The organism is Pseudomonas sp. MWU16-30316, assembly GCF_020515645.1.
GTDB lineage: Bacteria > Pseudomonadota > Gammaproteobacteria > Pseudomonadales > Pseudomonadaceae > Aquipseudomonas > Aquipseudomonas cerasi.
The window spans coordinates 229662-345004 of the sequence record NZ_JAIZAZ010000005.1 but is presented as its reverse complement, the minus strand read 5'-3'; the positions used below and the strand labels follow the sequence as shown (position 1 = coordinate 345004).

Sequence of the window (115343 nt, the reverse complement as noted above, 5' to 3'; positions counted from 1 at the left end):
CCGTCACGCTGGTCACCGTTGGCGCTGCCGCCGCCATCGGTGCGCGAAAAGCCTCGAATCGTTTCCCCTGGCTCAGTGCAGCCGCTCGACGCGCACCTTACCTGTCCAGCGTCCTGATTATCTGTGTCGGGATGTATGTAGGGATCAACGGCTGGATCAGCCTGCATTCGTGAGCTGGCCTGGTGCTTGAGCGTGGCCGCTATCACAAAAATAATTTGTGCATCTTTAAAATATATATTGATTTTTATTGGTGTCGCGTGGCCTTAGCATGAGTGGAACTTGAATAAGTCGCCGGACAGCGAGCACGCTGTCAGGCTTACACGCCACCAAGAGCTGCAATCGGAGTCCTGATGAGTCTTTCTCCTTTCCACCTTGCAATCCCGGTTTATGACCTGGCCGCGACACGTGCCTTCTACGGTGAGGTGTTCGGTCTTTCCGAAGGGCGCTCCAGCGATCAGTGGGTCGACTTCGATTTCTACGGGCACCAGTTGGTGATTCATGAACACCCGAAAACCGCCTCTCAAGAGAGCGTGCACAGCAACCCGGTAGACGGTCACGACGTTCCGGTTCCGCACTTCGGCATCATTCTGGAATGGGCTCAGTGGGAAGCTCTGGCCGAGCGCTTGAAATCCTTCGGCACCGAGTTCGTCATCGAACCCTACATTCGATTCAAGGGGCAGGTGGGTGAGCAGGCCACCATGTTCCTGTTCGATCCCTGCGGCAATGCGCTTGAGTTCAAGGCGTTCAAGGACATGAGTCAGCTGTTCGCAAAATAGTAAAAAGCCTGGCGCACACTATGTTGCGCCAGGCCTGCTAGAGCGGGCGCAGCGCTAACGAGTCAGAGCGTGTTCGTTGATCAGTTGGACCAGCGCGGTTACCGGTTCGGTCAGGCTGCGGCGAGCGCGATGTACCAGCCCGATATCGCGATGGAACGTATGCTCTTTCAAGTCGATAGAGCGCACACCGGCGTGCCATCTCTGCAGGGTTGCCGTTTCCGGAACCAATGCGACGCCGACGCCGTTGGCGACCAGTTTCATAATCGCATCCAGTTCATCGAGCTCGCAGACTTCGCGCAGCGAGACATGGGTCTGGCGCAGGAACCTATCGACCTGTCGGCCACCAAATGACGATCGATCGTAACGAATGAATGGATGAGCCGAAATCAGTTCGGCCCAGTCATCCCCCTGCATGTCAGCTGGCACGATAAGGCGATAGGGTTCACGGACCAGCGTTGTCCAGCGCAAGTCGCTTTGCAGTGAGAAGGGCGGGCGGATGATCGCTGCCATGTCGATCTCGCCAGCGTCCACCTGATTGACCAGGTCCATGGACAGGCCGGGAATGACGCGCGTCCTGCACGCGGAGAATTGCTGATGAAACCGAGCCAGCGCTTCCGGTAGAAAGGAGCGTTGTACAGAGGCAATTGCGCCGATGGTCACCAGCACGCTCGCGGGTAGCCCTACTGTCGTAGTGCCGAGGCTGCTGAACTGGCGCACCAGATCCTGACCTTGTAACAACACCTGCTGCCCCATGCGGTTGAGCTGGGCTGAACGTCCTTTTCGGTCGAACAGCTCGACGCCCAGTTCAGCTTCAAGGCGCTGCATCTGCGCACTGACAGCGGCCTGGGTGAGCCCGATCTTGCTGCCCGCCGCAGCGAACGTGCCTTCTCTTGCCACGGCGATAAACGTTTTCAGTTCTTTGATCATGGGCAAAGAATAATTGTATTTTTGCTAAAAATGCATTTGTTTATTTTGTTGTTGGCGGGTTGTCGCCGCTTCAGCGTCATAGGCGCCCGGGCGCTGCCTCAGACAAAAGGTACTCTTTCCTGGAACCAGGCAACGGCCTGATTTTTGAATGCTTCGGCGGGAGGCGTTAACGGGTAGCGCTGATCGTAGGCCAGTACGATGCGCTGGGTGGGCAGCGTTTCGCGTATCGGGCGACACACCAAGGGCTGACCGTCGTAGCTGCGGTCGCCGAAGGGCCTGGTATAGGTCAGGGAAACACCGAATCCGTTGGCGACGAGGCTGCGCTGAAACTCGAAGCTGTGGGTGCGCTGGAGGCTTTGAGGCGACAGTCCATGCATGTTGAACAGGTCCAGCACGTGCTGCCAGCTGTGGACCTGATCAGTAACTACCAGATTGCCTTCACTGAGTGCTTGCAGACTGACATCGGGCTCGTTTGCCAATGGGTGATCAGCCGCCAGCAGGGCATGGGCAGTCAATTGACGCAACTCGATACACGCCATGTTTGCCGGCAGCCCCAGGTCGTAGGTCAGCGCCAGCTCCAGAGTACCTTCGGCGAGGCGCTTGCCCAGATAGTCGAAGCCGCCTTCGCGCATGTCGACCCTCACTCGCGGATGTTCCTGTTGCAGGCGCCTGAGGATCTGCGGCAGGCAATAGGGTGCCAGGTCCTCGTAACAACCCAGTACCAGCTCTCCGGAAAAGTCGTTGTTGTCGCTGCCGATGTCTGAAAACGTCCGGGCTTCGGCCAGAACCCGCCTGGCCTGGGCCATCACTGTGCGCCCGAAAGGCGTAAGCGATACGCCCAGTCCGCGTTGACGAACAAACAGCGGCTGACCAAAAAGCTGCTCGAGGTCGGTAATCGCCGTTGAAATTGACGGTTGGGAAACATGCAGCTCTTCGGCCGCCAACGTGAGATTGCCGTGTTTGGCGGCAGCGAGCGCATAACGGAGTTGTCGCAGACTGAACTTCATAAGAATTTCTTGGGTGATAAATCAATACATATTATTTTATCTTCGCTGTGTGTCATGAAATATTTGCCCTTGCCCACATTTATTCTTCTCCGAGGGAGTTTCAGGTCATGACACAACATTCGTTTGCCCTCACGACAGAAGACATTGAGGCCTTTCAGCGCGATGGCGCAATTTGCCTGCGCGGCGTTTTCCGCGACTGGATCGGCACCATTGCCGACGGAATCGAGCGCAACCTCGCCGAGCCGGGTGCTTACGCCAGCCGTTACGTCGAGAAGGATGACAAACCGGGCGGCTTTTTCGACGACTATTGCAACTGGCAGCGGATTCCAGAGTTTCGCGCCATGGTCGAGGATTCACCGGCAGCGTCTGTCGCGGCTGCCGTGATGCGCTCCAGATCGGCACAGTTTTTTCATGATCATGTTCTGGTCAAGGAACCCGGCGCGCAGAAGGCCACGCCATGGCACCAGGACATCCCTTACTATTTTGTCGAAGGTAGCCAGAACGTGAGTTTCTGGATCCCCGTGGACCCGGTGCGCGAGTCGACGCTGCGGCTGCTTGCCGGCTCACACCGTTGGGAGAAGGGCATAAAACCGGTGCACTGGGCCGATCAAAGCGATTTCTACAAAGATGCTGGCGGGTACCGCGACGCGCCGGATCCAGATACTGATACCGAGCAAGGCCTGCAGGTACTGGAATGGGAGATGCAGCCGGGCGACGCGGTGCTGTTCGATTTCCGTACCGTGCATGGTGCTAGAGGCAATGCGTCGGCTCAGCGCCGTCGTGTCTTGTCGCTGCGCTGGCTTGGCGACGATATACGTTACTTCGAGCGTCCAGGACGGACCTCTCCACCGTATCCAGGGCATGCGATGCAGACCGGTCAGAGACTGCGCGAAGATTGGTTCCCGACGATACATCAAGGAGCTTGAGTTTCATGTAGATGAAACAGGTTCGCCACTGATGTGACGAGCATTTGCACTGCCATAACCCTGTTCACTGTGTTGGAGCGTGCGATTGTGAAGATCAGAAAAAACCTTACCGCCACACTGATTGCTCTCGGGCTGTTTGCCGGCAGTGCTGCAAGCCAGGCCGCCGGTTGGTGCGAGTCGGGTAAACCGGTCAAATTTGCCGGGCTCAATTGGGAAAGCGGCATGTTGCTCACCGACATGCTGCAGATATTGCTCAAGAACGGCTATGGCTGTGCGATCGATACATTGCCAGGCAACTCCATCACCATGGAAAGCGCCTTGAGCAATAACGATATTCAGGTACTGGCGGAGGAGTGGATCGGGCGAAGCGAGGTCTGGAACAAGGCGGCGGCCAGTGGGAAGGTAGTCGGTGTGGGGGCACCGATTATCGGGGCCACCGAAGGTTGGTATGTGCCACGTTATCTGGTCGAAGGCGATGCCAAACGCAACCTCAAGCCCAAGGCTCCCGATCTGAAGAAGATCGCCGACCTGACCCAGTACGTGGCGCTCTTCAAGGACCCGGAAGAACCGGACAAAGGCCGTTTCTACAATTGCCCGGCGGGTTGGACCTGCGAGTTGGAAAACAGCGAGATGCTTAAGAGCTATGGCCTGGAAGCCAGTTATACCAACTTCCGCCCGGGTACAGGCCCGGCGTTGGATGCTGCCGTTTTGTCGAGCTACAAGCGGGGCGAGCCCATTCTTTTCTACTACTGGTCGCCGACGCCGTTAATGGGACAAGTCGATCTGTTGAAGCTGGAAGAAAAGCCGGGCGTCGATAAGAAAATCAGCATTCAGGTAGGGCTTTCCAATGTCTTTCACGAGCAGGCACCGGAATTGGTAGCCGTTCTGGAAAAGGTCAATCTGCCGATCGACCTGTTAAACCAGAACCTGGCCCGCATGAGCAAGGAGCGTATCGATTCACCCAAGCTGGCGAAGATATTCTTCAAGGAGCACCCGGAAATCTGGCACACCTGGGTCAGTGACGCTGCTGCCAAAAAGATCGAAGCAACGCTTTAAGGCAAGAAAGGGCATGGATGCCCTTTCTCTTATCGCCGCTGGAGTGCTTGCGTACGCCACCAGCGACCTGGCCGGGCTATTGGTCAGTCTGCCTAATCGATGATATCGGCCACACCCTGATCCTCCCCGAGAAACCCGCCGCTCTGGTGCTGCCACAGCCGCGCATAGGTACCGTTTCTGCCCAGCAGTTCGGCGTGAGTGCCTTGTTCGATGATGCGGCCGTCGTCCATGACAATCAGCCGGTCCATGGCGGCAATCGTGGACAGACGGTGGGCGATGGCGATCACCGTCTTGCCCTGCATCATTTCATCGAGGCTTTCCTGGATTGCCACTTCGACTTCCGAGTCCAGCGCACTGGTGGCTTCGTCGAGCAGCAGGATCGGGGCGTTCTTGAGCATCACCCGGGCGATGGCGACGCGTTGGCGCTGGCCGCCCGACAGCTTGATACCGCGCTCACCCACCAGCGTGTCGTAGCCACTGTGGCCTTGCTTGTCGCTCAGCTGGCTGATGAACCCGTCGGCTTGCGCACTCGCCGCAGCGCTACGGATTTGCTCATCGGTCGCATCGGGACGTCCGTAGGCGATATTGTCGCGAATGGAGCGGTGCAGCAGCGAGGTGTCCTGCGTGACCATGCCGATGGCGCTGCGCAAGCTGTCCTGAGTAACGTGCGCAATGTCTTGCCCATCAATACTGATCGAGCCCTTGTCCACGTCATAAAAGCGCAGCAGCAGGTTGATGAGCGTGGACTTCCCGGCGCCGGAGCGACCCACCAGGCCGATTTTTTCACCTGGACGAATGCTCAGGCTCAGGGCATCCAGTACCTGGCGTTCGCCGTTGTAATTGAAGCTCACGTTATCGAAGGTGACCGCGCCGCCTCGGGTGACCAGAGCCTTCGCGTCCGGCGCATCCTGAACCTTGGGACCGCGAGTCAAGGTTTGCATGCCGTCCTGGACGGTGCCGATGTTCTCGAATAACGAGGTCATCTGCCACATGATCCAGTGCGACATGCCGTTGATGCGCAACGCCATGGCGGTGATCGCCGCAACCGCACCGGTGCCGACCTGGCCCTGGTGCCACAGCCAAAGGGCGTAACCGCCAGCACCCATGATCAGTGCGACCACCAGGGCCTGATTGACGATTTCGAACTGACTGACCAGACGCATCTGGCGCAAGCCGGTGAGCTTGAAGTCCTCCATCGCCGCGCGCGCGAAATGCGCTTCACGCTTGGAATGGGAGAACAGCTTTACTGTGGTGATGTTGGTGTAGGCGTCCGAGACACGTCCGGTCATCGATGAGCGCGCGTTGGCCTGCTCCTGCCCGACCTTGCCCAGGCGTGGCACGAAGTAGCGCATGGCCAGACCGAACAGCATCAGCCAGACAAGGAAAGGCAGCATCAGCTTCAAATCGAAGGCGCCGGCCAGGGCAATGATCGCGATGAAATAGACGCCGATACCGGGGACGATTTCGATGATGGTGAACAGCACCTCGCGCACCGACAGCGCTGTCTGCATCACCTTGGTGGTGACGCGGCCGGAGAACTCATCGGAGAAGAAAGACAGGCTTTGCCGCAACATCAATCGGTGGAAGTCCCAACGCAACCGCAGGGGCAGGTTGATCGCCAATACCTGGTGCTGCACCATCGTGCGCAATGCCACCAGCACGATGCTGCTCAGCAATACCAGGCCAATACCCCACAGCACGCTGCTTTCCTGCGCGGCCGTATCGCCGCCAGCCTGCCACGTGGACAACAGATCCACGACCTGCCCGAGGAAGGAAAACAGCCAGGCTTCGTAAATCGACACACCGGCACACAGCAGCGCAAACGCAAGGATGTAACCGCGTGCCCCTCGCGTGCAGGCCCAGAGAAACCGTGCCAGGCCGTCAGGTGGTGGCGGCACTTCGTCAGGCGGGAAGGGGTCAAGCCATTTTTCAAACGCGCGAAGCATGGTGTTCTCCAAAAAAATCAGTGCAAAGAGTCTGGCGTCCTCGACGCCTCCCGAACCTCTTCCATATTGAGCTTCAGGGTCAATGATTGTCGGCAACACTGCCCAGGCTGTCCCACAGTCTCATCACCTGGGTCACTGCGGCGTCCAGTGTGGCATGTGGGACACCGTCGCGCGCCAGTGTAGACAAGCCCAGAAGAAAACTGTCAAAAACGGCCGCGAGCGTTTCCGGTATTACCGTTGCGGGCAACTCGCCTGCCGCAACGGCGCGCTGGATGCAGGCCACGATACCTGTGCGGTTCAGATCCCTGGCCCGAGCAAGGGGTTCGGAAATGGCCTTGCTCTCGTCCGAGCAGGCGCTCATCAGCCCCAACGCCACCAGACACCCTTTAGGATGCCCAGGCTCACACTGCATTTTCGCTGAGTGACGAAGGGTGATTTCAATCGCGTCTCTGGGCGGCAGGGTCGTATCGAACAGGCTGTCGGTGACTCGGCCGTAGGTGTCGAGGTAGCGCTCCATCACTTCATTGAACAGGGCGTTTTTAGAGCCAAACGCTGCGTAAAAGCTCGGCGCCGTGATGCCGCCACCTATGTTTGCCTTGAGCTGGCTTAGGGAAGTTGCGTCGTAGCCGTGCTCCCAAAACAGGTGTAGCGCCTGGGTGATCGCCAAGTCACGGTCAAATGTACGCGGACGCCCCAGCTGTGCCATGTCGAGTCTCCTATGGAATTACTTAAATACTAATCGATACATAAGTCGTTGACCACCTGACTCCATCTGCCTATATTTGTACCGATCAGTATATTAGTGAGGGTTTTGCAATGATTACAGATGAGAAGCAGGGCGAAACACTCCCGCTGGGGGCGTTGCTGGCGCTGGCAATGACGGGTTTCATCTGCATTGTCACCGAGACTTTGCCGGCAGGTTTGTTGCCGCAGATCGCCGACGGGTTGGAGGTGTCTGCATCGTTTGCCGGGCAGATGGTGACTGTTTATGCGTTGGGCTCATTGCTGGCCGCCATTCCGCTGACGATCGCGACGCAAAGCTGGCGGCGCAGGACGGTCTTGCTGGTGACGATTGCCGGCTTTCTGGTTTTCAACAGCGTCACTGCGTTGTCGTCCAGTTACGGACTGACGCTGATCGCAAGGTTTTTCGCAGGCGTCTCGGCGGGCCTGGCGTGGAGCCTCATCGCCGGGTACGCGCGGCGCATGGTGGTCCCGCAACTGCAAGGCCGTGCACTGGCCGTGGCGATGGTCGGTACGCCCGTTGCCTTGTCGCTGGGCGTGCCTCTGGGAACCTGGCTTGGCGGGTTCATGGGCTGGCGCATGGCGTTTGGCTTGATGTCCGGGATGACCGTGCTGCTGATCATCTGGGTGCTGGTCAAAGTGCCGGACTATTCCGGCAAGTCCTCCGCACAGCGCATGGCGTTACGTCAGGTCTTTTTCACGCCCGGCGTACGCTCGGTGCTGGGCGTTGTGTTCACCTGGATGCTGGCTCACAACCTGCTTTATACCTACGTCGCTCCCTTCGTTTCCGCGGCGGGGCTGGCGAATGATGTGGACCTGGTATTGCTGGCATTCGGGGTCGCCGCACTGGCCGGCATCTGGGTCACGGGACGGCTGGTTGATCGACATCTGCGCAAGACAGTACTTGCCAGCCTGGCAACATTCGCAGCGGTGTCAGTGTTCTTCGGCGTGTTTTCCGGCTCTGCACCGGCCATTTACGTCGGTGCTTTTATCTGGGGACTGACCTTCGGTGGCGCCGCCACACTGCTGCAAACCGCGCTCGCCGATTCGGCAGGTGAGGGCGCAGATGTCGCGCTTTCGATGAACGTCGTGGTCTGGAACAGCGCCATCGCAGGCGGAGGGCTACTGGGTGGCGTTTTGCTTGGCCAATGGGGGGCAGGCTCCTTTCCTTGGGTCTTGCTGATGCTGTTGTTGCTAAGTCTGGTGATCGCACTGCGCGCAGGTGCTCATGGTTTTGCACGGGGCAGCCGACTGGACCGGGAGTGTGGTCTGGCTGGTTGAGCACAGCGAGCTCAAGCCAGCCTAAAAATCGGCCCCCACCAGCGCATCTACCTCCTCACGGCCAGGCGCCGTCGCCGGCCCCCGGCGTGTGACCGCAATCGCTGCTGCCGCATTGGCGCGCAGCGCCGCGCGGTCGACACTGCTGCCTCTGGCCAACTCGGCCAGCAGCACACCCGCGTGGGCGTCGCCAGCTCCATTGGTGTCGATTGCCGTGACGGCAAAGCCGGGTATGTGTCGCGTCTGTCCGGCATGGTGGACCCAGCAACCTGCGGGGCCGTCACGAATCACTATGAGCGCATCTTCGCGCAGAATGGACGCCAGGTGGTGGAGCGCGTCGGCGCACGTCCGGGTTTGCGTGAAGCGCAGGGCTTCTTCGCAGTTGCTGGACCATACGCTGATAAGAGGAAGTACGGCGCGCATCTCGACGCCATGAAGCGCATCAACCAATGGGCCTGGGTCGAATACCACGGTAGTGCCGCCGGGCAATCCGTCCAGCCAGGCGAGCAGGGCCGTGACCTTGTTTTTGTGTGCCAGGCTGTAGCCGCTGACAACTACGTAATCTTCGGCGCTGACCTGCACGCCCTGCAGGTCATCGGCAGACAAACCACCTTCAGCGCCCACATAGGAGATGAACGAGCGCTCGGCCGAGGTTTCCACCAGGGCAACGGCCAGGCCGGTATCCTCACCGGGAACAGGCATCGTAGCAATCTCCACACCTTCGTCGCGCATGGCCTGGCGAGCAAGGTCGCCGAAGCGGCCCTGGCCATGGCGACCCAGATAAACCGTAGGCAAGCCATTGCGGCAGGCAGCGGCCATCACATTAAAGCCGCCTCCGGCCTCGAACGTGGCGCTGCTGGCCAGTACATCTCCGCCCGACGGCGGCAGGCGGTCGATGGCCATGACCAGGTCAACCACGACCTGGCCGGTGTAGAGCAATTTAGCGGGCATGGGCAGCCTCTTCGGTAACGACACGGCGATCACGCGCCCCGCCGAGCAGCGCATACAGGCCACCGGCGACAATGAAGGTCACGATCCAGCCCAGGCCGTTATGACCCAGCCAGGAATCGGCGAGAAAACCTTTGAACAGCACATGCTCCGGGGTGGTCGCCACGGTGGTGAAGCTGAAGCCGAGCACGATAGCCAATGCCCACGAGCCCAGCGCGCGCCATTCGACACCGCCGCGATACCAGTAGGCGCTCTTTGGGGTCTGGTCCAGCAGGTCGTGTGGGGAGTAGATGTGGCGATGCAGCAGGTCGACGACAAAGATGCCGACCCACGCGGTAATGGGCACCGCCAACATCGAGATGAACGTAATGAAGGGGCCGTAGAAACTGTCGGCGATCAGCATGAAATAGATCGAGCCGGCAAAGATCGCGATGATATCGACGATGACTGCGTGTACTCGCTTGACCTTCAGGCCGAGGGTCAAGGTGGTCAGGCCAGCCGAGTAGACCGACAGGTTATTGGACAACAGCAGGCCGCCGAACGCAGTGATCAGATACGGCACGGCCATCCAGGTGGGCAACATTTCGCGAATGGCGATAATCGGGTCGGTGGCTGACGCCAGATGATCGTTGCCCACCGACAGCAAGCCGCCGAGGGTGATCAGCAAAACCAGAGGGATCCCTGCGCCAAATGCCGCCGAGGCCACCAGTCGAGTGGCCTTCACGCTGGCGTGCTGATAGCGCGACATGTCGGCGCCCGCGTTGGCCCAGCCGATACCCGTGCCGGCGGCCATGGTGCCGACGCCAATGATCATGGCACTCAGTGGCGCTGCCGGCGCGTCGAAGACCAGGCTCCAGTCGATATGGGTGAGTAGAAAGCCACCGACCACCAGGTTCAGCGCGCCGAACAGGTAAGTCGCCCATTTCTGGATGACCAGCAGAGTGGCATGGCCCAGGCCCGAGACGGTCAGGGTCAGCAGCACGAACAAGGCGATGAACAGCAGGGTCAGGCCAGGCGAGTTTTTCGCCTCCACGGGGGTGCCGAAAAGGATCGCGAACAGTGACAGCAGGACGAACGCGGCGGTGGTGGTGTTGACCGTTTCCCAGCCCAGGCGCGACATCAGTGAAACCAGCGTGGGCCCGATATTGCCTCGCACCCCGAAGATGGCCCGGGACAGCGTCAGGCTCGGTGCCCGCCCGCGGCGCCCGGCAATGGAGATAACGCCGACCACGGCGAACGAGCCGGCGGCACCGAGGATGGCGACGATGATTGCCTGCCAGATGGCCAGCCCCTGAAACGCTACCAGGGTGGCACCCAGCGGCAAGCCCAGGATGCTGATGTTGGCGGCGAACCAGACCCAGAACAGTTGCAGCGGGTGGCCGTTGCACTCGTTTTCAGGAACCGGCTCGATGCCGCGGGTTTCCAGCTGACCCGCACCTTGAGAGGCGGACGATGTCGTCATTTGCGTTGCTCCTATTGCCTTTATTGTGGTTGTGGCAGTACGTCAGCAGGTGCAATCCAGTGCAAATTGGCTATTCCGAAATCGGGTCAGCCAGATCGCCGCTCGGAAGGCTGAGGGCGAGGGTGATCTCGTTCACAGTGGGCGAGCACGACCCGGTCTATCAACCGGTGCGCAGGGCCAGCAGTTGTTCGACCAAGGGCGCGAGATCGAGCGTGTTGACCGCATCAATTTGCTCGATCAACGCCGCCGGCCAGGCTTGCATGCCATTGCAGGCACCCAGCATGGCGCCGAGAATGGCGGCAATCGTGTCGGTGTCACCGCCCAGGCTGGCCGCCATGCACACTGCATCGAACGGACTGAGCTGGCTGCTCGCCACGCGGTGGGCGAGGGTGAAGGCAGCGACCACTGATTCCTGTGAGGCGACCGAGGTACCAATCACATCGTGCACCCGGTCGGCCAGCTGTTCGTCTGTGCAGTCAGCGCACAGTGCCTTGGCCCATTGAATGCGCGCGGCGATACGCCCACCCGCAACCCAATGACCATGGCGTTCGGCACTCAGGGCTACCTCAGTACCTATCTCCAGAGCTTCGGCCAGGGGCGTGCCATTGATCCCGGCGGACACCACGGCCGCGACCGCCGCCGCGCTGGAGATGCCCAGCGTGGTGTTATGGGTCACCTGACAGGCTTGCACCACCAGCGCCATGAAGGCCTCGCGGTTGCTCACGTCGGCTGCGATGCCCACCGGTGTAATACGCATTGCCGCGCCATTGGTGGTGCCGAAGCGGCCGGCTTCTTCGGGGCTGTGGCCGTCAAGGATCATTTCAATCGCGCGCTTGGTCGAAGGCCCCAGCAGGTCGTAGGAGCCCTTGGCTTTCATCGCGGCTTCCCACTCGATCAGGCTGTGGGCCAGGGCTGTCGGGTCGATGCTGCCGCAGCCGGCCACCAGCAACTGTGCCACCAGGATCGCCTGCTCGGTGTCATCGGTGATGGCGCCCGCAGGCATGTTCGGTGCGATCGGCTGGTCGGCATCGGCACCGATCAGCGTATTGATACGGCCATAGCGTTGCAGGATCAACGCGCGCGGCAGCGACTGCGTCGGCATGCCCAAAGCGTCGCCCAAGGCCAGGCCATAAAAGGCACCCAGGCCTCGGTCTTGCAGAAATGTTGCGCTCATGTGGACGATCCGAAGGCGAGGTGAAGGCGAAAATGCACAGGGTCCAACAGGCTCTCTACGTGCTCCATAAAACGTTCACGGCGGTCAAAGGTCGTGCGCACGGCCTTGAGAAACACCGTGCCGGGCTCGCGTGCCAGCAGCACGGCATCATCGCGGTTCAGAGGCCCTGCACCGATCCACTGATCGCCCTTGTCGCCGATGAAGCCGTGGGCGGCCATGGTCACTGTCAGTGACTGTTCCAGCAGACCGTTTTGCGGCAGGTTTTCCAAACCGTCGACCGCCGGGATCAAGGCGCGCTCCAGGGAAACGATACTGCCATCAGCGGCGATACGCCGGCGATCCAGGGCCACCAGGCTGGAAGTGCCGAGGCGCACCTCCATGTCGGGCCGTTGCACCGCCACCAGACGCAGGATTTCCGTACGCACGCCAGCACCCGTGTCGGCCAGGGCCTGAGCCCAGCCGGCACGCTGGTCCAGGCTGAAGCCGTCGTAGGTGACGATCGAACCCACGCCGGTCTGGGTGGCAATGAAGTTACGCCGCTTGAGCTCGGACAACGCCTCGCGCAGCGTGCCGCGGCTGACGTTGAATTCCTGGGCCAGAAGATTTTCCCCGGGAAGCAGGGCGCCGGAGCTCATCTGGCCGCTTTCGATACGGCGGATCAGCTCATTGATCACCTGGGTTTTCTTGTCGAATCGAACCTGTCTAGTCATGTACATTTTATAGTTGCATGTTGGATCGGAATGCAAGCTGTTTTTGTGCGTAAATTGAGATGCGAGGCACCAATGTTCAACGGGTTACGCGAATGATGCTCGCAGTTCGACAAGTCACCTCGCGGTCACACGCTCTCCAGTGCCATTCAAGGCAGTCCGATGCGGGCCAAAACTTTGGCAGTAGGGGGCTTTTCGATTATTTTCCTGTGTGCAACCCGATCACTCGGCCGAGGAGTTTGGGCCTCGGCAGATCGGACTGCCCGGCGCTTATAGCGTCAAGTCTTTCCTTTGTTGCCTCGGTAAACATCGTTGCATGCGGGCCGCTCAGGTCGACGTGCAACAGCATTTGCTCATTGCCGGCCAGCTCCATGTCATCACCTGCCAAATGCAGGCTGTGATAGAGATGCACGCGCTTGGCGTCGTGGGCGATCAGTTGCGTATGCACCTCGACCTCGGCGCCGAGTTTCACTTCGTGCAGGTAGTTGAGGTGCAGTTCCAGGGTGAACAGCGAGTGGCCGCTGGCTTCGCGGTTATCGCTATCCAGTCCCAGGGCGTCCATCAGCCCGTCAGTGGCGTAGCTGAAGATCAGCAGGTAGAACGCGTCACGAAGGTGGCCGTTGTAGTCGACCCAGTCGGGTTGGACTCGGGTGGTGTAGGTGGTCAGTGCAGGCATGTCGGAGGATTCCGGGTCAGTTCTGATCAAATGAGGTAACTGGCGTGCTTTGCAGGGTGATGGAAGACTCACAGCCACCCACCGGAGGCAAGCCAGCTACCGTAGGTTCACTCCGCGAAGCTCATGCCATGCCTGGCCTTGGTAGTCTTTACCGCCTCCAGCACGGCGAGCAAGCAATCGTCACGGTAGCGCTCCAATTCCGAAATACTGTGTTTACCCAACTGGTCAGTGGTGCCGTCGACCACATCGTCGATCAGTTTGTCGGTCAGTTCCGGTGCCGGCAGGTAGGTCCACGGCAACTGCAGTGCCGGGCCGAACTGCGTCATGAAGTGGCGCATGCCTGCATCGCCACCCGCCAATGTGTAGGTGAGAAAGGTGCCCATGAACGACCAGCGCAGTCCGGCGCCGAAGCGAACCGCATCATCGATTTCACCGGTGGTTGCCACGCCGTCATTGACCAGGTGCAGCGCCTCGCGCCATAGCGCTTCGAGCAAGCGGTCAGCGATAAAGCCGGGGACTTCCTTGCGCACATGCAGCGGGCGCATACCGAGTGATTCATAGACCTTGATTGCCGCCTGTATGGCCGCCGGAGCAGTATTTTTGCCGCCCACCACTTCCACTAACGGCAGCAGGTACACCGGATTGAACGGGTGACCGACTACGCAGCGTTCCGGGTGCGCGGAGCCTTCGTAGAAGTCACTTGGCAATAGGCCGGACGTACTCGAACCAATTAACACATTCGGCCTGGCCGCCGCGCTGATTCTGCTGTGCAGATCCAGTTTCAGTTCCAGGCGTTCCGGGGCGCTTTCCTGAATGAAGTCGGCGTCGCTGACACATTCCTCGATGGTGGCCACGAAGCGCAGGCGGTTCTGGGATGCACCGGGTACCAGACCCTGTTGTTCCAGCGCACCCCAGCAATTGGCGACACGGTTACGCAACGCTGCTTCGGCGCCGGGCGCGGGGTCCCAGGCGACCACATCCAGTCCATGGGCGAGGGCGCGGGATACCCAGCCACTGCCGATGACGCCGCTGCCAAGAGCGGCGAAGGTTTTGATTTCAGTGATAAAGCTCATGGCGACGATCCTGAAGAGTGCGGTGATTCAATCACAGGGTTTTATGTCCTGAAGGCATTAGCCGCGCTTGGCAAGGCCCATCTTGATGCGGCCTTCTGCCGGGGTCATGACTCGTGCGCCCAGGCGGCTGAGAATTTCACTGGCGCGTTCCACCAATTGACCGTTGGTGGCGAGCACGCCCTTGTCCAGCCACAGGTTGTCCTCCAGACCGACCCGGACGTTGCCGCCCAGCAACACCGCTTGCGCGGCCATCGGCATCTGCATGCGGCCAATACCAAAGCCCGCCCACACCGCATCGGCGGGCAGATTATCGACCATGGCTTTCATGGTGGTGGTGTCGGCGGGTGCGCCCCATGGAATACCCAGGCACAGCTGGAACAGCGGGTTGTCGAGCAGACCTTCCTTGATCATCTGTTTGGCGAACCACAGGTGGCCGGTGTCGAAGATTTCCAGCTCGGCCTTTACGCCCAGCGCCTGGATACGTCTGGCGCCGGCGCGCAGTTGCGACGGGGTGGACACGTAAATAGTGTCGCCGTCGCCAAAGTTCAGGGTGCCGCAGTCGAGGGTGCAGATTTCCGGCAGCAGTTCCTCAACATGGGCCAGACGTGTCATTGGGCCGACCAGATCGGTATTGGCACCAAACTCCATCGGGCGTTCACCGCCGCCAATCTCCAGATCGCCACCCATGCCAGCGGTGAGGTTGACGATGATGTCGATGTCGGCCTCCCGAATGCGCTCCATCACTTCGCGGTACAGCGCCACGTCGCGGCTGAATTTGCCGGTGTGCGGGTCGCGCACATGACAGTGCACCACGGTGGCACCGGCTTTGGCGGCCTCAACCGCGGCGGCCGCGATTTGCTTGGGCGTGACCGGTACGTGAGGGCTTCGGGCGGTCGTGTCGCCAGCACCGGTGAGTGCGCAGGTGATGATGACGTCGTGGTTCATGGGGTGGCTCCTTACAGGCGTGAGGATGCCGTTCGCGACGATGGATGATCGCGAAGCGGCCGTTCAAAATCAGGTTATTGGCTGCTCAATTGAAGATTTGCCGCAGCCGGTTTGCCGTCGAAGGTGGTGACGCCCTCCAGCCAGCGCGCCTGGTCTTGAGGATGGTCTTTGAGCCACTGTCTGGCGGACTCGAGAGCATCCTTGTGATCCAGTAGCGGCTGCATCATCCGGCTCTCGTCGGCGGCGGTGAACGTCAGGTTAGTCAGCAATCTATGCACGTTGGGGCACTGTTCGGCATAAGTCGGCGAAGTGACCGTCCACACCGTAGCCATGCCCTCGTTCGGGCCCAGGGCGTCGTCGCTGCCATTGAGGTAAGTCATCGCCACGTTGACGTTCATCGGGTGCGGCGTCCAGCCGAAAAACACCACGGCTTCCTTGCGGCGTACGGCACGGTCCACGGCGGCGAGCATGCCGGCTTCGCTGGACTCCACCAACTGGAATTTGCCCAGGCCGAACTGGTTTTTGGCGATCATCGCCTTGATCTGGGTATTGGCGCCTGAACCAGGCTCGATGCCGTAGATTTTGCCGCCCAGTTCCTTCTCGAACCTGGCGATGTCGGCAAAGGTCTTCAGGCCCTTGTCCGCCAGGTAAGTCGGCACGGCGAGGGTGGCGCGAGCGTCTTCCAGGCTCGGTTTGTCGAGCACTTTGACCTTCCGTGCCTCGACAAACGGCGTGATGGTCTGGGTCATCAACGGGTTCCAGTAGCCCAGAAAAAGGTCCAGGCGCTGGTCGCGGATGCCGGCGAAAATGATCTGCTGGGAAGCGCTGGTCTGTTTGGTCTTGTAACCGAGGCCGTCGAGCAACACTTGGGTCATGGCGCTGGTTGCGATCACGTCAGTCCAGTTCACCACACCCATGCGCACGTTCTGGCATGAAGCGGCATCAGCCGCCATTACATTGCTGCTCAAGAGCGCGCTGGCGCTGAGTGCAAGCACGCTGCAACTAATCAGTCGGTTCATGGTGGGGCCCTCGGCAGATCGTTATTGTGGGGTGTCGGCGTCTTTGTGCACCGTGGAAACAAATTACCCTGCCTGGAGGGCGGCCAAGCGCACTGCAGCGACCCGCTTTTGCACTGCGGCGACCTGCCCCTTGAATGTGCCCATGAACGGGAGTATCAACGTGCCACGCTGCAGGTCCGAGGAGAGCGTTACCATGGCCCAGGATTTCTATTTTTTGCTGATGCCGGGGTTCTCGGCCATCGGCTTTATCTCCGCGCTGGAGCCCTTGCGGGTGGCCAACCGCTTTGGTGGCGAGCTGTACCGCTGGCACGTCCTCAGCGCCGACGGCGGCGCGGTACAGGCGAGCAACGGCATGTCGGTCAACGCCGACGCGGCGCTTGAATCGCTGAAAAAAGGCGCGACCCTGCTGGTGGTGGCAGGCTTTGAACCGCTGCAGTTCGCCACGCCGGCCCTGCAGCAATGGCTGCGTCGCCTTGATCATGAAGGCGTGACCCTGGGCGCCATCGACACTGGCGCCTGCGTGCTCGCTGAAACCGGCTTGCTCGATGGCCATCGCCTGACCCTGCATTGGGAAGCCATCGAAGCGTTCAAGGAGTCCTATCCACAGCTCACCGTGACCCAGGAACTGTTCGAGATCGACCGCCGCCGCATCACCTGCGCAGGGGGCACAGCGTCCATCGACCTGATGCTCGACCTGATCGCCCAGGCGCACGGCCCCGAGTTGGCGATTCAGGTATCCGAACAATTCGTACTGGGCCGCATCCGCACGCGCAAGGACCACCAACGCATGCAGATCGCTACGCGCTATGGCATCGCCAACAAGAAGTTGGTGCACGTGATCGGAGAGATGGAACAGCAAACCGAACGCCCCCTCAGCACGCTGGCCCTTGCCGAAGCGATCAACGTCACCCGGCGCCAGCTGGAACGCTTGTTTCGCCTGCACTTGAACGACACGCCGAGCAACTTCTATCTGGGCCTGCGCCTGGAGAAAGCCCGGCAACTGCTGCGGCAAAGCGGTCTGAGTGTGCTGGAAGTGAGCATCGCCTGCGGGTTCGAATCGCCGTCGTATTTCACTCGCAGTTATCGAGCACGTTTTACGAAATGCCCTAGGGAGGATCGGCGGCGGGAGGGGATTTGAGTCTTGTTTTCAGGGGGCGAGGTTGGGCTTTGCGTAGGCGGGTTTTGGTGTTGGCTATAGCTGTACTCTTCGGCTGGTGTTGGTAGCAGTGGAAGTAGGAGCGCCAATTTGAGTGATTATGTTCGTGCGTTTAGCGGGGGCTGTAGATGTCTAGGCGATAGGGTGTTAATTCGTTTAGAGGCTATCCGGATCCCCAAAAAACATCTGAATCCGCGACCTCAACCAACGCTCCCCCGGATCATTATCCTGCGCGCCGCGCCAGGCCATGTGCAGTTCGAACGTTCGGGTTTCAATCGGCAGGTCCTCAGAGCGCACGCCTCCTGCTGCGGTCAGCACTTGCGCCGCATAGTCGGGCACGGTGGCGATGATGTCGGTGCCGGTCAGCAGTGTGGCCAGGCCGTTGAACTGGGGCACGGCGAGGACGACGTGGCGTTTGCGGTCGAGTTTCTCGAGGTGTTCGTCGATGAAGCCGCTCAGGTCGCCGGCGAAGGAGACCAGTGCGTGGGGGCGGGCGCAGAAGTCGTCGAGGCTCAACGGGCCGGGTATCGAGTCGGCGCGCAGCAATTGCGGCTTGCTCCTGCGCAATACCTTGCGCTTGGCATTGGCAGGCAGGTCCTGGGTGTAGCTGACGCCGACCGAGATTTCACCCGAGGCCAGCAATGGCGGCATGAGGATGTAATTGACCCGTCTGACCACCAGCACAATCCCCGGAGCTTCAGAGCGCAGGCGTTTGAGCAGGGTGGGCAGCAAGGCAAACTCGACGTCGTCCGACAAACCGATGCGGAACACCGAAGTGCTGGTGGCCGGGTCGAACTCTGAAGCACGGCTGACCGCTGTCGAGATGGAGTCGAGTGCCGGGGAAAGCAGGCCGAATATTTCTGTGGCGCGGGCGGTGGGCTCCATGCTGCGCCCGGTACGCACGAACAGTGGATCATCGAACAGGCCGCGTAGCCGCGACAGCGCAGCGCTGATTGCCGGCTGGCCGAGAAACAGCTTTTCCGCCGCACGTGTGACGCTGCGCTCATGCATCAGGGTCTCGAAAACGATGAGCAAGTTGAGGTCGACGCGACGCAGGTCGTTGCGATTCATGCGGAATATCTCGGGCCATTTGTCGGTTGAGGACGTGAGCAGGGTGCGATAGTACGAGCAAATGCGGGTCGGGCGCAGCGAAAATTACTGTGAGGGTTACTGAATGTCCACACGGCTTGCAATGTTTCGTCGACATGCGAACAATGGCGGCCATTACGCGCATCGATGCCCAGACGCTGTCTGGCTGCGCCGTGCAGCGCACAGGACACAATCGATGACAGGCATGTCGACTATTAATAGCCACCGATGGTGTTGCCGGCAATGCCCGGATAAAGTTTGTGGCATGAAGGTTCACCAGGCGAGGTTCTAAATGTCCCGCACGATCCGTTTTCACCAGTTTGGCCCGGCCGAGGTGCTCAAAGTCGAAGAGCATCCTGTCGCGTCGCCTGTCACCGGCGAGGTGCAGGTGCGTGTTCAGGCCATCGGTGTCAGCTGGTACGACGTTCTTTGGCGGCAAAATCTCGCATCTACCCATGCCCGGCTGCCTGCCGGTCTGGGTTATGAGATGGCTGGCGTGGTTACCGCGCTGGGCGACGGTGTGGATGATCTGCAAGTAGGCGACAAGGTCGCCAGTTTTCCTGCGGCCGATGCCAACCAGCACCCGGTCTACGGCGAATCCATCGTCATGCCGCGCCGTGCATTGACCCGCTACCCGGATGCGTTGACGCCGGTCCAGGCCAGCGTGCATTACACGCCGTATCTGGTGGCGTACTTTGCATACGTTGATCTGGCGCGTATCAAGTCCGGTCAAACCGTACTGGTCACCGACGCCAGCCACTGCTCCGGCCCTGCATTCGTGCAGTTGGGCAAGGCACTGGGGGCTCGGGTTATCGCCGCGACCAAGACCGAGGATGCTCGTGAGTACCTGCTGTCACTGGGCGCTGAAAAAGTGGTGGTCACCGAAGAACAGGACTTGTTGATGGCGATCAACAAGTACACCGACAACCGTGGTGTCGATGCCGTCTTCGATGGCCTTGGCGGTCCGCAGATGTCGATCATGGGCGATGTGCTTGCGCCGCGTGGCAGTCTGGTGCTGTATGGCCTGCAAGGCGGTAATCAGACGCCGTTTCCGGCCTGTGCCGCTTTCCAGAAGAACATCCAGTTCTACGTGCATTGCCTGGGCAATTTCACCGGCAAGCCCGAGCTGGGCATTACCCAGGATGAGGCCGCACTGCAACGCGCCTTGCAGCAGATCAATCAGATGACCGCCGACAAGGTATTGGCGCCGTTGCAGACGCGCAGCTTTCCGTTCGAGCAGGTGGTGCAGGCGCACCGTTACATGGATGTCTGCCCGATTGGCGGGCGTGCGGTGCTGGAAGTCGAGGGGGTCTGATTCATCACCTCCTGTCAGCGCTCGTTATTGAAAAGCCTTCCGAACGGAAGGCTTTTTGCATTCCGCATCGAAAAAGAACACCACGAATTAAACACTTCTGAATAATGCCCCTGTCAGTTTTTCTGGAAGTGGGGTAGCCGTGAATGAATATTAAAAAGAGCATCGCAGCGGCAGGGCTGTCTCGACTGTTTATTTAAGTGTATTGGCGCTGACAGTCACGGCGACTTATAAATGTCCTTTCCCACGGGCTAGAATGAAACAGTAACTGGATCGATGCCCCAAGGGCATCGGTAAAGCCTGAACAGCCTGCCTGAAGGGTTTGCAGGCTATGGCTTTCAAGCGTTTCGCGTGTCTCATGAGTTCGATAGTACAATTAAACGATTTGTTTAAGTTGTTGAGGATGTTCTGCTGACTGCACTGTTTTTTAAAGCAAACTGTCTATTGTAATTGTTTTAAAGATACTGATAATGCGTCGGTAATTACCACTCAGGGAATGAGTCATGCTCGACTATAAATTGAGTTGTCAGCTTGATGTTCAATATTCTGTCTGCACCGTGTCATGCCTTGAGCGACAGGCAGGTGACGCACGATGAGTTCTATTCACGAACAGGCAATGAATTATGTCTACCAGCAAGTGCTGCAACGCTTGTTGGGGTACTTCTCGCGCGCAGAGCGCACCGCGCTGCAGCTGTTGATCCAGCGCCTGATTGTTGCGGCTGGCGGCATCGAGCAGATTGCCGGCTTCAAGGTGCTGGTGGCTTTCGGTGGTGGCAAGGACAGTGCCTACACGCTGGCCTTTCTGCGCGCTGCGCAGTTGAGTATTGCCTGCCGTTCGCCCGGCACATTCAACCTGCGGGTTGCCAATCGGCGTCACGCGGGCATGACCCCTGCGGTGATGGATAACATCAACCGCACCTATTCAGCGTTGTTTCTGTACGACGACCCGCGTGTCGAGATGCTGATGATCGACAGTCAGTACACACAGGCCTTCGAGCCGGATCTGCCTTTTTCCAGCGCGGGGCGTGAGCAGAATCGTCTGGACATGCTGCTGGGTGGGCACCTGTCCGCTGGCGACGCCCGCACCACGTTTTGCAATACCTGTTACCTCGGGCTTGCGGAGTTTCTAGGACGCGCCCTGAGCTGGGGCAATGGCGTCGATGCGGTCGTCAGCGGCGACTCGCGCAGAGAGCAGCGTCAGTATGCGACCTGGATCATGCGACTGGCCCAGCGTACCGGGCAGTATTCGGGCAGTTGGGGCAAGCAGACGCTGGCCAGCGTGCTCAAGGTCATCGATACGATTGGCGAGGCTTACTATCACGAGCTGTACGGGGAGGGCGATGACAGCCCGCCGGCAAGTCGAGCCATGACGCTGCCTGAAAAAAGCAGCTCGCCGGCGTTCATTACCATTGCCGATCTGGTCAGTTGCAAGGCGGACGAACACTGGAACCTGCTGACCGAGTTTCTCGATTTCCGCTTCGATGATCTGTCGTTCAGCTTCAGTGAGTCCGATTGCGCCAACCCTTTGTTGATGGCCCACATGCGTGGCCTGACCGCGCAATACCTGCAAGCGCGTACTTATGCCGACGGGATCGCCGAATACCTTGAACTGGCGACGTCACTGATGCGCAGAAAGCAGATGCCGCCACGATTGATCGACCAGACGCTCAGCGCTTATGCCGGTCGGGCGCGCATCGAGGCGCGCCGCGAGCTGGCATCGGGCTTCGCTCAGGAGGGCTTCGGCCTGAACGAGACTCAACTGGTGTGCATGCTGTTTTCGCCGTTCGTCGATCATGGCCATGGCCTGGAGTCCTTTCTGCGCAGTTGCCACCCAGGGATGCTGGTAGCGCTGCCGGATCTGCACAAGGCGCTGTCGGGTTCGACAGCGCCGGATCAGGTCATGCAGTGGCTGGTGGATATCAGCGGTCTGAGCCTCAAGTCATTGCACAACCTTTACGGCAAGCAGCGGGTGAACTTCGACGACCCGCAGTCAATCATCGCCAGAATCCGTGCAGCCGATCCTGACAAGCGCCGGATCATGACCGTCGACCCGGCGACGGGGCAGGCAGTGGCCGAGATGCTCTCGGGACGCTGATCCGGTTGCCAGGCATGGCTGCTACCGGCAAACGGCGGCGGTCATATAGCAATGTTCTGAAGCCTGTTCTGGTTGAACGGTGGATACCTGCATGAAAAACAACACGGATTTCGCCTATCAGGCGGTCTACCGCTACCTGGTGCGTCTGGTTGACCAGCAGCAGGGCGAGCTGGCACTGAAAATGCCGTCATTGCGACAGCTGGCCCAGCGACTGAACGTATCAATATCGACGGTGCAAAGCGCCTACTCGCTGCTGGAAAAGGAAGGGCGCGTTTATTCGCTGCCAAAATCAGGCTATTACTCGGTACCGCGCAGCTTGAGTGCGCAGGGCCTGGTGATACCGGACGCAGACGGCGATCTTTTGCAGGCCTTGTATGACAACGCCCGTCGCCCCGGCATGGCGTTGCTGGGCTGCGATGAACCGGCGCTTTTGCACGCTCAGGACAATCCGCTGCCGGCAATGGAGCGCGAGCTGGGCAGGCATTACCCGCGTCAGCGGGACCCGGTTTTTCAGCCATGCGGTGAGCCAGAACTTCGCACGGCAATTGCCGCCCGTTATACCTACGATGCAGTGCATTGCTGGCACGCTGAGAATGTCTATATCGCTGCTGACTTTCATGGCGTATTCAAGGCGGTGCTCGGCACGCTGGGCCTGCGCGGCGGCACGGTACTGGTGGAATCGCCCTGTGCCTGGGCGTTGTTGCGCTTGCTGCAATCCTTCGACATCCGGGTAATCGAACTGCCGCTGGACGAGACCGGCTGCCTTGATGCTGTCCGGCTCGACGGCCTGTTGCGCGGCCATGACATCGGGCTTGCCGTGTTGCCCTCGTTGCTGAACCCGGTGCGAGGCAGCATGCGTGCGCAGAACAACAGCCAGACTGTCGCCGAAGTGCTCAACCGTCATCAAGTCTGGGTGCTGGAAAACGACAGTCACGCCGGGTTGCAATTTGCCGCCGGGCAGTCTCCGCTGCGGCACTGGATCGACCCTCAGCGGTTGGTGGTCATGGGCGGATTCGAGAAAAGTCTCGGGCCTGAGGCGCCCTATGCTTACTTGCTGTGCAAGAGCCTGGATGCGCGTTGGCAGCAGTATTTCTGCCTGCGAGCATTCGAGCTGCCGCCGCTTCGGCAAAGGGCCATCGCCAGGTTATGCAGCAGCGGACGTCTGGACAGGCAACTGATGGCGTTGCGCGAGACGCTGACCGAACGCATGCAGTCGATGACCCAGCAACTGGATGAACGGACTGGCGGGATGCTGCGTTATCAGTTGCCCGAGGGCGGCTGCGGCATATGGGCCGAGAGTGCATACCCCGTGGACCTGCGCCAGGTCTTCGTTGCGCTGCTGGCCCGGTCGATTGTCGTCAGCCCCGGTGAACTGTTCACTTTGCAGAACCGCTACTCGCAACATCTGTGGATCAGTTATGCCACTGACTGGACTCGTGAACCTGCCAAGCTGCTGGGCGCATTGGCAGAGGCATTGACTCACGCTCGTCTGCCATAGACCTCGACATGGCAGGCCGTCGATCCATTTGTGTTTGCCAGACGTGGTTCAAGGTTGTTAACTGGACGCCTGTCCAGTATTCACAACCAACGGCTCCCCAGCGCAGTGACCCCGAACGCCCCCGTAAACCCTGATCCCGAGCCTGTTCTCGCCAGCGACCTGCCTGCGCGTTATGTCGTGGCCGTGCGCGCGTTGTGTGAGTTCACCGCCAAGGTGGGCGACCTCGACCTGCGCTTCACGCCGTCACCCACGGCGCAGGAAGGCATTGCCGGGCATCGCACGGTTGCCACGCGGCGCGGCGCCGATTACCAGGCCGAGTTGTCGTTGAGTGGCGATTATCGCGAGCTGACGGTAAGGGGCAGGGCGGACGGCTATGACGTCAGTCGCAATCAGCTGGAAGAAGTGAAGACCTATCGCGGTGAACTCGACGCGATGCCGGCCAACCACCGTCAGTTGCACTGGGCGCAGGTGAAGGTCTACGGCTGGCTGCTTTGCCAGCGCCTGCAGCTTGAAAACGTGACGCTGGCCCTGGTGTATTTCAACATTGTCAGCGAGCAGGAAACCCTGATTCGCGAGCCGTTCAGCGCGGCTACGCTGCAAGCGTTTTTCGAACGACAGTGCTCGATTTTCCTCGGCTGGGCGCAGCAGGAGCTGGCGCATACGCAGGCGCTGCACACGACACTGGGCAGCCTGAAATTCCCCCACGCGTCTTTCCGCACCGGGCAGCGGGTGCTGGCCGAGTCGGTGTACAAGGCCGTCAGTACTGGTTGTTGCCTGATGGCTCAGGCGCCGACCGGTATTGGCAAGACGGTGGGCACGCTGTTCCCGTTGCTTAAGGCCGCGCCCGGCCAGAAGCTCGACAAGATTTTCTTTCTCACCGCCAAGACGCCAGGGCGTCGACTGGCGCTGGATGCGCTGGAAGTCATTAATCACAGCGCGCCGGAGCTGAAGCTGCGGGTCCTTGAACTGGTGGCGCGCGACAAGGCCTGTGAGCATCCGGACAAAGCCTGCAACGGTGATTCCTGTCCGCTGGCCAGCGGCTTTTATGATCGTCTGCCAGCCGCTCGCTCGGCGGCGCTGACCTCGCCGTGGTTGAATCAGGCGGGCGTACGCGATGTCGCCTTGCAGCATCAGGTCTGCCCGTATTATCTGAGCCAGGAACTGGCGCGTTGGGCTGACGTGGTCATCGCAGACTACAACTATTACTTTGACCTGAGCGCGTTGCTGTTCGGCCTCGGTCAGCTCAATCAGTGGCGCGTCGCAGTGCTGGTCGATGAGGCCCACAACATGGTCGAACGGGCACGCCAGATGTACAGCGCCAGTCTTGACCAGAGCCAGCTGAAAGCCTTGATTCAGACAGCGCCGGAACCGGTGAAAAAAGCCTTGCAGCGTCTGGATCGACAATGGAATGCGCTGCACAAGGCACAGCCCGGCGCCTATCAGGCTTATTCGGCAGCACCGGAAAAATTCATCGGCAGCCTGAACCAGTGCATCTCGACCATCGGTGATCATTTCAACGAGCACCCGCAGGCAGTGGATGTCACGTTGCAGGGGTTCTACCTGGAAGCCATCGGCTTTGCGCGCATCGCCGAGCTGTTCGATGAGCATTTCATTTTCGACATCACCCGGCGCGAGGCGGGCGGCAAGCGCATTCTGTCGCGCCTCAGCCTGCGCAACGTCGTCCCCGCGCGTTTCATCCGCCCGCGCCTGACCGCTGCGCGCAGCACCGTACTGTTTTCCGCAACGCTCAACCCGCGCCACTATTACGCGGATCTGCTGGGTTTACCGGGCAACACGGCATGGATCGACGTGGAGTCGCCGTTTCATCACGATCAGCTCGACGTGCGCATCGTCAGTCGCATTTCCACCCGTTTCACCCATCGTCAGGCTTCGCTGGCGCCGATTGTCGAACTGATGGCCGAGCAGTTCGACGCGCGGCCGGGCAATTACCTGGCGTTCTTCAGCAGTTTCGATTACCTGCAACAGGTCGCCGAGCTGATGGCGCGCACTCACCCGCACATCAGCCTTTGGCAGCAGGCACGGGGGATGGGCGAGAGTGAGCGCCACGCATTTCTCGACCGGTTCACCCTGAGCAGTCAGGGCATCGGTTTTGCCGTGCTGGGCGGCGCGTTCGGTGAAGGCATCGACTTGCCGGGCGCACGCCTGATCGGCGCGTTCATCGCCACCTTGGGCCTGCCTCAGCTCAATCCGGTCAACGAACAGTTCAAGCAGCGCATGGCGGCGCTGTTCGGCGCCGGTTACGACTACACCTACCTTTATCCCGGCGTGCAGAAGGTGGTGCAGGCTGCGGGGCGGGTTATCCGCAGCCAGAGTGACAGCGGTGTGGTCATGCTCATCGATGACCGTTTTGCCGAGCACAAGGTGAAGCAGTTGTTTCCAGCGTGGTGGCGGCCCGAAACGTCAATGGCTTGAGGTCGGTTGCCGTTTTGGCGATTGAGCTGAAACAGAAGCAGATACCGGGGATCGATACTCAAGCAGCGCTGTCGAACTGCCAGTAAACTGCGGCATTGATCACCTTGGCAGCCGCAGCAAGTCTTTATTTTTTCTCCGTATTTCATTTCTTCGTGGAGGTTGTATGAGTCTCAGTCCTTTCGCCGGCAAGCTGGCACCTGCGCAGTTACTGGTCGATATTCCGAGACTGGTCACGGCTTACTACACCGGCCAGCCCGATGCATCGGTGCCCACTCAACGTGTTGCGTTCGGCACTTCCGGGCACCGTGGCACATCGTTTGACCTGGGTTTCAACGAATGGCACGTGCTGGCTATCAGTCAGGCGATCTGTCTGTACCGCAAGGCCAACGGCATCGACGGCCCGTTGTTTCTGGGTGCCGATACCCACGCGCTGTCGACCCCGGCCGCGGCCACCGCGCTTGAAGTGCTGGCCGCCAATGGCGTGCAGGTGATGATTTCGCAAGGTGACGAATACACCCCGACGCCTGCGGTGTCCCACGCGATCATCTGCTACAACCGCGGCCGTACTTCAGGGCTGGCGGACGGCATTGTCATTACGCCTTCGCACAACCCGCCGCAAAGCGGTGGCTTCAAGTACAACCCGCCCAATGGCGGCCCGGCCGACAGTGATGTCACCAAGTGGATCGAGAACAAGGCCAACGAACTGCTGGCCGAGAAAGTCACTGGCGTTTCACGCATCAGCCATGAAAAAGCGCTGCGTGCCGATACCACGCACCGCCATGATTACGTCAACACCTACGTGGCCGACCTTAAGAACGTGATCGACATGGACGCCATCCGCAATTCGGGTCTGCGTCTTGGTGTCGACCCGCTGGGCGGGGCCGGGGTGAGCTACTGGTCGGCGATTGGCGAGCATTACGGCCTGAATCTGGATGTGGTCAATAAATTTGTCGACCCTACGTTCCGCTTCATGACCGTCGACTGGGATGGCCAGATTCGCATGGACCCGTCCTCCAGCCACGCCATGCAAAGCCTGATCGGTCTCAAGGACCGCTATCAGGTTGCATTTGCCTGCGATCCGGATCACGACCGTCATGGCATCGTGACCCCGTCTGGCGGACTGATGACGCCCAACAGTTACCTCGCCGTGTCCATCGACTACCTGTTTCAGAACCGTCCTGAGTGGCGTGCCGATGCAGCGGTCGGCAAGACCGTGGTCAGCAGCGGCATGATCGATCGTGTGGCCAAACGCCTGGGCCGTCGCCTGTATGAAGTGCCGGTCGGCTTCAAGTATTTCGCACAAGGCCTGTTTGAAGGCTCGTTAGGCTTTGGCGGCGAAGAAAGCGCTGGTGCCTCGTTCCTGCGTCGCGACGGTACGGTCTGGACCACCGACAAGGACGGTCTGATTCCGGCCTTGCTGGCTGCGGAAATGACCGCGCGTACCGGTCGCGATCCAAGCCAGATCTACAAGACCATGACCGAAGAGCTGGGCGAGCCGTTTTCGACCCGCGTCGATGCCAAGGCCAACCCGCAACAGAAGGCACTGCTGAGCAAACTGTCGCCGGAGCAAGTGACTTCCACTGAACTGGCGGGCGAGCCTATTCAGCAGGTGCTCAGCAACGCGCCGGGCAACGATCAGGCGTTCGGTGGTGTGAAGGTCATGACCGAAAATGGCTGGTTTGCCGCGCGCCCTTCAGGGACTGAGGACATCTACAAGATCTATGCCGAGAGTTTTGTCAGCGAAGATCACCTCAAGCGTCTGGTGGCAGAAGCTCAAGTGCTGGTAGATGGCGCCATTTCGCCGAACTGATTGCCACACTGGTCAATGCCTGAAAAACCTCGAACCTCACTCGGTTCGGGGTTTTTCAGCTTTTGGCGTGTGCTTCAGTCGCGATAGAACACCTGCACCAGGTGATAGCCGAATTTGCTCTTGATCGGCCCATGCACGACGCGTAGCGGCTTTTTGAAGATCACCTGATCGATCGCACCGACCATTTGCCCAGGCCTGACTTCACCCAGATCGCCGCCACGTTTGCCGGACGGGCAGCTAGAATGCTTTTTAGCCAGCACGTCAAACGCCTCACCCTTGGCAATGCGCAGCTTGAGCTGTTCGGCCTCTTCGGCGGTCTTCACCAGAATATGGCGGGCTTGGGCTTTCATGTCGCAATATCACCTGCTGCAAAAGGCTGCCATTATGCCTGCTCTTGCTGAGCGACGCCCGCGCGTCACGCGTGCCGTCCTGACGGCCGTGGTCTTTTTACTTCATTTTGTACGGTATTGATTATGGATTTCCCGGCGCTGTTGAAGATTCTGGCCAGTCAGGACGGATCGGACCTTTACCTTTCCACCGGAGCGCCACCGTGCGCCAAGTTCAATGGTGTGCTCAAGCCACTGGGCAGCGAAACCTTCAAGCCGGGAGAGGTGGCGGTGATTGCCCAGGGGCTGATGGACGAGGAGCAGAAGCTCGAGTTTCAGCGCGAACTGGAGATGAACCTCGCCGTTTCGATGGCCGGCATCGGCCGGTTCCGGATCAATATCTTCATGCAGCGTAACGAAGTGTCCATCGTCGCGCGGAATATCAAGCTGGACATCCCGCGTTTCGAAGACCTGTTTCTGCCGCCCGTACTGCTTGACGTGATTATGGAAAAGCGCGGTCTGGTGCTGTTTGTCGGGGCCACCGGTTCGGGCAAGTCGACCTCGTTGGCGGCGCTGATCGACTACCGCAACCGCAACGCCAGCGGCCATATCATCACCATCGAAGACCCGGTCGAGTTTATCCATCGCCACAAGAAGTCGATCGTTAACCAGCGCGAAGTCGGGGTCGATACCCGCAGCTTCCATGCGGCACTGAAGAACACCCTGCGCCAGGCGCCGGATGTGATTCTGATCGGCGAGATTCGCGATCGCGAGACCATGGAGCACGCGCTGGCGTTTGCCGACACCGGCCACCTGGCAATCTCGACACTGCACGCCAACAACGCCAATCAGGCGCTGGACCGGATCATCAATTTCTTCCCGGAAGAGCGTCGCGCGCAGTTGCTGCATGACCTGGGCAACAACCTCAAGGCGTTCGTCTCGCAGCGACTGGTCAGAACCCCGGATGGCAAGCGTCGTGCGGCGGTGGAAGTGATGATGGGCACGCCGACCATTCGCGACCTGATCCAGCGCAATGAACTGACCGAGCTCAAGGGCATCATGGAGAAGTCCGGCAGCCTCGGTATGCAGACGTTCGACTCGGCGCTATTCAATCTGGCCGTCGAAGGTGCGATCAGTGAAGAAGAGGCCCTCAAGAACGCCGACTCACAAAACAACGTGCGCCTGCGCCTCAAGCTGCACAGTGAAGGCGGCGTCGGAACACTGACCACAGCGCCGCCGGCTCCGACCGGCAGCAGCACGGCAAGCACCGCCGAGTGGGGGTTGGTCGATGATGACGAGCCGGGTCCGCAAGCGTAAATCGGAGACGCTCCTAAACCTTCCGGGCAGAAGCTTCGTTGTGGGTCAGATCATTCAGGATGCGCGGCCGCCAGCAATTCTTGTGTGTACGGGTGCTGCGGCGCATCGAAAACGTCATGGCTGGCGCCGCGCTCGACGACTTTTCCATCCTTGACCACGATCACGTCGTGGGCAAGGGCTTTGACTACCGCCAGGTCATGGCTGATGAACAGGTACGTCAGGCCGTGCTTTTCCTGAAGTTCGCGCAACAGCGCAACGACCTGTTTCTGCACGGTCCGGTCCAGCGCCGAGGTCGGCTCATCGAGCAGAATCAATGCGGGTTTCAGCACCAGCGCTCGGGCAATGGCGATACGCTGACGCTGGCCACCGGAAAACTCATGGGGGTAGCGATGCCGGCTCTGCGGGTCGATGCCGACTTCTTCCAGTGCCCGAATGACCTCGGCATCGCATTTCGCCGGGTCGTACTGGCTGTGTACCTCCAGTCCTTCACTGATGATCTGCGCCACTGACATGCGTGGGCTGAGGCTGCCGTAAGGGTCCTGAAAGACCACTTGCATCTCTTTACGCCACGGTCGCATCTGTTTCTGACTCAGGCCGTCCAGCGCCTGCCCGCGAAAGCGGATACTGCCGCGCGACGCCAGCAGACGCAGGATCGCCTGACCAAGAGTCGACTTGCCGGAGCCTGACTCACCAACGATACCGAGGGTTTTGCCGCGCTCAATGCTCAGGCTGATGTCATCCACCGCCTTGAGGTATTCCTTGTGCCGCCGCAGGATGCCGCCGGTCAGGGAAAACCAGACCTTCAGGTTGTCGACTTGCAGCACCGTTTCCCGGGTGTCGCGTCGCAGCGGCTCGCCGGCAGGTTCGGCGTCCAGCAGCAGGCGGCTGTAAGGGTGCTGAGGTGATTTGAACAGCGACTTGCAATCGGACTGCTCGACGATTTCACCGGCGCGCATCACGCAGACGCGCTGCGCGACGCTGTGCACCAGGTTCAAGTCATGGCTGATCAACAACAGCGACATGTTCAGGCGCTGTTGCAGCTCCTTGAGCAGCACGAGGATCTTGCGTTGCACCGTGACGTCCAGCGCAGTGGTCGGTTCGTCGGCAATCAGCAGCTCCGGCTCGCAGGCCAGCGCCATGGCTATCATCACCCGCTGGCGCTGGCCTCCAGAGAGTTCGTGCGGGTAGGCTTTCAGGCGTTTTTCCGGCTGTTGAATGCCTACCAGCTCCAGCAGCTCGACAATGCGTTTCTGCGCTTCACGACCGCTGATGCCGCGATGCAGCAGTAACGTTTCGCCGATCTGTCGGGCCACGCTGTGCAGCGGATTCAGCGAGGTCATCGGTTCCTGGAAAATCATCGCAATCCGGTTGCCGCGCAGCTCGCGCAGGGTGCGGTCGTCGGCCCCCACCAGTTGTTGACCCCGGTAGGTGATGCTGCCCGTGGTCAGGGTGCCGCTGCGGGGCAGTAATTGCAGGATCGAGTGAGCGGTGACGGACTTGCCGGAGCCGGACTCTCCCACCAGTGCCAGACACTCGCCGCGGCGCACATCCAGGCTCAGGTTACTGACCACTTTCTGCCCGTTGAAGGCGACGCTCAGGTCGCGGATTTCGATCAGGTTTTCCGACATGTCAGGACCTCGGGTCGAAGGCATCACGCAGCGCCTCGCCTATGAATACCAGCAGCGTCAGGATCAACGCGAGGGAGAAGAACGCTGTCAGCCCCAGCCAGGGCGCTTGCAGGTTCTGCTTGCCCTGGGCGATCAGTTCACCCAGCGACGCGCTGCCGGCAGGCATGCCGAAGCCCAGAAAATCCAGCGCAGTGAGGGTCGAGATGGCACCGGTAAGAATGAACGGCAGGTAGCTCAACGTCGCATTCATGGCGTTAGGCAGGATGTGGCGCATGATCACTTTTCGATCCCCCAGACCGAGCGCCCGAGCGGCCTTGACGTACTCGAGGTTGCGCCCGCGCAGAAACTCGGCGCGCACCACATCGACCAGGGTCAGCCAGGAAAACAGCGCCATGATGCCCAGCAGCCACCAGAAATCGGGCTCGACGAAGCCTGACAGGATGATCAGCAGGTACAGCACCGGCAGGCCTGACCAGACCTCCAGCAGACGCTGGCCGAACAAGTCGACCCAGCCGCCGTAGTAGCCCTGCAACGCCCCGGCGCTGATCCCGATCAGCGCGCTGATGAAGGTCAGCACTAGCGCAAACAGGATCGACACCCGGGCGCCGAAAATCACCCGCGCCATGACGTCGCGCGCCTGGTCATCGGTGCCGAGCCAGTTTTCTGCAGACGGCGGGCTGGGTGCCGGGGTTTTCAGGTCATAGTTGGGCGTGTCGTCACTGAACGGGATGGGCGGGAACAGCATCCAGCCGTCCCCTTTGCTGATCAGTGTGCGTACGTAGTCGCTGCGGTAATCGGGCTGGAAGGGCAGCTCACCGCCGAATTGCTGCTCGGTATAACGCTTGAACACCGGGAAATAGAGCGAGTGCTGATAGCTGACCAGCAGCGGCTTGTCATTGGCGATCAGTTCGCCACCCAGTGTCAGGGCAAACAGCCCGCAGAACAGCCACAGCGACCACCAGCCGCGGCGATTGCTGCGAAAACGTTCCAGGCGACGACGGGCCAGCGGCGAAAGGCTGCGCATCATGCATTCCTCGCGCTGAAGTCGATTCTGGGGTCGACCAGCGTGTAGCAGATATCGCCGATCAGCTTTATCAGCAGGCCGAACACGGTGAAGATGAACAGCGAACCGAACACCACCGGGTAGTCCCGCGACACAGCGGCTTCATAGCTCATGCGGCCCAGGCCATCCAGCGAGAAGATCACCTCGATCAGCAGCGAACCGGCAAAGAACACGCTGATGAACGCCTGCGGAATGCCCGACACCACCAGCAACATGGCATTGCGAAACACATGACCATACAGCACCCGTCGCTCGCTCATGCCCTTGGCGCGGGCCGTGGTCACGTACTGACGGGTGATTTCGTTGAGAAAGGAATGCTTGGTCAGCAGGGTCAGCGTGGCAAAGCCGCCAATGACCAGCGCCGAGACCGGCAGCGCCAGGTGCCAGAAATAGTCAGCGATCTTGCCGATCGTGGTCAGTTGCTCGAAGTTGTCCGAAACCAGTCCGCGCACCGGAAACCAGTTCAGCGACGTGCCGCCACAGAACACCACCACCAGCAGCATGGCGAACAGGAAGGCTGGCATGGCGTAACCGATGATGATGGCGGTGCTGCTCCAGATATCGAACTGGCTGCCGTGTTTCACCGCTTTGCGAATCCCCAGCGGGATTGATACCAGGTACGTCAGCAATGTCGCCCAGAGCCCCAGTGATATCGACACCGGCATTTTCTGCAGAATGAGGTCGGTCACCGTTGCGCCGCGAAAGAAGCTGCTGCCGAAATCCAGTCGTGCATAGTTCTTCAGCATCAGCCAGAGACGTTCGTGCAGCGGTTTGTCGAAACCGTATTGACGTTCGATCTGCTTGATCAGCGCCGGGTCCAGCCCGCGGGACGCTTTGGAATGACCCGCCCCGGCAGACTCGCTGGCACCCGCGCCCACGGTTGCACCGCCGATCCCTTGCAGGCGAGCAATGGCTTGCTCCACAGGCCCGCCCGGTGCGGCCTGCACGATAAAAAAGTTGACCAGCAAAATGCACAGCAGGGTAGGGATGATCAGCAGCAGGCGCCGCAGGATATAACCGAGCATTCACTGCATCTCCGAAACGATGGCCGAGGCGCCGCGTTTTTCAGCGAATTGCTCATTGGTCAGCGGTGTCGGGCTGATTTCCCACCATGTTTCGATGGCCTCATTGTTGCTGGCCTGAATTTTGGGGATGCCGAAACGGTTCCACCAGACGGTTGAAGAGCCGGGCGGATAGTAGTTGGGAATCCAGTAGTAGTTCCACTGCAGTACGCGGTCCAGGCAATGGGCGTAGTCGGTCATGGTCTGCTTGTTGTCGGCCTTGAGCAGGCCGGCAATCAGCGTGTCGACAGCAGGGTCTTGCAGCACCATGTAATTGCTCGAACCCGGGTCCATCGCCACCTTGGAGCCAAAACTGCTGTACAGCTCGGCACCGGGCGATGTCGAGACCGGGTAGCCGGTGACAATCATGTCGTAATCGCGGGCCATGACGCGGTTGAGGTATTGCGCGGCATCGATGCGGCGAATGTCGAAGTGGATACCGATCTGCGCCAGGGTGCGTTTGTAGGGCAGCAGCATTCGCTCGAAACCTGTTTGTGCATTGAGAAAGGTAAAGCTGAACGGTTCGCCCCGGGCATTCACCAGCTCATCGCCCTTGGGCGTCCAGCCAGCTTCTTTCATGAGGGCCAGCGCTTGCAGTTGCTTGTCGCGAATGAAGCCTGTGCCATCGGTTTTGGGCGTCTCGAACACGCTGTCGAACACCTGCTTGGGGACTTCGCCGCGCAGTGGCTCGAGGATTTTCAGTTCGGCAGGCGTGGGCAGTTCGCTGGCGGCCAGCTCCGAGTTGGAGAAGAAGCTGTTCTGGCGAATGTACATGTTGCGCATCATCTGCCGGTTGGTCCATTCGAAGTCCCAGAGCAGCGACAGCGCTTGGCGCACGCGACGGTCCTGGAACATGGGGCGGCTCAGGTTGAAGACGAAACCCTGCGAGCTTTGCACCGCGCCCCTGGCCAGTTGGGCTTTCTGCAGGCGCCCGTCGCTGAGGGCGGGGCCGTCATAGCGAATTGAATAGCCAGTCGCCGAAAACTCGCGGTTGTAATCATAGGCGCCGCCTTTGAGTACCGTACGTGCAACATCAATGTCGCCGAAGTACTCGATGCTGAACCTGTCGAAGTTATACAGGCCTTTGCTGACCGGCAGGTCCTTGCCCCACCAGTCCGGATCGCGCTCGAAGGTGACAGTGCGGCCCGGGTCCACATGGCTGATCCGATAGGGCCCGCTGCCAGGCGGAATTTCAAAGCCGGCACCGCTGGCGAAGTCACGGGATTTCCACCAGTGCTCGGGGAATACCGGCAGCGAAGCCAGATCAAGGGGCAGGGTGCGGTTATCGCTGTTTTTGAAGTCGAAGCGGATTTGCGAAGGCGATTCGACCTCCAGGCCCTGGACCGCTTCAAACTGGGTCCGGTATTGCAGGTTACCCTGCGTCATCAGCAACTCGTAGGTGTACTTCACGTCACTGGCGGTAATCGGCGTGCCGTCCGCGAAACGTGCCTTCGGGTTCAGGTAAAAGCGCAGGAAGAGGCCATCCGCGCCACGCTCCATTTTCTCGGCGACAAGCCCGTAAACGGTGTAGGGCTCGTCCATCGAGCGCGTAGCCAGTGGGGAGTAAAGCATGCCATTGATCTGCGAAACGCCCATCCCCTTGTCGGTGAAGGGCATCAGGTGGTCGAACTGGCCGATTTCGATGGCCGAGCGTCGCATGCTGCCGCCTTTGGGCGCGTCCGGGTTCACGTAATCGAAGTGCTTGAAGTCGGCTGGATAGCGTGGCGCTTCGCCGTAAACGGTCAGGGCGTGTTGCGGGGCTGCGGACAGCGATTGGGTTGCGCCAACGAAGGTCAGCGTCAAGGCGAGCAACGATGAAAAAACAAAACGCATGACTCGAATCCTGACTGACGTTCGCAAGCGAATGTCAGGGTTAAAGGCGACTGGCTGTACAGCGGTGACAACAATCATGACAGAGCTCATGGCCCTGCATCGCGCTATCTTCTACAGACAAATGGCCGCTTCGCCAAGCCACTGCGCTGTTGAAAACGACCACATACAAAAACGGCCCATCCGAAGATGAGCCGTCTGGCATGCGGCGCGACAGGATCAGTCCTGACGGCTGGTCACTTCCAGCAGGTGGTAGCCGAACTGAGTCTTTACCGGACCCTGAACGGTGTTCACCGGAGCACTGAATACGACAGTGTCGAATTCCTTGACCATCTGGCCTGGACCGAACGAACCCAGGTCACCGCCCTGGCGGCTCGATGGGCAGCTGGAGTTGGCCTTGGCGATTTCAGCGAAATCAGCGCCGCCTTCGATCTGAGCCTTGAGTTCGTTGCATTTTTCTTCGCTCGAAACAAGGATGTGGCGGGCAGTGGCTTTAGCCATGGGGAATAATCTCCTGTGAAAAAAAAGAAACAGCCTACCGGATTCAGTGCGGTATTTCCCGACAAAGTTCCTTCGCTCTGTTTATCTGTAACGCAGACGGTCAACCGCGCGACGCAACAGCTGTTCGGTGCCTTCCCAGCCAAGGCAGCCATCGGTGACCGAAACGCCGTACTGCAGCGTCCCGCCCAATGCCTGGCAGCCGTCGAACAGGTGGCTCTCGATCATCATGCCGATCAGCGAGGTATCGCCCGACAAGCGCTGTTCAAGCACGTCTTCGAATACGGCTGGCTGACGCAGCGGGTCCTTGCCACTGTTGGCATGGCTGCAATCGACCATGATCCGCGACGCGACATTATTCCTGCTCAGGCTCGCCTGCACCTTGGCCACACTCTGGCGATCGTAATTGGGGCCGCCGTGACCGCCGCGCAGCACAATGTGCGTGTCCGGATTGCCTTGCGTCTCGATAATGGCCGGGTGGCCATGACGGTCCATGCCAAAGTGACGATGCGGATGCACCGCCGAACGCATCGCGTCGCTGGCCACCGTTACGCCGCCGTCAGTACCGTTCTTGAAACCGACCGCCATGGGCAGGCCGCTGGCCATTTCGCGATGGATCTGCGATTCGGTGGTGCGAGCGCCAATCGCGACCCAACTGAGCAGATCGTCGAAGTAGCCTGCCGCCATGGGCTGCAGTATCTCGGTGGCGATCGGCAGGCCCAGGCCCAGCATATCCCGCATCAAATGCCGCGACAGCGTCAGGCCCTCGGCCATGTCGTCACTGCCATCGAGGCGCGGATCGTAAGCCAGGCCTTTCCAGCCCACCGTCGTGCGCGGTTTTTCGACGTAGGCGCGCATTACCAGCAGCATCTGGTCACTGACTTGCGCGGCAAGGTCGGCCAGTCGCTCAGCGTATTCAAGGGCGGATCGAGGGTCGTGGATCGAGCAGGGGCCGACGATGACCAGCAGTCGCGAGTCTTGACCTTCAAGGATGGCGCGTACGGCGCGGCGGTGGGCTGCAACCTGTTCGGTGAGCGCTGCGTCGAGGGGCAAGCGCATCTTCAATTCCAGGGTCCCTGGCAGGCGTTTCGAGGCGGGGCTTTTGTCTGCCAGCTTGACGGCGTGGCTGGACAGGTCGGACGGGGTGACGGCAACGGACGAATTCATGTTCTGGCTTCCTGGGCTGGCGGGACGCTCCCGCTCAGACCTACTGGGGTGTTCGACAAAGGGCTTCTAGAACCGGGGGTATGTGATTGCCACCTGGCAGAGACCGAACGGAGGCGGCAGGCTGTCCCGAACGGAGGTGGCTAAATCGCCAGGCAAAATCGATGTCGTTGCGGTAATAAGTGGCGTAGTTCATGTCGTGATCCTCGATGCAATGCAGATTGATGGTTTGCGGCTGTTCTTGAACAGACCGTTGAAATACGTGGCCCTGAAAAAACAAAACCCCCGGTCGGGAAGCCGACCGGGGGTTAGAGAATTCTCTGGTTGGCGTCCCCTTAACGTGGGCGCCGGATGGGTATCAGGCGCGCCAGTGGCTAAACCAATACCCATAATAAGAGTCAACGGATGCGCTCACCGAGGCAGTCTGCACAGCCACAGCACGTGCACGGCAAGCAATGCCGGTAACAGCGTCGAGTAGCGGTGAAGTGGATTGCAGCATGGTGGGTCTCCGTTAATTGAGCGCAAGCTTACTTCAGGAAACCAGGCGCCTTCAATTGGAAAATTCAATCAACGGGATTATCGTTTTTCGCGAATGCAGGCAGGTGGAACCCCGGTAGCCACAGCGAACCGCTCAACGGTTGATGGCATGCCGTATTCGGCGCGGGCTATTTTGCCCGCAACCCTGTATACCTGAATGCAGGCAACGGCTTTGGCGTTTTGTCCGGGATGCGTTGTCACCAGCCAATAACGGCTATTCTTCACGTGCTTCTTCATGCCGGGCTTCCGTGTTCGGGATCGTCCCGATCTTCATGCCCAGCAGTACAGCTACCTTATGCGCTTCACCGCGCCTTCCTTTCTTGCGTCCTGCCAGTACCTGGTAAGTGGTCGCCGGATCAATGCTGTTTTCACGAGCGAACTCCTGAACAGATTTGCCCTGTTGATCCAGCCAGGCCTTGGCTTGTGCGGCGGTGCGAATTCCGGGCATAGTTCAAAACCGTTCAAATCTATTCAATTCCGCGAGATTCTAACACTCGTTCGGATGGCTTCAACAGGATAATAGGTTCAAATGAGTGGAATCGGTTACCGACTGAGAAAGGAAAGAGAACGTCTGAGCATGTCTCAGCGTACCTTCGGTGAAATAGGAGGCGTCGAGGCTAATGCCCAGGGAAAGTATGAAAATGGTGATCGTGCACCGAAGGCCGATTACCTGGCGGCGGTTGCAGCCAAAGGTGTTGACGTGCTTTACGTGTTGACGGGGACGCGAACGCCGGTGCCGATCGACAATCTCAGCCTTATCGAGGAAAAAATCCTGGGCAATTACCGAGTGCTGGGCAAGGAAGATCAGGATGCTATCCGGCGCCTGACAACCACTATCGCCGAGCTCTCGGGGCCATTATCGGGGGCTGCGAAGCTTCCGTCGGTCAAGTGATAAAAGCCCGGGGCGGGCGCCGCTCTGCTGTCGTATCGAGATTTTTGCAGCACTGCCTGAGGTGCTTGCCATCATATTGATGTGAGACGGTGTTCGCAGTGCTAGGTCTGACTCGTTGTTTTTGTTATGGTGATTGGCATTCGTTATGACCGTTGCGCGAGGTGTCTGCTTGATTAAGGTGCTAGTTGTCGATGACCATGATCTTGTCCGGACAGGCATCACACGCATGCTCGCCGACATTGATGGTCTGCAAGTTGTCGGGCAGGCCGATTCCGGCGAGGAATCCCTGAAGAAAGCGCGCGAGCTCAAGCCTGACGTCGTATTGATGGACGTCAAGATGCCGGGCATCGGTGGGCTGGAAGCGACGCGCAAGATGCTGCGCAGCCACCCTGATATCAAGGTCGTCGCTGTTACCGTCTGTGAAGAAGATCCTTTCCCGACCCGTTTGCTGCAGGCTGGCGCTGCCGGTTACATGACCAAGGGCGCCGGGCTTGCCGAAATGGTCCAGGCCATTCGCCTGGTGTTTGCCGGTCAGCGTTACATCAGCCCGCAGATTGCCCAGCAACTGGCATTGAAGTCGTTTCAACCGCAGGTCAACAATTCGCCGTTCGATCTGCTGTCCGAGCGCGAGATCCAGATTGCCCTGATGATCGTCGGCTGCCAGAAAGTCCAGACCATCTCGGACAAGCTGTGCCTTTCACCGAAAACCGTTAATACCTACCGATACCGTATCTTTGAAAAGCTCTCGATCAGCAGTGATGTTGAACTGGCTTTGCTCGCTGTACGTCACGGCATGGTTGATGCCAGCGCCTGAACATGACCCAGACTTTCGATCCAAGTGCATTTCTCGCGACCTGTAGCGGTCGTCCCGGCGTCTACCGTATGTTCGACGCCGAAGCCACACTGCTTTACGTCGGCAAGGCCAAGAACCTCAAGAAGCGTCTTGCCAGCTATTTTCGCAAGACCGGACACGCGCCCAAGACCGGAGCGCTGGTGTCGCGCATCGCCCAGATCGAGACCACCATCACGGGCAACGAAACTGAAGCGCTGTTGCTGGAGCAGACCCTCATCAAGGAGTGGCGGCCCCCGTACAACATTCTCTTGCGTGACGACAAGTCCTATCCCTATGTGTTTCTGTCCGATAATGCCTTTCCGCGACTGAGCATTCATCGTGGTACCAAGAAAGCCAAGGGCCGTTATTTCGGGCCTTACCCGAGTGCCGGCGCGATTCGTGAGAGCCTCAGCCTGCTGCAGAAGACCTTTCAGGTGAGGCAGTGCGAGGACAGCTACTTCAAGAACCGCACGCGTCCTTGCCTGCAATATCAGATCAAACGTTGCAAAGGGCCGTGTGTCGGGCTGGTCGAGCCTGAGGTGTATGCCGAGGACGTACGTCACTCGGTGATGTTTCTCGAAGGGCGCAGCAATGCCCTGAGTGACGAACTGAACGCCTCCATGGAAAAAGCCGCGATGGCGCTCGATTTCGAACGCGCAGCCGAGTTGCGCGATCAGGTCGCCTTGCTGCGCCGCGTCCAGGATCAGCAAAGCATGGACGGCGGTACCGGCGATGTCGATGTGGTCGCCGCGTTCGTCAACCCTGGCGGCGCCTGCGTGCACCTGATCAGCGTGCGGGGCGGGCGGGTGCTGGGCAGCAAGAACTTCTTCCCACAGGTCGGCATAGAAGAGGAGGTCGGCGAAGTGATGTCGGCATTCCTGGCTCAGTATTTCCTCGGCGGCATCGACCGTGAACTGCCCGGCGAAGTCATCGTCAATGTCATCAACGACGATTTCCCTGCGTTCGTCGACGCCGTCGAAGAGCTGCGCGGCGTCGAGATGGTTATCAGTCATCGCGTGCGCGGCACCCGGGCGCGCTGGCAGCAAATGGCGGTCACCAATGCCGAGCAGGCACTGACCGCGCGGCTGGCCAACCGTCAGCATGTTGCGTCGCGTTTCGAAGCGCTGGCCAAGGTGCTGGGTCTCGAAGACCCACCGATGCGTCTGGAATGCTACGACATCAGCCACTCCAGTGGTGAGGCGACCGTAGCATCCTGTGTGGTGTTTGGCCCCGAAGGCCCGATCAAGTCCGATTACCGGCGTTTCAATATCGAAGGCGTGACGGCAGGCGACGACTATGCTGCCATGCACCAGGCATTGACCCGACGTTATAGCCGCATCAAGGCCGGGGAGGGCAAGTTGCCGGATGTGCTGCTGGTGGACGGTGGCAAGGGTCAGATGTCCATGGCGCGTGACGTGCTCAATGAATTACAGGTTCCTGACCTCATCCTGCTGGGTGTGGCCAAGGGCACCACGCGCAAGGCAGGTTTCGAGACGCTGTACCTGAACGACTCAGCGCATGAATTCACGTTGCCCGGCGACTCTCCGGCCCTGCACCTTATTCAGCAGATTCGCGACGAGGCGCACCGTTTCGCGATCACCGGCCACCGTGCGCGCCGGGGCAAGACCCGGCGTACATCGACCCTCGAGGGCGTCGCGGGTGTCGGGCCGACCCGGCGTCGTGATCTGCTCAAACATTTCGGTGGATTGCAGGAATTGTCCCGTGCCAGCATCGATGAAATAGCAAAAGCACCCGGAATCAGCAAAAAGCTGGCAGAGTCGATTTATGCAAACCTGCACAGCGAGTAGAATGCTCGTTCACCTCGTAGCCAGTTGTGCCGATGAATATCCCTAATCTGATCACCGTACTACGCGTTTTACTGATTCCGATCTTCATTTTGTTGTTCTACATGCCTTACCACTGGAGCTACATGGCGGCCAGTGCAGTCTTTGCGTTCGCTGCGGCGACCGACTGGCTCGACGGGTATCTGGCCCGCCGTCTTGAACAGAGCACGCCCTTTGGCGCCTTTCTCGATCCAGTAGCAGACAAACTGATGGTGGCCGTGGCATTGGTGCTGCTGGTTCAGGCGCATGCCAATCTTTGGCTGACGCTGCCCGCAGCGGTGATCATCGGCCGTGAAATCGTAATCTCTGCGCTCCGCGAATGGATGGCGGAAATCGGCGCGCGTGCGCAGGTTGCCGTTTCCAACATGGGCAAGTGGAAGACAGCGGCGCAGATGCTCGCGCTGGTCATTCTGCTCGGCAACCCGCCGGCCATCACCCTGTGGGTGATTCTCGGCTATGCGCTGCTGCTCATTGCTGCGGGGCTGACACTCTGGTCCATGGTGCAATACCTGAGAGCCGCGTGGCCGCACCTCAGGACGACTGCAGAAAAAAAATAAGTTTTTGAATCAAAGGCTTGACGCCGCTATCTGAATCGCTAGAATAGCGCCCGTCATCAAGACAATGCGGGAATAGCTCAGTTGGTAGAGCACGACCTTGCCAAGGTCGGGGTCGCGAGTTCGAGTCTCGTTTCCCGCTCCAAATCTAAATCCATGTATGCCCAAGAGGCATATGGGATTAACAAAAAAGACGCTTAGGCGTCTTTTTTCGTTTTTGCGGTAAATATCCCGGGTTTACTTTCTTGTGATGTACTTCTGCTTGTCTGAAGCAGTTTTGGCGTCCGAAGCCATATTGCCGTCGCCACTTCAAGCAGTCGAAGGAACAGTAGACCGGCTGGAGGCCATTATTGGGCACCCGCTGCGCACCTACGAAGACTTCGGCAAGGAAGCCACTGTCGGTTGAATCGCCGGCAGGGCAGCCATCCTGCCGGGTAAGAAACCCGGCAGTCAGCGCTTTAATAGTTCACCCAGGCGGTATCATTATTGGCAGCGCTGTACCCAGCGCACACCTTCTACGCCAGTGTCGATACCCGGCTTGGTAGCCCATGCCATGCGTTGCCTCTGAACTTCGAAACTCATCTGGTCAGGGCGTCCATCCCACCATTCGATACTCGCCTTCCCGACTACTATTTATAATGTTGCTCGAACACCGCTACCTGCTCCGGTGTAATGAGTTGGAAGGGCACCCAGACCTCGGCGTCGACCGGCTCGCCTTTGATCATTTTTATGGCCGATTGCAGAGCTGTGGTCGCTTGGGCCTTCGGGTCTTGAAACACCGAGGCTGCCAGCATTCCACGTTTGATTGCCGCCAAGCCATCAGGCAAGCCGTCAATGCCTACAATTGCAACTTCCCCCTTCGCTTTGCCAGCCTGTTGTAACGCCATGGCGGCGCCGATGGCCATCTCGTCGTTATTGGCCACGATGGCATCAAAGGTTCTGCCCGCCAGTAGCCAGTTACTGGTCAGGTCCATACCTTTGTTACGTTGCCATTCCGCTGTTTGCTGCTCGACGATCGTTATGCCCGGATAGTCCTTGAGCACCTGTTTGACGCCTTCGCTGCGGTCGTGTGTCGAGTTCTGCGCAAGGTCACCCATGATGAGCGCGATAGTACCTTTGCCTCCCATCTTTTCTGCCAGATAGCGCATCTGCAATTGTCCTGCCTCAATGTCGTTGGACGCCACGGTGGTAACGCCCTTGGGCAAGACGCGCTCATCCGGGTGACGGTTAACGTAGACAAGTGGCATCTTTGCCTCGACTGCTGCGCGGGTCATATTTGCCGTGGCGGCGGTGTCCACCGGCAAGACGATGACCGCATCCACTTTCTGGCTGAGAAAGCCCTGAACCTGATTGATCTGGCGAACGACATCGCCTTGAGCGTCCTCGAACTGGAGCTGCACATTCTCTTTTCTGGCAGCTTCTTCCAGACCGCTGCGCACATAGGTCATGAAGTTATCGTCTACTCTGGCGATCGTGACGCCAATTCGGTAGCTCGCAGCAGCCCATTGGCTGGAAACCAGTAACAGCACGGCGATAAACAGTTTGCAGAAGGGCATGAGACGTTTCCTTTTGTTGTTATGTGTGACGTTCACCAAGACCTGTCATGAACGTTTCCAGCGCTTTTCACGAGAGCTTGCCAAGGTGTTCCTCAAGCCAGGGTAAAGGCTTTTTTGAAGCGTTCCAGTGCTGCTTCGCTGTTGCCACTGGCCCAGCCTTCAAGCCCGACGACACCCGTGTAGCCCATATCGAACAACGCTCTGGCAATGGCGGGATAATGAATTTCACCTGTACCGGGCTCTTGGCGACCGGGAACGTCGGCGACCTGGATTTCTCCTATGGCGCTGCCTGAGCGCTGGATGAGTTCGATCAGGTTTCCTTCGCCGATTTGCGCGTGATAAAGGTCCAGGTTCATTTTCAGGTGCGGGCTGCCCACGGCCTCGATCAGGGCCAATGTGTCTTCAGCGCGAGCGAACGGGGTGCCGGGGTGGTCGACCTCGGTATTCAGGTTTTCCAGCAAGAATACCCGGTCGGCCTCTTCGCCAAGGCGAGCGATTTTTTCCAGCGTTTTGCAGGCACTCAGCCACATGCGTCCATTGACATGAGCCACCGGATTGACGGGCAGACCTTTGTCGTCAAGGCCCGTGCCATGCAGGTTCAGGCTCGGGCAATTGAGCCGGGCGGCAACCGCGAGGGATTCGCGTGCGCTGTCCAGCAGGTGCTGGATTGCGTCGGCATCGGTCAGATTGCCGTGGGTGTAGCCGGTCATGGAGGTGAAATTCGCCCCTGTGGCAGCCAGCGCTGCGATGTCCTTATTGGCCCAGCTCCATATTTCGGCGCTGAAGCCCAGCTCGTGAATACGCCTGACACGCTCGGTGAAGGGTAAATCCAGGAACACCATCTCGGCGCTGACCGCTAATGTGAACGGTATGGAGCTCATGCGTCGACTCCTCGTGATACTGCTACCGGCCGGCCTTGCTGGAACGACTCGATGCAGGCGCGGGCAATGGCCAGCGCCGCTCGGGCATCTTCGCCACTGGCCAGGGGGGTGGCCCCGGTACGCAGGCAGTCGGCAAAATGATTGAGTTCGGCGATGTAGGCGTCACGCAGCAGGTCGGTGTCCAGTCGTTGGGAGTCGGCCTGTATGCCATTGGCCAGATAACGGGTCAGATCAGATTCACTGACGTTGCCCATAGTCAACATGCCGGCACTGCCGAAGACCTCGCCCCGGACGTCGTAACCGTAGACCGCCTGAAAGCTGGCTTCAGCGGTGGCAATGGCACCGTTGTCGAAACGGATCATCACCACCGCTGTGTCCAGAAGCCCATTGTTCTTGTAATCCGGTGCAATCAGCGCATCAGCCATGACGAACACGCTGACTGCCTCGGCGCCGGGATTCAGGTAGCGCAGGGTATCGAAGTCATGAATCAGCGTTTCAAGAAAGATCACCCATTGCGGCGAGGCTGCCGGATTGTTCAGCGCAGGATCTCGGGTTAACGAGCGCAACAGTTGCGGTTTACCTATACGCCCCTCAACCACGTTCAGATGAGCCGTACGAAAGCTTTTGGCGAAGCGACGGTTGAAACCGACTTGCAAGGGCACGCCGGCATCGGCGGCCGCAGCGATAGCGCGGTCGGCTTCCTCGAGAGTGATCGCCATGGGTTTCTCGCAAAAAACGCCCTTGCCGGCCCGCGCCGCGCTGATGACTAATTCTGCGTGGCTGCGCGCGGGGGCAGCGATCAGCACGCCATCCAGGTCTGGGTCGTCCAGCAATTGCTGAGGGTCGGTGTAAACCCGATCTACCCCTAACTCTGCGGCCAGACGCGACGCCTGGCCCGGAGTGGGGTCGGCGATGGCCGCAAGGCAGGCACCGGGAATATGGTGGGCGGCGGTCTGGCCGTGGAAGCTGCCCATGCGACCGGCGCCAATCAGACCAAGGCGGAGAATTTTTTTGCTCATGAAATAACCCTTTTTAATTGTTGTTCGATTATTTCCCGGCCGTAAGCGCGCCGGGCAAAAGGGGGAGAGCAAAGGCTATGCCATAACTTAAGCTATTGATTTTAAAAGTTTATTAAAAATTTCCAGTCAAAAAGTGTTCATTTTAATGACATGTCTATACTGACATGTTGAATATATGAACATGGATACATCAATGTCCTCACAGTCTGCGACCTTCAGCGTGCAAGACCTCGGATACCTCACCGCATTGGGGACTGTGGCACTCAACAGCGGTCCCATACCCGAACTGGAGCAGGCCTGGCGGGCGCGCCTGAGTGGCGTTGACGAGCGCCCGGCGACGGTCAGGAAGGTTATTTGGGATTCCTGGGGACGCAGCATCGCAGGCGGCGTGAACCCTGAAGACAGCGACTACCGGTTTGTCGACCCTCAACACCTTGCGGCTACTCTGGCGGCCAATCGGGTTTTGATTGCCGCAGCAGCTCAAGTGATGCGCGGCTTGCTTGCCTATAACCCGAGAGGCCACATCAACCTCACCGATGCTGAAGGCACCACACTGTATTTTTGCGGGCTGGATCTGACTCCGGTGGGTACGCGCTTGCTGGAGTCGGTGCAGGGCACCAACTGCACCGGGCTGGCCCTGGCTGAAGATTCCCTGGTGTATGTACTGGCAGAGGAAAACTTCGGTACAGGCCTTCGTCAGCGGCGAATGCATTGCGCTGCGGCGCCCATCCGCAATGCCCAAGGCAAGACCCTGGCGATGCTGACCCTGACCGCAGAACCTGGCTGGTTCCATTTTCATACGCTCGGCACTGTCCAGGCGGCGGCCGAGGCCGTCTCGCGGCAAATGGCCTTGCAGGCGCTGCTGGAAGAACAGCAAACCGTGCTCGAAGTGCTCAACGAAGGTTTGGTGGTACTGGACGAACGAGGCTGTATAAAAGCGCTCAATCGCTATGCCCGTCAGCTTTTTCGGGTCGGCCTGGATTTGCTGGGCAGCCCGTTCCAGCGTCTGGGGCGCAGTGATTTGAACGAACAGATTCTGGCGCGTATCGGTGAAGGGCTGCGGGACCTGGACTGCACCTTTGAACTGCATGATTTCAGCCAGTTGTCCTGTCTGGTTTCGGTATGCCCACTGGAGCAGGGCGGGCGCGTGGTGTCGCTGCGAGAAAATCGGCGCATTCGGGAGATCACCCGGCGAATTATCGGCACTCAGGCCCGTTACACGTTCGAGACCATTCAGGGCCGTTCACGGGCGATTGCAGATGCCGTGCATTTTGGGCGGATCGCCAGTCGCAGCGATTCCACCACCTTGATTCTTGGCGAAAGCGGCACCGGCAAGGAGTTGTTCGCCCAGGCGATCCATAATGCGAGTGACCGCAATAGCGGGCCTTTTGTAGCGGTCAACTGTGGCGCGATTCCCCGGGACCTGGTGCAAAGCGAGCTGTTCGGCCATGTCGAGGGCGCATTCACGGGTTCGGCTAAAGGCGGGTCGGCGGGCAAGTTCGAACTGGCCGATGGCGGCACGATCTTTCTTGATGAGATCGGCGACATGTCCTTCGACGCGCAGGTCAGCCTGTTACGGGTGTTGCAAGAGGGCGAAGTGACCCGGGTCGGGGCGAAAAGCTCGCGACCAGTGGATGTACGCATCATTGCCGCCACTCACCGTAACTTGAGTCAGGCAGTGGCCGAAGGCGCCTTTCGTGAAGATCTGTATTACCGACTCAACGTGCTCAACCTGAGCGTACCGCCGCTGCGTATGCGTCGGGAAGACATTGCCTTGCTGGCGCAACATTTTCTTGATCGTTGTGCCCGTTCATTGCGCAAGTCAGTGCTGGGGCTTTCTGCGCAAGCCCTGGAATTGCTGGTGGCTTATAGCTGGCCGGGCAACGTGCGAGAGCTGGAAAACAGCATTGAGCGCGCGACCAATCTGGCCACGGGTGAGCTCGTCCAGCCCGCCGATCTGCCCCTTGAAATCAGGCAGCGGAGCGGCCCCGCGGTGCCGGGCCGGCTGCCAGTGCCTTTGGCGGCCCATGACCTTGGCACCCACGAAATGCACGCGATTATTGCGGCGCTCGAAAGCACCCGAGGCAACATTCGCCTCGCGGCTCGACAGCTGAACGTTTCCCGCGGCGGGCTGTACAACAAAATGAGTCGATTCGGCTTGAACGCCGCCGATTTTCGAGGGCTCTGACGCCGGTCAGGCGTCGGTATTCTCCGAGGTCACGATCTGTAGCGGTACATACACCCGGTGCCTGAGCGGATCGAAGCTGTTGACGGTCTGCAACTCGATCAGCAGATTTACCAGTGCCTCGGCAATTTGAAGAGGCTGGGAGTCGATCACCACGTCAACCAGCCCGTTCGCGAGTGCGAGGCGCGACAGTTCGGTGGACTCCTGCAAAATGCAGCACAGCGCTGGACGTCTGGGCAGTTGCGAGAGGGCACTGATGATGCCGTCGCCACCACCGCCCACCACGCACAGCCCGCGCAGATCGTCATGATTGCCCAGCAATTCCAGGCTCGCCTCTTCGGTGATATCACAGTTGTCGAGGTTGATCAGCGGCACCAGAGGACGTAACCCCGGCGCATGTTCTGCCAGGTAACTGTGTAGCCCTTCAACCCGCGCCTGATGACCGAGAAAGCGATGGCCGCCTAGCAGAATGCCGATGCTGCCTTTGCGAGCACCGCAGGTACGTGCCAGCAGCCAGCCCATGGTGCGTCCGACCTGATAATTGTCCTGACCGACGTAAGGCTCATCGGCCTTCTCATGAATGTCTGAAAGCAGCGCTATCGCCGGGACGCCAGCCTGGCGAATCTGTTCGAGAGCAGCGTTGATCAGCGGGTGGGCGAAGCTGACCACCGCAAGGCCGTCACATTGCACTGCCAGTTGTTCGAGTTGGGCAACGATGGCGGCCGGGCTGCGATCAGTCACGTATTCGAACTGGCAGGTCAGATTGGCCCCGATACGACGTTGCGCGGCCTGGCCAATGGCCTGAGCGAGGTTGGCATAGAACGCCTGGGCGGTGTTCAGCAACAGAATGCCGAAACGGTAAGTGGGACGTTGCTCGACAATGCGCTGCGCAATCAGCCGTGCGGCGAAATAACCCACTGCTTCCGCGGCCTTCAGCACCTGCTCGGCGGTAGCGGGGTTTACCGGAGCGCGGGCGTTGAGCACGCGATCGACAGTCGCGACACTCAAGCCTGCCTGCGCGGCAACAGTCGCGATGGTGGGGCGCTTATTGTTATTCATGACATGCCCTTGAAGCGGCTTGATAGAAAACTATCAAGCACCGCAGATGCTCGATGATAGCTTGATAGTGAATGTATTCAAGGCCTTGAGAGGGGGGTGGGTGCTCTCTATATTTTCTTACGCAAAGTTCCTGAAACCTCACACTTGCGGAGAATAATAACAATGCCTCAAGACACTGCAGCCTGTCAGCGCGACTATAGCCTGACCGGCCCCGAAGCTGCCCGTGCAGCGGAAAAAGGCCTGGTATCTGCCGAGTGGTACCAGTCGCCCATCTCTCGTAAACGCATGAAACAATTGATGCAGCGCCGCGACGGCCCGGCCTTGCTCGACACTGCCATTTGGTTGCTGGCGCTGCTGGTCAGCGGTTTTGGCGGCTACTGGTTCTGGGGTTCCTGGGCATGTGTGCCGTTCTTCCTGGCTTACGGCGTTCTTTACGCCACAGCCTCCAACCCGCGCTGGCACGAGACTGGCCACGGCACCGCGTTCAAGACCCGGTGGATGAATGACGGGTTGTACCAGGTGGCCAGTTTCATGTGCATGTTCGAGCCACATGTATGGCGCTGGAGCCATGCGCGGCATCATACCGACACTATCGTGGTAGGTCGCGACCCGGAAATTGTCGAGCCACGGCCGCCGAGCCTTGTGATGATGTTCCTGAGCCTGTTTCAGATTCCCTTGCTGATCAAAACAATGGGCGGCGTGTGCCGACATGCTTTTGCGCACATGAGCGAGCAAGAGAAGGATTTCATCCCGGTGTCCGAATGGCCCAGAGTGTTTCTGGCCGCGCGTATCTGGCTCGCCATTTATGCCGGAGTGGTTGCTGCGGCACTGTGTCTGCAAAGCTGGTTACCCCTCATGTACGTCGGTTTGCCCATGCTTTATGGCGGCTGGCTGTCTTACCTGTTCGGCCTTACTCAACATGTGGGGCTGGCTGAAGACGTGCTCGATCATCGCAGCAACTGCCGCACTATCTACATGAACCGCGTGCTGCGCTTTCTGTACATGAACATGAACTACCACCTTGAGCATCATATGTACCCGATGGTGCCGTATCACGCGTTGGCGCAACTTCATGAAGAGATCCGCCACGACTGTCCGCCGCCTTATGCCAGCCTCGGCGAAGCCTTCAAGGAAATTATTCCAACCCTTCTGAGGCAGCGCCGCGACCCGACCTACTTCATCAAGCGCCAGGTGTCACATGCTTCAGTGCCTGCCACCGCCGCACGTCCCCAGCCTGAAGCGACCTCCGGCTGACACTTTCCGGTTGTTCCCGAACGAGAGAGAAAAACCATGAACAATCAATGGATTGATGTATGCGCCGTGGGCGAAATTGATGAAGAAGACGTCATTCGCTTCGATCACGGCCCGCATACCTATGCCGTATACCGTTCCGCCGTCAACGAATTTTTCGCCACGGCGGGCCTGTGCACCCACGAAAAGATTCACCTCGCCGACGGGCTGGTAATAGATCACGTCATCGAATGCCCTAAACATAACGGCCGCTTCGACTATCGCAATGGCAAAGCCCTGGGAGCACCCGTGTGCGTCAATCTCAAGACCTTTGCCGTACGGGTCGAAGCCGGGCGGGTTTTGCTTGCGGTCAGTGACTGAAAATCAGGAGTGCATGCCATGAATGCTCCATTGATTATCGTTGGCGCGGGTCATGCAGGTGGCCGTGCAGCGCTGACCTTGCGCGATCAGGGTTACGCCGGCCGACTGATACTGATCGGCGCCGAGCCGCACGTGCCGTATGAGCGTCCACCTTTGTCCAAGGGCGTGCTGCGAGGCTCCGTGGACCTGGCCGGTTGCAGTCTGTGTGCGGACACGCGCCTCACTGAGCTGGGTATCGAGCATCTGACCGACAATCCGGTAAAGAGCCTCGACCCGCAGGGTCATCGCCTGCAGTTGGCTGACGGCGATGAGTTGCCTTACAGCCGATTGCTGTTGGCGACCGGGGGCAGGGCGCGTTGCCTGGCACAGATCCCCAGGCACCTGAGCAATGTTTTCTACCTGCGCACCCACGATGAAGCATTGGCGTTGCGGGGTGCCTTGATCCACGGTTCACGCCTGGTGATCATCGGTGCCGGGTTCATTGGCCTTGAAGTTGCGGCGACGGCGCGGGCTCTAGGCTGCCAGGTGACGTTGCTCGAAGCAGGCCCTCGTCTGGCCGGGCGCGTCTTGCCTGAAGAAGTGTCCCGGGCATTGCTGGATTTGCATCGGCAGCACGGCGTCGATGTACAACTCAATGTCGTGCTTGAAGGCGTGCAAGGCAATGAGCGCGCCGAGTCAGTGCTGCTGGTCGACGGCCGGAGTGTGCCTTGTGACGCAGTGGTTGTCGGCGTTGGCATGCAGCCGAACATTGAGCTTGCAGTAGCGGCTGGCCTTGCCGTAGGGCAAGGGATTCGTGTCGACGATCGACTGCGCACCAGCTGCCCGGACATCTTCGCCGCCGGTGATGTGTGTGAGTATCGCCTGCACCCCGAGGGGGTGTACCAGCGGCAGGAGACCTGGCGCAACGCCGAAGCGCAGGGGCGCCACAGCGCATTGAATATGCTGGGGTACGATCTTCCGTTCCAGGAGGTGCCCGGCTTCTGGTCCGATCAGTACGACTGGAGCGTGCAGACAGTCGGTGTAATCACGCAGCCCCTGCCTTCAGCCAGCCGCGCATTGGCCTGCGGTGGGCGGTTGCTGTTCTACCTGGATGCGCAACAACGACTGCAGGGTGCCTGTGGCCTGGCGCTGGGCAACAGCGTTGCCAAAGATATCAAGCTGTGTGAGCGCCTGATCGTTGCCCGAATTCCGCTGAGCGTCACCATGCTCAACGACTCCGAGTGTTCGCTCAAACAACTGCTGAGGCTCTGACATGGACACATTTCTGGTATTTCAGTCGCTATGGGCCATGCAGGACCATCGTGGCCAGTGTGACCTTCCCATCGAGGCGCAACTGGACAGAATTGCCGCCGCTGGCTTTGACGGGATCACCGACCATTACTGGCATGCCCCCGATGTCATGCGGCTGCATGCCGCCGCAGAGGCCCGTGGCTTACAGATTGAAGGTCAGCTATTCCCACAGACAGTGGCCGATCTGGACAGGGCGCTTGAAGTTGCTTGCCGCTACGGTTGTCATCACCTGACTCTGCAGGCCGATGCACGTCCGCGGACGCTGGCCCAGGCGATTACGTTGATCGAGGGTTGGCAGCGTCTGGCCGAGCAGGTGGACTTTCCGGTTCTGCTGGAAACTCACCGTTACCGCCTTACCAGTGATCTGTTGTTTACCCTCGACGTGCTGGCGCAGATGCCGGACCTTAAACTATTGGCTGATTTGTCCCACTACGTGGTAGGTCGGGAGTTGCCCGAGTCGGCGACGGCCGAGGACGACGAGCACATTCACAGCATCTTGCGCCATAGTTGGGGCTTTCACGGCCGTATAGCCAATAGTGAACAAGTGCAGGTGCCGTTGAGCTTTGCACAACACCGCCCCTGGCTTGAGCGGTTTTGAGCCTGGTGGCGTTACGGTATTGAAGATTGGCTGGCTCGACCGAATAAACCAGCCAGCCTGTCTTTCACGTGCGAGCTGGGCCCACCCCCGTATGCAATCACAGGGAGTGACGGGCGCGAAATTTCAGATCGCTGGAGCGAGGCACTGTTACTCAAGGATCTGATTCGCGGAATCTGGAATGATTGCCGTTCAAGGGTCTGACGGGTTCAGCCCGCTTGATGCGAATAGTGAACTCTTCAAAAGCATACCGATGTGTACATTTTAGGTTGACGACCCATCGCCAACGGTTTAAAACTATACACGTCGGTACAGCTTTGGTGGTCTCGCAGTTCATTGCAGACTGACACATATCCAGAACAGTCCGGCAGCGCCTCGCAGAGCAGTCTGATGATGATCGATTAAATGCCGTGCAACGCGGTACGTCGCGATCATGGATGGCCCTGCATCAGGCAAGAGAGTGCTCCGAGATACAGTGTCTCTGGAAAACGTGCTTCTGGATAAACAGTCCCGGGATATTACCAGTGCCCTTCATAGGTACTGCCCGTGACGGTGCGTGCCTGATAGTAGTCGGGCTCGGGGATTGACGGTGAGTGCTTGAATTTCAATAACCTGATCACGCTGGAGAGTTCTGCATGCACTACGTTAAAAACATGAAGTTGGCCGGGCTGTTGTTATTGGTTTTTCTGGTCACGGGGTGTGCCAGTCACGAGCCGTCGCCGTATTCAGGAATCGAGTCATCACTTGAAATGCGGCCCAACAAACAGGACAGCTCGGGTCGTATTCCCTTCAAGTACTCGACGTCAGTCAACTGGAACCAATACGATAAAGTAATGCTTGAACCCGTGGTGATCTACTCGGGAGCTGATGCGCAATTTTCGGACCTGGAGCGCAACGAAAAGACCGTCCTGGCCAACGACATGACAGTCAGGTTCTCTGAAGCCCTGGGCAAGCATTTCCGGTTCACCGACACACCTTCACGCGGGACAATGCGCATTCGCCTCACCCTGACCGGGGCCGAGACCACTGTTACCGGGCTGTCTACATTCTCCCGATTCGATATCGGCATGGGGTCATATAACCTCGTTCAGGCCTCCAGAGACCGTGAAGGTACGTTTACCGGGTCCGTCAGCTATGCCGTCGAGATCTACGATGCGTCCACTTCGCAGCTTCTGGAGTCCTATGTCACTCGGCAATATCCAAAGGTTTATGACATAAGCTCGACCTTCGGGCGTTTGTCGGCGGCGCAGGCGGGTATTTCCAGAGGCGCGGATGAGCTGATTGAGTTGTTGCTCTCAAAGTAAAGCAGCCTTGGGAAGCCCGGCCTGATAATCGGGTCTCCCTGTCAGTCAGACACCTGAGAACTGAAAATGCTATTTGTGAATAATAAAATAAATATAAATCAAAAATAATAATATTAGCTTATGACCAAATAGAATTATATTTTCGAAATTGATTCCGTTATGTTTGGTTTCAACAGCCTACCCCTTACCTCGGATGGTACCAATCGTTATCAGGATTCTGCGCATCAGGCCGCCGTCGAGTGCGCCATGACCGAGGGATAAACCATTCCCCTCAAGCAGAATCGTTGGAAGGGAGTTCAACGTATGTTGCCTGTTCAATCCTGCCACTGGCTTTATTCCTCTCGCCCTGTTGTTGACAGGCGCTGCGCGTCACTTCTGCCGCCAACCGGCTTCTCACCCCACCGCTAGCTCATCGCGCAGGTTTTACCTGCACAGCCTGAAACGTGCGTACCGCGCTGTCCCTACGACAGCAGGAACGCCCGACTTTGCGATTTGCATGCATGGCTTCAATGACGGCCATGTCTGGAGTGAATATGAAGCAAGCTTTACACGGTGCCCGAGCCTCGACTGCCGTGCTGGGCTACTGCCCGCTGGCGTTGGCGATAGGGAGCGTTTTGCTGTCAGGGACGATTCAGGCCGAGGAAAAAACCTCTGAGGATGAGCGTCGTACCTTGTCCACCGTGGTGGTCACCGGTAATCGCGGTGCCGAGCAGCGCACCGTGACCAGCAGCCCGGTGCCGATCGATGTGGTCAGTGCCAAACAATTACAGAGTACTGGCAAGCCCGGCCTGATGGAGGCATTGAGCGCGGTCATCCCATCTCTGACACTGCCGGAAAAAACCGGTTGGGACGCCAGCGGCATTGCCCGTGCGCCCAACTTGCGTGGTTTGAGTGCCGCCGAGGTGCTGGTGTTGGTCAATGGCAAACGCCGCCATACCAGCGCGACTCTTAATATCAACGGCATCAACACCGGCGCTGCGCCGGCAGACCTCGATCTGATCCCGATCAGCGCCATTGATCATGTAGAAGTGCTGCGTGACGGTGCCGCGGCTCAATATGGCTCCGATGCCATTGCCGGGGTGATTAACGTCATCCTCAAGGCCGACACCAGCGGCACCTCGGTGACCAACGCCGGGCTCGGTTATGACGGCAAGAAGCAGACCGTGCAGCAAAGCCTCAATAAAGGCTTCGAGATTGGCGACGGCGGTATCGTGCAACTGGCGCTGGATGCCCGCAGCCAGAATGACGACAACAAGGCCAGCGCCAATGGCTACAGCTACGAACAAGCCTACGACCTGGCGGGCAAGTCCACGTATGGCGGTTACGGCACGCCGAAAACCAATCTGCTGACCCTGGGTTACAACGCCGAGCTGCCGATCGATGACAGTTTCAGTCTGTATTCCTTCACCACCTATTCGCGTCGCAAGGCCGAGCAGGGGCAGAATTTTCGCCTGCCGACCATCACCAACACGATCACCACCGGGCCCAATGGTTATCCTGCCGGATACACACCGACCTGGTACATCGACGAAGACGATTTTCAGGCTGCGTTTGGTGGCAAAGGCACGCTTGGTGAATGGGACTGGGATCTGTCCAGCACTTACGGGCGCAACGAGGCGGAGCAGGGCACCACGCATAACCAGAACCCGTCGCTGGGTGAGGCCACGCCCAACAGCTTCACATCAGGAGCGTGGATTTCCACCGAGCTGACCACCAATCTGGACTTCAAGCGCGGCTTTGACATCGGCCTGCAAAAGCCCCTCGACGTGTCCTACGGCCTTGAACATCGACGCGACACGTATGAGGTGCAGGCGGGCGACTATGAATCCTATGCCAACGGCGGTTACTGCATTGCACCGGGCAACTGTGCATCGTCAGGTGCGCAGGTCACCAACGGTATTTCGCCGGATGAAGAAAGCAGCGCCTCGCGCAACAGTGTCGCCAGTTATGTCGACGTAGGCTTCAACCCTGTGCCTGACTGGTATGTCGGCAGCGCACTGCGCTATGAACATTACAACCAAGGTGTGGGCGCGACCCGCAGCGGCAAGCTGACCACACGCTACGACTTCACCCCGCAGTTCGCCGTTCGCGCCACCGTCAGCAATGGCCTTCGTGCGCCATCCCTGGCCAACAGTCGGTTCAGTGCACGTTCGACCACTTACGGCGTGGTGGACGGCGTGTATCAGTCGATCAATTACGGCGTATTGCCGACCGGCTCGGGTGCCGCCAGAGCGTTGGGTGCCGAGGACCTCAAGCCGGAGCGCTCCACCAATTTCAGCCTCGGTTTCACCCTGACGCCTACCGATCAGTTGACCCTGACCGCCGATGCCTACGTGATCAATCTGCGTGACCGCATCACCCTGACCGGCACCCTGCTGGGTGATGAAGTCACTCAGGTGCTGCTCAACAACGGCATCGATTCGACGTCGGGCGGCCAGTATTTCATCAACGGTGCCGACACCCGCACCAAGGGGCTGGATCTGGTCAGCAACTACCGCCAGGACCTTGGGCAGTACGGGTCAGTGAAGTGGACAGCGGCGTTCAACTGGAATCAGACAAAGATCCTCAGCTACAAGGAATCCACCTCGATCCTCGGTACTTCCTATGAGCTGATGGACCGCGAGGCCCGCAATCTGATTACTGGCGTGCAGCCGCATACCAAACTGATTCTAGGCGGCGACTGGAGCATCGAGCGCTTCAACCTGAACCTGGCGCTGACCCGTTACGGTTCCTACAAAGAGGTCAATTCCTCAGCCAATCGCGATCTGGATCGGGTGTACAGCGCCAAGTGGATCACCGATCTGGACCTCGGCTACAACCTCAGCAAAAACCTCAACGTTGCCATCGGCGCAAAGAACCTGTTCGACATCTATCCAAAGAAACAGGGGGTTCCCAGCAGCACCATGGTCAGCAGTTACGGCACCTATTCGCCCTACGGTTTTACCGGCGGTTACTACTACACCCGGCTGACTTACGCCTTCTAAGGCCAGCACCTGAAAACCCCCATTGAGTGCGAGGAACAAGCATGCCCACTGTCGCCAAACCCTATGACTTCATCGACGAGACCAGCCGTTACCCGCTGCGCCAGAGCCGGGTAGCACAACCACCGATCAAGGCGTTGCAAGTAGTACCCGCCCGGCATCCCGGTCGCTGGGTGGGGTCAATATTCGCTGCACTGGTGCTGGTCGCCATCGTGCATTCGCTGGCGACCAATCCGCGCTGGGAGTGGGGCGTGTTCGGGCAATGGTTCTTCTCGCCGTCAGTGCTGCGCGGCCTGGCCCAGACGTTGCTGCTGACACTGCTCAGCACCGTGTTCAGCATCATTCTCGGCACGGCGCTGGCGCTGGCACGCCTGTCGGGCTCACCGCTGCTGGCGGCGCTGGCCTGGGGCTACATCTGGTTTTTCCGCTCGATGCCGGCGCTGCTGGTGTTGATCATTCTCTACAACTTCGCCTACCTGTACGACCACATCGTACTGGGTGTGCCGTTTACCGATCTGGTCTTCGCCGAATGGTCGACGGTCGACGTGCTCAGTCAATTCACCGTGGCGGTCCTGGGCTTGAGCCTGATGCAGGCGGCGTATACCGCAGAAATCATTCGTGGCGGGCTGATCGGTGTCGATGCTGGCCAGCATGAAGCCGCTGCAGCCCTTGGCTTGCCGGCTTCGCGTCGGGTTTTCCGCATCATTCTGCCCCAGGCACTGCGCTCGATCCTGCCTTCGGGCTTCAACGAAATCATCGGCCTGGTCAAAGGCACTTCCATTGTTTATGTGCTGGCCTTGCCAGAGCTGTTTTACACCGTGCAGGTCATCTACAACCGTACCCAGGCGGTGATTCCGCTGCTGATTGTTGCCACTGTCTGGTACCTGATCATCACCACGCTGTTGACCAGCGCGCAGTACTACGTCGAGCGACACTTTGCTCGTGGCACGGCGCGTGTTTTGCCGCCCACGCCCTTGCAGCGAGTGCGCGGCTGGTTGAAGGAGAAGCATTATGAGTGAAGCCTCTGCACCCGTGCGCGCAGGGCGCATTCAGATCCAGGGCGTGGGCAAACGCTTTGGCAGCCAGCAGGTGCTCAAGGACATTGACCTGAGCATTGAACCGGGCAAGGTCACGGTGATTCTCGGGCCGTCCGGCTCGGGCAAGTCCACGCTGTTGCGCACCATCAACCACCTGGAAAAGATCGACAGCGGTTACATCACCATCGACGGCGACTACGTTGGTTATCGGCGCAAGGGTGATCTGCTCTATGAGCTCAAAGAGCGTGAAATCCTCAAGCGGCGCATCGAAGTCGGCTTCGTGTTTCAGAATTTCAACCTGTTCCCGCACCTCACCGCCTGGGAAAACATTGCTGAAGCACCATTGGCCCATAAACGCTGGAGCAAGGCCGAGGCGCAGGCAAGAGCAGGTGAATTGCTGGCCAGGGTTGGCCTGGCAGACAAGGTGGACGCTTACCCACGCCAGCTTTCCGGGGGCCAGCAACAGCGCGTCGCCATTGCCCGTGCGTTGGCGCTGGACCCCAAGGTGCTGCTGTTTGATGAACCTACCTCAGCCCTCGACCCCGAGCTGGTCGGCGAGGTGCTGGATGTCATCAAAGGGCTCACGCAACTGGGTGTCACGCTGGTGGTAGTGACCCACGAGATCGGTTTTGCCCGGGAAGTGGCGGATCACGTGGTGTTTCTGTGCGATGGCCAGTTGATTGAGCAAGGGCCGCCGGAACAGGTTTTCCACCATCCCCGACACCCTCGCACCGCTGCCTTTCTCGGCAAGGTGCTGTGAATTTCCCGCTTTCAAGGAGTGATTGCTGATGCTAGTGAATACCGCCCGCGTAGCCCTGCTGACGATAGCCGTCAGCGTGGCGCAAAGTGCTTTTGCTTCCACCGCGCAACCGGTCGACCTCAGTCCTGACCGGCAACGCATTCATGTACCGCGTAACGAAGCGGCCATTGCGCAGATCCCGACGGGCTTCAAGTTTGCCCAGCCAGGCAAGTTCACCGTGGCCGTCTCCGGTGTGGCGGGGCCGCCCCTGGCACTGCTGGCCAATGATGACAAGACCACCATCGGCAGCGAGGCCGACACCGCGCAACTGGTGGCGGACAGCCTGGGCCTGCAATTGAACGTGGTGCAGACCAGTTGGGAGGACTGGCCGCTGGGCGTCAGTTCGGGCAAATACGACGCAGTCATCAGTAACGTCACTGTGACCGAAGCGCGAAAGAAACGCTTCGATTTCGCCACCTACCGCCAGGATGTCCTGGGCTTCTATGTCAAGACCAACAGCAAAATCAGCGAGATAAAACAGGCGTCGGACATCGCGGGGCTGAAGATCATCGTCGGCTCCGGCACCAATCAGGAAAAGGTCCTGTTGGCGTGGAACGAGGCTAACGAAAAGGCAGGTATCAAGCCTGCGCTGTTGCAGTATTTCGATGATCAGGCGGCTGCGCAGCTTGCCATTCAGTCGGGGCGCAGTGATGCGCTGTTCGGGCCCAATTCGGTGTATGCCTACTCGGCCGCCATCACCGGAGGCATCAAGCGGGTCGGCACGGTTAACGGCGGCTGGCCATTGCAGGCTGATATCGCAGTCACCACGCGCAAGGACAACGGTCTGGTCAAACCGATTCATACCGCCCTTGAAGGCGCGATTGCCGGCGGGCAGTACGAGCAGGTGTTGCAGCGCTGGGGCCTGGATGTGGAGCGCGTCGACAAGTCGCTGATCAACCCGCCCGGCTTACCGGATTGAGGACTTCAAGGGAGCAAATGACATGGGACTGACACGACGTGAAGCACTTTCCAGCATTGCTGCGGTAGGTGGCGAAAAAGCCGTCAAGGACGCGCTTGCGGTACTGGGGCTGGGGCCTTCATCACACCGGCGGCCAAAACCTCTGAAACTCGGAAGCGGGCTGGGGCAGGGCACTCGCGTACTGGTGCTGGGTGCCGGAATCGCCGGGCTGGTGACTGCGCTGGAATTGACGCGGGCAGGGTTTACCGTGCAAGTGCTGGAGGCCCGTGATCGAGTGGGCGGCCGCAACTGGACGTTGCGCAGCGGCGATCAGGTGGACTACAAGGACGGTCGCACGCAGACCGTGGGCTTTGATCCCGGGCTGTATTTCAATGCCGGGCCAGCGCGGATTCCCAGCCAGCACCGCACGCTGCTCGACTATTGCAGCGAGCTGGGGGTGCCGCTTGAAGTGCTGGTCAACAGCAGCCATGGCGCTCAGGTCCGCCCGGACCTGCAACAGCCCGCGTTCACTGTCGGCCAGGCTATCAACGACGCCCGCGGCCACCTCTCGGGTCTACTGGCCACGGCGGTGCAGCGCGATGCTCTGGACGATGTGTTGAGCGGCGAAGAGCGTCAGCGCCTGTTAGCGTTTTTGCAGGTGTATGGCGACCTCTCGCAGGAACTGGCTTATGAGGGCAGCCTGCGTTCCGGACATCAGGAGTCGCTCTCGCATCCGGGGGCATTGCCGACCAGTGCGCAGCCGGTAGGGCTGGAGCGCCTGCTGCATCCCGAGCTGTGGGGCGCGCTGCTGCACACTGAGTTTCCCGAGTTCTCGGCGACCATGTTTCAGCCGGTCGGCGGTATGGACCGCATCACCGACGCCTTTTACCAGCGCCTCACCGAACAGGTGCAACTGGGCGCGCAGGTGCGCCAGATTCGTCAACTGGAAGACGGTGTGGCGGTCACCTATCACGACAGACACAGTGGCCGTGAACAGGTAGTACGCGCCGATTATCTGGTGTCGACCCTGCCGTTGCCGTTGCTGGCCAGGCTGGATACCGACTTCAGTAATCCGGTAAAGGCTGCTTTGCTGAGCACCCGCAACGATCAGGCGACCAAGGTGGCGTGGCAATCCCCGCGCTTCTGGGAAACCGATTACCGCACCTATGGCGGGTTGTCCTGGATCGACCATCCGGCGCGCCTGCTGTGGTACCCGAGCAATGACTTGAACACCCGCGATGGCCTGCTCGTCGCCGGTTACGTGACCGGGGAGGGTGCCGACGTGTTCGGCGCGAAACCGTTCGAGGCGCAATACGCAGCCTCCAGAGAGGCGGTCGAACTGCTGCATCCCGGTTACTCGTATCACTTGCGTAACCCCTTGGCCGTGTCCTGGGAGCAGATTCCTTACAGCGAAGGCCCGTGGCTGCAACGCGAACATTTCCCGGCCGACGCCAGCGCCTTGCTGGATGAACCTCATGGCCGGGTTTACTTCGCTGGCGACGGGCTGGTGCAGAGCGGCGTGGGTATCTGGCAGGAATCAGCCGCCAATTCGGCGCGCCATGTGGTCGGGCAACTGGCCGAGCGGGTTATCCAGCAACGACAGACGGCGGCCCTCACGGCGTCCTGAGCCTTTATTGCAGCATCAACATCCATTGAGGAGTGACACCATGAGCGACAGCATTCAACGTACCAGCGTCGGCGATTTTCCAATCTCGCAAACCGTGACCGTGCCTGCCTCGGCCAGCCTGGTGTTCATCAGCGGCACCCTGCCTGACCTCGCTGACCCACACGCCGCGGCGGGTACGCCTGCCGCATACGGGAATACTGAGGTCCAGACTGTTTCGGTGTTCAACAAACTGCGCAATATCCTCCGGCAACAGGACCTTGATCTGGGCGATATCGTGCAGTTGCGGGTGTTTCTGGTGGGGGCCGAGGAAACCGGCGGAAAGCTTGACTTTGCAGGCCTGCAGGCCGGTTACACGCAGTTTTTCGGCACCCCCGAGCAACCCTTGAAACCTGCGCGCACCGCTTTGCAGGTAGTGGCGCTGCCGTTGCCCGGTGCGCTGATCGAAGTGGAAGCGGTAGCGGCCAGGCAGGCTTGAGCACCTTTCCTTCCCGGTAGCCTTTAAAGCGAGGGCTTCGATGGGTCAGCCTTTATCGGGCACAACGTTTTCCCAGTGCATCAGTAGATCTTCGCGCAGCATGCCCAATGCCTGTCGTTGGGTCTTCAGGTCTGGTGAGAAAAATGCCGCATCAAATATGATGCCCATTCGCTCCTGGCTCTGCTCTGCTTGTAATTGCGCCTTTTTCGCCTGCTCGGGTTGCATGTCCGAGAAACTGAACACCGGGAGCATATTGCGTGACCAGCTCTCGGGCAAAGGCTGGCCGCTGGCGAGCAAGGCACCTGCATAACACTCAGCCAATTGCTGCGAGCCGCGCATCATTCCGGCTCTGTACAACTCCTGCTCGGTGCGGCTTGACGCAAGCCGGGGATAGATCTGGGCAGCGGCTTTGGCGACTTCACTGATGGCGTCATCGTCGCCGCCGAAGAACGCTTTCAGCAGCGTATCTTCGCCGACAGCACCTTCAATACGTTTCGCCGCAGCGGGCCATGAGTCTCCTGTGGCCAGTTTGAAACCGTGATAGGGGTCTTTGGCCAGAGGGATAGGCAAGAGGCGTTTCGGCGTGGGTAGTTTTTCCGTCAGATGAGTGGTCAGGCCTTCGTTCAAGGCTTTCCAGTGCCGATGATCAATGTGACGACCCCTGAACTCCGGGTGGGTGTAACAGTGTATGAACTCGTGCCCTGCGATCTCGGCCGGGTGACTTTCAAGTGCAATGTTGGGGTTCAGCTTCACCTGACGGGTTTTAACGTTCCACTGACCTGCGACGCCAGGGGGAATGTCGTGAGTGACGTCTGCCTTTGCTTTGAAACAGTTACTGTCTTTGGGAATGTAGGCGCCGTAACGCTCCAGAACCGTTCTGTTTCCCTGATCCAGATCGTTCTGAGAAGAGCGATGCTTTAAACTCATGGCCGCCCATATACTGCCTCCAGGATCTTTTGCAAAATCATCCGGATGCCTTGTCAATCGACATCCTGTCGAGAGCGCAAGGGTTCCTACCATCAGTTTCACAAAAAGCCTGACTGGATCAATCCCCGGCTCTCGCCGAGCGCGTGCAGCTCCGTTGTTGTCTGCAGCCGCGCTGCCTGAGTTTTCCTGAGCCGCCTGCGGTTCTCCACCTGACGATGTGCCGGACGCTCGTAGGCGTAACGACGATGGCGCGTCCATCGGTGGCAGTGGTCGCTGACCTTGCGCTGCATCCAGTCGCATTGGCGTGGGGCTTGTGGGGCCCTCGACGGCATGGGAAGCAGCGGCTTGTGCGGTAGGGGCAATCCCGTTCAACGTCGGCTTGTTCAACATGGGCTCTGTCCTCAGCGGTAACGCAGGCGCTGCGCGGTGTTACGCAACTCCTGCGTTGTTTCGGCAAAGTTAGCCAGCAGATTTTCGAATCGGGTCTTGTCCAGTGCGAGAAAGTCATGCTCGTAGGAATACACCAACGTGTTCTCGTCCGGGTTGATGGTCAACGCGCCGCGTCGTAGCCGCAGGCCCGGAAAAGCATGGGCAAGCAGCTTGCGCAAGAGGATGTCGTCCTGAGGGTCGGCACGCAGATCGATGATCTCGGCCAACATCGTGAGGCTATCGCCGTTCACATGCAGCGTGAGGTTCATTCCTTCCTGCCACTGTACGGCCTGTGTCGCAGAATTTCCGTTGGCCGCCTGACCACGCCTATCAAGCAGCTTTTGCAGAGTGGAGGATGAGTTCATTGCCAGTATCCGTAGAAAACCATATCGACGGTGAGTGGCCGGAACGCACGCTGTGGTTCCCGGTATCTCGATTAACCTGTGGGACCTGTCGAGACCGGCAACTCCAGAATAAAGTGGTCAGCACAACCTCTGACTTCTGCGAATCACCGCCGTCCGGCCCGTGTGCTCACGTCCACCCACACCGCCAGCACGAGGATGCCGCCCTTGACGATCATCTGCCAGTAACTGTCGACGTCGAGCATGGACATGCCGTTATCGAGACTGGTGATCACCAATGCGCCGAGCAGCGCACCGTAAACAGTGCCTGAACCGCCACGCATGGACGTGCCGCCGATGAAGCATGCGGCGATGGCGTCGAGTTCGCCCATGTTGCCGGCCGAGGGGGAGCCGGCGGCCAGGCGTGCGGTGTTGACCAGCCCGGCGAACGCGCACATCACGCCCATGATGCCGAAGATCCACAGCTTCACGGCCTGTACGTTGATGCCGGACAGGCGCGTGGCTTCCATGTTGCTGCCGACGGCGTAGACCCGGCGTCCGAAGACCGTCTGGCTGGTGACGTAGCTGAACACGCCGAGCAGGACCAGCAACAGCAATACCGGAACGGGGATTCCGTCGTAGCTGTTGAGCACATAGACAAAGCCGCCCAGCACGGCGCCGATCAGCAATACACGTAACACATCACGAATCAGCGAATGTGCCGCCAGCCCGTGCAGCGCTCTGTTGCGCCGCTGTTTCCAGGTCAGGAACAGCGTCAATGCGAGCAACAGAATGCCGAGCCCGGTGCCGACCGCGTGCGGCAGATAGCCCTGGCCGATATAGACCAGCGACGGCGACACCGGGGCGATGGTCGTGCCGCCGGTGATTCCCAGCAGGACGCCACGAAACGCCAGCATGCCACCCAGCCCGACAATGAACGAGGGGATCCGCAGGTAGGCAGTCATGTAGCCATTGGCGAGGCCGATCATCAGGCCGCACAAGGCCACCACGCTCAGGTTCGCCAGCAGCGGAACGTGGTAAACCACATCCAGAATCGCCGCCAGGCCACCGAGCAGGCCAAGCAATGAGCCCACCGACAGGTCAATCTCACCGCTGATGATCACCAGCACCATGCCGCAGGCCAGAATCCCGGTAATGGACATCTGTCGCAGCAGGTTGGACAAGTTGCGCGGGGTGAGGAAGCCGCCCTCGGTCTGCCAACTGAAGAACAGCCAGATAACGGCAATGGCAATCACCAGCGCGAGCATTTTGTAGCGGGTAAAGAACTGTTTGACCTGGTTCATCTACGCAGTCTTCCGGGCATTATTGTGAGGGGCATCGGAGTGGCTGAGTGCAGCGGCGAGCACCTGCTCCTGAGTCAGTTCATGGTTGATGAAGTCGCCGCGTAACTGGCCTTCGCCAATCACCAGTACACGGTCGGACACGCCCAGCACTTCGGCCAGCTCCGAAGACACCATGATGATCGATACACCCTCGGCTGCCAGCGCACCCATCAGCTTGTAAATCTCGTACTTGGCACCGACATCGACGCCGCGGGTGGGCTCGTCGAGAATCAGAACGCGCGGGCGGGTCAGCAGCATCTTCGCCAGCACGGCTTTCTGCTGATTGCCGCCTGACAGGCTGGTGATCGGCAAAAACGGGCTGGCCGTCTTGAGGTGCATGCGCGAGATTTCCCGGTCGATACTGCCCAGCTCGGCTTCAGCGTCGATGCGGGTCATGTTCGAGTAGCTGTCGAGGACCGCGAGGGTGATGTTCTGACCGACACCCAGGTCCGGAATGATGCCCTGGCGCTTGCGGTCTTCGGGGACCATGCACAGGCCGGCGCGGATCGATTTGAGCGGCGTGCGCGTGTCGATCATCTGGCCATCGAGCCACACTTCACCGCTGTATCGACCCGGGTAGGCGCCAAATAGGGCGGATACCAGTTCAGTGCGGCCCGCGCCCACCAGCCCGGCGATGCCGAGGATCTCCCCGCGCCTGAGGCTAAACGACACGTCGTCGACCCGCTTGCGCTTGGGGTTATCGACGTCATGGCAGGTGATATGCCGCGCTTCGAAAATCACCTCGCCGACATCATGGGGCTCGGTGGGATAGAGGTTGCTCATTTCGCGTCCGACCATCTGGGTGATGATCTTCGGAATGTCCATGTCCGCCATTGCGGTGGTTGCGATGTGTTTGCCGTCGCGGATGACTGAAATGGTGTCGCACACGGCGGCCACTTCATCGAGTTTGTGCGAGATGTACACGCACGCGACCCCTTTGGCCTTCAGGTCACGAATGATGTCCAGCAGCACCTCGATTTCGGAACGGGTCAGGGCCGAGGAAGGCTCGTCGAGAATCAGCAGGCGCGCCTTCTTGTTCAGCGCCTTGGCGATTTCCACCAGTTGCTGGTAGCCGCCGCCATACTGGGAAACCGGCAGCGCCACGTTCATGTCAGGCACTTTGAGTTCACGCATCAGCGACTCGGCGCGGTGGATCATGGCCGGATAATTCATGCGCCCGCCGGGAAGCGTCAGCTCGTGACCCATGAAGATGTTTTCGGCCACCGACAGGTCCGGGACCAGCGTCAGCTCCTGATGGATGATGACGATCCCGGCCGCTTCCGTTTCGCTGATCGATTGTGCCTTGAGCGGTTGGCCGTCCCACAGGATCTCGCCCTCCCAGGTGCCGTGGGGATAGACCGCCGACAGGACTTTCATCAATGTCGACTTGCCCGCGCCGTTCTCGCCGCACAGGCCGACGCATTCGCCGGGCTTCACTGTTATATCAATGCCGTTGAGCGCTTTTACACCGCCGAAGGATTTGACGATGCCGTTCATTTGCAACAGGTAGTCAGACATGGCGCAGGGCTCTACGAAGGTGTGATGGCTTGGCCTGAGCGGCGACCCTGCCTAACTGCAGGGTCGTGCTCTGGCTTTCAGCGACGTATCAACGATCGAGGCTCATTGCCCGTCAATCTGCGCCTTGGTGTAGAACCCGTCTTTCTCCAGCAGGTCGATGTTGTCCTTGGTCAGCAAGGTCGGGGTCAGCAGCATGGTGTCGACCTTCTTCATGCCATTGTCCGACTGCGAGTCAAACTTCGGTTTCTCATCGTTGCGCACCAGTTGCACGGAGAGCTTGGCGGCTTCCGTGGCAATCAGTTTCAGCGGCTTGTAGACGGTCATGGTCTGCGTGCCATCGATGACCCGTTTGACCGCCGCGAGGTCCGCATCCTGGCCCGAGATAGGGACTTTGCCGGCCAGTTTCTGTGCGGCGAGGGCCTGAATCGCGCCGCCGGCAGTCGCGTCGTTGGAGGCGACGATGCCGTCAATCTTGTTGTTATTGCGGGTCAGGGCATTTTCAACAATGCTCAGGGCTTCGGTAGGGTTCCACTCCTTTACCCACTGCTGGCCGACGATCTTGATGTCACCTCTGTCGATAGCCGGTTGCAGCGCTTTCATCTGGCCTTCGCGCAGAATCTTGGCGTTGTTATCGGTGGGCGCGCCGCCGAGCAGGAAGTAATTGCCCTTGGGCGCTGCTTTCAGCACGCCGTTGGCCTGCATCTCGCCGACCTTTTCGTTATCGAAGGAGATGTACGCATCGATATCGGCATTGAGGATCAGCCGGTCATACGACACCACCTTGATCCCGGCCTTTTTGGCTTCGGCAACGGCGTTGGTGAGCACGGTGGCGTTGAACGGCACGATGACGATCACATCGACGCCGCGAGAGATGAGGTTTTCTATCTGCGAGATCTGTTTCTGTTCATTGGCATCCGCCGATTGCACGAAGACCTTGGCGTCCAGCTTTTCCGCCGCAGCAACGAAGTAATCACGGTCGCGTGACCAGCGTTCCAGGCGCAGGTCATCAATGGAAAAACCTATTTTCGGGTGCGCAGAGTCGGCCATGACCGGCAGGGACAGCAAGGCCAGCGCGCTGGCGAGCAGCGTACGTTTGAGGGTGTTCATAGGGTGCGTCCTTTTATTGTTGTTTGAGACACTTCTTGACTGAGGGTGATACCGATAGAACTGTAGAGCGTTGCCGGACGTCGCGTATGAAGATTTGTCGCCTGAATGTCACGGCGACGTCCAGCTACGCCGGTCAGGTGTAGATAAAGCGATTGACCACACCTTCGAGCAGTTCCTGGCGGCCACTGACGGCCTGCGGGTTCAACTCGTTGGCGAAGGCGTGTTCGGCGAGCGATGCAAGGCTGAACTCGCCCGCCAGTACCGATTGTCCGAAAGGCTGCTGCCAGCCGGCGTAGCGCTGATCCTTGAAGTGCTGGAGTTTATCGTTCTGCACCATGGCGGCGGCACGCTCCAGCGCCAGGGCAAGGACATCCATCGCGGCGACGTGGCCGTGGAACAGATCGATATCGTCGAGGCTCTGGCGACGCACCTTGGAGTCGAAATTGAAACCGCCATTGGTGAAGCCGCCAGCCTTGAGGATCTCGTAGGTGGCGAGGGTCATCTCTTCGACGCTGTTGGGGAACTGGTCCGTGTCCCACCCGTTCTGTGGGTCACCACGGTTGGCGTCGATGCTGCCGAAGATCCCCAGCGAGACCGCCGTGGCGATTTCGTGGTGGAAGCTGTGCCCGGCCAGCGTGGCGTGGTTGGCCTCGATATTGACCTTGATCTCGTTTTCCAGGCCGTACTGCTGCAGAAATCCGAACACCGTGGCGCTGTCGTAATCGTACTGATGCTTGGTCGGCTCCTGTGGCTTGGGCTCGATCAGCAAGTCACCCTTGAAACCGATCTTGTGCTTGTGTTCAACGACCATGCGCATGAAACGACCGAGTTGTTCGCGTTCACGCTTGAGGTCGGTATTGAGCAGGGTTTCGTAGCCTTCACGACCGCCCCACAATACGTAGTTGGACCCTTTGAGACGCTGGGTGGCATTCATCGCGCTGAACACCTGGGTCGCGGCGTAGGCAAACACTTCAGGGTCCGGGTTGCTGGCAGCGCCTGCGGCGAAACGCGGGTTGCTGAAGCAGTTGGCCGTGCCCCACAGCAGTTTTATGCCGCTCTGTTCCTGATGGCGCTCCAGGTGATCGACCATGTGCGCGAAGTTGTGGCGATATTCCTTCAGTGAGGCGCCTTCCGGTGCCACATCGGTGTCGTGGAAGCTGTAGTAATCGATGCCGAGCTTGGAGAAAAACTCGAACGCCGCTTCGGCCTTGCCGATGGCCAGTTCCATCGGATCACCGGAACCTTGCCATGGGCGCTTGAAGGTGCCGACACCGAACATGTCGGCACCCGGCCATACGAAGGTGTGCCAGTAACAGGCCGCCATGCGCAAATGCTCGCGCATGGGTTTGCCGAGGACCAGCCTGTCGGCGTCATAGTGGCGAAAGGCGAGGGGCGAGTCGCTGTCAGGGCCTTCATAGCGAACCCTGTCGACGTCGGGGAAGTACGGCATGAGCGTTTTCCTTATTGTTCTTGGCGGTGTCTGGATACTAGCAACGGCCCAGCGTGCGCTGATTATGAAAATCGCCAACGCACAGTGCGATTTTGAGTGTTGAGATTCGCCGGTCAGCGGCCTAGTCTTTGGCCAACGGCGTCGTGCTTATCGAATCGGCATAAAAACAATGAAAACCGTACCTCCCGTTCACCGTATTGCGCTGTTATTCAACGGCAGCAAGATTTATGACCGCGGTATCATCAGCGGCATCGGCAACTACCTCAGCAGCACCCGGGTGTCCTGGGACCTGTTTCTGGAGGAGGATTTCCTCTGTCGCCTGAAAGGCATCGAGCGCTGGCAGGGCGACGGGATCATTGCCGATTTTGATGACCCGCTGATCGGCGAGGCACTGGCCGGAATCAAATTGCCGGTGGTGGCAGTCGGTGGGTCCTATCAGGACGAACGCGCCTACCCGAAGGGCATTCCTTATGTGGCGACTGACAATCACGCCTTGATCAAGGCGGCCTATGAGCACCTGATCGAGGCCGGGCTGACACGCTTTGCCTGCTTCAGCCTGCCTGAAGCGCAAGCCAATCGTTGGGCCCAGGAGCGCGAGCAGGCCTTTCGCCGCTTGCTGCAACGCGACGGCCTGCACGCCGAGGTCTATCGTGGTCTGGGCACCAGCGCGCCGCTCTGGGACAGCGCCGTAGAACAACAGATCGCCTGGCTGCAAAGCCTGCCCAAGCCGATCGGCATCATCGCCGTGACCGATGCGCGCGCTCGTCAGCTATTGCAGGCCTGCCTGACCGCCGGAATCGCCGTTCCCGAACAGGTGGCACTGATCGGCATCGACAATGATCCTTTGACCAGAACCCTCACTCGCGTGCCTCTGAGCTCGGTCGTTCAAGGCACCGACACCATGGGTCGCACCGCTGCACGTCTGCTGCACCAGATGTTGCACGGCATGCCGTCCTCGGGCACACACATTCTGATACCGCCGGATACTGTCAACGTGCAGGCGTCGAGTCTGCATCAGCCTTTGGGTGACCCCTATGTCATGCAAGCGCTGCTGTTTATCCGGCAGTACGCGTGTCAAGGCATCAAGACTGCACAGGTAGCCGCCTACGTGGGCGTTTCGCGTTCGTCACTGGAGTCACACTTTCGCCGGGTAAGGGGCTGCAGCGTGCATGACGAGATTCTGCGTTTCAAACTGGCTGCCGCTGCAAACGGACTGGAAAACACCGGGCTGGCCATTGCCGAGATCGCCCGCGATTGCGGTTTTCGGTCTGCGCAATACCTGCACACTGTGTTTCGTCGCGAGTTCGGCTGCACGCCGCGAGAGTACCAGCAGGGTGGAGGTGCTGCGGCGTCATGAACGCTGAAGGCCTGGGCGGTGAGCGACAAGCTTTGAATGCATTCCTTCCTATACCCCTCATAACAGTACCAATCGGTTCGCTTAAGTTGACAGTTTCCAGGCGTCCGGGCTAAAACATACACCTTGGTGCAGTTATGAACGAATCATCAGTCTTCACATGCACGATGGGACGTAGGGGATAGAGACGATGCAGTTGCATGAAATATTGACCATTCACCTGCGTATCGATAAGCCGCAATTGCTTTGCGACCCTTCGAAGATGCAGCGCAGCAGCTGTGAAATACAGGGTGGAGAGTTTCGTGGCGAGCGATTGCAGGGGCAGGTACTTCCTGGAGGCAGCCTTTATCTGGTGCCCCAGGACGACGACCTTGCGCGTGTCAGCCTGTACTACACCTTGTTCACTGATCAAGGAGTGAATATAGAGGTAGTAGGCGAGGGGCTCCTGGCAGGGCATGAAACGGACCGGGCGCCTTTGACCGAATCGAGTTTTACGTGCAGCAAGCAGTTCAGCGTGCCTGCCGGTGCGCATGATCACTTGCAGCGGAATCTGTACGTCGGCAGGGTGAGCATCAAGCCGGGGGATGACAGCCTGCGTGTCAGCATTTTTCAGGTCAACGACCGGCAAGCAGACATTGAAAAAAACAGCTGACGTGAAGACGCGCAGCGAGCTTTAATTCTGACGGCGTGGGGCTGGTCTCTCCCTCACGCCGACCTCTTCCTGTTTATGCAGTCATGCGTTGAGCCAGCTCATCCGGCAAAAAAGCTTAGTCCCTTGCCGACCGCACACTCATAACTCACCGGAGTGCCCACCTGCTGATAACCAGGAACATTCAGTGTCGTCATGCTGAATGTGGCTGTGCCGTTCGAGCGTATCTGATAGCGAATGAATTGCTCGATGGGCTTGTTATCGCGATCGAGGCTGAAGTGAGTGTCCGAAAACGCCAGGGTGCCGTCGGGTGTGATGCGATAGGCATCGATGCGTTTGCCGCCTTTGGTTTTGGACGGCTCGGCGCCTGCGATCGAGGATTTGCATTGTCCCAGGTCGATCACCACGGCGACCGATTCTCCAGTGTTCAACGCCTGGGTGATGGCGGAGTAGGTGGGTAGCGCATCGCCTGCGTGAGCGAGGCCTGGCAGTGAAAGAGCAAACAGTGCGGCGGCGTAGCAAGGTTTCATGGCAGCTCCAGGAAGTCAGTCTGAAGGGTGAAAAGACCCGTCCATCTCGCGATTATCGAGCGTCGCGAAACCTACCATAAGCTTCGATTCGGGTGGGCCTTGATAATAGTGGCACCTCTCTGTTCGGAGCATCTTCATCCTTTTTCCTGTTCTGCCGATAGGAATGACGATACTCATTTATTTACCGGTCACGGGAAGGGGATTGAAGATGCTGAGACAGCTGAAAATAGCCGCGCGGACCTCCGCCTGCTTTGCTGTGATGGTGGTGCTGGTGTTCGGGCTTGGTATTTTCAGCATTCGGCAATTGCACGGTATTCGTGAGCAATCGCTTGAAATCGAAAACGACGCGCTTCCAGGGATTGCGCTGGGTGACGATATTGCCCTGGCGGTCGAGAAAACCCGCACCACCGTGGCCAAAATGCTTGCCACGCATGATCTTGCGCAGGTGGCTCAGGCTCACAACGAGTTTCTTGAAAGGAAGGCCGGTTTCCAAAAGGCCGTAGAGGCCTACGACCCGCTGATCACCGATGATAACGAGCGCGCGCTCTTCGAGGGGCTGAAGAGCACTTATCAGGGCTACATCGAGCGTGCCGAGAAGGTCTATACGCTGATCAACGAGAATCAGGCAGAGGCCGGAAGGGGGCTCGTCTGGGGCGAGATGAAGGCCATGGCGGAAAGTATCGAAGCCGCCCTTGGCAAGCTGGAAAAGATCAATGATGACTCCGAAGCCGAATCCAGCGCTGCAGCGACGTCGGTGTATGAAAACGCCCTGATCGTCACTCAGGGGGTTATGTTTCTGACGGTGTTGCTGACCGTATTGCTCGCCTGGCGCCTGACCAAAAGTCTGGCAGTGCCGATCAGTCAGGCGCTGCACAGCTCGGAAACCATTGCTGCGGGCGACCTGCGTCCCAGCGCAATCAACCGTGAGGGCACTGATGAAGCGGCCCTGTTGCTGCAATCGATGGAGCGCATGCGCGGCAATCTGAGCCAGACCCTGAGTCAGGTGGGCGATGCCGCTCACCAACTGGCGTCGGCCACGGAAGAAATGAGCGCCCTGATGGTCAACAGCAACGCCGACCTGGTGGTGCAGAACAGCGAAATCGAAATGGCGGCCACCGCGGTCACCGAGATGAGCCAGGCGGTCGATGAAGTCGCGCGTAATGCGGTGGCCACCTCGGAAGAATCCAAAGCCTCTTCGGTGTCGGCCCGCGAAGGTAAGGAAGAGCTCAATCAAACCGTCCAGTCGATCCTTGAGCTGACCCGCAATGTCGGCACCGCGTCGGTCGAGGCGCAGGCGCTGGCAACCCGCACGCTGGATATCACCAAGGTGCTGGATGTCATTCGCGCGGTGTCCGAGCAAACCAACCTGTTGGCCCTTAACGCTGCCATTGAAGCGGCACGCGCGGGTGATGCCGGACGGGGTTTTGCCGTGGTCGCCGACGAGGTACGCGCTCTGGCACACCGCACCAGCGAATCGACTCGCGAGATCGAAACCATGGTCGGGCACATCCAGCAGGGCACCAAAAGTACCCTGGTTGCGCTTGAAGTCAGTACCGATCAGGCGCAGCGCACCAAACAACAGGCCGAGTCGGCCAATGCTGTGCTGGCCAGCATCGCCAGTTCGGTCATGGTCATCGATGAGCGCAACACGGTAATCGCCAGCGCCTCTGAAGAACAAGCGCTGGTCGCGCGGGAAGTGGACCGCAACCTGGTGCGCATCCGTGACTTGTCGGCACAATCGGCGGTGCGCACCGGCCAGACCGGCAGCGCCAGCCAGTCGCTGGCCGAGCTGGCGAGTGATCTGACGATCACGCTGGGGCAGTTCAAGCTCAGATAACACGCTCCTGTAGCAGGCACGCTCCCGCATCGATTCGCTGTTGTACGGGCAACAGCGAACCGACAATGTGTTCGGCGTTTGCGCCGGTAAAACCGGCTACTGCGCACCCACACCATCCAGCGCAATGGCGCGAAAGCGCCTGCCGCCGGGCCTCGCGCCATAGCCAGTCGCAGCGCACGGCTTTGGGCATGACCTGTGCACTGCCGATCAGGATTGTTTTCCTGAGCCAGCGGAGCCACCCGAATGCCTGATGCCGTCCCGACCTTCAAGACAAACCGCCTGCATGCAATAGGGCGCACACTGTTGATGACCCTGTTGGCACCAGTCTCGTCGCAACTGCGTATGCCGAGGACAGCGACGTGCCTTCGCTGGCGGGCAAACGCATTGCGATCAGCATGACCGGCACCAGTCACTACTTCGATATCAAGGCCTTCCAGGCGCAGGTGGATGAGGTCAAGCGCCTGGGCGGCACGCCCATCACGCTCGATGCCGGTCGCAACGACAAGAACCTGGTCAATCAATTGCAGACCGTGGTCACGCAAAAGCCGGATGCAGTGATCCAGACCCTCGGCACCCTCAGTGTTATCGACCCTTGGCTCAAGCGCATCAGCAAGGCGGGGATTCCGCTGTTGACCATTGATGCGCCATCGCAATACAGCCTCAACAACACCACGTCCGACAACGTGGCCACGGGCAAGGCACTGGCCGGGCAACTGATCAAGGACGCAGGTGGCCAGGGTAATGTGCTGGTGTTCAATGGCTTTTATGGCGTGCCGGTCTGCGCCATTCGTTATGACCAGCTCAAGTTGGCACTCAAGGATCATCCGCAGCTGAAAATCATCGAGCCCGAGTTGCGCGATGTCATTCCCAACACGGTTCAGGACGCCTACTCGCAAGTCTCGGCGTTGCTCAACAAGTACCCCAAAGGCACTGTTTCGGCGATCTGGGCAGCTTGGGACATCCCGCAACTGGGCGCCAGCAAGGCACTGATCGATGCCGGCAGAACCGAAATCAAGACCTACGGCGTCGACGGCACACCGGAAGTGCTCGAGCTGATGCGCCGCGACGATTCGCCGATGGGCGCCGTGGTTGCCCAGCAGCCTGCACTGATCGGCAAGACTGCGGTGCAGAACGTCGCCCGCTACCTGGCCGGACAGCACGATCTGCCGAAGGAGACCCAGGTGCCAACCCTGCTGACGACGGTCGCCAACCTGCCTGACGTGCAAAAGCTCAGAGGCGATAACTGACGCGGGAGATCGATCATGGGATCAGCGATTGCAGACGTTGAAGTGGCGCCACCGGCCTTGCACTTGGCGGGTATCAGCAAGTGCTTTGGCGCCACCCAGGCGCTGGACGGCGTAAACCTTAAGGTCGAGGCCGGAACGATTCACGGGCTGGTGGGAGAAAACGGGGCGGGCAAGTCGACCCTGATCAAGATCCTCGCTGGTATTCATCGTGCCGATGCCGGCAGTTTGAGTATTCACGGCCAGCCGTTCGACAGTTTCACGCCGCGTCAGGTCGAAGCCGCAGGCGTGCATTTCATTCATCAGGAGCGACTGCTGCCGGGCAGCTTCAGCGTCGGCGAGGCACTGTTTTTCGGGCAGGAAATCAAGCGTGGCCCCTTCGTCGATCGCCGCGCCCAGGAGCGTGAAGCGGCAAGGCTTCTGGACGATTACTTTGCCATGCGCCTGCCTGAGGGGGCTTTGGTACGTGACCTGGACAGCGCTCAGCGGCAGATACTGCAGATCACTCGTGCGTTGCTGGCCAGGCCGAAGGTGCTGGTGTTCGATGAGCCGAGTGTGTCACTGGTCAAGCAGGAGGTGGACCGCTTGCTGGGCATTGTCCGCCGCCTGCGCGATGAAGGGCTGACCATTGTCTACATTTCCCACTATTTGCAGGAGATCGAATCGCTGTGTGATCAGGTCACCGTGCTGCGTAACGGACGCGATGTGGCGGTGGTCGATCCGGCACTCACCAGCACCGCGCAGATCGCCCGGCTGATGGTCAATCGGGAGGTCGGCGAGCAATATTTTCGTGCCCGGACATTACCCGGCACGCCCGTGCTTCAACTGCGCGGGCTGGGGGCAGGGCGCTTCTACGACGGCGTTGACCTGAGCGTGCGGCGTGGCGAAGTGCTGGGCCTGACCGGGCTGGTCGGCTCGGGTGCCAAGGAGCTGCTCAAAAGCCTGTTCGGGCTGCTCAAGCCGGATCGCGGCGAACTGTTGTTGAACGGTCAGCCGTTGCAGCTGAAATCACCACGTGACGCGGTACACCATGGCATCGCGCTGGTCCCCGAGGAGCGCCGCACGCATGGCGTGGCACCGGCGCTTTCGGTGCTGGAGAACATCACGCTGGCCAGCCTGGGGCGCTTCAGCCGCTGGGGATTGCTCGACGCTGCGGCGCAAGCCGGGGAAAGCCAACACCTGATCGATGAACTGGCAATCAAGACCTCAGGCCATGATGCGCCGGTGCACGCGCTCAGCGGTGGCAACCAGCAAAAGGTTGCGCTGGGCAAATGGCTGAGCCGCCATTCGACGTTATACCTGCTGGACGAGCCCAGCGTGGGTGTCGACATCGGCGCCAAGGTGGAGATCTACCGGTTGATTGCCCGGCTTGCGGAGGGCGGTGCAGCGGTGCTGGTGCTGTCGTCGGACTTGCCGGAGCTGATTGGCATCACTCAGCGCATTGTGGTCCTGCACAGAGGACGCATTGCAGGCGAATTCGACTCATTGAGCACCGACAGCGATCAGCTGCTGGCCTGCGCCACGGGCGCCAGTGAAAGCGACCATGACAGCCAATCATGCCCTCCGGAGGCCCATTATGTCCGCGCTTGATCTATCAATCGCACAGGTTGGCGATCCAGCGCAACGCTGGCTCGTGCAACTGGCGCAGCGCGGGTCGTTGCTGGTGTTTCTGGCGATTCTGCTCGGCTTTGCCGTCAGTGCGCCTGACTTCCTCAGCCTCGGCAACATCAGCAACGTGTTCGCCCAGTCAGCAACGCTCGGCATACTCGCGCTGGGCCTGACCTGCGTGGTTATCGGTGGTGGTTCCAATGTGGTCAGCGGCGGCCTGGACCTGTCGCTGGCGGCCAATCTCGGTCTGTGTGCGGCCGTCTACAGCAGCCTGAACAATGCCGGGCTCGATGCCTGGCAAGCGATTGGCCTGACGCTCGGCTGCGGCCTGCTGGTCGGCGCGTTCAACGGTCTGGCGGTGGTGTTTTTACGCTTGCCGCCGTTACTGGCAACGCTGGCGAGCATGAACCTGATTGCCGGCCTGGAACTGGTGCTGACCCAGAACACTGTGCTCGCGACCGACTCGGCATTGCTGGACAGCCTGGCGTCCGGCGTCTGGCTGGGTGTTCCTGCGCTGGCCTGGGTGCTGCTGGGCGTCGCGGCGGTGTTGTGGCTGGTGATTCAGCACAGCGCGTTCGGCTTGCGTCTGTACGCCATCGGTGAATACCCGCAAGCAGCCGAGGCTGCCGGGTTGAATCTGCGGCGCTATGTGCTTGCCAGTTACCTGATTGCCGGAGGCTGCGCCGCGCTGGCTGCATTCTGCTCCGCAGCTTTTTTCAGTGGCAGCACGACCGGTTCCGGTGACATGTTGCTGTCAGTGGTGGCCATTGCCTTTCTCGGTGTGGTGTTCTCGCGGCGTCTGACCGCCAACATTCCCGGCACGCTGTTGGCGACGCTGCTGCTGGGCTTTTTGATCAACGGCTTTCAATTGCTGAACATTTCCAGCTTCTGGGTCAACGGCGTGCAAGGCGTGTTGATTCTGTTGGTGGTGGCATTTTCCGGAGCATTCGGCCGCCGGGAGGGTGAACAATGAATACGCTGACCCTGACGAACTCTTCGACGCTGATCAAGGTTCTGCCGCGCCTGTTGCCAGCGGTCCTGCCGCTGTTGGTGCTGATCATCCTGCTGTTTTTCGCGATCAATGCGCCGGGCTTTCTGAGTTGGGGCAACCTGTCGAGTCTGGTACTGAACAACTTCGTGTTGCTGGCCATCGTGGCAATCGGCATGACCTGGGCTGTTGCGGCTGGCGGTATCGATCTGTCGGTGGGAACGGCGCTGGACTTTGCCAGCCTCGGTTTTGTGGTCACGCTGAATGGCGGTCATGGTCTGGGGGCGGCCATTGCGGTCGCTATGCTGGCAGGTGGCATGGCCGGGGCGTTCAACGCGATGCTGATCGCCGGGCTGCGTATTTCGCCGTTTCTGGCGACGCTGGGTACGCTGTTTATCGGCACCAGCGTGCAGCAGTTGTTATCCGACGGTGGCCAGCCGATCTATATCGCTCAGGGCGTGTTACCGGGGATCAGCGCTGTGCTGATCCTCGGCGTGCCATTGCCGCTGCTGGTGGTCGGGTTGCTGGCAGGACTTTACGGGCTGGTCCTGGCGCGCGGGCGTCTGGGACGGGAAATCCTTGCGCTGGGCACGCAGCCGCAACTGGCGTATTACTCGGGCCTGCCCACGCGACGCATTGCCGTGCAGGTGTTTTTCGCCAGCGCGCTGGCCTGCGCAGTGGCGGGTATCCTGCTCAGCTCGACGGTCAACGCCTACGTGCCGATGTCAGGCAACGCCTACCTGATCAATGCCATCGGCGCCGTGTTCATCGGTACGACGCTCAGCCGTCAAGGGCGTCCGAATATTCCGGGCACACTTTTGGGCGTGCTGTTCATCAACGTGATCGCCAATGGCCTGTTGCTGATCGGCTGGAACTTCTATTGGCAGCAGGTTGCGACCGGGGCGCTGATCTTTCTGGTGCTGGCGTTCAGTTTTACCAGTCGCCACCTGCTGCGTAACGCGGCGTAAGTGCCCCTCAAGCGTTACCTTTACCGCTGCCGATCTGCCAGACAAACGGCGGCTCGGTGCCGTTGATGCGCCAGTCACCGACAATGCGCGCCTTGTAGATCAGCGGATTGTGCGATGCCGCTGTGCGCGCATTACGCCAGTGGCGATCCAGCGCCTTGTTGACGCTGACACCTGAAGCGCCCAGTGCGTTGAACAGATCGCTGGCAGCGCGCAGTACCAGTTCCGAGACGATCACCTGTGCCTTGGCGGTCTCGATTTCGGCGGCGATATTGGCGTCTTTTTCCCGCTGTGGGTCATCTCCGAAGCGTGCCAGGTACGCACGCTGCAACGGCTCGGCGGAGCGCAGCGTTGCGGCCTCGGCGGCGTAAACCTGAGCGGCGACCTGACCGACCACTTGCTGCACTTGTGAGTCCTGGCTGACGCTCCCGGCGTTGCCATGGCTGAAGACGCGTTTGCGATCGCGCACTTCCTGAGCGATGTCGCGTTCGACAGCTCGACCAATCCCGGCCAGCACCGCCAGCAGCACCAATTGATAAAACGCCGTCTGGTATTTGAAGCGTTGCTCGAACGGTATGACGTGTGTGGCCGGCAGCGGTACGTTGTTGTAGACCGAGGTGCCGCTGCCGGTGGTGCGCTGGCCGAACCCGTCCCAGTCGTCACTGTGACGCACGCCGGCATGCCTGGCGTCGACGACCGCGATCACATCGGCGCCGGTATCGGAGCGCTGGGCGTAGACGTCTATCCAGTCGGCAAAGATGCTGCCGGTGCTGTAAAACTTGGTGCCGTTGAGCACGAAACCGTCGCCTTGCGGGCTGACTTTGGTAATCACGTCGCCGATTTTCACCGCACCGACTTCGGTCCAGCCGTTACCCACCAGATCCCCGGCCACAAAGCGCGCAAACCACTGGTCACGGTCCGCGCCGGGTGGTGCATTCAGGCGGTCTTCGACGAAAGCGAAGTGCGCGCGCAGGGCTTGCGGAATGTTCGAGTCGGCTTCGGCCAGCTCGATCAGCAGTTGAAACAGCTGGCTGATCGATGCACCCGCACCGCCATATTCGATAGGCACACGCACAGCGCCGAAACCGGCTTTCTGCAGCCAGGCAATAGGCTCATGGGGCAGGGCGCGAGCTTTTTCGCGTTCGACACTGCCAGCGCCAATCTCACGGAAGATCGGGCGAAATCGGTTGGCCAGGGTTTCGTAATCGGTCCCCAGCGAGAGCGGGTTTGAGCCGGTTGTTTGAGTCATGCAGTACTCCTGAGCGCGAAGAGATCGGCACATGGGCCGGTGGAAGGTTCGCCAGGCTCTCTGCATGCTTTGTGCCTGAATGTAACTGATTGATTTTAATGATTTATTTATGATTCGCTGTTTTTCTTGTTGATCAGCCAACAGTGGCATGACCGCTGGCTGGCCAATCGCACAGCGTTGTCAGCCATGCCGGCAGCTCGTCGGCCTTGGAATACCTGTGCCTGCGCTGGATGTGCTGTGAGTGCGCCGCTGTTCGGCCAGCAACAGCGATCGAACATTTTGCTCTGCGGGGTGCCGTCATGCATGAGCTGATATATGCAAATTATTGATTTTAAATGAATTATTTTTCGGCATGGGCTGTGCAATGTTCAGGGTCAAGCGTGTTGAGTGTTTTCAACCTGTCGCCAACGAGCAGGAGCCTGTCCATGAGTTTTCCTTCCTCTCTTCCCACTGCCGCACCTCCCGCCGCGCACGTCATTGGTTCGGATGCCGAAGCCATCGAAGTGGCCAGGGCACTGGCCGGTCGCTTCGCTGAGGAAGCTTCAGCGCGTGATCGCGAACGGCGTCTGCCAGTCGCCGAGCTGGATGAGTTTTCCGCCAGTGGACTGTGGGCCATTACCGTACCCAAGGCCTACGGCGGTGCGGGCGTTTCCTATGTCACCGTCGCGGAAGTGATCAAGCTTATTTCTGCCGCCGACCCTTCACTCGGGCAAATCCCGCAGAACCACCTGGGCGTGCTCGATATCCTCTTGCAGACCGGCACCGAGGAGCAGAAACGCCACTACTTCGGCAAGGCGCTGGCCGGCTACCGCTTCGGCAATGCGTTCTCCGAGTCGAAAAGCAAGAACGCCGGCGCCTTTCAGACCCGGATTCGCTTCGAGGGCGAGCACGCGGTGCTGGACGGCGAAAAGTTCTACTGCACCGGCGCACTGTTCGCGCACCTCGTGCCGGTTTCAGGCGTCAACGAGCAGAATCAGGCGTTCATCGCCTTCGTCGAACGCGACAATCCGGGCCTGACCATCATCGATAACTGGGACGGTTTCGGGCAGCGCACCACGGCCAGCGGCGGGGCTGTTTTGAAAGCCGTTCGCGTACCGTCGAGTGCGGTGATCCCGGCGTATCGCGCTTTCGACGAACCGACGGCCAATGGGCCGATTTCGCAGATCATTCAGGCCGCGGTGGACACCGGCATTGCTCACGGCGCGTTCGAGGAAACCCTGAAGCACGCCCGGTTGGCGCGGCCATGGATAGACAGCAAGCAGGATTTCGGCTGGCAGGACCCGTTCAGCATTGCCGCCATCGGCGACTTGCAGTGGCGCCTGCACGGCACCGACGCGATCCTCGCCAAAGCCGGGCAGGCCATCGACCACGCCCTGGCCGAACCCAGTGAAGCCAGCGTTGCACAGGCCTCGGTGATTGTCGCCCAGGCCAAGGTGCTGTCGGCGCAGATTGCCTTGCTCGCCGGCAGCCAGTTGTTCGAACTGGCCGGCACCCGCTCGGTGCTCGGCAAACTCAATCTCGACCGCTACTGGCGCAACGCGCGGACCCACACGCTGCATGACCCGGCGCGCTGGAAATATCACCTGATCGGCAATCAGGTGCTCAACGGCATTGCACCGCCACGCCACGCCTGGAACTGATCAAGGAGTATGCCCATGACGCATCCCGCTATTACCGCACAACTGGCGGTCGCCGCCGAAGACCTTGATCGGGCGCGCCAGGGCCTGCAAGACACCCTCGATTACCTGCGTGAGCACGGTCGGCCGTGGTCGCTCAGTGGTCTGCAGCGCGTGGTCGATGACCCTTATGTGATCAGCAAGGTCGGGGACCTGCAGATTCGTCTGGACGTCGCCGCCGCGCTGCTGGAGCGCGCCGGGCGTCTGGACGCTTCGGCCGAGCAACACCTGATCGCCAGCAGCGAGGCGGTCATTGCCAGCGCCGAGGCTCTGCAGGCGGTGGGCGATATTCAGTACGAATTGACCGGGCAGCGCCCGTTATTGCCACCCCCGGCCGGCCGTGAGCCGCTGCGCTGGCACTATAAGGTTATCGGCAATCAACGCCTCAACGGCGTGGTTCCGCCACAGCTTCAGGAGTAAGTGCATGCCTCGCCAAATCCGCCTTAATGCGTTTGACATGAACTGCGTCGGCCATCAATCGCCGGGCCTCTGGGCACATCCGCGTGACCGTTCCTGGCAGTACAAGGACCTCGAATACTGGACTGATCTGGCGAAAATTCTCGAACGCGGCAAGTTCGATGGTTTGTTCATTGCCGATGTGCTGGGCATTTACGACGTCTATCGCGGCAACGGTGAGGCGGCAATTCGCCAGGCTACTCAGGTGCCGGTCAACGACCCGTTGCAGCTCATCCCGCCCATGGCGCTGGTGACCGAACATTTGGGCTTCGGCCTGACCGCGTCGCTGTCGTTCGAACATCCCTATCCGTTTGCCCGTCGCCTGTCGACGCTGGATCACCTGACCAAGGGGCGTGCGGGCTGGAATATCGTCACCTCGTATCTGGAAAGCGGTGCGAAGAACCTGGGCCAGAAAACCCTGACCGAACATGACGCGCGCTACGACTACGCGGAGGAGTATCTGGAGGTTTGTTACAAACTCTGGGAAGGCAGCTGGGAAGACGGCGCGATTCTGCGTGACCGGGAGCGCCGCGTATTCAGTGATCCGACCAAAATCCACGAGATTCGCCATGTCGGCAAACACTTCCAGGTGCCTGGCATCCATTTGTGCGAGCCGTCGCCGCAACGCACGCCTGTGCTCTATCAGGCCGGCGCTTCAAGTCGCGGCAAGCAGTTCGCCGCCGAGCACGCCGAATGCGTTTTCGTTGCAGCGCCCTCGAAAGTCCTGCTGAAAAAGACCGTGGCCGATATCCGCCGGCGCACCGCAGAGGCCGGTCGCGACCCGTCCAAGGTGCTGATTTTCAATTTGCAGACGGTGATCCTCGGCGAGACGGATGCCAAGGCCAGGGCCAAATTCGAGGAATACAAAAGCTGGGTCAGTTATGAGGGCGCGATGGCCTTGATTTCCGGCTGGACCGGTATCGACTTCAGCCAGTTCAAGCCCGACGAACCCCTTCGTCACGTTCACACCAATGCCATTCAGTCGGCGGTCGAGACCTTTTCCAGCGCAGACCCGAACACGATATGGACGCCGCAGGCACTGGCCGATTGGGTCGGAATCGGTGGCTTCGGCCCGCTGTTTGTCGGCAGCCCGGAAACGGTGGCGGATCTGCTGCAGGAGTGGGTGGAAGAAACCGACGTTGACGGGTTCAACCTGGCGTACGCGCTGACCCATGAAACCTTCATCGATGCGGTCGAGCTGTTGGTGCCTGAGCTTCAGAAGCGCGGCGTCTACAAGACCGAATACGCCAAAGGCACGTTGCGCGAAAAGCTGTTTGGCGATGGGCCACGTCTGGAAGCAAGTCATCCGGGCGCTGCCTTCCGTGACCTGGCTGCGCTGCAGAGCAACCGGCAGACGGAGAGTGCCTGAGGTGTGATGACTGTCGTTGCGCAGGCGACGCGGCTCAGATTTGTGACGCGGAGCGTCACGACAGGCATTCCCACGCTGAAGCGTGAGGAACGATCGTCCTGTCACTATCGTACCCATGCTCCGCACAGGACCGGTCACAACTCCAGCTTGTAGCCCACCCCGTACAGCGACTGGATCGGGTCCTGACCCGGGCAGGCCTGCTCCAGTTTGCGGCGCAGGTTGCGGATGTGGCTGTCCACGGTGCGGTCGGTCACTACGCGGTGATCTGAGTAGAGCCTGTCCAGCAAGTGGTCACGGGAGAAGACCCGGCCCGGTGAGCGGGCGAAGGTCGCCAGCAGACGCAGTTCCACCGGGGTCAGGTCCAGGGTGACACCGTTGAACGAGGCCTGGTAGTGCGCTTCGTCCACCTGCAAACCCTTGGGCGTGTGCGGCTCGCTGGAGGAGCTCCGACGCAGGATGGCTTTGACGCGAGCGACCATCTCACGGGGGCTGAACGGTTTGCAGATGTAGTCGTCGGCACCGAGGTCCAGGCCGAGCAATCGGTCGATTTCCTCGACGCGTGCGGTGATCATCACAATGGGCACGTCGCTGAAGCCGCGCAGCTCCTTGCAGATGTCCATGCCATCGCGGCCAGGCAGCATGATGTCGAGCAGGATCAGTTGTGGCGCGTTCGCTCTGACAGCGGGCACAACGTCTAGCCCGTTACTCAGGCAGTGGGTCGAATACCCGGCCGCGATCAGGTAGTCGCGCATCAGCGACGCCAGCTTGGGCTCGTCTTCGACAATGAGAATCGGTGTTTCAACGCTTGTGGCGGTCATGGGCGCAAGTGTCCGGGCAGGCACAGGGTCAGCCAGAGGCCGCCTGTGGGCGAATGGTCGGCGCTCAGGCTGCCGCCGTGGGCGAGGGCGATGCTGTGACAGATCGCCAACCCCAGACCCGCACCGCCGCTGGCGCGGTTACGTGAAGTTTCACCGCGATAGAAACGTTCGAACAGTCTGGGCAGTTGCTGCGGGTCGACGCCGGGGCCGGAATCCATCACATCGACGTGCACCTCATCACCCAGCAGGGCAGCACGCACGTGCACTGTGCCACCGGCATCGGTGTAGCGCACCGAGTTTTCCAGAAGGTTGCTGATCAATTGCTGCAGGCGTCCCGGATCTGCGTGCACCGGTAGAGCTCCGCCAGCAAGCTCCAGCTGCAAATGTAACTGACGGGCTGCGCAACGCTCTTCGAACATGTCGGTGATATTCGTCAGCAGCGCCGCCAGATCACAGTCGACCTTGCGGTAGGTCAGGGCGCCCACATCCGCCAGGGACAGCTCATACAGATCATCCACCAGCTTGCTGAGCATGCCGACTTCGCCCTGCAAAGACTTCATCGACGCCTGATCCAGTGTGCGCACGCCATCCTCGATGGCTTCCAGTTCGCCACGCAGGACCGACAGCGGGGTGCGCAGCTCATGGGACACGTCGGCCATGAATTCGCGGCGCATCTTCTCATTGCGCTCCAGCGTGTACGCCAGCTGGTTGAAGTCGCGCGCCAGTTGACCGACCTCGTCGTTCGAGGAAACCGCCACGCGGCTGGCGTATTCACCGGCGGCAAGGCGATGGGTTGCCGCGGCCACACGTTTGACCGGATCAAGCAGGGTGCGCGCGATCCACCAGGCAATCAGCACCGCCAGCAGCAGCGACAGCACGCCCATCGCCAGGCTGGCACGCAACTGGTACTGCTGAAAGCGCTCGCCACCGGCTTCGCTGACACTTTGAAAGGGCGTGACCGCCATCCAGCCGACGATTTTGCCGTCGACTTCCACCGGGCGCATGAACTCATCGTCATGGACCCCTGGAAAGCCCATCACCAGGTTCTTCTGCGCATCCAGCAGCGCGATCCGGAACACTGCGCCGGTCAGGTCGGAGGTAGGCGGCGTCGCCAGCCCGGGGATGGCGAAATCCTGCGCCGGCTCCGGGCGCATCACTTCGAACCAGCGATCCTTGTTGTCACGCATGAATTCCCAACTGCCTTCGCGCGCATAGGCAGCGGCCAGCCGTGGCAGGACCGGCGACATGCGCTGCATGGCCTGTTCGTTGAGGTAACCCTGAAAGCCGCGGGCAAAGCTCCAGTTCGCGGTCAGGCCCATGATCAGGATGACTGACAGCACGCTGGCCAATACCGCGACAAAGAGTTTGGTGGAGATGCTCGATTTCATGAAGGCTCGGGGTTTCCCTGAAGACGGCGTCCATTTAGGCCCTCGCGACGGCAAGTTTCAAGTCAACGCGGCAATCTTCAATTTTCCTGCACATTTGCCTCGCACTCTGGCGTCAGGCTTTCGCCACAACGTCCTGAGGCAATCATGTCGAGCAAGATTTTCGCCAAATACCTGATGACTTTGACCTTTGTCATCTACGCAGCCCTTATCGGTCTTCTGAGCGGTTGTTCAGACGGCAATTCGCCGCCTGCTGCGGAGAAACCGAGCGTGTCGGTGGTCACCGTCAAACCGCGCAGCCAATCGCTGACCACCGAGCTGGCGGGGCGCACCAAAGCGTACATGGTTGCCGAGATACGGCCTCAGGTCAGTGGCATCGTGCAGCAGCGACTGTTCGTCGAAGGCGCCGAAATCAAGGCTGGTCAGCCGTTGTACCAACTCGACAGCGCGACCTACCAGGCGGCTCTGGCAGAGTCGCAGGCCACGCTCGCCAAGTCCCGTGCCACGCTCAAGTCCGCACAGGCCACCGCCAAACGCGATGTGCAACTGGCCAAGATCGATGCCATCAGCCAGCAGGATAAAGAAGACGCCGAGGCCAGCCTGCTGACTGCCGCCGCCGAGGTGAAAGTGGCGGAGGCCGATGTGCAGACCGCACGCATCAATCTGGCCTACACACGGATTACCGCACCTATCAGCGGCCGCATCGAGACCTCGACCGTGACCCCCGGTGCATTGGTGGTGGCCCAGCAGGACACTGCGCTGACCACGGTTCAGCAACTGGACCCGATTTACGTCGACGTCACCCAGTCCACCACCGAGTTGCTGCGTCTCAAGCGCGACCTGGCCAGCGGCAAGCTGCAAACCAACAGCGACGGGGAAGCCCGAATCACCCTCAAGCTGGATGACGGCAGCACCTACAGCCAGGAAGGCCGCCTGCAATTCAGCGGGGTCAGCGTCAATGAGGGCACCGGCACGGTGACGCTGCGTGCCAGCTTTGCCAATCCGGAGCGGCTGTTGCTGCCCGGCATGTACGTGGTGGCGGTGCTGGAGCAGGCGCAGGATCAGAATGCGATCCTGATTCCGCAGAAGGCCGTCACCCGCAGTGCCAGTGGCCAGACCACGGTGTTGCTGGTGGTTGACGGCAAGATCGAGCAGCGGGTGATCAGCGTCGACCGCACGGTGGGCAACCAGTGGTGGGTGAGCAGCGGGCTCAAGGCCAATGATCAAGTCGTGGTCGAAGGCGGACAGAAAACCCCGGTAGGCACCGAGGTTACTGTGCAGAGCGCTGACAACGCCGATTCGCCAGCGTCTGGTACTGCGGCCACTGCCGCTGCCGTGAAGGAGGGCTGAATATGGCTCGTTTCTTCATCGATCGGCCCATCTTCGCCTGGGTCATTGCCATCTGCATCATGTTTGCCGGTGGGCTGTCCATCAGCCAGCTGCCACTTGAGCAATATCCCAACATTGCGCCGCCGACGGTAAAGATCTCCGCCACTTACACTGGTGCATCGGCCAAGACCGTCGAAGACTCTGTCACGCAGGTCATCGAGCAGCAGATGAAGGGGCTGGACCGGCTGACTTATATGTCCGCCTCCAGCAGCTCTGCGGGCAGTGCGAGCATCAGCCTGACCTTCGCCGCCGGCACCGACCCTGATGTGGCGCAGATGCAGGTGCAGAACAAGCTGCAGCAGGCCGAGTCGCGCCTGCCGCAAAGCGTGCAGAGCGAAGGCTTGACGGTGACCAAGGGCAGTTCCGACTTCCTTATGCTGGTCGCCCTGGCCTCCGATAACGAAAGCGTCACCGGCACGCAGATCGGTGATTACATTTCCAGCACGCTGCTCGATCAACTGAGCCGTGTGGATGGCGTCGGCGACGTTCAGACCCTGGGGTCGGGGTACGCGATGCGGATCTGGCTGGACCCGGCGAAGATGGAAAAGTACTCACTGATGCCCTCCGACATCAGCTCGGCCCTGGAGGCGCAGAACACCGAGGTCTCGGCAGGCCAGTTGGGGGCCTTGCCCGCGGTGGAAGGTCAGCAGTTGAATGCGACCATCAGTGCCCGCAGCAAGCTGCAGACGCCCGAGCAGTTCGAGAACGTGGTCGTCAAATCTTCCAGTGACGGCGCTGTTGTGCTCTTGCGCGATGTGGCGCGAGTGGAGTTGGGCAGCGAGAGCTATGACATCAACTCGGCGCTCAATGGCAGGCCTGCGGCGGCGATGGGTATTCAGCTGGCGTCAGGCGCAAACGCGCTGAGCGTTGGTGAAGCGATCAAGGCCAAACTCAAGGAGCTCGAACCGTTCTACCCCGCGCAAATGCAACTGAAAACAGTCATTGCCTATGACACCACGCCATTCGTGAGCCTGTCGATCAAGGAGGTGGTGAAGTCGCTGGGTGAGGCGATCGCGCTGGTGGTGCTGATCATGTTTCTGTTCATGCAGAACCTGCGCGCCACGCTGATTCCGGCGATTACCGTGCCGGTGGTGCTGTTGGGTACGTTCGGCGTGCTGGCGCTGTTCGGCTATTCGATCAATACCCTGACCATGTTTGCGATGGTCCTGGCCATCGGCCTGCTGGTCGACGATGCCATTGTGGTGGTGGAAAACGTCGAGCGGGTGATGGGCGAAGAGCACCTGAGCCCGCTGGAGGCGACCCGCAAATCAATGGATGAAATTACCAGCGCGCTGATCGGTATTGCGCTGGTGCTGAGCGCCGTGTTCATTCCGATGGCCTTTTTCAGCGGTTCCACCGGGATTATCTACCGGCAGTTTTCGGTGACCATCGTTTCGGCCATGCTGCTCTCGGTACTGGTTGCAATGACCCTGACGCCAGCGTTGTGCGCAACGATGCTCAAAGCCTCGGATGCGCAACTGCACGCACAGCGCGGTGGCTTTTTCGGCTGGTTCAACCGCACGTTCGACCGCAGCGCCGATCGCTATCAGCGAGGCGTGGGCGGAGTCATCGAACATCGCGGACGGGGCCTGCTGGTGTATGTGCTGGTGCTGGTGGTCATGGCGGTGGGTTACGTCAGTCTGCCCACCTCGTTCCTGCCGGATGAAGACCAGGGCGCGCTGATGGCGCAGATCCAGCTGCCGGTGGGCGCTACCGACAGCCGTACGCAGGCGGTGATGCGGCAGTTCGAGGCTTACATGCTCAAACAGCCGGAAGTCGAGGCGTTGATCAGCATTTCCGGGCTGGGGATGGGCGGTAACAGTCAGAACACCGCCAGGGCGTTCATCAAGCTCAAGGACTGGAGCGAGCGTTCCGGCAAGGAGCAGGGCGCAGCGCAGGTGGCACAGCGCGCGACGCTGGCCCTGGCGAGCATCGGTGACGCCAGCGTGTTTGTCATGCAGCCGCCTGCGGTACGTGGCCTGGGGCAGAGTTCGGGGTTCGATGTGCAACTCAAGGACCTCGGCGGAGTGGGGCATGAGGCACTGGTGGCGGCACGCGAGCAGTTTATCGAGCTGGCGAGAAAGGACTCGAGCATGCTGGGCGTGCGCAGCAACGGCCTGGACGACACTCCGCAGCTGAAAGTGACCATCGACGATCGCAAGGCCGGAGCGCTGAGCCTGTCCACCAGCGACATCAACTCGACCCTGTCCACTGCGCTGGGCGGCAGCTACATCAATGACTTCCTCAATCAGGGGCGAGTGAAGAAAGTCTACGTGCAGGGCGAGGCTGCTTCGCGTATGCAATCAGCCGATCTGGACCATTGGTTCGTGCGCAACAGCAATGACGAAATGGTCCCGTTCTCGTCGTTCGCCAGCAGCAGCTGGAGCTATGGTTCGCCGTTGCTGGAGCGTTACAACGGCAGCTCGTCACTTGAAGTGGTGGGCGACCCTGCGCCAGGTGTCAGCTCGGGTACCGCGATGGATGCGGTTGAGGCCATCATCAAGCAACTGCCCGAAGGCATCGGGTACGAGTGGACCGGGCAGTCCTATCAACTGCGCCTGTCCGGCTCCCAGGCGCCGATGCTCTATGCCATTTCAGTGCTGTTCGTGTTTCTCTGCCTGGCAGCCCTGTACGAGAGCTGGTCGGTGCCGTTCTCGGTCATGCTCGTGGTGCCGCTGGGTGTGGTCGGCGCGGTACTGGCGACGCGGATCAGTGGCTTGAGCAATGACGTGTACTTTCAGGTGGGCTTGCTGACCACCGTGGGCCTGGCGGCGAAAAACGCGATTCTGATCGTCGAGTTCGCCAAACATCTTCAGGAACAGGGCAAAAGCCTGCATGAAGCGACCCTTCTTGCCGCCCGGCAACGCCTGCGTCCGATTCTGATGACTTCGCTGGCGTTCATGTTCGGTGTGCTGCCGCTGGCCCTCAGCAGCGGTGCCGGCTCGGCTGGGCGTAATGCGATCGGCACGGGCGTACTGGGTGGCATGTTCAGCGCCACCGTGCTGGGGATTTTTCTGGTGCCGCTGTTCTTCGTGGAAGTGCGTCGCCGCTTCAGTCGTTCGTCAGGCACTGCTCCTGCGGCTCAACCCACATCTACAGGTGAAGCATGATGCGTCTTTTCTGGCCTTCGCTGGCTGTCACGGCGCTGCTTGCGGGCTGCGTCAACCTGGCCCCGGATTACCAGCGCCCTGAAGCGCCGGTTTCAAGCCGATGGCTGCCAGCGACGGCTGCCCAACCGGCTGCGTCGGGCAGCGTGCCCACGGATATCGAATGGCAGAATTTTTTCATCGATAACCGCCTGGTGCGCCTGCAGAACCTGGCGCTGGTGAATAACCGCGACCTGCGCCTGGCCAGCCTCAATGTCGAGAAAGCGCAGGCGCAATATCGCATCGAGCGGGCGGCGAGCCTGCCGACCATTGATGCCAGTGGCAGCGGCACGCATACACGCACGCCGTCATCCACCTCGATGACCGGAAAGTCATCGATCAGCCACGAGTACAGCGCGCAGTTGGGCTTGAGCAGCTATGAGCTGGATGTGTTCGGGCGTATCCAGAACCTTCAGGACGAAGCGCTTGAGGATTACCTGGCGTTGACCGAAACACGGCGCAGTACGCAAATCAGCCCGATCGCAGAAGTGGCGACCGGCTGGCTGACCCTGGCCGCCGACAACCAGCTTCTGAAACTTGCCGAAGACACGCTGGCCAGTCAGCAGAAAAGCTACGACCTGACCAGAAACAGTCATGCGCTGGGCGGTTCTTCCGGGCTGGAAGTGGCCCAGGCGCAGACAACGGTCGAATCGGCGAGGGGCGATGTGGCGCAATATAAAAGCCAGATTCTTCAGGACCGCAACGCCTTGCGCCTGCTGGTCGGCAGCGATCTGCCGGAGGAGTTGCTGCCCGATGCCGACATGCAGTCGGTGGCGCAATTGGTGCAGGTGCCGGATGGCCTGCCTTCCAGCCTCCTGCAGCGTCGCCCGGACGTGCTGAGTGCCGAACACACACTCAAAGCCGCGAACATTGATATCGGTGCCGCGCGTGCGGCGTTCTTTCCCAGTATCACCCTGACTGCCAGTGCAGGCTCTTCCAGCACCAGCCTGTCAGGTCTGTTCAAGTCCGGAACCGGCGCGTGGAGCTTTGCGCCAAGTATCAGCGTGCCGATTTTCGACGGCGGCGCCAATCGGGCCACGCTTGACTCGGCCAAGGTCGAGAACCAGATCCAGATTCAGACCTATCAGCAGACGATCCAGACCGCATTCAAGGAAGTGGCCGATGCCTTGGCGGTGCGCAGCACGCTGGATGAGCGGCTTGCCGCGCAGCAGGCCTACACCGATGCCAGCCGCAGAAGCTACGAACTGGCCGACGCCCTATACCGCGGCGGATCGCAGAGTTATCTGGAGGCGCTCGAGTCGCAACGCTCGCTGTACAGTGCCGAGCAGGACCTGATTTCCCTGCGCCTGACAGAGCAGAGCAACCGCGTCACGCTCTACAAGGTCATGGGCGGCGGATGGAATCGGTGATGGTTTTTTCCACTAGCCTTTGAATAATCGCCAGGCTTGAACGTTTTACCCTTGCCCACAGTGCGGCCATTTGCAGGTTCGCACTGTGGTTTTGATCCTTCATGAACAGGAGTTCTCATGAAACCCTCCCAGCCGAAGTACGCCCACGCCTTGTTGCTGCTGGTCACTTCACTCAGCATTCAGACGCCGGCTCTGGCCCGTACGGCATCCTCGGCGACCGCCGACAACGTGGCCCGGCTTGCAGTGGTCAAACCGATCAGCAGTTGTGCTGCACTGAGCAGCGTGGAACTCAGTGACATCGGCGGGCAGGGCAGTCGTGTGCTGGCGGCCAGTGAATCGACGCGTGACGGTGTTGCGGTGTGTGCGGTGGAAGGCCAACTGGCGCCGGAGATCAATTTCAGGCTTGAGCTGCCAACCGGGACCTGGGAGCAGCGCTACCTGCAAGTCGGCTGCGGCGGATTGTGTGGCAACGTCAACTCGACCGTGCGTGCCGCTGATGGCTGCACATCCCTGAATGCCGGCGCCTTTGCGGTGGCCTCCACTGACATGGGCCATCGGGCGGCAGACGAGCATTTTGGCGATGATCCGCAAAAACGCGCCGATTTCGCCCATCGTGGTGTGCACCTCACTGCGCTGGCCTCGAAGAAACTGATCGCCGCGTTCTATGGTCGCAAAGCAGAATACGCCTACTTCAGTGGCTGCTCGGACGGCGGTCGCGAGGCGTTGATCGAAGCACAGCGTTACCCGGACGATTTCGACGGCATCATTGCCGGAGCCCCGGCGCTCAACTTTCAAGTGCAGAAAACCCTGTATCACGGCTGGATGGCGCGCTCCAACCGAGGGGCAGATGTCAAGCCTATCTTGCTCGCCTCACGACTGCCATTGCTGCACAAGGCCGTACTTGACCAATGCGATGTGCTGGACGGACAGATTGACGGCCTGATAGCGGATCCGCGTATCTGCCACTTCGATCCCGCCGCGCTGCAATGCAAGGCGTCGGCCGACCCCGCCACGTGCCTGAGCGCAGAGGAGGTGGCCACGGTCAGACGCTTTTACGAAGGTCCGAAAGACGCTGCCAGTGGTGAGCGACTGACCCTGGGCGGCCCGCAGCCGGGTTCGGAATTGGCTTGGGCCGGCGTGTTCGTACCGGTTAGCGCCGATCAGACGGTATACAGTGAAAAGGCCGCGCTGGAGGCCATTCGCAACGTCGTGTTCGAGAAGAACCCACCGGCAAGTTTCGATTTGAATGCGCTGAACTTCGACGAGAAAACCTTTGATCAACTGCGCCCGTTGCATGCGCTGTACGACGCCACCAACCCCGATCTCTCGCCATTCGCCAGCCACGGCGGCAAGCTGATCCTGTGGCACGGCTGGGCCGACCCGAACGTCTCACCGCTCAACACCCTGGCGTACCACGAGGCGCTTGAAGCACAGATGGGCAAGAGCCGCACCGAGGCATTCTCGAGGCTGTACCTGCTGCCCGGCGTTTATCACTGCGGCGGCGGGGAAGGGCCAAGCCTGGTCGATCTGCTGACGCCGATCATGGCCTGGGTCGAAAAAAGCCGGGCCCCGGACGCCATCGTTGTCCGACAGGCAGGCCCCGACAAGGCCGGCAACAGGCAGAGGCCGCTGGCACAGTCGCTGCCGGCGTCCATGGTCAAGGAAAACGTGGGCAATCGCGGACGTACCCGCAAGGTCTTCCCGTACCCGTTCATGGCCGAGTACGACCACAAGGGCTACGCGAAAAACGCAAACAGCTACCAGCGCGCCCAGCCGCTGACCACGGAAAAAACACCGCAATGGATGGGCAGCGGGTTCTTCAAACCGTATACGCCTCTGGAACGCCAGGCGCAGTAGCGGTTGCACTGGTACAGCGTGGGCGAATTATTTTCTCCTCGTTCTTGACATGGCATGCGAACCAGTACAGAATTGCGTCCATTCCTGAGCGAGGAATTGAAAAAAACCCTTTAGATTCAATGGGTTGGAAGCCAAAGAAATACAGGTTTCCCGCGAAATCAAAACACGTTTGATGTTCAAGTGAAGCATCTTTCGTTTGAGGCCGAGTAGCAAAATGGTTATGCAGCGGATTGCAAATCCGCCTACGCCGGTTCGATTCCGACCTCGGCCTCCACTATTCAAAGCCCCGCAGATTAACGTCTGCGGGGTTTTTTATTGGGCGCAGATTTGTATTTTTCCATCTGATCAGGACAACTCCGGGACACTGAAATCATTCATAGGCACCGCGCTCAGCCAGCAAACAAAAGGGCTGGCTCATACACGATTGGAAAGTGGCGTGAGTTGCTTGAGTGGTCTATTAATTTCATGTGTGTCTTAACGAGGGCTCAGCCTTGGTCGGTAGAATTTCTGATTCCGAACTTCATGAAATGCGGATTCGCAAGTTGCAGAACGACATCGCCGACTCAGAGCGCCTCGGGATGCCGGTGAAATTCATGCACCTGTCCGCGTTGACATCCACCAGTCGGGAGCATCATATCGAACGACATGGCGCGTTGTTCACGGGGCAGCAGATGCTCGATTGGTGGGCAGAAGGGGATAATCGGGTGCGCTGCCGATGCGCATGCACCCCGATACTTCTGGACAGGCAGGGAAGGCCAATGACGCCTGACCTGATAGCCAATGCCAAAATGGAGTTGAAGAACTTCAAGGATTCCTGAGCTTTCGTTTGATGCTTTTTGCGCAATTGAGGCGTTTCTGCAGATCCGATTCCCACCTGTGCTCCCACCATTCAAAACGCCGCAGATTAACGTCTGCGGGTTTTTTATCGGGCGCGATGAAAGTGATGGGTTCCGAAAGCCGAGCTCAGCCGCTATTTAAAGCGGCTTGCGTTGATATAACCGTATTGGTTTTGCTGATAAATCGTGTAAGGCAGGAGCAATGTATCGACGATGCCTGATAAGCCCATGTCCAGTAAAACCCACTCGGGCGCATTGGTCTTCTGATAAGCGCTACTCTGTTTGGGCTCGGCGTTCAGTTCACAGAAATCGAGCATGACCCCGCTGTAAACGCGCGGAATGGAGGAGCAATTTGATTTCCAGTCAGTGAGCTTTTCACCTGCGACGGAATCGGGTCTGAACGTAGTGTTGATCGTTCCGCACCCCGTCAAGGCAAGTGCCAGCAGTAGCATGCCATGGGTTTTCAGATGAAACCTGCCTGACGGTTTTTGCTTTACGAACCCCGGCTTCATAATAACGCTCCTTGTATTTTCGATGCGTTTAGGACGGAAACTCAGTCGCGCGAGGCACATACTCTGCACTGCCGCGTGACCGGTGCGCAGTTCTTCCATACAGATGCCCTGAAGACATACAGCACGATTATTGCTTGGCAAGGCTATCCAGCCTGTCAGGCTCAATCGAGGTAAGTCCCATGAGCAAACCCCTTGTCCGCTGGCCGATCATTCCGCGCAGAACGGCGGTCATCGTTGTAGACATGCAAAAGGTCTTTTGTGAGCCCACCGGGGCGTTGTACGTAAAAAGTACTGCGGGCATCGTCCAGCCCATTCAGATGCTGCTGCAAACCGCACGGGCTGCGCAGGTGACGGTGGTTTATCTTCGCCATATCGTGCGCGGCGATGGTTCTGATACCGGACGCATGCGTGATCTTTATCCGAATGTGGACCAGATACTGGCACGGCATGATCCGGACGTTGAGGTCATCGAAGCGCTAGCGCCTCGGTCGGGTGATGTGATTGTCGACAAGCTGTTTTACAGCGGCTTTCATAACACGGACCTGGACACCGTGCTGCGTGCGCGGGATGTCGACACCATCATCGTCTGCGGTACGGTCACCAATGTGTGTTGTGAAACCACGATCAGGGACGGGGTGCATCGAGAATACAAAGTCATCGCCCTGAGCGACGCCAACGCTGCAATGGACTACCCGGATGTCGGGTTCGGCGCTGTTTCAGCCGAAGAGGTACAGCGAATATCGCTGACGACGATTGCCTATGAGTTTGGCGAAGTGACAACGACTGCCGACGTCATCCAGCGCATTGAAAACGCCTGAAAACAGCGGGTCGAATGTGCGCAATTCTGGCCCGTTTTTCAGGCCTGTGCATTCAAACCATGCGTTCTGTTTCAGACCGTTTGATCCGGTTTTAACGGTCGAACCAGCTAACTGCTTGTATGAGCGATGAATTCTTCCAGTGGCATGCTTTCTGCTCTTGCCTCGCTGACCTTCACCCTTGTTGGTGAGCCTTTCCAGCAGCGTGTCAGCGAGAGGAAACAGCCGTATGACTCTGCAATATGTGCCCATTATCAACCTGGCCCCCTATTTCTCAGAAGACCCGGACGGTAAGGCTGCCGTAGCCAAGGCAGTCAATCAGGCGTGCAGGGATATCGGGTTTCTGGTCATTACCGAGCATCAGATTCCCGGAGAGCTTATCGACAGGGTCTCGCGTTTGACCCGCCAATTCTTTGATTTGCCGCTGTCGGAAAAGCGCAAGGTAGATCGGCCCAGCCCGGAGATGGTGCGGGGTTACAGTGCGGTGGCCGAGGAGAGCCTTTCCTATTCTCTGGAGGAAAGTGCGCCGGGGGATCTCAAGGAGTCTTTCTCCATCGGGCCGAGCGATGTGCCGGATGAAGATTATTATCACAATGCCCAGGCCGGCTCGCACTTCGCACCGAATGTCTGGCCTGCGCAAAACCTGCTGCCCGGATTCAAGGAGGCTTATCAGGCCTATTTCGATGCCATGAGCGAATTGGCCCAATCGCTGATGCGCCTGTTTGCCTTGGCATTGGAACTGGATGAGTATTTTTTCGATGACAAGATCGACCGGCATATCAGCATGTTCCGCAGCCTGAGTTATCCGGACATCAAGACCGAAGTCGAGGCTGGTCAATTACGCGCGAGTGCGCATACCGACTACGGCAGCCTGACCATCGTGCGCCCCGATAACGCGCTGGGCGGCTTGCAAGTACGTAATCGTCAAGGCGAGTGGGTCGATGTGCCGTATGTCGAGAATGGTTTTGTGGTCAATATTGGCGATCTAATGATGCAGTGGACCAACGACCAGTGGATTTCCACACTGCATCGAGTGGTCAACCCGCCGATGACCAGCGAGCAGGACAACCGTCGACAGTCTCTGGTGTTCTTCCATCAACCCAACTACGACACGTTAATTCAATGCCTGCCAGGCTGCCTGCCGTCTGGCGCCACGCCTCGGCATGCGCCGGTGACATCAGGCGATCATTTGCTGTCCAAGTTCGTCAAGCAGACCACTTTTGGCGGCAGCAAGGTGGCCTGATATGAACTCACTGTCTTACGTCAACGTGTTCGCGCAGGACATCGTCCGCCTCAGCACCTTCTACTCGAGCCTGTTCGGCTTTCGCGAAATCGAGGCCATCAGGTCACCCATCTTTCGCGGGCTGGACACCGGCAAGTCCTGCATTGGTTTCAACGCACTGGATGCGTACGAGCTGCTTGGCCTGGAAGCATTTGCAGGCAGCACGGGGTGCAGGTTTTTGCTGAACATCGACGTGTCCGGCCAAGCCGAGGTGGACCGACTGGTGCCGCTGGCAGTGGCGCAGGGCGCGAAACTGATCAAGGAACCGTACCTGACCTATTACAACTGGTATCAGGCCGTGCTGCTGGACCCTGAGCATAACGTCTTTCGCATAAACGTGATGCTCTGAAACGCTGCTGCCGAGTATGGAGTGGCGAGCGGGCCGGCTTGGTTAGCTTCCCGCACCCTTGGTTCAGGGTTTTACGGAAAAATCTACTCGCTGAACTGCTAGCTATTCCGTTCATGAAAGCAGGTCTTCAATTGTGCAACAGGCAAAGGATGCCTGATTCAATAATTGAGGATATGGACATGAGTACATCTGATAGCGCACAACCCAGACACGGCATGGTAACCAGTCCCGAATCCCGTGGTTCTTATGCCATATCCAAAGGGCTGTTGCTGGAGTGGGAGGTGGTCGCTATGGAAGGAGGCAAAAACTTTCCAGACGAGACATTTGGTCTTGCGCACGACTTCCCTGGCGTCGATGAGCCTATTAATCTCGATCCGCCTGCGTCAGCGCCGCCGCTTGCCAACCCGCCACCAGACGGACTCATACTGAGCGGGGGGCAAGATGATCGGCGTAAATGCTTGAACCTGACGGATGTCGGGATCATTGAGGAAATAACGCAAAAAGGTCATGGTACGGCTGAAAAGTGGCCTCGGTTGAGCGTTGCGGGTGGAGACGAGTTTGAAGTTAGATGGGCGTACCATGCCGTACATGTCACACGCGGCTACCGGTGGTTTATTACCAAAGACGGCTGGGATGAAAGCAAACCCATTAGCCGGGAGGCCTTCCAGGGAAAGAACTACGTCAGTGATAACCACTTCAAAGCGGACGGTCAAGACGGGTTGATGTGGAGCGATATCTCGCCGTTGAGTCCTTTTGATAAACACCGGGATGAGCTTCAGCCCGCAGAGATTACAAAAGCAACATTACCCAGCGATAAACACGGACATCATGTCATTCTTCTTGCTTGGATCGTCGCCGAAACCGATAAAGCATTTTATCAGGCGTTTGATGTTGATTTTGGTGAGTAAGGCTCATTCGGCCAGCAGTGTAAGCTCTGCGCCTTGATGACTCCTGGATCCGCTCTGTTTAAGATGTGGCCGCGTTCGGAGAGTGAGGCGACGGATGTGAAGGGTAGGGTGCAAGCGTCCAGCGACGTATTACCCCCGCTTATACTACAAGGCCTGCGCAGAGAAGAAATTGATGATCAGAAGGCCCGGCCTCAGCGCCGGGCTTTTTTTGCATCATGAAAAGGCTTAAAACAACCCACGTTTTTTTATGTGGAGTTTCAAGTGTGGGTCGACTTTTAGAACGATTGCTTGCCCTTGCTTTGTTTATGCCGCTGATGTTCGCAGGTGCATGGCTGGGATTCGAGATTCCTGGAATAGATCACGACACACGGACAATATTTTTCCTCGGCTGGATGATCGCGATGGCATTTGTTGTCGATCGAATCTGCACAAGTGTATTTAGGGAAAAGTAGACATTAGAGCCGGGATCTACATGACCGTGCCTGGTATCTGCTATTGCCTCGAAATCTCGCTGAATGGAACCATGGTGGCGATGAACTTTTTTGGTGTACTTGACGTACGTGGAGTGACCCCTAATCGCGGTGAGGGCGTGCAGTGCTTGAGTGCTTCAGATTTGGAGAGTGGTGTTCGTCGGCAGAGCGCCGGAAAAGGAGTTTTTTGGAGTTGCGGACCACGACTATTTTTCCGCACCAAAACAAAAAGGGCCTACCCGGCAAAATGCCCAGTAAGCCCTTCATATATGTGGTGCCCCGAGCCGGGGTCGAACCGGCACGTCCAAAGGACGAGGGATTTTAAGTCCCTTGCGTCTACCAATTTCGCCATCGGGGCGGTAGCGCCAAGAGCAGGGAATATATACACCCGGCCCCCATGAAGCAAGCTTGAAAGCGTCTCGAAGGGTGCAAGACGCTGCTTTTTTGTCTGTCAGAAATGCTTGGCAAATCATGAGGCTACGAAATTTTGTTGCAGCAAAGGCTGATGCCGTGGTCGGGCGGCTCAGGCTTTGCTGTCTTTCACCACCGCATCGTTAACCACGGCCTCGACCTTGTCAGCCAGTATTCGCAGGTAGCTTGCCAGGGCGACTTCTTCCAAGCGCAGGCCTTTGCGTTGTCGGGAGCGGGGGAGTTTGGCCAGGTTGCCAAGCAGGAAGCCCTCCAGAACCGCAGGGTGGATGTAGCATTTTCGGCAGATAGCGGGTGTATTGCCCAGTTGTTTCGAGACTGCCTTGACCATGTCGACGATGTGCCGTTTGGCGTCGGCCTCGGGCTCCCAGTGCAGTTTTTGCAGCGTTGCCAGCGCCAGCGCGCTGGCCGCCCAGGTTCGGTAGTCCTTGGCCGTGAAGTCCGAGCCGGTGAGGCTTTGCAGGTAGGCATTGATATCGGATGAGGTCACTGCGTGGCGCACGCCGTCTTCGTCCAGGTACTGGAAGAGGTTTTGTCCGGGCAGCTCCATGCAGCGCTTGATCACGTTGGCCAGACGTCGATCCTTGACGCTGACCTTGTGCTCGACGCCGCTCTTGCCGCGGAATTCGAAGAGGATCTGACCGCCTTTGACCTCGACGTGTTTATTGCGCAGGGTGGTCAGGCCGTACGAACGGTTTTCCTTGGCGTACTGGCTGTTGCCGATGCGGATCAGAGTGGCGTCCAGCAATGAAATGACCGTCGCCATGACTTTTTCCCGGCCCATGCCCGGCTGGGCGAGCTGTGCTTCGATCTGCTTGCGCACTTTGGGCAGCGCATGGCCGAACTCGATCAGCCGCGAGTATTTGTCCTGATCACGTATTTCGCGCCAGCGCGGGTGGTAGCGATACTGTTTGCGCCCGCGGGCGTCGCGGCCAGTGGCTTGCAGGTGACCCAACGGGTCGGCACAGATCCACACCTCGGTGTAGGCGGGCGGCACTGCCAGAGCGTTGATGCGCTTGATCTCCGACTCGTCCTTGATGCGCTGACCGTTAGTGTCGAAGTACGCGAATTTGCCGCGCAGTACCTTGCGTGTAAGGCCCGGTTGAGTGTCGTCTACGTAATGCAGTTCACTGGCGGGCTGGCTGATGGCAGTCGAGTCAGGCATGGCTAAGTTCCAAAGGCAGTTAAAAACACTGACCTCGGCCTTTTACGGTGGTGCCGTTTATTTGCTGCGTGGCGGTTTTTTTCGAAAGGTCAGGCCAGCACCGCGACCGCCTTGATCTGCGCCCAGAGCGACTGGCCTCTGTGCAGGTTCAGTTGGTCGCTGGAATAGCGAGTGATGCGCGCGAGCAGCGGCGTGCCGCCCGCGTCCAGTTTGACCAGGACGTGCGCCGAATTGTCGGCCAGCGCTTCCTCGATCACCGTGACCGGCAAGCGGTTGAGGATGCTGCTCTGGTAATCGGGTTGCAGGTTGAGGCTGACGTCCCGGGCCTGGACCTTGATGCGCAGCAGGGTGCCGACCTGCATCTGCACGTGGGCGACGCGCATGCTCAGTTTGCTGCCGGGCAGCGTCACGGTGAGCAGCTGGTAATGGTGATCATAGGCGCTGACCGTGCCTTCGATGACCACCCCCGCATCACTGCCCATCGCCAGAGGCAGGTCCAGCCGCGCCAGGGTTTCGTGGATCGGACCGCTGGCCAGCACGTTGCCTGCATCGAGCAGTACCAAGTGGTCCGCCAGGCGTGCGACTTCATCCTGAGCGTGGCTGACGTACAGCATGGGGATGTCCAGCTCCCGGTGCAGGCGCTCCAGGTACGGCAGAATTTCACTTTTGCGCCGGGTGTCCAGCGCCGCCAGCGGCTCATCGAGCAGCATCAGCCGCGGGCTGGTCAGCAGCGCGCGTGCGATGCCTACGCGCTGGCGCTCGCCACCGGACAGCTTGTCCGGGCTGCGTTCTAGCAGATGATCAATGCCGAGCAATTCGCTGGCCTGCGGCAGTTGAATGCGGCGCTGCTGGCGCGGGATACGTTTCATCCCGAACTCCAGATTGTCCCGTACCGACAGATGCGGGAACAGGCTGGCTTCCTGAAACACGTAGCCGATCGCCCGCTTGTGCGGAGCCAGGAAAATACCTTTTTCAGTGTCTTGCCAGACTTCCTCGTGAACGCGGATGAAGCCCTGATCGGATTTTTCCAGACCGGCGATGCAGCGCAGGCAGGTCGTCTTACCCGAGCCGGAAGGCCCGAACAGCGCGGTAATGCCCGAACCCGGCAGTCTCAGGTCGGTACGGACGGTGAAATCCGGGTAAGCCATTTGCAGGCGGACTTCTATCGGCGACGCCATGACTCAGCTCCATGCCGTTTTGGATTTGCCGCTGGAATACAACGCCAGCAGCACCAGAAAGGAAAAGACCAGCATCGCGCCGGCCAGCCAGTGCGCTTGCAGGTACTCCATGGATTCGACGTGATCGAAGATTTGCACTGACACCACACGGGTTTTCTCGGGAATGTTGCCGCCGATCATCAGCACCACACCGAACTCGCCGACCGTGTGCGCGAACCCGAGGATCGCCGCGGTGATAAACCCCGGCTTTGCCAGTGGCAGAATCACGTGGAAAAAAGTGTCCCAAGGGCCGGCCCGCAAGGTGGATGCGACCTCCAGAGGGCGGGTGCCGATCGCTGCAAACGCGTTCTGCAGCGGCTGCACGACGAAAGGCATCGAGTACAGAACCGAGCCAATCACCAGCCCGGCAAAGCTGAAAGTCAGCGTGCCCATCCCCAAGCTTTGGGTAAGCTGACCCACCGCACCGTTAGGCCCGAGCAGCAGCAACAGGTAAAAACCGATAACGGTTGGCGGCAGCACCAGGGGCAGGGCGACCACTGCGCCAATCGGCCCCTTCAGCCATGAATCAGTGCGCGCCAGCCACAGCGCGATGGGCGTGCCGATAATCAGCAGGATAACGGTGGTCAGCGACGCCAGTTTCAGCGTCAGCCAGATCGCCGCGATGTCGGCACTCCCCAGCGGCATTTACAGCTGGTATCCGAAGGACTTGATGATCGCGGCGGCTTTCGGGCCCTTGAGGTACTCGACCAGCGCCTTGGCAGCGGCGCTGTCCTTGCCTTTGTTAAGGATGACCGCGTCCTGCTTGATCGGGTCATGCAGGTCATCCGGTACGATCCAGGCCGAGCCGCCGGTCAACTTGCCATCCTTGTAGACCTGCGACAGGGCCACGAAACCCAGCTCGGCATTGCCGGTGGACACGAACTGGTAGGCCTGGGTAATGCTCTGACCTTCGACGATCTTGGCTTTGGTGGCTTCGGTCAGGCCCAGTTTGCTCAGCACCTGGGTTGCTGCCAGGCCGTAGGGAGCGGTTTTGGGGTTGGCGATGGACAAGTGTTGATACTGATTGGCCTTGAGCACCTGGCCCTTGCTGTCGACATAACCATCCTTGGCTGACCACAGCGCCAGCGTTCCTACCGCGTAGGTGAAACGCGACCCCTTGATGGTGTCGCCTTCCTGCTCGAGTTTTGCGGGTGTCGTGTCGTCAGCCGAGAGGAACACCTCGAACGGCGCGCCATTTTTGATCTGCGTATAGATCTGACCGGTAGCGCCAAACGCAGCGACCAGCTTGTGGCCGGTGTCCTTCTCGAAGTCAGTGGCTATCGCCTGGATCGGCGCGGTGAAATTGGCCGCCACGGCGACCTGCACTTCGTCGGCAGACGCATGGGCTGCAGCAGAGGCGGCCAAGGCCAGCACGGAGAACTTGAGAATGGCGCGCAGCGTGGTCGTTCGCATGAAACAGCTCCTTGATGATGAAAACGCACGCCATCGAGATAAGGGCGTTTCGCTATATAGATAAATATATAGCGTCAGCCTATTGTTCTGAAAGCACTGTTTTATTGCGGAGACAGAATTTTCAGCGCGTTTTCAGCCAGTTGCCGCGTCAGTTCGGTGGCCCCCAGCTGATGTTTGATACCGACTGCCTGGCCTGCCCAGAGGTTCACAAAGTCACTGCTGCCCAGTTTTTCCGCCTGCGCGCGCAGCGGCATCAAGGCACCGCCCGCCAACGGAAATGCCGGGGCTAGCGGGCTGATGGGGCCTGCCTCGCGCATGATCCGGTTGACGATGCCTCGCGCCGGGCGCCCGGTGAAGAGGTTGGTCAGAGCGGTCTGGCTGCCCGAGGCATCGTATAGCGCCTGGCGGTGCAGGGCGCTGACGCTGGCTTCCGGGCAGAATAGATACGCGGTTCCGACCTGTACCGCCGAAGCGCCCAGGACAAATGCTGCTGCGACCCCGCGACCGTCTGCAATGCCACCTGCCGCGATGACCGGGATACTTGTCGCGTCAGCGATTTGCGGCACCAGCGCAAAGGTGCCGACCTGTGTGTGCAGTTGATCGCTGAGAAACAGCCCCCGATGGCCGCCTGCTTCATAGCCCATGGCAATGACCGCATCGCAGCCGTGTCGCTCCAGCCAGACCGCTTCCTCGACTGTGGTGGCTGACGAGATGATCTTCGCACCGGTGGCCCGGACCCGATCCAGTAACGATGGCTGCGGAAGGCCGAAATGGAAACTCACCACTTCCGGCCTCAATCGTTCGATCAGCGTGCAACTGTCACTGTCGAAAGGCGCGCGGTTGGAGACAGGTGTTGGCGCATCGAAATCGGCACCCAGTTCCTCGTAATACGGCTTGAGCGACTGCTTCCAGCGTTCAGCACGCTCGGCATCGTCGGCCGGAGGCTGATGGCAGAAGAAATTCAGGTTCAGCGGGGCGTTGCCGGTCTGCTGTCTGAAAGTCGCGACTTCCTGATCGATTTTCTCAGGGGTGAACATGGCGCAGGGCAATGCCCCCAAGCCGCCAGCCTGAGCCACAGCAATGGCCATCTGCGATCCGCTGGCGCCCGCCATGGGGGCTTGCAACAGGGGCAGTTCGATGGCGAACAGGTCAATGATGCGGCTATCTGGCCATTGGCTCATGGGATTCTCCGGCAGGCATTCGGCAAACGCTCATTGAGCGCGAGAATGGTGTGAATGGCAAACGCAACGGCGAGCGTCGACAAGCCGGCAGGGCCATTCGGTTGACATAAAAAACGATCGGTCTACTATTCAGGCATGACTCAGCCAACTATCCCACTACCCACTCCCTCACTCGCCAGGCCCCGGCGTCCCGGCCGGCCGCCGAAGGTTGATCGCGATAACCTCGAGACCCGCGAGGCGCTGTTGCGCCGCGGTCTGGAAGTGCTCACCGAACAGAGCTTTTCGGCCACGGGGCTGGATTACATCCTCAAGGAAGTCGGCATTCCCAAAGGCTCCTTCTATCACTATTTCCCCAGTAAGGAAGCCTTCGGCCGGGCGGTGCTGGATGAGTACGCGCGCTATTTCGCACAGCGGCTGGACCGCTGGCTGCTGGATGAGGCGCTTTCGCCACTGGAACGACTGGTCGGCTTTGTGCAGAGCGCCAAGGGCGGTATGGCGCGACACGACTACCGACGCGGTTGCATGGTCGGCAATCTGGGCCAGGAAATCAGTCTCTTGCCGGACGGATTTCGAGAGGTACTGGAACAGACGCTGCTGGACTGGCAGTCAAAGCTGGCGGGCTGTCTGAGGTCTGCGCAATCAATGGGCGAATTGGCTGCAGACGCTGATTGCGATGAGCTGGCCGCGTTTTTCTGGATCGGCTGGGAAGGCGCAGTGCTGCGCGCCCGGCTGGTCAAAAGCGCTACACCATTGAACACGTTCATCGCCGGCTACCTTCGTGGTTTGCCGCAATGATTTCTCTTCAGGGCTATTTAAAGACGACCAGTCTAAATTGGAGGCGCATATGTTCAAGGGCATCTTGATCGACAAGGATGAGGCGGGCTACCACGTCAATCTGACCGACATCGACGAAGCGCGGCTGCCCACGGGCGACGTGACGATCGACGTGTCGCACAGCACGCTCAATTACAAGGACGCGCTGGCGATCACGGGTCAGAGCCCGATCGTGCGCAGCTTTCCGATGGTGCCGGGTATTGACCTGGCCGGTACGGTCGAAGCCAGCGACACCCCTGAATTCAAGGCCGGGGACAAGGTTCTGCTCAATGGCTGGGGTGTCGGTGAAGGGCATTGGGGCGGCCTGGCGCAGAAGGCCCGACTCAAGAGCGAATGGCTCATTCCTCTGCCGCAGGCCTTCACGCCGGCGCAGGCGATGGCCATCGGCACGGCGGGCTACACCGCGATGCTCAGTGTCCTGGCACTGGAAAAGCACGGCTTGACCCCGGACCACGGTGATGTGCTGGTCACCGGCGCCAATGGTGGGGTCGGCAGCTTTGCCATCGCCATCCTCGCCAGGCTCGGCTATCGGGTCATTGCCTCCACAGGGCGGGCTTCGGAAAGCGAGTACCTGCAGCAACTCGGCGCGGCACAGATCATTGACCGGCAAACCCTCTCGCAGCCTGGGCGACCGCTAGCCAAGGAGCAATGGGCGGCGGCAGTCGACTCTGTCGGCAGCCATACACTGGCCAATGTGTGCGCCGGTATTCGTTATCGCGGCGTGGTGGCGGCCTGTGGTCTGGCGCAGGGCATGGAGTTTCCGGGTTCGGTTGCGCCGTTCATTCTGCGCGGTGTCACGCTGGCGGGTATCGACAGCGTGACCCGCCCGCGCGCGGACCGGCTGGAAGCCTGGTCGAGGCTGGCGAGCGACCTGGACATGTCGTTGCTGCCGCTGATCAGCCGTGAAGTCGGCCTGAGCGAGGTGATCGACCTCGCGCCGCAATTGATTGCAGGGCAGGTTCGTGGCCGGATCGTGGTGGATACTGCACGCTGAGTGAATCACGGCGCGTCGGCACTGGCACACTCGAGTGCGACCAGTGCGCGATGCACTTGCGTCGTGCCGAGCCCGGTTTCGCATAATTGCAACGGCGTGCGACCGCCGAGTGACGTGTTGCGCGTAACCAGCCATTGGCCGGCACGCTCGGGCGTTGCAAACACCTGCAGAGCGTGGCTGGCAATCATCGCCACACGGTCCAGGCGTTCGGAGGCCACCAGGTCCAGTGACTGCTGTTGGCGCTGGCGCCGTTCGAGGGTTGAAATCGATGCGTTGAACAGCGCTTCCATTTGCCGGGGACCAAGGGCCAGCGCGTCCCGGACTGCACGGATCCAGCGCGGCGCAAAGCCCGCCTGAATGTTCGTCAGGCGTTCGGCTTCGCTGCGCTGACTGAGCTGGTAAGTCAGCAACCAGAAACTGGCCGCCGCTTCACGACGACCACTTGTTTTGCTGGTATAGGACGGAATCAAGGTACGCGCCGACCTTCGGTGGCGGAAAGGACGGCCAAGGCTATCTCAGGCGACGCGTCGTTCAAGCGGCAGGATGTTACCGGGCGTTGCTTGACCGGGAAGGCGGTGCGCTGCAGCGCAGGTGTAGCGCCAGAGCCCCCGTGCTAAAGTCGGTCGCCTGAATACGAATGAAAAGCGCCGTGGCTGTTGGCACGCGCTTGCACCAGAAAAGGCGTCGCTCCCTATGCCGCACGACCCTCACACCGACCAGGACGCACGTATTGTCAGCCAGCCTTCGCTGCCCGACGTCAACAAGCCGCTGCGCCTCTACCTCGACCGCCTGGCACCTTCAAGCCGCCTGACCATGACCTACGTTCTGCAGGATGCGGCAGACCGGCTGGGCATGGCTGACGTCGATATTCATGATATTCCCTGGCACACCCTGCAACCTGGCCACGTTACCGCGCTGGTCGCAACGCTGCGTCAGGATGACTATGCGCCCAATACCACCTCGCTGTATGTGAACGCTATTCGCGGGGTGATGAACGAAGCCTGGCGGCACGACCTGATCAGCCACGATCAGTTATTGAAAATCCGCTCGATCAAACCGGTCAGCGGCACGCGATTGGTCAAGGGCCGCAACATCCGTCGCACGCTGATTCGCGAGCTGATGGAAGCCTGTGCTGCCGACCCCAGGCCACAAGGGCGTCGCGATGCCGCGATCATTGCCATCCTGTATGGCTCGGGGATGCGCAAGTCCGAGTCGGTCAACCTCGACCTTTCCCAGATCGATTTCGCCGAGCGCAGCCTGCGGGTGCTGGGCAAAGGCAACAAGCAACTGATCAAGTACGCCCCCGAATGGGCCTTCAAGGCGCTGAACGACTGGCTGGCGTTGCGCCGGTCGTGCCTCCCGCCGGGGCAGGGCGATGACCCGTTCCTGTTCAACCGGATCCGCCGTGGCAGCCATATCACCCGCGACAGAATCACCAAACATGCCATTTACTTCATCGCCAAGCAGCGTGGGCGGCAAGTGGGCGTGAACATCATGCCCCACGATTTTCGACGCTCGTTCATCACCCGGGTGATCGAAGAGTTCGATCTGTCGATTGCCCAGAAGCTCGCGCACCACACGCACATCTCGACCACCGCCAGTTACGACATGCGCAGTGACAACGAGCGGCGCAACGTTGTGGACGGGTTCGACCTTTGAGCAAAAAAAAGCCACCTCGCGTAAACGGGGTGGCTTAAAAGATCTAACCAAAGGAGTGATGAAGCAGAGCAGAGATTCACCGGCATCGCGACGCGGATTCGCGGGGCCGGGAGAAATGTTCGTTCATCGCCGGCAACGTTAACACCGCCGCTCCCGATTCAGTTATCAGCGTTATCGATAGCCGTCATTGTCAAAAAAAATAGGACGGTGGGCCTGCCTGCGGATCGCCATCCAAAAAGTGGATAGTTCGACCCTGAGGTATCCGGCAATCGGATAGCCAACAATTGGCAACAATTTCATGCTTTGCCGCACTTGAAACGTACGGGACTGAGCATGGAAAAGTTCGATATACACCGTAAAACCCGATTCGACTCGTTGGTACAGGAGTACGGTCTGGATGGCAGCCGCCTGCTGCCGTGGGAAGGCTATCCGATGCCGTTTGCTGGCGGCTGGTGCGTGGTCCGTCCGGGCACCCGCAGCGAAGCACACACACAGATCGATCAGGAAATCTTCATCGCCATCAAGGGCAGTGCGCGTCTGGTTGTCGGTGACAGGGAGATGGATTTCAGCGTCGGCGATATCGCCGCCATTCCGAAACACACCAACCATTACGTCATCAACGATTCCGCCGAGGACTTCCACTTTTATGTGGTCTGGTGGGACATGAACTACGTCAACGCATTCGTGGCGCAGCACAGCGAGACCACGGGGTGCCTCGATGAGTAAGTTCATCGTCACCATCACGCCACCGACACCCAACGGCGATTTGCACATAGGCCATATCGCCGGACCGTTTCTGGCCGCTGATGTGTTTACCCGGGTGCAGCGTCAGCGCGGTCACGAGTGTGTGCTGGTGTCCTACTCCGACGACTACCAGTCCTACATGCTGCGCAAAGGACTGGAGCAGGGCGTCGACCCGGTCGAGCTGGCCAGGCGCAATTCCGACCGTATCGAAGCTTCTCTGGCGGCCATCAACATACAGCCCGACAACTGGATGCGCCCGCACGACAATGCGTGGTTTGCCGAAGCGGTGGGTGAGGTGTTCAGTGCGTTGCGTGATGTCGGCGCAATCGAATGTCGGGATTCCAGCGAGCCGTATTGCCCTGATTGCGACGTCTGGGGCTACGAGGCCTTTGCCCGGGGCAACTGCAATTACTGCGGTGCCGAGTCCGACGCCAGTCAGTGCGAGAACTGTGCTCAGGCCCCTGACGCCGAGCTGATGACGGACTTGCGCTGCAAGCTCTGCGGTCAGCCCTCGCAATGGAAAACCGTCCATCGCGCGTTTCTGAAACTGGCCGGGTTCAAGCCGCAGTTGCGTGACCGTCTGCTGGGCCAGTCATGGCGCAAGCCGCTCGACAGCTGGTTGCGCGACAGCCTGGAGCACTTGCATGACTGGGGCGTCACGCGTCCAGGCGACGGCGGGCTCGACCTGCAGGCCGACGGCTCGTGCCGGGTGCACACCTGGTTCATGGGGCTGGCAGGCTATATGGCGGCATTTCGGGAGTACGCCGACCGCGTCGGGCGTCCGGAGCTGTTTCGTCAGTACTGGCAGTCGGGGCAGGGCACGCTGGTGCACTTTCTCGGCTTTGACTGTGTGTTCAGCCACGCCATCGTCTACCCGGCACAACTGTCGGCGCTGCGCGACATCAAGGTCCGCCAGCGCTTCATGCCCAATCAGTTTCTCAAGCTGGACGGCCTGAACCTGTCGACCAGTCGCAACCACGCGATCTGGGTCGGTGACCTGGCCCGTGAAGCCTGCGCCGACAGTGCGCGCCTGTATCTGGCGAGTATCGCGCCGGAAGAAAGCGAAGGTGATTTCCGCCTGGCGCAGTTCCTCGCATGGCGGACAGAGGTGTTCAGCGAGTTTTTCCCGGCCTTGCTGGACGCTGGAAGTAATCGTGACGACCACTGGTGGAGCGGCCTCTGCGGGGCCGACGCCGGACTCCTGGAAGCGCTGCGCTTGCAATGGAGCAAAGCCTCGGAGCCTGCGCAGTTTTCGATGAAACGCATGGCCCAGGTGCTGCTGGACGTAATCGCCATTACTCGCGCGCGTTTGGCCGAAGGTCGTCCGGTCAGCCATCTGGCGGCATTCATCGCGGTGCTTGGCAAGGCGCTGATTCCGGACATGTCAGCGCAGATCATCAGCGCGTTCGGACTGCCCGAGGCCCGCGTCCACGCCACGCTGATGAACGGCCCGGCCGCTGAATACTCCATCTGAACGGATTCACGACAATGCTCATCGATTATGAGATAGCGGTCATTGGCGCCGGGATCACCGGCGCCAGTATCGCGGCGAAGCTGTGCAGCGCCGGTGTGTCGGTCGCGCTGATCGACAAGGGCGCAGCCGGCAGCCTGGGCGCAAGCGGCTATTCCGGCGGCCTGGTTCGCCTGTATGACAGCGATCCGCTGCTGATGGAGCTGGCGGCCTATTCCATCAGCCTGATGGACGACGGGGTTTTTGCGAGCACTTACGCCACTGCGTTGCGGCGTACCGGGGTGATTTACCGGGCGGCTACGGACCAGCTGGATAACCTGCACCGCGCCATCGACCAGTACGGCAGCGAACGCTACCCGATGCGCCTGCTGTCAGGTCACGAGCTCGATGGCCAGCGCTACCCGCACTGTCCGATGCTGGAACGCGTCAACCTGTTCGAGCCGCGCGCCTGCGTCGGCAATGTGCGCCAGGCCGTTGCTGCGCTGTGTCAGTCGGTGCGCCAGCAGGGCTTGCTGCTGGAGCACCGCGAGATCAAGTCCATCGACTGCCGTGCGCCCGACCTTGTGCACATCGACCTGGGCAGCGCCACGCTGCGTTGCCGGGCCGTGGTGGTCGCTGCCGGTGCCTGGAGCCAGCACCTGGTGCCGCACTCGGGGCTGGAAGCACGCTCGATTCCCCTGGCCCGGGTGTTGACCGAAGGCGACTGGTCAATGCCGGTGATTGATGCGGTGAGCCAGAGCTACGGCATACCGCTGACTCGGCATATCGTGCAGACCGGCTGTGGCGCGCGTGACAGCGGCCTGTGGCTCGAGCACCTTGCGCAGCCTGACGCACGGCATGCCGAGGACGCCTGCAAGCGCGTCGCCCAGTTGTGCGCCTCGGTCGGCAAGCCGCACGTGCTCGATGTGTTGCCCGGTTTCGACAGCTACAGCACCGACGGTCGGCCGATGCTGGGGTTCTGTGCCGAGCGCAGCCCGGTGTATCTGGCCGCAGGCATGTCCGGGCTGGGCTTCAAGTTTGCGCCCGGCGTGGCGCACATTGCTGTCGAGCAACTGCGCAGGCACCTGGCCGGAACGGAGCGCGCTTGCCCTGGCTGGTCGGCATTGTCGCCAGGCAGGTCGATGCCGGGCTTTTCAGTCCAAGGCCTCGCGCTGGCGAGCGTGCAGTCATGACGTCCTCGATCGAATCGCGCCTGCCGGGCTTGCGAGTCGGGGTCAGCGCTCTGTTCGACCCCGACGACACGCCGCATGCACGGACCTTCTTGAGGGCGCTGGCGGTGGCGCGCAATGGCATGCCGGGGCTCGAGCAGGTGCAGTGGCACTTTCTCGACGACGCTGCCGATGCCGTTCGCGGTGCCGATGTGGCCCGGCAAATGATCGACTGGAAGGCAGATCTGGTCATCGGTCATTTCTCTTCGGATGCCGCCGTCGCTGCCGCGCCGCTGTATCAGTATGCCGGCATTGCCCTGCTGACCCCCGCGGCGACGATCGATTGCCTGACCCTGGAGCATCACAACGTCTTTCGTTTCTGCCCCTCGGACCGGCAACTGGCGGCGGAGCTGGTCCGCTGGCTGGCGACTCGTCAGTGGCCGCGCGTGCATGTTCAGGCCGACGACAGTGCTCACGGTCGGGCCTTGTGCGTCGCCATCAGCGCGGCACTGGCCAGTGCCGATTTGCAACGTGTCGACGAGCTCGACCAGGCCGATGTCGAGGTGTTTGCCGGACGCCTCAACCCCAGTCGCGAGCACTGGCAAGCGCGGCGGCAAGCGGGCAGTACTCGACCGCTGGTGCTGACCGACGACGCTGCCTCGCCGTATCTGGGGCGCGCCGCAGCGCACGACAGTAACACCTTCGTGATCGGCTTCGGAGCCCCCGACAACGCCGAACATCGCTGTCAGGCCCAGGCACTGCACCGGTCGCTGTTCGCTGCCGAACCGCAGACCTACTTTCGCGAAAGCCTGCTGATGCTTTACGTGCTGGCCGAGGTGGCTCGCAGCGCTCTTCGCGCCGCACAACTGCCTGACGCACTTCGGCACAGCACCTTCAACACACCGCTGGGCGCGGTCAGCTTCGATCAGGGCGAGCTGCGCAACGCGACGACCTGCCTCTGGACGCCAGGCCCCACCGGGCTGAGCCGCATCACCCCATAGCACCCAAACACCGCTTTACACCAACTCTAAGGACAGGAACTTCATGGGTAACTCGACACCACACACCTTGCATTCGGACGCCGTCTGTATCGGCTTCGGTCCGGCCGGTATCGCGCTGGCCTGCGCGTTTGCCGATGCGCGGGAGGCCAATGACCCGCTGGGCGCGCTGTCCGTTCGCTATCTGGAGGCCGCGCAGGACAGCCAATGGCATCGCGAACTGCTGCTGGCCGGAACGGACATCAACCATCACGTATTTCGCGATCTGGTGACCCCGCGTAATCCACGCAGCCGCTTCTCGTTCGCCATGTACCTCAAGGAACACGGGAGAATGTTCGATTTCGGCCTGCTGGGCCGCCCGGCCAGTCGCCATGAATGGTCGGACTATCTGGCCTGGGTCGCCGCAGAGGTGGGCGGTCAGACCTGCTTCAACACGCCGGTCACAGGCATTGACCCGGTGCTGCGTCACGGACGCCTGCATGAACTACGCGTATGCACGCCGGATACCAGCTTCACGACGCGCAATGTCGTGCTGTCCAGCGGCAGTGCGCCGCGTATTCCGCACGCGTTCGAGGCGCTGATCGGCCCGACGCTGTTTCACACGTCGCAGTTTCTGAGCCGCCTGCAAGCCTTTGGCGAGCAGTTGCCCAAGCGCTGGCTGGTGCTCGGTTCGGGGCAGAGCGCCAGTGAATCGGTGCTGGAACTGGTCAACCGCGACCCCAACATCGAGGTGCATTCAGTGCATCGCTCGGCTGGTTTCAAACTCACCCAGTTGGGCCAGTTCCCCAACCGGGTATTCGCTCCGGATCACGTCGATTATTTCCATAGCCTGGACCCCGCGGCGCGGCAGCGTTTTCTCGACTGGAGCCGCTCGACCAATTACGCAGGGATTGATCCGGACGAAAGCCAGAAGCTGTTTTCGTTGATCTACGAAGACGCCATCGCTGGTCGCAAGCGCCTGCAGACCTACGCCTACAGCGTGATCAGCGCCATCGAGCGCGTCGCCGAGGGCTACCGGGTCGAGCTGACCGACACGTTCAGCCAGCGCACTCAGGTGCTGGAGGTCGACGCCGTGGTGCTCGGCACCGGGTATCAGCACTACCTGATACCCCCGTTGTTGAGTGGTTTGCAGCCATGGCTGCAGGCCGATGTCGACGGGGGGCTGCTCATCGATCGGGATTATCGGGTCGCCACTCAAGGCGAGTGTGACGTGAATATCTGGGTCAACGGTCTTTCCGAACGCAGTCACGGAATCAGTGACAGTCAGTCGTTTTCACTGATGGCGTTGCGCGCCGAGCGTATCGCCACGGCCCTTCAGGAGGTTGTAGCACCGGCCGCCGAACCCTTGCTGGCACAGTGGAAGTGAAGCCCATGTACAACTCTCTTTGCGAAATCGTTCACGATCAGACCTTCCTCAAGGTGACTGGCCTGGGGGCCGATTTTTTCCTGAAAATGGAATCACTCAACCCGGCAGGCTCGATCAAGCTCAAGACTGCCGTGGGGTTGATTAATGACCTTCAGGCGCGAGGGCTGCTGGGCCCGGACACGATTCTGATCGAGTCCTCATCGGGCAATCTCGGGGTGGCGCTGGCGATGATCTGCGCTGAACGGGGCATCCCGTTTACCTGCGTGGTCGACCCCAACAGTTCCAGCCACAACATCCGCATGATGCGCAGCTACGGCGCCGAGGTCATCCAGGTCGAAATCCCGGACGCCAACGGCGGCTTTCTCGGGACGCGCATCGAGATGATTCGTGAAAAAGTGGCCAGCGACCCGCGCTATGTCTGGCTCAATCAATACGAGAATGCGGCCAATCCGCGTGCCCATGCGCTAACCACAGCGCGTTCGATCAGCCAGCATTTCGGCCATGTGGATTATGTGTTCGTCGGTGCCGGGACCACTGGCACGCTGATGGGCTGTGTCCAGCATTTTCAGCGGCATCACCCGACCACCAGAATCATTGCCGTCGACAGCGTCGGTTCGGTGACCTTTGGCACTCCGGCCAGCCGTCGCTTCATACCGGGACTGGGCACCAGCCAGCATCCGCCAATCTTCAAGGCTGATGGTATTTACGCGCTGGAAATGGTCCCGGAATCCCGTACCGTCGCCATGTGCAGAATCCTGGCGCGCAGCAAGGGCCTGCTGGTCGGCGGGTCCACCGCAACGGTGATCGCTGCGGTGCATGCCTGGCGCGAGCGCATCGAGCCCGGTTCAGTGGTCGTGGCGTTATCGCCGGACTGGGGCGAGCGCTACCTGGATACTCTTTACGATGATCAGTGGGTCGAGCAGCGTTTTGGCCATGAAGTGCTGAGCATGACCTTGGCGGATCTTTCCTCATCAGAGGCTGTAACATCTCCGGGAAGCGTGAAAACGCCTTCGCGAGCAAGCTCGCTCCCACAGAATAGGTGTGTAAATGTCGTGCGCGCGCACGCGACGCGTTCTGGGACCGAGTTTGCTCGCGAAGACGGCGGTTCAGTCGCAGCGCCTTCGGGTGCAAGCGCGCTTGCGCGGGAGCAGAGTTCAACCTTCTGGCTGGCCGCCGAGCGGCTGAAGCAGTCGGCTTTCCATGTGGTCGACGGTGAGGTGGTTGCACGCCTGCTGGCGGCAGACCCGCTGGCCTGTATCGATGATGTTCAGACGGCGTATCTGGCCCATGAGGCTGGCCAGACCATCAATCCCGACAGTTACTTTCTGCGCTTTGCGCAAGCACCGGCCAATCGCATCATTGCCTTGCCCGCCAGCCTGTCGGGCGAGCAGCCGGTCAGTGGCATCAAATGGATTTCCAGCTTTCCGGGCAATATCGACACGGGCCTGCAGCGCGCCTCGGCAGTGCTGATCCTCAACGATCCACTGACCGGCTATGCCTTTGCCTGTCTGGAAGCCTCGCGCATCAGCGCCATGCGCACGGCAGCCTCGGCGGTGCTTGGGGCACGCTGGATGAACCGCCAGCAGCGTCATGTCGGACGAATGTCGTTCATCGGTGCCGGTTTCATTGCCCGCACCATCCTTGACATGTTCGTCAGCGATGGCTGGACGATGGAGGCCGTCAGCGTCTTCGATCAGCACCATGACTCGGCGCTGGCGCTGGTCGGGCATGCTGCCAGTCGCCATGGACTGCACAGCGAGCCGAGTGACCTGGTGACGTGCCTGCAAGCCGATGTGGTGGTGTTCGCCACTACCGCGCCAAGCCCTTATGTACTGGAACCGGTGTTTCAGCCGGGGCAACTGGTGCTGAACATCTCGTTGCGCGATCTGGGTCCGGAGGTCATTGCCCAGGCCAACAACATCCTCGATGACGTCGAACACTGTCTCAAGGCTCAGACCTCGCCTGACCTTGCCGTGCAGCAGTATCAGCATCGCTCGTTCATTACCGGGACGCTGGCACAGCTGATGACCGGGCAAGTGGAGCTGAGTCCGGACAAGGCTTCGATCTTTTCGCCGTTCGGGCTCGGCGTGCTGGACCTCGCCGTGGGGCAGCGGGTGTATCGCCAGGCGGTGGCCGAGGGCAGCGCTTTGCCGGTGCCGCAGTTCTTCTTTGAATCGGCGCGCTGGTGATGGCCATGCACACGCATACCTTCGCCATTATCGGCATGGGCTCACGCGGGTTGAGCATTCTGGAGCAGTTGATCGGCATGAGTCGCCAAGACGTGCAGCAACCGCTGCGTATCGAGGTGTTCGATCCGCAGCCGCCGGGCAGCGGGCTGCACCTTGCGCAGCAGCCGGATTACCTGATGCTCAACACCATGGCTGGTCAATTGTCAGCGTTTTCTTCGGCATTCCCGGCGTGCGAACCGCCAGGCCCGACCTTTTTGCAATGGTGCAGCCGTGAGGATGTACGCCTGGACGCGCGCGGTCATGTCAGCCTGGACGGGCAGGGCAGAGCGGTGGCATTTGGCGACTTCGTGCCGCGTGCATTGCTCGGGCGCTATTTGCAGGACAGTTACCGTTTCCTGCTGCAACGCTGCCCGGCGCATGTACAGGTGCGTCACCACGCCGAGCAGGTGCTGAGCGGCCAGCCAAGGTCACAAACGCCGGGTTTCCGGCTGCGCACCGGCAGCGTGGTAATGGATGTCGACGGCGTATTCCTCACCAGCGGACACGCACCTGAAAACCCCGCGCAGCAGGACGTCGGCGATTGCGTGGTCATCGAAGGCCTGGGACTCACGGCCATGGACACGCTGGCCCATCTGACTGAGGGGCGCGGCGGGCGCTACGTGCGCGATGGTGGCTTTGCCGGCTGGCGCTACCTGCCGTCCGGACGCGAGCCCAGGGTGCTGATGCATTCGCGTAGCGGATTGCCGTTTCATGCCAGGCCGCAATGGCATGCCTGCCGTCACGCCCCGTTGCCAAGGCTGTTTTTTACGGCCGATGCCATAGCCCGTTTGCGCGAGCAGAGGGAAGGCGGGCGGCTCGACTTTCGCGCCGATGTGCTGCCCCTGATCAAGGATGAGATGTGTGCCGTGTTTTATCAGGCCAGGGTCCGGATGGAGGCGCCTGGGCGATTGGACTCTGTTCAGCGCCTGCTGCGCGAGTCCATCACCAGATCGGCAGTGTTTGCCCGTCTGGCAGAGCAATGGGGTGCATTCGATCCTGAGCACTGGCTGAGCACTCAGACCTGGTCTGGCGCCGAAGACTCGTATGGACCGTGGTTTGTCGACTGGATCAAACGTGACCTGGCCCTGAGTCGGCTGGGCACCGCGCACAGCCCGATCTGTCAGGCGCTGGAGGTCTGGCGCGATTATCGCGACCTGTTGCGTCTGGTCGCTGATCGCAACGGCCTGACTGAATCCTCGACGCGGGAGTTCTATGGCGTATGGGCGGGGCTGAGCAATCGTCTGGTCGGTGGGCCGCAGAAGGAACGCCATGAGGACCTGCTGGCGCTGATCGAAGCCGGGGTCGTGACGCTCTTGCCGCCGATGAGTGACGTGCAGGAGCCGCATAACTGCCTGTCTGCCCGCGTTGCCCACAGCGGCGTGTCGGGCAGTCGTCAGGGGTT

Annotated in this window: 97 protein-coding genes, 3 tRNA genes and 3 pseudogenes (2 of these 103 cut by a window edge); 60 read left to right on the top strand and 43 right to left on the bottom strand. The window is 59.9% G+C overall.

Annotated elements, in window-relative coordinates; genetic code table 11:
- Nucleotides 1-173 carry the end of a nickel/cobalt efflux protein RcnA gene (locus tag LCH65_RS18280; protein ID WP_003364402.1) on the top strand. 703 nt of this gene lie to the left of the window's left edge, so only the last 173 of its 876 coding nucleotides appear in the window; its start codon lies beyond the left edge, outside the window; it ends in the stop codon at nt 171-173.
- A 177-nt stretch (nt 174-350) separates the two neighbouring features.
- Entirely contained in the window at nt 351-776 is a 426-nt protein-coding gene (locus LCH65_RS18275; RefSeq protein WP_003364399.1) for a VOC family protein, read from the top strand.
- A 54-nt stretch (nt 777-830) separates the two neighbouring features.
- Here the strand turns inward: LCH65_RS18275 and LCH65_RS18270 are convergent, their stop codons facing one another.
- Together LCH65_RS18270 and LCH65_RS18265 are read right to left on the bottom strand one after the other, a co-directional pair.
- Nucleotides 831-1703, bottom strand: a complete 873-nt coding sequence (locus LCH65_RS18270; RefSeq protein WP_003364397.1) for a LysR family transcriptional regulator — start codon at nt 1701-1703, stop codon at nt 831-833.
- Between the two features lie 98 nt (nt 1704-1801).
- A complete protein-coding gene (locus LCH65_RS18265; protein WP_003364395.1) occupies nt 1802-2710 on the bottom strand; it encodes a LysR family transcriptional regulator in 909 nt (302 codons plus the stop codon).
- A gap of 107 nt (nt 2711-2817) precedes the next feature.
- Between LCH65_RS18265 and LCH65_RS18260 the strand changes: the two genes are divergently transcribed.
- Nucleotides 2818-3636, top strand: a complete 819-nt coding sequence (locus LCH65_RS18260; RefSeq protein ID WP_003364393.1) for a phytanoyl-CoA dioxygenase family protein — start codon at nt 2818-2820, stop codon at nt 3634-3636.
- An 87-nt stretch (nt 3637-3723) separates the two neighbouring features.
- Complete coding sequence (locus tag LCH65_RS18255) at nt 3724-4692, top strand: ABC transporter substrate-binding protein (RefSeq protein ID WP_054081105.1); 969 nt, start codon at nt 3724-3726, stop codon at nt 4690-4692.
- Nucleotides 4693-4784: 92 nt separating this feature from the next.
- On the opposite strand, the gene LCH65_RS18250 is transcribed toward LCH65_RS18255, so the two are convergent.
- Together LCH65_RS18250 and LCH65_RS18245 are read right to left on the bottom strand one after the other, a co-directional pair.
- A complete protein-coding gene (locus tag LCH65_RS18250; protein WP_024663666.1) occupies nt 4785-6638 on the bottom strand; it encodes an ABC transporter ATP-binding protein in 1854 nt (617 codons plus the stop codon).
- A 79-nt stretch (nt 6639-6717) separates the two neighbouring features.
- Nucleotides 6718-7344: a TetR/AcrR family transcriptional regulator gene (locus tag LCH65_RS18245; protein ID WP_004413707.1), complete on the bottom strand. Its 627-nt coding sequence runs from the start codon at nt 7342-7344 to the stop codon at nt 6718-6720.
- A 110-nt stretch (nt 7345-7454) separates the two neighbouring features.
- On the opposite strand from LCH65_RS18245, the gene LCH65_RS18240 reads away from it, so the two are divergent.
- A complete protein-coding gene (locus LCH65_RS18240; protein ID WP_024663665.1) occupies nt 7455-8660 on the top strand; it encodes an MFS transporter in 1206 nt (401 codons plus the stop codon).
- Nucleotides 8661-8681: 21 nt separating this feature from the next.
- On the opposite strand, the gene LCH65_RS18235 is transcribed toward LCH65_RS18240, so the two are convergent.
- The 8 genes from LCH65_RS18235 to LCH65_RS18200 form a co-directional block, all read right to left on the bottom strand.
- Nucleotides 8682-9608: a PfkB family carbohydrate kinase gene (locus LCH65_RS18235; protein ID WP_226439693.1), complete on the bottom strand. Its 927-nt coding sequence runs from the start codon at nt 9606-9608 to the stop codon at nt 8682-8684.
- Nucleotides 9598-11067 carry a cytosine permease gene (locus LCH65_RS18230; RefSeq protein ID WP_004413701.1) on the bottom strand — a complete coding sequence of 490 codons (1470 nt, stop codon included), beginning with the start codon at nt 11065-11067 and terminating at the stop codon, nt 9598-9600. The genes LCH65_RS18235 and LCH65_RS18230 overlap by 11 nt, the downstream gene beginning before the upstream one ends.
- A gap of 160 nt (nt 11068-11227) precedes the next feature.
- Entirely contained in the window at nt 11228-12241 is a 1014-nt protein-coding gene (locus tag LCH65_RS18225) for an ADP-ribosylglycohydrolase family protein (protein ID WP_024663662.1), read from the bottom strand.
- Nucleotides 12238-12957 carry a GntR family transcriptional regulator gene (locus LCH65_RS18220; RefSeq protein WP_003364375.1) on the bottom strand — a complete coding sequence of 240 codons (720 nt, stop codon included), beginning with the start codon at nt 12955-12957 and terminating at the stop codon, nt 12238-12240. The genes LCH65_RS18225 and LCH65_RS18220 overlap by 4 nt, the downstream gene beginning before the upstream one ends.
- Nucleotides 12958-13147: 190 nt before the next feature.
- Entirely contained in the window at nt 13148-13624 is a 477-nt protein-coding gene (locus LCH65_RS18215; protein WP_024663661.1) for a thioesterase family protein, read from the bottom strand.
- Between the two features lie 107 nt (nt 13625-13731).
- Nucleotides 13732-14697: an L-carnitine dehydrogenase gene (locus LCH65_RS18210; protein WP_058417367.1), complete on the bottom strand. Its 966-nt coding sequence runs from the start codon at nt 14695-14697 to the stop codon at nt 13732-13734.
- Nucleotides 14698-14754: 57 nt separating this feature from the next.
- A complete protein-coding gene (locus LCH65_RS18205; protein WP_058417368.1) occupies nt 14755-15642 on the bottom strand; it encodes a 3-keto-5-aminohexanoate cleavage protein in 888 nt (295 codons plus the stop codon).
- 74 nt (nt 15643-15716) lie between these two features.
- A complete protein-coding gene (locus LCH65_RS18200; RefSeq protein WP_003435536.1) occupies nt 15717-16661 on the bottom strand; it encodes a choline ABC transporter substrate-binding protein in 945 nt (314 codons plus the stop codon).
- Nucleotides 16662-16854: 193 nt separating this feature from the next.
- Between LCH65_RS18200 and LCH65_RS18195 the strand changes: the two genes are divergently transcribed.
- Complete coding sequence (locus LCH65_RS18195) at nt 16855-17799, top strand: GlxA family transcriptional regulator (RefSeq protein ID WP_024663660.1); 945 nt, start codon at nt 16855-16857, stop codon at nt 17797-17799.
- Between the two features lie 174 nt (nt 17800-17973).
- On the opposite strand, the gene LCH65_RS18190 is transcribed toward LCH65_RS18195, so the two are convergent.
- Nucleotides 17974-18888, bottom strand: a complete 915-nt coding sequence (locus LCH65_RS18190; protein ID WP_058417369.1) for a LysR substrate-binding domain-containing protein — start codon at nt 18886-18888, stop codon at nt 17974-17976.
- Nucleotides 18889-19198: 310 nt separating this feature from the next.
- On the opposite strand from LCH65_RS18190, the gene LCH65_RS18185 reads away from it, so the two are divergent.
- The 5 genes from LCH65_RS18185 (at nt 19199) to pgm (ending at nt 28054) form a co-directional block, all read left to right on the top strand.
- Nucleotides 19199-20221, top strand: a complete 1023-nt coding sequence (locus tag LCH65_RS18185) for a zinc-dependent alcohol dehydrogenase family protein (protein ID WP_003435530.1) — start codon at nt 19199-19201, stop codon at nt 20219-20221.
- 589 nt (nt 20222-20810) lie between these two features.
- Entirely contained in the window at nt 20811-22313 is a 1503-nt protein-coding gene (locus tag LCH65_RS18180; RefSeq protein ID WP_003435527.1) for a hypothetical protein, read from the top strand.
- Nucleotides 22314-22404: 91 nt separating this feature from the next.
- On the top strand, nt 22405-23811 hold the full coding sequence (locus tag LCH65_RS18175; RefSeq protein ID WP_003364356.1) for a PLP-dependent aminotransferase family protein: 1407 nt from the start codon (nt 22405-22407) through the stop codon (nt 23809-23811).
- 105 nt (nt 23812-23916) lie between these two features.
- Nucleotides 23917-26244 (top strand): ATP-dependent DNA helicase, encoded by a 2328-nt coding sequence (locus LCH65_RS18170; protein ID WP_058417370.1) that lies wholly within the window; start codon nt 23917-23919, stop codon nt 26242-26244.
- Between the two features lie 163 nt (nt 26245-26407).
- Nucleotides 26408-28054 (top strand): phosphoglucomutase (alpha-D-glucose-1,6-bisphosphate-dependent), encoded by a 1647-nt coding sequence (pgm, locus tag LCH65_RS18165; RefSeq protein ID WP_003435518.1) that lies wholly within the window; start codon nt 26408-26410, stop codon nt 28052-28054.
- 74 nt (nt 28055-28128) lie between these two features.
- On the opposite strand, the gene LCH65_RS18160 is transcribed toward pgm, so the two are convergent.
- The gene (locus LCH65_RS18160; protein ID WP_002553334.1) at nt 28129-28404 is read right to left on the bottom strand and encodes a peptidylprolyl isomerase; all 276 of its coding nucleotides are present in this window, start codon (nt 28402-28404) and stop codon (nt 28129-28131) included.
- Between the two features lie 123 nt (nt 28405-28527).
- Between LCH65_RS18160 and LCH65_RS18155 the strand changes: the two genes are divergently transcribed.
- Complete coding sequence (locus LCH65_RS18155; RefSeq protein WP_044307970.1) at nt 28528-29697, top strand: PilT/PilU family type 4a pilus ATPase; 1170 nt, start codon at nt 28528-28530, stop codon at nt 29695-29697.
- A 50-nt stretch (nt 29698-29747) separates the two neighbouring features.
- On the opposite strand, the gene LCH65_RS18150 is transcribed toward LCH65_RS18155, so the two are convergent.
- From LCH65_RS18150 to LCH65_RS18120, 7 genes are all read right to left on the bottom strand, one after another.
- Nucleotides 29748-31325: an ABC transporter ATP-binding protein gene (locus LCH65_RS18150; RefSeq protein WP_226439716.1), complete on the bottom strand. Its 1578-nt coding sequence runs from the start codon at nt 31323-31325 to the stop codon at nt 29748-29750.
- Nucleotide 31326: 1 nt separating this feature from the next.
- Nucleotides 31327-32349, bottom strand: a complete 1023-nt coding sequence (locus LCH65_RS18145) for an ABC transporter permease (RefSeq protein WP_003435512.1) — start codon at nt 32347-32349, stop codon at nt 31327-31329.
- Nucleotides 32349-33413, bottom strand: coding sequence for a microcin C ABC transporter permease YejB (locus LCH65_RS18140; RefSeq protein WP_003364338.1), 1065 nt, complete (start codon nt 33411-33413; stop codon nt 32349-32351). Before LCH65_RS18140 ends, LCH65_RS18145 begins: the two co-directional genes overlap by 1 nt.
- Nucleotides 33414-35282 (bottom strand): extracellular solute-binding protein, encoded by a 1869-nt coding sequence (locus LCH65_RS18135; RefSeq protein WP_058417371.1) that lies wholly within the window; start codon nt 35280-35282, stop codon nt 33414-33416.
- A gap of 216 nt (nt 35283-35498) precedes the next feature.
- Nucleotides 35499-35780 (bottom strand): peptidylprolyl isomerase, encoded by a 282-nt coding sequence (locus LCH65_RS18130; RefSeq protein ID WP_002553340.1) that lies wholly within the window; start codon nt 35778-35780, stop codon nt 35499-35501.
- A gap of 81 nt (nt 35781-35861) precedes the next feature.
- Nucleotides 35862-36944 carry a 3-deoxy-7-phosphoheptulonate synthase gene (locus LCH65_RS18125; protein ID WP_058417372.1) on the bottom strand — a complete coding sequence of 361 codons (1083 nt, stop codon included), beginning with the start codon at nt 36942-36944 and terminating at the stop codon, nt 35862-35864.
- Nucleotides 36945-37692: 748 nt separating this feature from the next.
- Nucleotides 37693-37926 (bottom strand): DNA-binding protein, encoded by a 234-nt coding sequence (locus LCH65_RS18120; RefSeq protein WP_003435509.1) that lies wholly within the window; start codon nt 37924-37926, stop codon nt 37693-37695.
- A gap of 129 nt (nt 37927-38055) precedes the next feature.
- Between LCH65_RS18120 and LCH65_RS18115 the strand changes: the two genes are divergently transcribed.
- From LCH65_RS18115 to LCH65_RS18095, 5 genes are all read left to right on the top strand, one after another.
- The gene (locus tag LCH65_RS18115; protein ID WP_003364326.1) at nt 38056-38370 is read left to right on the top strand and encodes a transcriptional regulator; all 315 of its coding nucleotides are present in this window, start codon (nt 38056-38058) and stop codon (nt 38368-38370) included.
- Between the two features lie 169 nt (nt 38371-38539).
- Nucleotides 38540-39184, top strand: coding sequence for a UvrY/SirA/GacA family response regulator transcription factor (gene uvrY, locus LCH65_RS18110; RefSeq protein WP_002553344.1), 645 nt, complete (start codon nt 38540-38542; stop codon nt 39182-39184).
- 2 nt (nt 39185-39186) lie between these two features.
- Nucleotides 39187-41010, top strand: coding sequence for an excinuclease ABC subunit UvrC (gene uvrC / locus LCH65_RS18105; RefSeq protein ID WP_003393963.1), 1824 nt, complete (start codon nt 39187-39189; stop codon nt 41008-41010).
- Nucleotides 41011-41042: 32 nt separating this feature from the next.
- Entirely contained in the window at nt 41043-41603 is a 561-nt protein-coding gene (gene pgsA / locus LCH65_RS18100) for a CDP-diacylglycerol--glycerol-3-phosphate 3-phosphatidyltransferase (protein WP_003400851.1), read from the top strand.
- A gap of 66 nt (nt 41604-41669) precedes the next feature.
- A tRNA-Gly gene (locus LCH65_RS18095) sits at nt 41670-41745 on the top strand.
- Nucleotides 41746-42229: 484 nt separating this feature from the next.
- Here LCH65_RS18095 and LCH65_RS18090 read toward each other — a convergent pair.
- The 3 genes from LCH65_RS18090 to LCH65_RS18080 all read right to left on the bottom strand — a co-directional run bounded on the left by LCH65_RS18090 (nt 42230) and on the right by LCH65_RS18080 (nt 45056).
- Nucleotides 42230-43156 carry a sugar ABC transporter substrate-binding protein gene (locus LCH65_RS18090; protein WP_005732034.1) on the bottom strand — a complete coding sequence of 309 codons (927 nt, stop codon included), beginning with the start codon at nt 43154-43156 and terminating at the stop codon, nt 42230-42232.
- 92 nt (nt 43157-43248) lie between these two features.
- Nucleotides 43249-44037, bottom strand: coding sequence for a TIM barrel protein (locus LCH65_RS18085; RefSeq protein WP_054995457.1), 789 nt, complete (start codon nt 44035-44037; stop codon nt 43249-43251).
- Complete coding sequence (locus tag LCH65_RS18080; protein WP_058396067.1) at nt 44034-45056, bottom strand: Gfo/Idh/MocA family oxidoreductase; 1023 nt, start codon at nt 45054-45056, stop codon at nt 44034-44036. The genes LCH65_RS18085 and LCH65_RS18080 overlap by 4 nt, the downstream gene beginning before the upstream one ends.
- 193 nt (nt 45057-45249) lie before the next feature.
- Between LCH65_RS18080 and LCH65_RS18075 the strand changes: the two genes are divergently transcribed.
- A complete protein-coding gene (locus LCH65_RS18075) occupies nt 45250-47244 on the top strand; it encodes a sigma 54-interacting transcriptional regulator (RefSeq protein WP_058396066.1) in 1995 nt (664 codons plus the stop codon).
- A 6-nt stretch (nt 47245-47250) separates the two neighbouring features.
- On the opposite strand, the pseudogene LCH65_RS18070 reads toward LCH65_RS18075, so the two are convergent.
- Nucleotides 47251-48341 (bottom strand): annotated as a pseudogene (locus tag LCH65_RS18070) (LacI family DNA-binding transcriptional regulator).
- A 121-nt stretch (nt 48342-48462) separates the two neighbouring features.
- Here LCH65_RS18070 and LCH65_RS18065 point away from each other — a divergent pair.
- The 11 genes and pseudogenes from LCH65_RS18065 (at nt 48463) to LCH65_RS18015 (ending at nt 60917) form a co-directional block, all read left to right on the top strand.
- Nucleotides 48463-49554, top strand: coding sequence for a fatty acid desaturase family protein (locus LCH65_RS18065; protein ID WP_058396064.1), 1092 nt, complete (start codon nt 48463-48465; stop codon nt 49552-49554).
- A 36-nt stretch (nt 49555-49590) separates the two neighbouring features.
- Nucleotides 49591-49911, top strand: a complete 321-nt coding sequence (locus tag LCH65_RS18060; RefSeq protein WP_058396063.1) for a MocE family 2Fe-2S type ferredoxin — start codon at nt 49591-49593, stop codon at nt 49909-49911.
- A gap of 18 nt (nt 49912-49929) precedes the next feature.
- Complete coding sequence (locus LCH65_RS18055) at nt 49930-51162, top strand: FAD-dependent oxidoreductase (RefSeq protein WP_058417374.1); 1233 nt, start codon at nt 49930-49932, stop codon at nt 51160-51162.
- 1 nt (nt 51163) lies between these two features.
- Nucleotides 51164-52000: pseudogene (locus tag LCH65_RS18050) on the top strand (sugar phosphate isomerase/epimerase).
- A gap of 431 nt (nt 52001-52431) precedes the next feature.
- Nucleotides 52432-53100, top strand: coding sequence for a DUF3313 domain-containing protein (locus LCH65_RS18045; protein WP_005746429.1), 669 nt, complete (start codon nt 52432-52434; stop codon nt 53098-53100).
- Between the two features lie 533 nt (nt 53101-53633).
- Nucleotides 53634-56084, top strand: coding sequence for a TonB-dependent receptor (locus LCH65_RS18040; protein ID WP_226439692.1), 2451 nt, complete (start codon nt 53634-53636; stop codon nt 56082-56084).
- 41 nt (nt 56085-56125) lie between these two features.
- Nucleotides 56126-57100: an amino acid ABC transporter permease gene (locus tag LCH65_RS18035; RefSeq protein WP_058396060.1), complete on the top strand. Its 975-nt coding sequence runs from the start codon at nt 56126-56128 to the stop codon at nt 57098-57100.
- Nucleotides 57093-57878 carry an amino acid ABC transporter ATP-binding protein gene (locus LCH65_RS18030; RefSeq protein ID WP_004665212.1) on the top strand — a complete coding sequence of 262 codons (786 nt, stop codon included), beginning with the start codon at nt 57093-57095 and terminating at the stop codon, nt 57876-57878. The genes LCH65_RS18035 and LCH65_RS18030 overlap by 8 nt, the downstream gene beginning before the upstream one ends.
- A 28-nt stretch (nt 57879-57906) precedes the next feature.
- Complete coding sequence (locus tag LCH65_RS18025; protein ID WP_058396059.1) at nt 57907-58836, top strand: ABC transporter substrate-binding protein; 930 nt, start codon at nt 57907-57909, stop codon at nt 58834-58836.
- 22 nt (nt 58837-58858) lie between these two features.
- Nucleotides 58859-60442 (top strand): FAD-dependent oxidoreductase, encoded by a 1584-nt coding sequence (locus LCH65_RS18020; RefSeq protein WP_058417376.1) that lies wholly within the window; start codon nt 58859-58861, stop codon nt 60440-60442.
- Between the two features lie 40 nt (nt 60443-60482).
- Nucleotides 60483-60917, top strand: a complete 435-nt coding sequence (locus LCH65_RS18015; RefSeq protein WP_004665218.1) for a RidA family protein — start codon at nt 60483-60485, stop codon at nt 60915-60917.
- Nucleotides 60918-60962: 45 nt separating this feature from the next.
- Here the strand turns inward: LCH65_RS18015 and LCH65_RS18010 are convergent, their stop codons facing one another.
- The 6 genes from LCH65_RS18010 to xylA all read right to left on the bottom strand — a co-directional run bounded on the left by LCH65_RS18010 (nt 60963) and on the right by xylA (nt 68032).
- Nucleotides 60963-62234 (bottom strand): type III effector, encoded by a 1272-nt coding sequence (locus LCH65_RS18010; protein ID WP_226439691.1) that lies wholly within the window; start codon nt 62232-62234, stop codon nt 60963-60965.
- 11 nt (nt 62235-62245) lie between these two features.
- A complete protein-coding gene (locus tag LCH65_RS18005) occupies nt 62246-62638 on the bottom strand; it encodes a CesT family type III secretion system chaperone (RefSeq protein WP_226439690.1) in 393 nt (130 codons plus the stop codon).
- Nucleotides 62639-62781: 143 nt separating this feature from the next.
- Complete coding sequence (locus LCH65_RS18000) at nt 62782-63918, bottom strand: sugar ABC transporter permease (RefSeq protein ID WP_046719331.1); 1137 nt, start codon at nt 63916-63918, stop codon at nt 62782-62784.
- Nucleotides 63919-65475, bottom strand: a complete 1557-nt coding sequence (xylG, locus tag LCH65_RS17995; RefSeq protein WP_058396055.1) for a D-xylose ABC transporter ATP-binding protein — start codon at nt 65473-65475, stop codon at nt 63919-63921.
- A gap of 102 nt (nt 65476-65577) precedes the next feature.
- Nucleotides 65578-66582 (bottom strand): D-xylose ABC transporter substrate-binding protein, encoded by a 1005-nt coding sequence (xylF, locus tag LCH65_RS17990; protein WP_003364306.1) that lies wholly within the window; start codon nt 66580-66582, stop codon nt 65578-65580.
- Between the two features lie 133 nt (nt 66583-66715).
- Complete coding sequence (xylA, locus tag LCH65_RS17985; protein ID WP_003435505.1) at nt 66716-68032, bottom strand: xylose isomerase; 1317 nt, start codon at nt 68030-68032, stop codon at nt 66716-66718.
- A gap of 169 nt (nt 68033-68201) precedes the next feature.
- Between xylA and LCH65_RS17980 the strand changes: the two genes are divergently transcribed.
- Together LCH65_RS17980 and LCH65_RS17975 are read left to right on the top strand one after the other, a co-directional pair.
- The gene (locus LCH65_RS17980) at nt 68202-69389 is read left to right on the top strand and encodes a XylR family transcriptional regulator (protein ID WP_003364299.1); all 1188 of its coding nucleotides are present in this window, start codon (nt 68202-68204) and stop codon (nt 69387-69389) included.
- 178 nt (nt 69390-69567) lie between these two features.
- Nucleotides 69568-70038 carry a DUF3237 family protein gene (locus tag LCH65_RS17975; RefSeq protein WP_226439715.1) on the top strand — a complete coding sequence of 157 codons (471 nt, stop codon included), beginning with the start codon at nt 69568-69570 and terminating at the stop codon, nt 70036-70038.
- 98 nt (nt 70039-70136) lie between these two features.
- Here LCH65_RS17975 and LCH65_RS17970 read toward each other — a convergent pair whose 3' ends face one another.
- Nucleotides 70137-70565: a VirK family protein gene (locus LCH65_RS17970; protein ID WP_003364296.1), complete on the bottom strand. Its 429-nt coding sequence runs from the start codon at nt 70563-70565 to the stop codon at nt 70137-70139.
- Nucleotides 70566-70773: 208 nt separating this feature from the next.
- Between LCH65_RS17970 and LCH65_RS17965 the strand changes: the two genes are divergently transcribed.
- From LCH65_RS17965 to LCH65_RS17945, 5 genes and pseudogenes are all read left to right on the top strand, one after another.
- On the top strand, nt 70774-72402 hold the full coding sequence (locus LCH65_RS17965; protein WP_187809530.1) for a methyl-accepting chemotaxis protein: 1629 nt from the start codon (nt 70774-70776) through the stop codon (nt 72400-72402).
- A 243-nt stretch (nt 72403-72645) separates the two neighbouring features.
- Nucleotides 72646-73649: pseudogene (locus tag LCH65_RS17960) on the top strand (sugar ABC transporter substrate-binding protein).
- Between the two features lie 15 nt (nt 73650-73664).
- The gene (locus LCH65_RS17955) at nt 73665-75236 is read left to right on the top strand and encodes a sugar ABC transporter ATP-binding protein (RefSeq protein ID WP_096107624.1); all 1572 of its coding nucleotides are present in this window, start codon (nt 73665-73667) and stop codon (nt 75234-75236) included.
- Nucleotides 75223-76227 carry an ABC transporter permease gene (locus tag LCH65_RS17950; protein WP_046719337.1) on the top strand — a complete coding sequence of 335 codons (1005 nt, stop codon included), beginning with the start codon at nt 75223-75225 and terminating at the stop codon, nt 76225-76227. Before LCH65_RS17955 ends, LCH65_RS17950 begins: the two co-directional genes overlap by 14 nt.
- On the top strand, nt 76224-77210 hold the full coding sequence (locus LCH65_RS17945) for an ABC transporter permease (protein ID WP_046719338.1): 987 nt from the start codon (nt 76224-76226) through the stop codon (nt 77208-77210). Before LCH65_RS17950 ends, LCH65_RS17945 begins: the two co-directional genes overlap by 4 nt.
- Before the next feature lie 7 nt (nt 77211-77217).
- Here LCH65_RS17945 and LCH65_RS17940 read toward each other — a convergent pair whose 3' ends face one another.
- Complete coding sequence (locus tag LCH65_RS17940; protein WP_003364280.1) at nt 77218-78456, bottom strand: acyl-CoA dehydrogenase family protein; 1239 nt, start codon at nt 78454-78456, stop codon at nt 77218-77220.
- A 425-nt stretch (nt 78457-78881) separates the two neighbouring features.
- Between LCH65_RS17940 and LCH65_RS17935 the strand changes: the two genes are divergently transcribed.
- The 3 genes from LCH65_RS17935 to LCH65_RS17925 are packed head-to-tail and all read left to right on the top strand — an operon-like array spanning nt 78882 to nt 81957.
- Nucleotides 78882-80096, top strand: coding sequence for an SfnB family sulfur acquisition oxidoreductase (locus LCH65_RS17935; RefSeq protein WP_046719339.1), 1215 nt, complete (start codon nt 78882-78884; stop codon nt 80094-80096).
- A 15-nt stretch (nt 80097-80111) separates the two neighbouring features.
- Entirely contained in the window at nt 80112-80552 is a 441-nt protein-coding gene (locus tag LCH65_RS17930) for an acyl-CoA dehydrogenase (RefSeq protein ID WP_003364275.1), read from the top strand.
- A gap of 4 nt (nt 80553-80556) precedes the next feature.
- A complete protein-coding gene (locus LCH65_RS17925; RefSeq protein WP_058417381.1) occupies nt 80557-81957 on the top strand; it encodes an LLM class flavin-dependent oxidoreductase in 1401 nt (466 codons plus the stop codon).
- Nucleotides 81958-82091: 134 nt separating this feature from the next.
- Here the strand turns inward: LCH65_RS17925 and LCH65_RS17920 are convergent, their stop codons facing one another.
- Together LCH65_RS17920 and baeS are read right to left on the bottom strand one after the other, a co-directional pair.
- Complete coding sequence (locus LCH65_RS17920; RefSeq protein WP_003435490.1) at nt 82092-82775, bottom strand: response regulator; 684 nt, start codon at nt 82773-82775, stop codon at nt 82092-82094.
- Complete coding sequence (gene baeS / locus LCH65_RS17915) at nt 82772-84163, bottom strand: sensor histidine kinase efflux regulator BaeS (RefSeq protein ID WP_226439689.1); 1392 nt, start codon at nt 84161-84163, stop codon at nt 82772-82774. Before baeS ends, LCH65_RS17920 begins: the two co-directional genes overlap by 4 nt.
- Before the next feature lie 144 nt (nt 84164-84307).
- Between baeS and LCH65_RS17910 the strand changes: the two genes are divergently transcribed.
- The 6 genes from LCH65_RS17910 (at nt 84308) to LCH65_RS17885 (ending at nt 92740) form a co-directional block, all read left to right on the top strand.
- Complete coding sequence (locus LCH65_RS17910) at nt 84308-85510, top strand: efflux RND transporter periplasmic adaptor subunit (RefSeq protein ID WP_003435486.1); 1203 nt, start codon at nt 84308-84310, stop codon at nt 85508-85510.
- Nucleotides 85511-85512: 2 nt separating this feature from the next.
- A complete protein-coding gene (locus tag LCH65_RS17905; protein WP_096128122.1) occupies nt 85513-88659 on the top strand; it encodes an efflux RND transporter permease subunit in 3147 nt (1048 codons plus the stop codon).
- Nucleotides 88659-90065, top strand: a complete 1407-nt coding sequence (locus tag LCH65_RS17900) for an efflux transporter outer membrane subunit (protein WP_226439714.1) — start codon at nt 88659-88661, stop codon at nt 90063-90065. Before LCH65_RS17905 ends, LCH65_RS17900 begins: the two co-directional genes overlap by 1 nt.
- Before the next feature lie 117 nt (nt 90066-90182).
- Entirely contained in the window at nt 90183-91922 is a 1740-nt protein-coding gene (locus tag LCH65_RS17895) for a tannase/feruloyl esterase family alpha/beta hydrolase (RefSeq protein WP_226439688.1), read from the top strand.
- Nucleotides 91923-92122: 200 nt separating this feature from the next.
- A tRNA-Cys gene (locus LCH65_RS17890) sits at nt 92123-92196 on the top strand.
- A 253-nt stretch (nt 92197-92449) separates the two neighbouring features.
- The gene (locus tag LCH65_RS17885) at nt 92450-92740 is read left to right on the top strand and encodes a hypothetical protein (RefSeq protein ID WP_032609754.1); all 291 of its coding nucleotides are present in this window, start codon (nt 92450-92452) and stop codon (nt 92738-92740) included.
- Between the two features lie 152 nt (nt 92741-92892).
- Here the strand turns inward: LCH65_RS17885 and LCH65_RS17880 are convergent, their stop codons facing one another.
- A complete protein-coding gene (locus LCH65_RS17880) occupies nt 92893-93270 on the bottom strand; it encodes a YceK/YidQ family lipoprotein (RefSeq protein ID WP_044307998.1) in 378 nt (125 codons plus the stop codon).
- A 179-nt stretch (nt 93271-93449) separates the two neighbouring features.
- On the opposite strand from LCH65_RS17880, the gene LCH65_RS17875 reads away from it, so the two are divergent.
- From LCH65_RS17875 to LCH65_RS26335, 5 genes are all read left to right on the top strand, one after another.
- Complete coding sequence (locus tag LCH65_RS17875) at nt 93450-94088, top strand: isochorismatase family cysteine hydrolase (protein ID WP_003370729.1); 639 nt, start codon at nt 93450-93452, stop codon at nt 94086-94088.
- A gap of 226 nt (nt 94089-94314) precedes the next feature.
- Nucleotides 94315-95328 carry a 2-oxoglutarate and iron-dependent oxygenase domain-containing protein gene (locus LCH65_RS17870; protein WP_226439687.1) on the top strand — a complete coding sequence of 338 codons (1014 nt, stop codon included), beginning with the start codon at nt 94315-94317 and terminating at the stop codon, nt 95326-95328.
- Nucleotide 95329: 1 nt separating this feature from the next.
- Nucleotides 95330-95716 carry a glyoxalase gene (locus LCH65_RS17865; protein WP_226439686.1) on the top strand — a complete coding sequence of 129 codons (387 nt, stop codon included), beginning with the start codon at nt 95330-95332 and terminating at the stop codon, nt 95714-95716.
- A 149-nt stretch (nt 95717-95865) separates the two neighbouring features.
- On the top strand, nt 95866-96624 hold the full coding sequence (locus LCH65_RS17860; RefSeq protein WP_060707867.1) for a lytic polysaccharide monooxygenase auxiliary activity family 9 protein: 759 nt from the start codon (nt 95866-95868) through the stop codon (nt 96622-96624).
- A gap of 263 nt (nt 96625-96887) precedes the next feature.
- Nucleotides 96888-97076 (top strand): hypothetical protein, encoded by a 189-nt coding sequence (locus tag LCH65_RS26335; protein ID WP_003370737.1) that lies wholly within the window; start codon nt 96888-96890, stop codon nt 97074-97076.
- 290 nt (nt 97077-97366) lie between these two features.
- Here the strand turns inward: LCH65_RS26335 and LCH65_RS17855 are convergent.
- The 6 genes from LCH65_RS17855 to LCH65_RS17830 form a co-directional block, all read right to left on the bottom strand.
- Nucleotides 97367-97452, bottom strand: a tRNA-Leu gene (locus LCH65_RS17855).
- A gap of 165 nt (nt 97453-97617) precedes the next feature.
- The gene (locus LCH65_RS17850) at nt 97618-98688 is read right to left on the bottom strand and encodes a DNA topoisomerase IB (RefSeq protein WP_003435474.1); all 1071 of its coding nucleotides are present in this window, start codon (nt 98686-98688) and stop codon (nt 97618-97620) included.
- An 89-nt stretch (nt 98689-98777) separates the two neighbouring features.
- Nucleotides 98778-99866: a molybdenum ABC transporter ATP-binding protein gene (gene modC, locus LCH65_RS17845; protein WP_054080969.1), complete on the bottom strand. Its 1089-nt coding sequence runs from the start codon at nt 99864-99866 to the stop codon at nt 98778-98780.
- Nucleotides 99867-99869: 3 nt separating this feature from the next.
- Entirely contained in the window at nt 99870-100550 is a 681-nt protein-coding gene (modB, locus tag LCH65_RS17840) for a molybdate ABC transporter permease subunit (RefSeq protein ID WP_003435467.1), read from the bottom strand.
- Nucleotides 100551-101318: a molybdate ABC transporter substrate-binding protein gene (gene modA / locus LCH65_RS17835; RefSeq protein WP_046719347.1), complete on the bottom strand. Its 768-nt coding sequence runs from the start codon at nt 101316-101318 to the stop codon at nt 100551-100553. It lies immediately after the preceding gene.
- A gap of 101 nt (nt 101319-101419) precedes the next feature.
- Nucleotides 101420-102499 (bottom strand): nitronate monooxygenase, encoded by a 1080-nt coding sequence (locus tag LCH65_RS17830; protein WP_058396874.1) that lies wholly within the window; start codon nt 102497-102499, stop codon nt 101420-101422.
- A 135-nt stretch (nt 102500-102634) separates the two neighbouring features.
- Between LCH65_RS17830 and LCH65_RS17825 the strand changes: the two genes are divergently transcribed.
- Entirely contained in the window at nt 102635-103294 is a 660-nt protein-coding gene (locus LCH65_RS17825; protein WP_044308005.1) for a TetR/AcrR family transcriptional regulator, read from the top strand.
- Between the two features lie 49 nt (nt 103295-103343).
- A complete protein-coding gene (locus LCH65_RS17820) occupies nt 103344-104327 on the top strand; it encodes an MDR family oxidoreductase (RefSeq protein ID WP_074806396.1) in 984 nt (327 codons plus the stop codon).
- Between the two features lie 5 nt (nt 104328-104332).
- Here LCH65_RS17820 and LCH65_RS17815 read toward each other — a convergent pair whose 3' ends face one another.
- Nucleotides 104333-104797, bottom strand: a complete 465-nt coding sequence (locus tag LCH65_RS17815; RefSeq protein ID WP_226439685.1) for an antitoxin Xre/MbcA/ParS toxin-binding domain-containing protein — start codon at nt 104795-104797, stop codon at nt 104333-104335.
- A 223-nt stretch (nt 104798-105020) separates the two neighbouring features.
- Between LCH65_RS17815 and LCH65_RS17810 the strand changes: the two genes are divergently transcribed.
- From LCH65_RS17810 to LCH65_RS17775, 8 genes are all read left to right on the top strand, one after another.
- Nucleotides 105021-105986, top strand: coding sequence for a tyrosine-type recombinase/integrase (locus tag LCH65_RS17810; RefSeq protein ID WP_003370754.1), 966 nt, complete (start codon nt 105021-105023; stop codon nt 105984-105986).
- Between the two features lie 333 nt (nt 105987-106319).
- A complete protein-coding gene (locus LCH65_RS17805; RefSeq protein ID WP_003435452.1) occupies nt 106320-106712 on the top strand; it encodes a cupin domain-containing protein in 393 nt (130 codons plus the stop codon).
- On the top strand, nt 106705-108204 hold the full coding sequence (locus LCH65_RS17800) for a methionine--tRNA ligase (RefSeq protein ID WP_003435449.1): 1500 nt from the start codon (nt 106705-106707) through the stop codon (nt 108202-108204). Before LCH65_RS17805 ends, LCH65_RS17800 begins: the two co-directional genes overlap by 8 nt.
- A gap of 14 nt (nt 108205-108218) precedes the next feature.
- On the top strand, nt 108219-109373 hold the full coding sequence (locus tag LCH65_RS17795; protein WP_003435440.1) for an FAD-dependent oxidoreductase: 1155 nt from the start codon (nt 108219-108221) through the stop codon (nt 109371-109373).
- The gene (locus LCH65_RS17790; RefSeq protein ID WP_003435439.1) at nt 109370-110350 is read left to right on the top strand and encodes an ABC transporter substrate-binding protein; all 981 of its coding nucleotides are present in this window, start codon (nt 109370-109372) and stop codon (nt 110348-110350) included. Before LCH65_RS17795 ends, LCH65_RS17790 begins: the two co-directional genes overlap by 4 nt.
- A gap of 43 nt (nt 110351-110393) precedes the next feature.
- Nucleotides 110394-111713, top strand: a complete 1320-nt coding sequence (locus LCH65_RS17785; RefSeq protein ID WP_003435436.1) for a SidA/IucD/PvdA family monooxygenase — start codon at nt 110394-110396, stop codon at nt 111711-111713.
- Between the two features lie 5 nt (nt 111714-111718).
- The gene (sbnB, locus tag LCH65_RS17780; RefSeq protein ID WP_083515836.1) at nt 111719-113902 is read left to right on the top strand and encodes a 2,3-diaminopropionate biosynthesis protein SbnB; all 2184 of its coding nucleotides are present in this window, start codon (nt 111719-111721) and stop codon (nt 113900-113902) included.
- Nucleotides 113902-115343: the 5' portion of an FAD/NAD(P)-binding domain-containing protein gene (locus tag LCH65_RS17775; RefSeq protein ID WP_058416878.1), read on the top strand. The gene runs 307 nt beyond the window's last position; 1442 of the gene's 1749 nt are visible here — the first part of the coding sequence; it begins with the start codon at nt 113902-113904; the stop codon falls past the right edge of the window. The genes sbnB and LCH65_RS17775 overlap by 1 nt, the downstream gene beginning before the upstream one ends.

Bases quoted from the DNA above. Each gene is read 5' to 3' on its own strand.
- LCH65_RS18275 (WP_003364399.1), top strand. From the start codon at position 351: ATGAGTCTTTCTCCTTTCCACCTTGCAATCCCGGTTTATGACCTGGCC.
- LCH65_RS18270 (WP_003364397.1), bottom strand. From the start codon at position 1,703: ATGATCAAAGAACTGAAAACGTTTATCGCCGTGGCAAGAGAAGGCACG.
- LCH65_RS18265 (WP_003364395.1), bottom strand. From the start codon at position 2,710: ATGAAGTTCAGTCTGCGACAACTCCGTTATGCGCTCGCTGCCGCCAAA.
- LCH65_RS18260 (WP_003364393.1), top strand. From the start codon at position 2,818: ATGACACAACATTCGTTTGCCCTCACGACAGAAGACATTGAGGCCTTT.
- LCH65_RS18250 (WP_024663666.1), bottom strand. From the start codon at position 6,638: ATGCTTCGCGCGTTTGAAAAATGGCTTGACCCCTTCCCGCCTGACGAA.
- LCH65_RS18245 (WP_004413707.1), bottom strand. From the start codon at position 7,344: ATGGCACAGCTGGGGCGTCCGCGTACATTTGACCGTGACTTGGCGATC.
- LCH65_RS18240 (WP_024663665.1), top strand. From the start codon at position 7,455: ATGATTACAGATGAGAAGCAGGGCGAAACACTCCCGCTGGGGGCGTTG.
- LCH65_RS18235 (WP_226439693.1), bottom strand. From the start codon at position 9,608: ATGCCCGCTAAATTGCTCTACACCGGCCAGGTCGTGGTTGACCTGGTC.
- LCH65_RS18230 (WP_004413701.1), bottom strand. From the start codon at position 11,067: ATGACGACATCGTCCGCCTCTCAAGGTGCGGGTCAGCTGGAAACCCGC.
- LCH65_RS18225 (WP_024663662.1), bottom strand. From the start codon at position 12,241: ATGAGCGCAACATTTCTGCAAGACCGAGGCCTGGGTGCCTTTTATGGC.
- LCH65_RS18220 (WP_003364375.1), bottom strand. From the start codon at position 12,957: ATGTACATGACTAGACAGGTTCGATTCGACAAGAAAACCCAGGTGATC.
- LCH65_RS18215 (WP_024663661.1), bottom strand. From the start codon at position 13,624: ATGCCTGCACTGACCACCTACACCACCCGAGTCCAACCCGACTGGGTC.
- LCH65_RS18210 (WP_058417367.1), bottom strand. From the start codon at position 14,697: ATGAGCTTTATCACTGAAATCAAAACCTTCGCCGCTCTTGGCAGCGGC.
- LCH65_RS18205 (WP_058417368.1), bottom strand. From the start codon at position 15,642: ATGAACCACGACGTCATCATCACCTGCGCACTCACCGGTGCTGGCGAC.
- LCH65_RS18200 (WP_003435536.1), bottom strand. From the start codon at position 16,661: ATGAACCGACTGATTAGTTGCAGCGTGCTTGCACTCAGCGCCAGCGCG.
- LCH65_RS18195 (WP_024663660.1), top strand. From the start codon at position 16,855: ATGGCCCAGGATTTCTATTTTTTGCTGATGCCGGGGTTCTCGGCCATC.
- LCH65_RS18190 (WP_058417369.1), bottom strand. From the start codon at position 18,888: ATGAATCGCAACGACCTGCGTCGCGTCGACCTCAACTTGCTCATCGTT.
- LCH65_RS18185 (WP_003435530.1), top strand. From the start codon at position 19,199: ATGTCCCGCACGATCCGTTTTCACCAGTTTGGCCCGGCCGAGGTGCTC.
- LCH65_RS18180 (WP_003435527.1), top strand. From the start codon at position 20,811: ATGAGTTCTATTCACGAACAGGCAATGAATTATGTCTACCAGCAAGTG.
- LCH65_RS18175 (WP_003364356.1), top strand. From the start codon at position 22,405: ATGAAAAACAACACGGATTTCGCCTATCAGGCGGTCTACCGCTACCTG.
- pgm (WP_003435518.1), top strand. From the start codon at position 26,408: ATGAGTCTCAGTCCTTTCGCCGGCAAGCTGGCACCTGCGCAGTTACTG.
- LCH65_RS18160 (WP_002553334.1), bottom strand. From the start codon at position 28,404: ATGAAAGCCCAAGCCCGCCATATTCTGGTGAAGACCGCCGAAGAGGCC.
- LCH65_RS18155 (WP_044307970.1), top strand. From the start codon at position 28,528: ATGGATTTCCCGGCGCTGTTGAAGATTCTGGCCAGTCAGGACGGATCG.
- LCH65_RS18150 (WP_226439716.1), bottom strand. From the start codon at position 31,325: ATGTCGGAAAACCTGATCGAAATCCGCGACCTGAGCGTCGCCTTCAAC.
- LCH65_RS18145 (WP_003435512.1), bottom strand. From the start codon at position 32,349: ATGCGCAGCCTTTCGCCGCTGGCCCGTCGTCGCCTGGAACGTTTTCGC.
- LCH65_RS18140 (WP_003364338.1), bottom strand. From the start codon at position 33,413: ATGCTCGGTTATATCCTGCGGCGCCTGCTGCTGATCATCCCTACCCTG.
- LCH65_RS18135 (WP_058417371.1), bottom strand. From the start codon at position 35,282: ATGCGTTTTGTTTTTTCATCGTTGCTCGCCTTGACGCTGACCTTCGTT.
- LCH65_RS18130 (WP_002553340.1), bottom strand. From the start codon at position 35,780: ATGGCTAAAGCCACTGCCCGCCACATCCTTGTTTCGAGCGAAGAAAAA.
- LCH65_RS18125 (WP_058417372.1), bottom strand. From the start codon at position 36,944: ATGAATTCGTCCGTTGCCGTCACCCCGTCCGACCTGTCCAGCCACGCC.
- LCH65_RS18120 (WP_003435509.1), bottom strand. From the start codon at position 37,926: ATGCCCGGAATTCGCACCGCCGCACAAGCCAAGGCCTGGCTGGATCAA.
- LCH65_RS18115 (WP_003364326.1), top strand. From the start codon at position 38,056: ATGTCTCAGCGTACCTTCGGTGAAATAGGAGGCGTCGAGGCTAATGCC.
- uvrC (WP_003393963.1), top strand. From the start codon at position 39,187: ATGACCCAGACTTTCGATCCAAGTGCATTTCTCGCGACCTGTAGCGGT.
- pgsA (WP_003400851.1), top strand. From the start codon at position 41,043: ATGAATATCCCTAATCTGATCACCGTACTACGCGTTTTACTGATTCCG.
- LCH65_RS18090 (WP_005732034.1), bottom strand. From the start codon at position 43,156: ATGCCCTTCTGCAAACTGTTTATCGCCGTGCTGTTACTGGTTTCCAGC.
- LCH65_RS18085 (WP_054995457.1), bottom strand. From the start codon at position 44,037: ATGAGCTCCATACCGTTCACATTAGCGGTCAGCGCCGAGATGGTGTTC.
- LCH65_RS18080 (WP_058396067.1), bottom strand. From the start codon at position 45,056: ATGAGCAAAAAAATTCTCCGCCTTGGTCTGATTGGCGCCGGTCGCATG.
- LCH65_RS18075 (WP_058396066.1), top strand. From the start codon at position 45,250: ATGTCCTCACAGTCTGCGACCTTCAGCGTGCAAGACCTCGGATACCTC.
- LCH65_RS18065 (WP_058396064.1), top strand. From the start codon at position 48,463: ATGCCTCAAGACACTGCAGCCTGTCAGCGCGACTATAGCCTGACCGGC.
- LCH65_RS18060 (WP_058396063.1), top strand. From the start codon at position 49,591: ATGAACAATCAATGGATTGATGTATGCGCCGTGGGCGAAATTGATGAA.
- LCH65_RS18055 (WP_058417374.1), top strand. From the start codon at position 49,930: ATGAATGCTCCATTGATTATCGTTGGCGCGGGTCATGCAGGTGGCCGT.
- LCH65_RS18045 (WP_005746429.1), top strand. From the start codon at position 52,432: ATGCACTACGTTAAAAACATGAAGTTGGCCGGGCTGTTGTTATTGGTT.
- LCH65_RS18040 (WP_226439692.1), top strand. From the start codon at position 53,634: ATGAAGCAAGCTTTACACGGTGCCCGAGCCTCGACTGCCGTGCTGGGC.
- LCH65_RS18035 (WP_058396060.1), top strand. From the start codon at position 56,126: ATGCCCACTGTCGCCAAACCCTATGACTTCATCGACGAGACCAGCCGT.
- LCH65_RS18030 (WP_004665212.1), top strand. From the start codon at position 57,093: ATGAGTGAAGCCTCTGCACCCGTGCGCGCAGGGCGCATTCAGATCCAG.
- LCH65_RS18025 (WP_058396059.1), top strand. From the start codon at position 57,907: ATGCTAGTGAATACCGCCCGCGTAGCCCTGCTGACGATAGCCGTCAGC.
- LCH65_RS18020 (WP_058417376.1), top strand. From the start codon at position 58,859: ATGGGACTGACACGACGTGAAGCACTTTCCAGCATTGCTGCGGTAGGT.
- LCH65_RS18015 (WP_004665218.1), top strand. From the start codon at position 60,483: ATGAGCGACAGCATTCAACGTACCAGCGTCGGCGATTTTCCAATCTCG.
- LCH65_RS18010 (WP_226439691.1), bottom strand. From the start codon at position 62,234: ATGTTGAACAAGCCGACGTTGAACGGGATTGCCCCTACCGCACAAGCC.
- LCH65_RS18005 (WP_226439690.1), bottom strand. From the start codon at position 62,638: ATGAACTCATCCTCCACTCTGCAAAAGCTGCTTGATAGGCGTGGTCAG.
- LCH65_RS18000 (WP_046719331.1), bottom strand. From the start codon at position 63,918: ATGAACCAGGTCAAACAGTTCTTTACCCGCTACAAAATGCTCGCGCTG.
- xylG (WP_058396055.1), bottom strand. From the start codon at position 65,475: ATGTCTGACTACCTGTTGCAAATGAACGGCATCGTCAAATCCTTCGGC.
- xylF (WP_003364306.1), bottom strand. From the start codon at position 66,582: ATGAACACCCTCAAACGTACGCTGCTCGCCAGCGCGCTGGCCTTGCTG.
- xylA (WP_003435505.1), bottom strand. From the start codon at position 68,032: ATGCCGTACTTCCCCGACGTCGACAGGGTTCGCTATGAAGGCCCTGAC.
- LCH65_RS17980 (WP_003364299.1), top strand. From the start codon at position 68,202: ATGAAAACCGTACCTCCCGTTCACCGTATTGCGCTGTTATTCAACGGC.
- LCH65_RS17970 (WP_003364296.1), bottom strand. From the start codon at position 70,565: ATGAAACCTTGCTACGCCGCCGCACTGTTTGCTCTTTCACTGCCAGGC.
- LCH65_RS17965 (WP_187809530.1), top strand. From the start codon at position 70,774: ATGCTGAGACAGCTGAAAATAGCCGCGCGGACCTCCGCCTGCTTTGCT.
- LCH65_RS17955 (WP_096107624.1), top strand. From the start codon at position 73,665: ATGGGATCAGCGATTGCAGACGTTGAAGTGGCGCCACCGGCCTTGCAC.
- LCH65_RS17950 (WP_046719337.1), top strand. From the start codon at position 75,223: ATGTCCGCGCTTGATCTATCAATCGCACAGGTTGGCGATCCAGCGCAA.
- LCH65_RS17945 (WP_046719338.1), top strand. From the start codon at position 76,224: ATGAATACGCTGACCCTGACGAACTCTTCGACGCTGATCAAGGTTCTG.
- LCH65_RS17940 (WP_003364280.1), bottom strand. From the start codon at position 78,456: ATGACTCAAACAACCGGCTCAAACCCGCTCTCGCTGGGGACCGATTAC.
- LCH65_RS17935 (WP_046719339.1), top strand. From the start codon at position 78,882: ATGAGTTTTCCTTCCTCTCTTCCCACTGCCGCACCTCCCGCCGCGCAC.
- LCH65_RS17930 (WP_003364275.1), top strand. From the start codon at position 80,112: ATGACGCATCCCGCTATTACCGCACAACTGGCGGTCGCCGCCGAAGAC.
- LCH65_RS17925 (WP_058417381.1), top strand. From the start codon at position 80,557: ATGCCTCGCCAAATCCGCCTTAATGCGTTTGACATGAACTGCGTCGGC.
- LCH65_RS17920 (WP_003435490.1), bottom strand. From the start codon at position 82,775: ATGACCGCCACAAGCGTTGAAACACCGATTCTCATTGTCGAAGACGAG.
- baeS (WP_226439689.1), bottom strand. From the start codon at position 84,163: ATGAAATCGAGCATCTCCACCAAACTCTTTGTCGCGGTATTGGCCAGC.
- LCH65_RS17910 (WP_003435486.1), top strand. From the start codon at position 84,308: ATGTCGAGCAAGATTTTCGCCAAATACCTGATGACTTTGACCTTTGTC.
- LCH65_RS17905 (WP_096128122.1), top strand. From the start codon at position 85,513: ATGGCTCGTTTCTTCATCGATCGGCCCATCTTCGCCTGGGTCATTGCC.
- LCH65_RS17900 (WP_226439714.1), top strand. From the start codon at position 88,659: ATGCGTCTTTTCTGGCCTTCGCTGGCTGTCACGGCGCTGCTTGCGGGC.
- LCH65_RS17895 (WP_226439688.1), top strand. From the start codon at position 90,183: ATGAAACCCTCCCAGCCGAAGTACGCCCACGCCTTGTTGCTGCTGGTC.
- LCH65_RS17885 (WP_032609754.1), top strand. From the start codon at position 92,450: ATGCGGATTCGCAAGTTGCAGAACGACATCGCCGACTCAGAGCGCCTC.
- LCH65_RS17880 (WP_044307998.1), bottom strand. From the start codon at position 93,270: ATGAAGCCGGGGTTCGTAAAGCAAAAACCGTCAGGCAGGTTTCATCTG.
- LCH65_RS17875 (WP_003370729.1), top strand. From the start codon at position 93,450: ATGAGCAAACCCCTTGTCCGCTGGCCGATCATTCCGCGCAGAACGGCG.
- LCH65_RS17870 (WP_226439687.1), top strand. From the start codon at position 94,315: ATGACTCTGCAATATGTGCCCATTATCAACCTGGCCCCCTATTTCTCA.
- LCH65_RS17865 (WP_226439686.1), top strand. From the start codon at position 95,330: ATGAACTCACTGTCTTACGTCAACGTGTTCGCGCAGGACATCGTCCGC.
- LCH65_RS17860 (WP_060707867.1), top strand. From the start codon at position 95,866: ATGCCTGATTCAATAATTGAGGATATGGACATGAGTACATCTGATAGC.
- LCH65_RS17850 (WP_003435474.1), bottom strand. From the start codon at position 98,688: ATGCCTGACTCGACTGCCATCAGCCAGCCCGCCAGTGAACTGCATTAC.
- modC (WP_054080969.1), bottom strand. From the start codon at position 99,866: ATGGCGTCGCCGATAGAAGTCCGCCTGCAAATGGCTTACCCGGATTTC.
- modB (WP_003435467.1), bottom strand. From the start codon at position 100,550: ATGCCGCTGGGGAGTGCCGACATCGCGGCGATCTGGCTGACGCTGAAA.
- modA (WP_046719347.1), bottom strand. From the start codon at position 101,318: ATGCGAACGACCACGCTGCGCGCCATTCTCAAGTTCTCCGTGCTGGCC.
- LCH65_RS17830 (WP_058396874.1), bottom strand. From the start codon at position 102,499: ATGAGCCAATGGCCAGATAGCCGCATCATTGACCTGTTCGCCATCGAA.
- LCH65_RS17825 (WP_044308005.1), top strand. From the start codon at position 102,635: ATGACTCAGCCAACTATCCCACTACCCACTCCCTCACTCGCCAGGCCC.
- LCH65_RS17820 (WP_074806396.1), top strand. From the start codon at position 103,344: ATGTTCAAGGGCATCTTGATCGACAAGGATGAGGCGGGCTACCACGTC.
- LCH65_RS17810 (WP_003370754.1), top strand. From the start codon at position 105,021: ATGCCGCACGACCCTCACACCGACCAGGACGCACGTATTGTCAGCCAG.
- LCH65_RS17805 (WP_003435452.1), top strand. From the start codon at position 106,320: ATGGAAAAGTTCGATATACACCGTAAAACCCGATTCGACTCGTTGGTA.
- LCH65_RS17800 (WP_003435449.1), top strand. From the start codon at position 106,705: ATGAGTAAGTTCATCGTCACCATCACGCCACCGACACCCAACGGCGAT.
- LCH65_RS17795 (WP_003435440.1), top strand. From the start codon at position 108,219: ATGCTCATCGATTATGAGATAGCGGTCATTGGCGCCGGGATCACCGGC.
- LCH65_RS17790 (WP_003435439.1), top strand. From the start codon at position 109,370: ATGACGTCCTCGATCGAATCGCGCCTGCCGGGCTTGCGAGTCGGGGTC.
- LCH65_RS17785 (WP_003435436.1), top strand. From the start codon at position 110,394: ATGGGTAACTCGACACCACACACCTTGCATTCGGACGCCGTCTGTATC.
- sbnB (WP_083515836.1), top strand. From the start codon at position 111,719: ATGTACAACTCTCTTTGCGAAATCGTTCACGATCAGACCTTCCTCAAG.